The 115,343-nt window shown below is 57.9% G+C and carries 93 protein-coding genes and 1 pseudogene (2 of these 94 cut by a window edge); 61 read left to right on the plus strand and 33 right to left on the minus strand.

Going from position 1 to position 115,343, the window contains the following annotated elements:
- A protein-coding gene (locus ACQZ5Y_RS20065) for a hypothetical protein (RefSeq protein ID WP_174051090.1) crosses the window boundary here: on the minus strand, nucleotides 1-1,933 show its 5' portion. 602 nt of this gene lie to the left of the window's left edge; only the first 1,933 of its 2,535 coding nucleotides appear in the window; its start codon is at nucleotides 1,931-1,933; its stop codon lies off the left edge, out of view.
- A gap of 194 nt (nucleotides 1,934-2,127) precedes the next feature.
- Between ACQZ5Y_RS20065 and ACQZ5Y_RS20070 the strand changes: the two genes are divergently transcribed.
- Nucleotides 2,128-3,408 (plus strand): ABC transporter substrate-binding protein, encoded by a 1,281-nt coding sequence (locus ACQZ5Y_RS20070; RefSeq protein ID WP_174051092.1) that lies wholly within the window; start codon nucleotides 2,128-2,130, stop codon nucleotides 3,406-3,408.
- A 231-nt stretch (nucleotides 3,409-3,639) separates the two neighbouring features.
- On the plus strand, nucleotides 3,640-5,622 hold the full coding sequence (locus tag ACQZ5Y_RS20075; protein ID WP_174051095.1) for an acid phosphatase: 1,983 nt from the start codon (nucleotides 3,640-3,642) through the stop codon (nucleotides 5,620-5,622).
- A gap of 57 nt (nucleotides 5,623-5,679) precedes the next feature.
- Here ACQZ5Y_RS20075 and ACQZ5Y_RS20080 read toward each other — a convergent pair whose 3' ends face one another.
- Entirely contained in the window at nucleotides 5,680-6,828 is a 1,149-nt protein-coding gene (locus ACQZ5Y_RS20080; RefSeq protein ID WP_174051097.1) for an ROK family transcriptional regulator, read from the minus strand.
- A gap of 145 nt (nucleotides 6,829-6,973) precedes the next feature.
- Here ACQZ5Y_RS20080 and ACQZ5Y_RS20085 point away from each other — a divergent pair, with 145 nt between their 5' ends.
- From ACQZ5Y_RS20085 to ACQZ5Y_RS20110, 6 genes are all read left to right on the plus strand, one after another.
- Complete coding sequence (locus ACQZ5Y_RS20085; RefSeq protein WP_174051099.1) at nucleotides 6,974-8,203, plus strand: extracellular solute-binding protein; 1,230 nt, start codon at nucleotides 6,974-6,976, stop codon at nucleotides 8,201-8,203.
- Nucleotides 8,204-8,288: 85 nt separating this feature from the next.
- Nucleotides 8,289-9,329, plus strand: a complete 1,041-nt coding sequence (locus ACQZ5Y_RS20090) for an ABC transporter ATP-binding protein (RefSeq protein WP_112291413.1) — start codon at nucleotides 8,289-8,291, stop codon at nucleotides 9,327-9,329.
- Complete coding sequence (locus tag ACQZ5Y_RS20095; RefSeq protein WP_174051101.1) at nucleotides 9,329-10,183, plus strand: ABC transporter permease; 855 nt, start codon at nucleotides 9,329-9,331, stop codon at nucleotides 10,181-10,183. Before ACQZ5Y_RS20090 ends, ACQZ5Y_RS20095 begins: the two co-directional genes overlap by 1 nt.
- The gene (locus ACQZ5Y_RS20100; RefSeq protein ID WP_112192043.1) at nucleotides 10,183-11,046 is read left to right on the plus strand and encodes an ABC transporter permease; all 864 of its coding nucleotides are present in this window, start codon (nucleotides 10,183-10,185) and stop codon (nucleotides 11,044-11,046) included. Before ACQZ5Y_RS20095 ends, ACQZ5Y_RS20100 begins: the two co-directional genes overlap by 1 nt.
- A gap of 47 nt (nucleotides 11,047-11,093) precedes the next feature.
- Nucleotides 11,094-11,990: a glycerophosphodiester phosphodiesterase family protein gene (locus ACQZ5Y_RS20105; protein ID WP_111788527.1), complete on the plus strand. Its 897-nt coding sequence runs from the start codon at nucleotides 11,094-11,096 to the stop codon at nucleotides 11,988-11,990.
- Nucleotides 11,978-12,772, plus strand: a complete 795-nt coding sequence (locus tag ACQZ5Y_RS20110) for an inositol monophosphatase family protein (protein WP_162803683.1) — start codon at nucleotides 11,978-11,980, stop codon at nucleotides 12,770-12,772. The genes ACQZ5Y_RS20105 and ACQZ5Y_RS20110 overlap by 13 nt, the downstream gene beginning before the upstream one ends.
- Nucleotides 12,773-12,863: 91 nt before the next feature.
- Here the strand turns inward: ACQZ5Y_RS20110 and ACQZ5Y_RS20115 are convergent, their stop codons facing one another.
- Nucleotides 12,864-13,997: an ROK family transcriptional regulator gene (locus ACQZ5Y_RS20115; RefSeq protein WP_004431088.1), complete on the minus strand. Its 1,134-nt coding sequence runs from the start codon at nucleotides 13,995-13,997 to the stop codon at nucleotides 12,864-12,866.
- A gap of 294 nt (nucleotides 13,998-14,291) precedes the next feature.
- On the opposite strand from ACQZ5Y_RS20115, the gene ACQZ5Y_RS20120 reads away from it, so the two are divergent.
- From ACQZ5Y_RS20120 to ACQZ5Y_RS20135, 4 genes are all read left to right on the plus strand, one after another.
- Complete coding sequence (locus ACQZ5Y_RS20120; RefSeq protein WP_112199241.1) at nucleotides 14,292-15,284, plus strand: ABC transporter substrate-binding protein; 993 nt, start codon at nucleotides 14,292-14,294, stop codon at nucleotides 15,282-15,284.
- 117 nt (nucleotides 15,285-15,401) lie between these two features.
- On the plus strand, nucleotides 15,402-16,487 hold the full coding sequence (locus ACQZ5Y_RS20125; RefSeq protein ID WP_004431090.1) for an ABC transporter ATP-binding protein: 1,086 nt from the start codon (nucleotides 15,402-15,404) through the stop codon (nucleotides 16,485-16,487).
- Nucleotides 16,484-18,169 carry an ABC transporter permease gene (locus tag ACQZ5Y_RS20130; RefSeq protein WP_035200257.1) on the plus strand — a complete coding sequence of 562 codons (1,686 nt, stop codon included), beginning with the start codon at nucleotides 16,484-16,486 and terminating at the stop codon, nucleotides 18,167-18,169. The genes ACQZ5Y_RS20125 and ACQZ5Y_RS20130 overlap by 4 nt, the downstream gene beginning before the upstream one ends.
- A gap of 99 nt (nucleotides 18,170-18,268) precedes the next feature.
- The gene (locus tag ACQZ5Y_RS20135) at nucleotides 18,269-19,225 is read left to right on the plus strand and encodes a hypothetical protein (RefSeq protein WP_174051102.1); all 957 of its coding nucleotides are present in this window, start codon (nucleotides 18,269-18,271) and stop codon (nucleotides 19,223-19,225) included.
- 32 nt (nucleotides 19,226-19,257) lie between these two features.
- On the opposite strand, the gene ACQZ5Y_RS20140 is transcribed toward ACQZ5Y_RS20135, so the two are convergent.
- Nucleotides 19,258-20,325 (minus strand): linear amide C-N hydrolase, encoded by a 1,068-nt coding sequence (locus ACQZ5Y_RS20140; RefSeq protein ID WP_174051104.1) that lies wholly within the window; start codon nucleotides 20,323-20,325, stop codon nucleotides 19,258-19,260.
- Between the two features lie 137 nt (nucleotides 20,326-20,462).
- Here ACQZ5Y_RS20140 and ACQZ5Y_RS20145 point away from each other — a divergent pair, with 137 nt between their 5' ends.
- On the plus strand, nucleotides 20,463-21,263 hold the full coding sequence (locus tag ACQZ5Y_RS20145; protein WP_112959408.1) for a hypothetical protein: 801 nt from the start codon (nucleotides 20,463-20,465) through the stop codon (nucleotides 21,261-21,263).
- A 208-nt stretch (nucleotides 21,264-21,471) separates the two neighbouring features.
- Nucleotides 21,472-22,422: a bile acid:sodium symporter family protein gene (locus ACQZ5Y_RS20150; RefSeq protein WP_111789896.1), complete on the plus strand. Its 951-nt coding sequence runs from the start codon at nucleotides 21,472-21,474 to the stop codon at nucleotides 22,420-22,422.
- Nucleotides 22,423-22,567: 145 nt separating this feature from the next.
- Here the strand turns inward: ACQZ5Y_RS20150 and ACQZ5Y_RS20155 are convergent, their stop codons facing one another.
- From ACQZ5Y_RS20155 to ACQZ5Y_RS20165, 3 genes and pseudogenes are all read right to left on the minus strand, one after another.
- Nucleotides 22,568-23,347, minus strand: a complete 780-nt coding sequence (locus ACQZ5Y_RS20155) for a 2-keto-4-pentenoate hydratase (protein ID WP_112391576.1) — start codon at nucleotides 23,345-23,347, stop codon at nucleotides 22,568-22,570.
- Nucleotides 23,348-23,371: 24 nt separating this feature from the next.
- A pseudogene (locus ACQZ5Y_RS20160) lies at nucleotides 23,372-23,530 on the minus strand (fumarylacetoacetate hydrolase family protein); the annotation flags it as partial.
- Between the two features lie 322 nt (nucleotides 23,531-23,852).
- Nucleotides 23,853-25,616: an ABC transporter ATP-binding protein gene (locus tag ACQZ5Y_RS20165; RefSeq protein WP_025594987.1), complete on the minus strand. Its 1,764-nt coding sequence runs from the start codon at nucleotides 25,614-25,616 to the stop codon at nucleotides 23,853-23,855.
- 590 nt (nucleotides 25,617-26,206) lie between these two features.
- On the opposite strand from ACQZ5Y_RS20165, the gene ACQZ5Y_RS20170 reads away from it, so the two are divergent.
- The 8 genes from ACQZ5Y_RS20170 to ACQZ5Y_RS20205 all read left to right on the plus strand — a co-directional run bounded on the left by ACQZ5Y_RS20170 (nucleotide 26,207) and on the right by ACQZ5Y_RS20205 (nucleotide 37,771).
- A complete protein-coding gene (locus ACQZ5Y_RS20170) occupies nucleotides 26,207-27,478 on the plus strand; it encodes a glycosyltransferase family 4 protein (protein ID WP_174060247.1) in 1,272 nt (423 codons plus the stop codon).
- A gap of 401 nt (nucleotides 27,479-27,879) precedes the next feature.
- Nucleotides 27,880-29,340 carry a D-glycero-beta-D-manno-heptose-7-phosphate kinase gene (gene rfaE1 / locus ACQZ5Y_RS20175; RefSeq protein WP_025594985.1) on the plus strand — a complete coding sequence of 487 codons (1,461 nt, stop codon included), beginning with the start codon at nucleotides 27,880-27,882 and terminating at the stop codon, nucleotides 29,338-29,340.
- Nucleotides 29,340-30,326 (plus strand): ADP-glyceromanno-heptose 6-epimerase, encoded by a 987-nt coding sequence (gene rfaD, locus ACQZ5Y_RS20180; protein WP_019566637.1) that lies wholly within the window; start codon nucleotides 29,340-29,342, stop codon nucleotides 30,324-30,326. Before rfaE1 ends, rfaD begins: the two co-directional genes overlap by 1 nt.
- Before the next feature lie 156 nt (nucleotides 30,327-30,482).
- The gene (locus ACQZ5Y_RS20185; protein ID WP_174051110.1) at nucleotides 30,483-32,159 is read left to right on the plus strand and encodes an HAD-IIIA family hydrolase; all 1,677 of its coding nucleotides are present in this window, start codon (nucleotides 30,483-30,485) and stop codon (nucleotides 32,157-32,159) included.
- A gap of 42 nt (nucleotides 32,160-32,201) precedes the next feature.
- Nucleotides 32,202-34,313 carry a glycosyltransferase family 9 protein gene (locus tag ACQZ5Y_RS20190; protein ID WP_174051111.1) on the plus strand — a complete coding sequence of 704 codons (2,112 nt, stop codon included), beginning with the start codon at nucleotides 32,202-32,204 and terminating at the stop codon, nucleotides 34,311-34,313.
- 162 nt (nucleotides 34,314-34,475) lie between these two features.
- Nucleotides 34,476-35,399, plus strand: coding sequence for a class I SAM-dependent methyltransferase (locus ACQZ5Y_RS20195; RefSeq protein WP_051365531.1), 924 nt, complete (start codon nucleotides 34,476-34,478; stop codon nucleotides 35,397-35,399).
- 133 nt (nucleotides 35,400-35,532) lie between these two features.
- Nucleotides 35,533-36,441 (plus strand): hypothetical protein, encoded by a 909-nt coding sequence (locus tag ACQZ5Y_RS20200; RefSeq protein ID WP_174051112.1) that lies wholly within the window; start codon nucleotides 35,533-35,535, stop codon nucleotides 36,439-36,441.
- Between the two features lie 187 nt (nucleotides 36,442-36,628).
- Nucleotides 36,629-37,771, plus strand: a complete 1,143-nt coding sequence (locus ACQZ5Y_RS20205) for an acyltransferase family protein (protein ID WP_174051113.1) — start codon at nucleotides 36,629-36,631, stop codon at nucleotides 37,769-37,771.
- Nucleotides 37,772-38,005: 234 nt separating this feature from the next.
- On the opposite strand, the gene ACQZ5Y_RS20210 is transcribed toward ACQZ5Y_RS20205, so the two are convergent.
- The 3 genes from ACQZ5Y_RS20210 to ACQZ5Y_RS20220 all read right to left on the minus strand — a co-directional run bounded on the left by ACQZ5Y_RS20210 (nucleotide 38,006) and on the right by ACQZ5Y_RS20220 (nucleotide 42,538).
- Nucleotides 38,006-38,950: an FkbM family methyltransferase gene (locus ACQZ5Y_RS20210; RefSeq protein WP_065663333.1), complete on the minus strand. Its 945-nt coding sequence runs from the start codon at nucleotides 38,948-38,950 to the stop codon at nucleotides 38,006-38,008.
- Nucleotides 38,951-39,368: 418 nt separating this feature from the next.
- Nucleotides 39,369-40,448, minus strand: a complete 1,080-nt coding sequence (dinB, locus tag ACQZ5Y_RS20215; protein ID WP_174051114.1) for a DNA polymerase IV — start codon at nucleotides 40,446-40,448, stop codon at nucleotides 39,369-39,371.
- A 23-nt stretch (nucleotides 40,449-40,471) separates the two neighbouring features.
- Entirely contained in the window at nucleotides 40,472-42,538 is a 2,067-nt protein-coding gene (locus ACQZ5Y_RS20220; RefSeq protein ID WP_174051115.1) for an ATP-dependent helicase, read from the minus strand.
- Nucleotides 42,539-42,823: 285 nt separating this feature from the next.
- Between ACQZ5Y_RS20220 and ACQZ5Y_RS20225 the strand changes: the two genes are divergently transcribed.
- The 7 genes from ACQZ5Y_RS20225 (at nucleotide 42,824) to ACQZ5Y_RS20255 (ending at nucleotide 50,617) form a co-directional block, all read left to right on the plus strand.
- On the plus strand, nucleotides 42,824-43,561 hold the full coding sequence (locus ACQZ5Y_RS20225; RefSeq protein ID WP_174051116.1) for a carboxylesterase family protein: 738 nt from the start codon (nucleotides 42,824-42,826) through the stop codon (nucleotides 43,559-43,561).
- Nucleotides 43,562-43,772: 211 nt separating this feature from the next.
- Nucleotides 43,773-44,843, plus strand: a complete 1,071-nt coding sequence (locus ACQZ5Y_RS20230) for a LacI family DNA-binding transcriptional regulator (RefSeq protein ID WP_025594973.1) — start codon at nucleotides 43,773-43,775, stop codon at nucleotides 44,841-44,843.
- A 5-nt stretch (nucleotides 44,844-44,848) separates the two neighbouring features.
- On the plus strand, nucleotides 44,849-46,450 hold the full coding sequence (locus tag ACQZ5Y_RS20235; RefSeq protein WP_174051196.1) for an FAD-dependent oxidoreductase: 1,602 nt from the start codon (nucleotides 44,849-44,851) through the stop codon (nucleotides 46,448-46,450).
- A 49-nt stretch (nucleotides 46,451-46,499) separates the two neighbouring features.
- A complete protein-coding gene (locus ACQZ5Y_RS20240; RefSeq protein WP_174051117.1) occupies nucleotides 46,500-47,771 on the plus strand; it encodes an ABC transporter substrate-binding protein in 1,272 nt (423 codons plus the stop codon).
- A gap of 10 nt (nucleotides 47,772-47,781) precedes the next feature.
- Nucleotides 47,782-48,714 (plus strand): carbohydrate ABC transporter permease, encoded by a 933-nt coding sequence (locus tag ACQZ5Y_RS20245; RefSeq protein WP_111796677.1) that lies wholly within the window; start codon nucleotides 47,782-47,784, stop codon nucleotides 48,712-48,714.
- A complete protein-coding gene (locus ACQZ5Y_RS20250; protein WP_174051118.1) occupies nucleotides 48,704-49,546 on the plus strand; it encodes a carbohydrate ABC transporter permease in 843 nt (280 codons plus the stop codon). Before ACQZ5Y_RS20245 ends, ACQZ5Y_RS20250 begins: the two co-directional genes overlap by 11 nt.
- Nucleotides 49,547-49,564: 18 nt before the next feature.
- Nucleotides 49,565-50,617, plus strand: a complete 1,053-nt coding sequence (locus tag ACQZ5Y_RS20255; protein WP_174051119.1) for an ABC transporter ATP-binding protein — start codon at nucleotides 49,565-49,567, stop codon at nucleotides 50,615-50,617.
- A 108-nt stretch (nucleotides 50,618-50,725) separates the two neighbouring features.
- Here ACQZ5Y_RS20255 and ACQZ5Y_RS20260 read toward each other — a convergent pair whose 3' ends face one another.
- From ACQZ5Y_RS20260 to ACQZ5Y_RS20275, 4 genes are read right to left on the minus strand one after another with little or no spacing between them, the layout of a single operon-like run.
- Nucleotides 50,726-51,463: an ABC transporter ATP-binding protein gene (locus ACQZ5Y_RS20260; RefSeq protein ID WP_111800783.1), complete on the minus strand. Its 738-nt coding sequence runs from the start codon at nucleotides 51,461-51,463 to the stop codon at nucleotides 50,726-50,728.
- Entirely contained in the window at nucleotides 51,460-52,305 is an 846-nt protein-coding gene (locus ACQZ5Y_RS20265; protein ID WP_025594967.1) for an ABC transporter ATP-binding protein, read from the minus strand. The genes ACQZ5Y_RS20260 and ACQZ5Y_RS20265 overlap by 4 nt, the downstream gene beginning before the upstream one ends.
- Complete coding sequence (locus tag ACQZ5Y_RS20270; protein WP_013761140.1) at nucleotides 52,292-53,191, minus strand: ABC transporter permease; 900 nt, start codon at nucleotides 53,189-53,191, stop codon at nucleotides 52,292-52,294. The genes ACQZ5Y_RS20265 and ACQZ5Y_RS20270 overlap by 14 nt, the downstream gene beginning before the upstream one ends.
- A complete protein-coding gene (locus ACQZ5Y_RS20275; protein WP_004431168.1) occupies nucleotides 53,188-54,216 on the minus strand; it encodes an ABC transporter permease in 1,029 nt (342 codons plus the stop codon). The genes ACQZ5Y_RS20270 and ACQZ5Y_RS20275 overlap by 4 nt, the downstream gene beginning before the upstream one ends.
- A gap of 205 nt (nucleotides 54,217-54,421) precedes the next feature.
- Here ACQZ5Y_RS20275 and ACQZ5Y_RS20280 point away from each other — a divergent pair, with 205 nt between their 5' ends.
- The 9 genes from ACQZ5Y_RS20280 to ligD all read left to right on the plus strand — a co-directional run bounded on the left by ACQZ5Y_RS20280 (nucleotide 54,422) and on the right by ligD (nucleotide 66,439).
- On the plus strand, nucleotides 54,422-55,135 hold the full coding sequence (locus ACQZ5Y_RS20280; RefSeq protein WP_004431172.1) for a FadR/GntR family transcriptional regulator: 714 nt from the start codon (nucleotides 54,422-54,424) through the stop codon (nucleotides 55,133-55,135).
- 67 nt (nucleotides 55,136-55,202) lie between these two features.
- Nucleotides 55,203-56,183, plus strand: a complete 981-nt coding sequence (locus ACQZ5Y_RS20285; RefSeq protein WP_013761138.1) for a mannonate dehydratase — start codon at nucleotides 55,203-55,205, stop codon at nucleotides 56,181-56,183.
- Between the two features lie 116 nt (nucleotides 56,184-56,299).
- Nucleotides 56,300-57,838 (plus strand): ABC transporter substrate-binding protein, encoded by a 1,539-nt coding sequence (locus ACQZ5Y_RS20290; RefSeq protein WP_370953851.1) that lies wholly within the window; start codon nucleotides 56,300-56,302, stop codon nucleotides 57,836-57,838.
- 245 nt (nucleotides 57,839-58,083) lie between these two features.
- Nucleotides 58,084-59,187 (plus strand): hypothetical protein, encoded by a 1,104-nt coding sequence (locus ACQZ5Y_RS20295; RefSeq protein ID WP_025594964.1) that lies wholly within the window; start codon nucleotides 58,084-58,086, stop codon nucleotides 59,185-59,187.
- Between the two features lie 185 nt (nucleotides 59,188-59,372).
- Nucleotides 59,373-61,712 (plus strand): bifunctional diguanylate cyclase/phosphodiesterase, encoded by a 2,340-nt coding sequence (locus tag ACQZ5Y_RS20300; RefSeq protein WP_145166895.1) that lies wholly within the window; start codon nucleotides 59,373-59,375, stop codon nucleotides 61,710-61,712.
- Nucleotides 61,713-61,918: 206 nt separating this feature from the next.
- Nucleotides 61,919-62,812 (plus strand): SDR family oxidoreductase, encoded by an 894-nt coding sequence (locus ACQZ5Y_RS20305; RefSeq protein ID WP_174051120.1) that lies wholly within the window; start codon nucleotides 61,919-61,921, stop codon nucleotides 62,810-62,812.
- 19 nt (nucleotides 62,813-62,831) lie between these two features.
- The gene (locus ACQZ5Y_RS20310) at nucleotides 62,832-63,116 is read left to right on the plus strand and encodes a hypothetical protein (RefSeq protein ID WP_065660283.1); all 285 of its coding nucleotides are present in this window, start codon (nucleotides 62,832-62,834) and stop codon (nucleotides 63,114-63,116) included.
- Nucleotides 63,113-63,943: a non-homologous end joining protein Ku gene (gene ku / locus ACQZ5Y_RS20315; protein WP_112161251.1), complete on the plus strand. Its 831-nt coding sequence runs from the start codon at nucleotides 63,113-63,115 to the stop codon at nucleotides 63,941-63,943. The genes ACQZ5Y_RS20310 and ku (ACQZ5Y_RS20315) overlap by 4 nt, the downstream gene beginning before the upstream one ends.
- Nucleotides 63,944-63,946: 3 nt before the next feature.
- Nucleotides 63,947-66,439, plus strand: a complete 2,493-nt coding sequence (gene ligD, locus ACQZ5Y_RS20320) for a DNA ligase D (protein WP_174051121.1) — start codon at nucleotides 63,947-63,949, stop codon at nucleotides 66,437-66,439.
- A 3-nt stretch (nucleotides 66,440-66,442) separates the two neighbouring features.
- Here the strand turns inward: ligD and ku (ACQZ5Y_RS20325) are convergent, their stop codons facing one another.
- The 3 genes from ku (ACQZ5Y_RS20325) to ACQZ5Y_RS20335 form a co-directional block, all read right to left on the minus strand.
- Nucleotides 66,443-67,234: a non-homologous end joining protein Ku gene (ku, locus tag ACQZ5Y_RS20325; protein WP_174051122.1), complete on the minus strand. Its 792-nt coding sequence runs from the start codon at nucleotides 67,232-67,234 to the stop codon at nucleotides 66,443-66,445.
- Nucleotides 67,235-67,331: 97 nt separating this feature from the next.
- Nucleotides 67,332-68,336, minus strand: a complete 1,005-nt coding sequence (locus ACQZ5Y_RS20330; protein ID WP_004431194.1) for an inorganic phosphate transporter — start codon at nucleotides 68,334-68,336, stop codon at nucleotides 67,332-67,334.
- Nucleotides 68,336-68,980, minus strand: a complete 645-nt coding sequence (locus ACQZ5Y_RS20335) for a DUF47 domain-containing protein (RefSeq protein ID WP_004431197.1) — start codon at nucleotides 68,978-68,980, stop codon at nucleotides 68,336-68,338. The genes ACQZ5Y_RS20330 and ACQZ5Y_RS20335 overlap by 1 nt, the downstream gene beginning before the upstream one ends.
- A 113-nt stretch (nucleotides 68,981-69,093) precedes the next feature.
- Between ACQZ5Y_RS20335 and ACQZ5Y_RS20340 the strand changes: the two genes are divergently transcribed.
- Nucleotides 69,094-69,636, plus strand: a complete 543-nt coding sequence (locus tag ACQZ5Y_RS20340) for an NUDIX hydrolase (protein WP_174051123.1) — start codon at nucleotides 69,094-69,096, stop codon at nucleotides 69,634-69,636.
- A gap of 21 nt (nucleotides 69,637-69,657) precedes the next feature.
- Here the strand turns inward: ACQZ5Y_RS20340 and ACQZ5Y_RS20345 are convergent, their stop codons facing one another.
- Nucleotides 69,658-72,804 (minus strand): efflux RND transporter permease subunit, encoded by a 3,147-nt coding sequence (locus ACQZ5Y_RS20345; protein WP_174051124.1) that lies wholly within the window; start codon nucleotides 72,802-72,804, stop codon nucleotides 69,658-69,660.
- 1 nt (nucleotide 72,805) lies between these two features.
- Entirely contained in the window at nucleotides 72,806-73,954 is a 1,149-nt protein-coding gene (locus ACQZ5Y_RS20350; protein WP_025594956.1) for an efflux RND transporter periplasmic adaptor subunit, read from the minus strand.
- A 189-nt stretch (nucleotides 73,955-74,143) separates the two neighbouring features.
- On the opposite strand from ACQZ5Y_RS20350, the gene ACQZ5Y_RS20355 reads away from it, so the two are divergent.
- The 3 genes from ACQZ5Y_RS20355 (at nucleotide 74,144) to ACQZ5Y_RS20365 (ending at nucleotide 77,456) form a co-directional block, all read left to right on the plus strand.
- Nucleotides 74,144-74,818: a response regulator transcription factor gene (locus ACQZ5Y_RS20355; RefSeq protein WP_004431205.1), complete on the plus strand. Its 675-nt coding sequence runs from the start codon at nucleotides 74,144-74,146 to the stop codon at nucleotides 74,816-74,818.
- A complete protein-coding gene (locus ACQZ5Y_RS20360; protein WP_111799963.1) occupies nucleotides 74,815-76,149 on the plus strand; it encodes a sensor histidine kinase in 1,335 nt (444 codons plus the stop codon). Before ACQZ5Y_RS20355 ends, ACQZ5Y_RS20360 begins: the two co-directional genes overlap by 4 nt.
- Nucleotides 76,150-76,475: 326 nt before the next feature.
- Entirely contained in the window at nucleotides 76,476-77,456 is a 981-nt protein-coding gene (locus ACQZ5Y_RS20365; protein WP_174051126.1) for a DUF535 family protein, read from the plus strand.
- Between the two features lie 31 nt (nucleotides 77,457-77,487).
- Here the strand turns inward: ACQZ5Y_RS20365 and ACQZ5Y_RS20370 are convergent, their stop codons facing one another.
- Nucleotides 77,488-78,408, minus strand: a complete 921-nt coding sequence (locus tag ACQZ5Y_RS20370) for a hydrogen peroxide-inducible genes activator (protein ID WP_174051128.1) — start codon at nucleotides 78,406-78,408, stop codon at nucleotides 77,488-77,490.
- A gap of 216 nt (nucleotides 78,409-78,624) precedes the next feature.
- Between ACQZ5Y_RS20370 and katG the strand changes: the two genes are divergently transcribed.
- Nucleotides 78,625-80,796: a catalase/peroxidase HPI gene (gene katG / locus ACQZ5Y_RS20375; protein WP_112959421.1), complete on the plus strand. Its 2,172-nt coding sequence runs from the start codon at nucleotides 78,625-78,627 to the stop codon at nucleotides 80,794-80,796.
- 56 nt (nucleotides 80,797-80,852) lie between these two features.
- Here katG and ACQZ5Y_RS20380 read toward each other — a convergent pair whose 3' ends face one another.
- A complete protein-coding gene (locus ACQZ5Y_RS20380) occupies nucleotides 80,853-81,029 on the minus strand; it encodes a hypothetical protein (RefSeq protein WP_035200363.1) in 177 nt (58 codons plus the stop codon).
- 244 nt (nucleotides 81,030-81,273) lie between these two features.
- On the opposite strand from ACQZ5Y_RS20380, the gene ACQZ5Y_RS20385 reads away from it, so the two are divergent.
- Nucleotides 81,274-82,167, plus strand: coding sequence for a helix-turn-helix domain-containing protein (locus tag ACQZ5Y_RS20385; protein ID WP_198927084.1), 894 nt, complete (start codon nucleotides 81,274-81,276; stop codon nucleotides 82,165-82,167).
- A 131-nt stretch (nucleotides 82,168-82,298) separates the two neighbouring features.
- On the opposite strand, the gene ACQZ5Y_RS20390 is transcribed toward ACQZ5Y_RS20385, so the two are convergent.
- Nucleotides 82,299-84,419 carry a TonB-dependent siderophore receptor gene (locus ACQZ5Y_RS20390; protein WP_174051130.1) on the minus strand — a complete coding sequence of 707 codons (2,121 nt, stop codon included), beginning with the start codon at nucleotides 84,417-84,419 and terminating at the stop codon, nucleotides 82,299-82,301.
- A gap of 222 nt (nucleotides 84,420-84,641) precedes the next feature.
- Between ACQZ5Y_RS20390 and ACQZ5Y_RS20395 the strand changes: the two genes are divergently transcribed.
- The 4 genes from ACQZ5Y_RS20395 to ACQZ5Y_RS20410 are packed head-to-tail and all read left to right on the plus strand — an operon-like array spanning nucleotide 84,642 to nucleotide 88,538.
- The gene (locus ACQZ5Y_RS20395; protein ID WP_174051132.1) at nucleotides 84,642-85,652 is read left to right on the plus strand and encodes an iron-siderophore ABC transporter substrate-binding protein; all 1,011 of its coding nucleotides are present in this window, start codon (nucleotides 84,642-84,644) and stop codon (nucleotides 85,650-85,652) included.
- Nucleotides 85,649-86,692, plus strand: coding sequence for a FecCD family ABC transporter permease (locus ACQZ5Y_RS20400; RefSeq protein ID WP_174051134.1), 1,044 nt, complete (start codon nucleotides 85,649-85,651; stop codon nucleotides 86,690-86,692). Before ACQZ5Y_RS20395 ends, ACQZ5Y_RS20400 begins: the two co-directional genes overlap by 4 nt.
- Before the next feature lie 2 nt (nucleotides 86,693-86,694).
- Nucleotides 86,695-87,729, plus strand: a complete 1,035-nt coding sequence (locus tag ACQZ5Y_RS20405) for a FecCD family ABC transporter permease (RefSeq protein ID WP_174051136.1) — start codon at nucleotides 86,695-86,697, stop codon at nucleotides 87,727-87,729.
- A complete protein-coding gene (locus ACQZ5Y_RS20410; RefSeq protein WP_038495350.1) occupies nucleotides 87,726-88,538 on the plus strand; it encodes an ABC transporter ATP-binding protein in 813 nt (270 codons plus the stop codon). The genes ACQZ5Y_RS20405 and ACQZ5Y_RS20410 overlap by 4 nt, the downstream gene beginning before the upstream one ends.
- A gap of 5 nt (nucleotides 88,539-88,543) precedes the next feature.
- On the opposite strand, the gene ACQZ5Y_RS20415 is transcribed toward ACQZ5Y_RS20410, so the two are convergent.
- A complete protein-coding gene (locus ACQZ5Y_RS20415) occupies nucleotides 88,544-88,927 on the minus strand; it encodes a winged helix-turn-helix transcriptional regulator (protein ID WP_174027900.1) in 384 nt (127 codons plus the stop codon).
- 153 nt (nucleotides 88,928-89,080) lie between these two features.
- Between ACQZ5Y_RS20415 and ACQZ5Y_RS20420 the strand changes: the two genes are divergently transcribed.
- On the plus strand, nucleotides 89,081-89,470 hold the full coding sequence (locus ACQZ5Y_RS20420) for a DoxX family protein (RefSeq protein ID WP_174027901.1): 390 nt from the start codon (nucleotides 89,081-89,083) through the stop codon (nucleotides 89,468-89,470).
- A 26-nt stretch (nucleotides 89,471-89,496) separates the two neighbouring features.
- Nucleotides 89,497-90,240, plus strand: coding sequence for an SDR family NAD(P)-dependent oxidoreductase (locus ACQZ5Y_RS20425; RefSeq protein ID WP_004431234.1), 744 nt, complete (start codon nucleotides 89,497-89,499; stop codon nucleotides 90,238-90,240).
- Between the two features lie 87 nt (nucleotides 90,241-90,327).
- On the opposite strand, the gene ACQZ5Y_RS20430 is transcribed toward ACQZ5Y_RS20425, so the two are convergent.
- Nucleotides 90,328-91,203: a helix-turn-helix transcriptional regulator gene (locus tag ACQZ5Y_RS20430; protein WP_112682856.1), complete on the minus strand. Its 876-nt coding sequence runs from the start codon at nucleotides 91,201-91,203 to the stop codon at nucleotides 90,328-90,330.
- 132 nt (nucleotides 91,204-91,335) lie between these two features.
- Between ACQZ5Y_RS20430 and ACQZ5Y_RS20435 the strand changes: the two genes are divergently transcribed.
- Entirely contained in the window at nucleotides 91,336-91,533 is a 198-nt protein-coding gene (locus ACQZ5Y_RS20435; RefSeq protein WP_111799973.1) for a hypothetical protein, read from the plus strand.
- 16 nt (nucleotides 91,534-91,549) lie between these two features.
- Nucleotides 91,550-93,001, plus strand: a complete 1,452-nt coding sequence (locus ACQZ5Y_RS20440) for an aldehyde dehydrogenase (RefSeq protein ID WP_112651242.1) — start codon at nucleotides 91,550-91,552, stop codon at nucleotides 92,999-93,001.
- A gap of 30 nt (nucleotides 93,002-93,031) precedes the next feature.
- Here the strand turns inward: ACQZ5Y_RS20440 and ACQZ5Y_RS20445 are convergent, their stop codons facing one another.
- Nucleotides 93,032-93,928, minus strand: a complete 897-nt coding sequence (locus ACQZ5Y_RS20445) for a choline sulfate utilization transcriptional regulator (protein ID WP_065660300.1) — start codon at nucleotides 93,926-93,928, stop codon at nucleotides 93,032-93,034.
- Nucleotides 93,929-94,022: 94 nt separating this feature from the next.
- On the opposite strand from ACQZ5Y_RS20445, the gene choX reads away from it, so the two are divergent.
- Nucleotides 94,023-94,976, plus strand: a complete 954-nt coding sequence (gene choX, locus ACQZ5Y_RS20450; protein WP_065660301.1) for a choline ABC transporter substrate-binding protein — start codon at nucleotides 94,023-94,025, stop codon at nucleotides 94,974-94,976.
- 14 nt (nucleotides 94,977-94,990) lie between these two features.
- Nucleotides 94,991-96,505 carry a choline-sulfatase gene (gene betC / locus ACQZ5Y_RS20455; RefSeq protein WP_013761107.1) on the plus strand — a complete coding sequence of 505 codons (1,515 nt, stop codon included), beginning with the start codon at nucleotides 94,991-94,993 and terminating at the stop codon, nucleotides 96,503-96,505.
- A 12-nt stretch (nucleotides 96,506-96,517) separates the two neighbouring features.
- Here betC and ACQZ5Y_RS20460 read toward each other — a convergent pair whose 3' ends face one another.
- Genes ACQZ5Y_RS20460 through ACQZ5Y_RS20485 form a run of 6 tightly spaced genes read right to left on the minus strand, consistent with a single transcriptional unit; the run spans nucleotide 96,518 to nucleotide 103,035 of the window.
- On the minus strand, nucleotides 96,518-97,417 hold the full coding sequence (locus ACQZ5Y_RS20460) for a carbohydrate kinase family protein (protein ID WP_035200391.1): 900 nt from the start codon (nucleotides 97,415-97,417) through the stop codon (nucleotides 96,518-96,520).
- On the minus strand, nucleotides 97,414-98,454 hold the full coding sequence (locus tag ACQZ5Y_RS20465) for an ABC transporter ATP-binding protein (RefSeq protein ID WP_174051140.1): 1,041 nt from the start codon (nucleotides 98,452-98,454) through the stop codon (nucleotides 97,414-97,416). Before ACQZ5Y_RS20465 ends, ACQZ5Y_RS20460 begins: the two co-directional genes overlap by 4 nt.
- Nucleotides 98,454-99,968, minus strand: a complete 1,515-nt coding sequence (argH, locus tag ACQZ5Y_RS20470; protein ID WP_174051142.1) for an argininosuccinate lyase — start codon at nucleotides 99,966-99,968, stop codon at nucleotides 98,454-98,456. The genes ACQZ5Y_RS20465 and argH overlap by 1 nt, the downstream gene beginning before the upstream one ends.
- A gap of 4 nt (nucleotides 99,969-99,972) precedes the next feature.
- Nucleotides 99,973-100,815, minus strand: a complete 843-nt coding sequence (locus ACQZ5Y_RS20475) for a carbohydrate ABC transporter permease (RefSeq protein WP_013761103.1) — start codon at nucleotides 100,813-100,815, stop codon at nucleotides 99,973-99,975.
- Entirely contained in the window at nucleotides 100,812-101,753 is a 942-nt protein-coding gene (locus tag ACQZ5Y_RS20480) for a carbohydrate ABC transporter permease (protein WP_004431252.1), read from the minus strand. Before ACQZ5Y_RS20480 ends, ACQZ5Y_RS20475 begins: the two co-directional genes overlap by 4 nt.
- 16 nt (nucleotides 101,754-101,769) lie before the next feature.
- Entirely contained in the window at nucleotides 101,770-103,035 is a 1,266-nt protein-coding gene (locus ACQZ5Y_RS20485) for an extracellular solute-binding protein (RefSeq protein ID WP_019566690.1), read from the minus strand.
- A gap of 245 nt (nucleotides 103,036-103,280) precedes the next feature.
- On the opposite strand from ACQZ5Y_RS20485, the gene ACQZ5Y_RS20490 reads away from it, so the two are divergent.
- The 3 genes from ACQZ5Y_RS20490 to ACQZ5Y_RS20500 are packed head-to-tail and all read left to right on the plus strand — an operon-like array spanning nucleotide 103,281 to nucleotide 107,837.
- The gene (locus ACQZ5Y_RS20490) at nucleotides 103,281-104,507 is read left to right on the plus strand and encodes an ROK family transcriptional regulator (RefSeq protein WP_112192115.1); all 1,227 of its coding nucleotides are present in this window, start codon (nucleotides 103,281-103,283) and stop codon (nucleotides 104,505-104,507) included.
- A gap of 19 nt (nucleotides 104,508-104,526) precedes the next feature.
- The gene (locus ACQZ5Y_RS20495) at nucleotides 104,527-106,929 is read left to right on the plus strand and encodes a PIG-L family deacetylase (RefSeq protein WP_112682853.1); all 2,403 of its coding nucleotides are present in this window, start codon (nucleotides 104,527-104,529) and stop codon (nucleotides 106,927-106,929) included.
- Nucleotides 106,926-107,837 (plus strand): EamA family transporter, encoded by a 912-nt coding sequence (locus tag ACQZ5Y_RS20500; protein WP_112682852.1) that lies wholly within the window; start codon nucleotides 106,926-106,928, stop codon nucleotides 107,835-107,837. Before ACQZ5Y_RS20495 ends, ACQZ5Y_RS20500 begins: the two co-directional genes overlap by 4 nt.
- 12 nt (nucleotides 107,838-107,849) lie before the next feature.
- Here ACQZ5Y_RS20500 and ACQZ5Y_RS20505 read toward each other — a convergent pair whose 3' ends face one another.
- A complete protein-coding gene (locus tag ACQZ5Y_RS20505) occupies nucleotides 107,850-108,317 on the minus strand; it encodes a hypothetical protein (RefSeq protein ID WP_035200397.1) in 468 nt (155 codons plus the stop codon).
- A 73-nt stretch (nucleotides 108,318-108,390) separates the two neighbouring features.
- On the minus strand, nucleotides 108,391-109,284 hold the full coding sequence (locus ACQZ5Y_RS20510; RefSeq protein ID WP_004431265.1) for an AraC family transcriptional regulator: 894 nt from the start codon (nucleotides 109,282-109,284) through the stop codon (nucleotides 108,391-108,393).
- Nucleotides 109,285-109,481: 197 nt separating this feature from the next.
- On the opposite strand from ACQZ5Y_RS20510, the gene melA reads away from it, so the two are divergent.
- The 4 genes from melA to ACQZ5Y_RS20530 all read left to right on the plus strand — a co-directional run.
- Nucleotides 109,482-110,948 carry an alpha-glucosidase/alpha-galactosidase gene (gene melA / locus ACQZ5Y_RS20515; RefSeq protein WP_013761095.1) on the plus strand — a complete coding sequence of 489 codons (1,467 nt, stop codon included), beginning with the start codon at nucleotides 109,482-109,484 and terminating at the stop codon, nucleotides 110,946-110,948.
- 108 nt (nucleotides 110,949-111,056) lie between these two features.
- Entirely contained in the window at nucleotides 111,057-113,144 is a 2,088-nt protein-coding gene (locus ACQZ5Y_RS20520) for an ABC transporter substrate-binding protein (protein WP_013761094.1), read from the plus strand.
- Nucleotides 113,145-113,231: 87 nt separating this feature from the next.
- Entirely contained in the window at nucleotides 113,232-114,239 is a 1,008-nt protein-coding gene (locus ACQZ5Y_RS20525) for an ABC transporter permease (RefSeq protein ID WP_004431273.1), read from the plus strand.
- 1 nt (nucleotide 114,240) lies between these two features.
- On the plus strand, nucleotides 114,241-115,343 hold the 5' portion of the coding sequence (locus tag ACQZ5Y_RS20530; protein WP_174051144.1) for an ABC transporter permease. It continues 34 nt past the right edge of the window; the window shows 1,103 of its 1,137 coding nt (coding positions 1-1,103); the start codon lies at nucleotides 114,241-114,243; its stop codon lies beyond the right edge, outside the window.

A 115,343-nucleotide genomic window follows, 5' to 3' on the forward strand; every position in this document is an offset into this window, starting at 1 on the left:
GCGCCATCGGATGGCCGGCAAGCTTGATGTCCATGACGTGCTGCTGGTGGCCCTTGCGACCTGTCTTGTGGTCCACCACAGTGGAAAGCTGGGCTGCTTCGTTCTTGAAGAGCACGAGTTTGCCCGGCTCCAGTCCCTGCGCATAACGCGCCTCGACCATGCGGCCGCCTGTCAGTTGCGACAGGGCGGCAAGATGCGGTGGCGGCAGGTAATCTCCACAGCAGAACATCGGCAGCGAGGCGACGCCATTGTTGAGCCAGCCCTGACCGAAGGCGACTTGCGCAAAAGGTGCAAGTTCGGTCAGCGGCCCGGCGCGCAGCTCCTTGTCATAGGCTCTGCCCTGGGAACCGGAGGGAACGCCACCAAGCGTGTGCAGAGCGATCATTTCGAAAATGAGATCGAGCTGGTGGCGGGCGCGGGCGGCAAGTTCCGGTTCGGCCCAATGTTCGATGGCGAGAAGGCCGATGAAATCCACCGGGTAATAGGCGGCCGAATTCCATTCGGCGAGACCATGCGCCTCGACGCTGTCGAACCAGCGCTGCAGCCGCTCAGTGGCGAGTGCCGTCTGTTCTCTGCCCGTGCGCCCGGAGGCGCTGAAGATGGCGTCCGGCAGATAGTCTCCCGCGAGCAGCTGGCTGGTATGGAAGCACAGAACGTGGTTTTCGCTCCAGAACCACATGACGTCGTTGCCGGGTTCGTCCACCCAGTAGCGATAGGAGAGAATAGAAGAGTTGATCCGCTCAAGCATCTGAGGGGGAAGCCGGTCACCATAGGCGCGCACCAGCCAGAGAAGCGGCACCAGCACGAAATCTGAACAATCCTCACGCCGGTCGATGGACCGCAGCGTTGCATCGACGATGCCGGAAATCGTCTTCATGTCACCGCTGCCGGTAGCGACCATTGCCAGCGCGCGGCCGATGCGCCATGCACCAAAGCGGGCGCTGAAGGACAATGCCGCTTTCTTTCGCTCGGCAATATCGGTGGCGGCCGGTTGTGGCGCCATATCGCCCATGAAGGCTGCGTCGATGACGCGCGTTACCGTTCCGGCACCTGAACCGATGGTGATCCTGACGCCATGATATCCGTCCGAAATGCCTACCGTCTCGGGGATCGTCAGGGTCGATTGCCCGGCTTTCAGCACGGTATCGACCTCGGCAAGGGCGGCGCGCTCGTGGCCGTGGCTTTTCACCGCGATGTGGACGGGAAGGTCGCTGGCAGGTGCTGCCCCGAAAACCAGCTCGAGGGCCGCGCCGGAAAAAACGTCGCGTGCGGGGCGAACATCGCGCACCAGTGCGGCAAGACGTTTCGTTTCTTCCCGGTCGAGCGGCACCGGCAGCACGACGGTGAGCGGCGTGGCGTCCGTAACCTCAAGCTCGAAGAACCAGATGATGTCACGTTCCGCCAGATCTTCGCAAAGCAGCAGCACTTCGTTATCGCCGGCCGCAAGTTCGAGCGTGATATCGCGGCTGCTTTGGACATTGCGGATAAAGGGCTTAAAGCGGACCTGCTCCACGCCGCCCACCCAGATGCGCACGCCGCCGCAGGTGCGCAGCCGGAAATGCGCCTGTCTTGTGGTGTCGCTGCGGAACGTGCCCTTCAGCCAGCGCTGCACATGGGTCGGAACATGCCAGAAACCGGTGAATTCAACTCGTCGATTGGAACCCGGCAGGTTGAGGTGCGAAACCGTAAAGCTGGAGTCGGGCGCGATGTCGCGGCCGATCATCTTCTGTTGAAAGGCCTTGCGGCAGGGCAGGTCGCCAACATCCACAAAGCCGTTGATGAAGCGATAATCGACCCGGTCTTCCGCCGGTGCCGCAATTCCCGGAAATGAGGTTTCCACCAGATCCGAGACGATCCAGGCGGTAACCGTTTCGCCTGGCGGCACGATATATGTGGGCTGCGACGTGCCCGTCGCCAATGGTCCATCCGTCATAATGGATCGCCTCCCGTCGACCTTTATGAAATTATTTTCACAAATCTATTTTCGCTTTGTTGCGTCGATTTGTGCGATTTAGCCGAAACAAACAGCTTGACGTTTATTCTGTCAAGTCGCAAAACAAGCGAAATCGAATTAAGACGAGGAACTTCAATTCGATTTGTGAAAAGTTTTTCATTGGGAGGATGAGCATGCTGAAACTGTTTTCGGGCGTTAGCGCCCTCGTATTGGCCTCTATCGCCGGCCTTTCGGTCGCAGAGGCCGAGACAAGAACGATCACGTTCCTTTTTACGGATGACGACCAGGGTTATGTGCAGCGCATGTCTGAACTCAGCAAGGAGTTCGAGGCGGCCAATCCGGGCGTGAGGATCAACTTCGTGTCTTCCGGTTATGATGCCGTTTCCAAGCAGCTGCCGGTACAGCTAGCGGTGGGCGAGGGGCCGGATGTTGCCAAGATCACCGACTGGCAGCTCGCTTCCTACTATCTCGACATGCGCCCCTACATGAAGGATGCGGATGGCTTTGCCAAACTGCACGGCTCGAGCCTTGCCCAGCTTCGTCTGCCTGGTGTCAACGATCCGCAGTCGATCAACGGTTACATGGCCTCGCAGACGCTGAACCTGCCCTTCGTCAACAAGACGCTGTTCGAGCAGGCGGGTGAACCCTTGCCCGGCCCGACCGCGAAATTGAGCGAGATTGTCGAGGCGTCCGCGCGCGTTGCCAAGTCGACCGGCGTGCAGATTCCCTTCACCATGGACCGCTCCGGCCACCGCTTCTCTGGCGGCGCCTTCGCTTATGGTGCGACTTATGTGAAGGACGGCAAGTTCAGCTTCCCCGACGACGCGGTGAAAAAATACATCTCCGACATCTATTCATGGACGCAGAACGGCAGCTTCCCAAAGGAAATGTGGGGTGCTGCGGGTGGCTCGCAATACAAGAACATGGGCGATGAATTCGTCAACGGCAATGTCGTGACCTATCTGGCCGGCAACTGGATGGTCAATCCATTCCAGAACAAGATCGGTGACAGCTTCGAATGGACCGCGATCAACGCCCCCTGCGGCGATGCCGGTTGCTATGCCATGCCCGGCGGCACTGCGATTGTCGGCTTCAAGCGCACCAAATATCCCGAAGACGTCGCCCATTTCGTCGAATTTCTCGGCTCTGAAAAGGTGCAGCGGGAAATCGCCGAAAATTACGTGATCCTGACGGGTGCCGAAATCGTCGATCCGCAATACAAGCTCAAGAGCGAAAACGCCAAGGCGGCGATGAAGGTCTTTCTGGACAACAAGAAGAATGTTCCGCAGGCCGCCCGCGAATTCGAGCACGCCAAGGGTGGCACTGCCATGTATCAGCAGATCGTCCAGCGCATGAGCCAGCTCATCGTCGGCGAACTGACGCTCGACCAGACCTACAAGGTTCTGGAAGACGATGTCGCCAAGATCAATGAGGCCGTTGCGGTCAAGAAATGATGAGCGCCCGTTCTTTCATCACGAAATAACGATGCTCTCGATCTGCCCGGAGTTATGCTCCGGGCATACTTCGCCGCTTGTTCGCCGGCTGTTGTGGCATATGCGATCTGACTTAATCAGCAAGTCGAAAAAAAACTGCAATACGCCCGGCATAAAAGCTGACGGCGAGGCGCGCCGGAAGCTGCGTGCGCGCTTCGTCACGCGTCATCCGCTGAAATCATAGGATTCGTCATGGCTAAACTGAAGATGTCGTCTTTTCCGTTCGTGCGGTCGGCCTTGCTTGCCTCCGTCGCATTGCTGGTTCTTGTCCCGAACGCACAGGCATTCGAGCGCACTCAACCCGCAGGTCAGGGTTATGCCATTACGGTACCCGAACCCGCAGCAAGATATCCGCTGCCGCTTTCCGACACCTATCGCAACCAGACTGGCAAGAATGCCAAGGGCGAAGACGTCCGTGCCTATGACGACCGCGACAATCCCGTCATCGAAATCCTCTCGGGTTTTAATCGCATCTGGACGCTGGGCGATGAAAAATGGGCGGATGGCGGCGCCAATGGCGACGGTCCGAGTGATTTCAGCCATGTGAAGGCCGTCAATCCCGCTGTCTGGCAGGAAAACATGCGTTACGTGCTTTCCGTAACCGGCGAGAACCGCACCCCCGCCGCGGCCTTGAACGCCTATATGAAAGACCGCCGCTCGCAGGGTTACAGCATGATCGACGGCATGGGGCCGCTTGCTCCGTGGTATCGCGAAGGCGCGGGCGCGACGACGACCATCAACCACACCCTGGCGGATTTCGATCCGAACGAGGTCATCACGCGCAAGGAAGAGGACAAGGGCACCGAGGCTGGAGCGGCCGATTCCGAGCTGAAGGATGTCGTGGCCCTCATGAAGGTAATGCGTGGCCCGGAAGGCACGACGTCGCCAGCGAAGTATTTCTATTCCACGCCGCGCCCATGGCGCATGAATGCCAAGGGCGAGGTGATAGAGACAGGCACCGAGACTATCGGCGACCGCAAGTTTGAAACTTACGAAACCGATCCCGGCGTCATTGTGCCCGCGCTCAAATATGCGCGCGAGAACCGTGGACGCGGCAAGGATGGCGGCTTTCCGAGCGGTCACACCAATGCCGCCTATCTCGCCGCCATCACTTATGCTTACGTTGTGCCGGAGCGGTTTTCCGAATTGCTGACGGCCGCTTCCGAGCTCGGCGAAAGCCGTATCGTTGCGGGGATGCATTCGCCAGTCGACGTGATCGGCGGCCGCATTACGGCCACCGCGATAGCCGCGGCTATTCTGCAGGATCCGAAAAACGCCGATCTCAAGAAGGTCGCGCATGATGAATTGCAGGCCTATTTTGCCAAACGCTTACCAGCGGGACAGTCCCTGATCGACTTTGCCCATAGCGCGAAACCGGATGTAGACCCTTTTGCGGATGCCGCGACCAACGAGGCTGATTATCGCCGGCGTATGACCATGTCCTTTAGCCGCGACAAAACCGTTGGCGATGCGCCCATGGTGGTGCCGAAGGGTGCCGAGGTTCTGCTGGAGACACGCCTGCCTTATCTCGATGCCGCGCAACGCCGCGCCGTCTTGTTCTCCACTGGTATCGAGGCCGGTTATCCGCTGCTTGACGACAGCAATGGCTGGGGCCGGATCAATCTGGTGGCCGCCGCTGCCGGTTATGGTGCCTTTAACGGCGATGTCGACGTGACGATGGATGCTGCAGCCGGCGGGTTCAATGCGGCTGACCGCTGGACGAACGATATTGTCGGCGCAGGGCGTCTCGTCAAATCCGGCAGTGGCGCGCTCACGCTCACCGGCGCCAACAGCTATAGCGGCGGCACCGTCTTGCAGGACGGAACGCTTGTGGCATCCTCCGCCAATGCGCTTGGTACAGGCGGCGTGCTTGTCTCCGGCGGAACGCTTTTGCTGAACGGCGACAGTGACATCGTCATTGGCGGCGATTATGCCCAGACGGGCGGCACGCTGGCGCTTGATCCGCAAAAGGCTCCGCTGCGGGTCAAGGGCAACGCGACGCTTGATGGTGCAACCCTGCGGCTCGTCTTCGATGGCGCCGCACCCGCTGCCGGCAAGCGCTTCAACGTCATCGCCGCAGACGGCCTGACTGGCACCTTCGCTGCGATCGACGCGGGCAATGTGAAGGTGCGGCCGGTTTATACCGGCTCGGCGCTGTCCGTGGTGGTCGAATAGGCTGCGAGGCCGAGGTTTTGCGGGCGCGGTTTAATCGCCGCGCCCGGCCGACCCTGGTTACAGGAAATAACGGATCCTGAGCGGCAGCAATGTGGCGCCGAGTGCCGAGGAATCGCCTTCTGTCTCGCTGAGCACCAGTTTTGCTTCCTGCGGGCCGATGCCGTAACGGTGTTCGCGTTGCGAGGGCATGTGTACACGTTCGATCATCATCCGGCCGAGTGCGCGCGGCAATTGTCCACCAAAGACGATCGCCTGTGGATCGAGTACCGCAATCAGGCTCGCCACCAGCCGGTCCACCTGCGGCATGGTCCGCTCAAGCCATTCCTCGACGCCCGGCCAGGCAGGGTCAAAATGCTGATAGAGCGCTTCGATCGAATCTATCTCGCTCCCGTGTTTCTGCAGCGTCGCGATCAGATATTGCAGCGCCGGCCGCCTGTCGGCTTCATCCGGGTTGAAGATGCCGCTGAATTCACCGGCATTGCCGTGAAAACCGTAGAATGGCTGACCTCCCAGAATGAGACCGCCGCCGAAACCATAGTTGAAGGATAGATAGGCGAAGGTCTGGCACCACAGTCCCACGCCGCGAAGGCTTTCGCCGATCGCGCCGGTGGTTGCGTTGTTTTCCAGCCAGACCGGCAGACGGAATTTCTCTTCAAGGATCGGTTTCAGGTCCATCAGCGACCAGTCGCGCAATGGTTCCGGCGCGTTGAACGCCCGATCTTCCGACACGAAAAATCCCGACATTGAAAAGCCGAGGCCGAGCAGGCGGTCGCGCGGGATGCCGTGGTCCGCCAGCAACCGTTCCAGAGCGAGCGACAATGCGGCAAGCGTCATTTCGCGATCGCTGGGAAGCATCCGCAATTTTTCTTCGACAACCACCATGCAGCGGAAATCGGCGATGCAGATCACCACGGAGTCAGTGTTGATGGAAATTCCGAGCGAATAGGCCGACTCAGGCACCAGTTCAATGGTCGGGCTCGGCTGGCCACGCGTTCCTTTAAGCGGTGCGCCGGTACGCAAAAGGCCGCGTTCCAGCAGGCCTTCGATCAACCGATGCACGGATTGCTGCGTCAGGTTCGTGTGACCGGTGATTGTTGCACGGGCAATGGGGCCGTGGCGGCGCACGATATCGAGAATGAGGCGCTCATTCTCGCTGGCAAGCGGCTGGCGGTCGAAGGTCTGGCGCGGTGTCTTATCTGTTGTCATGGCCTTGGATAGCGGCTGCACAAGGCCTTCGCAACTCGGGCCGCGCACCGGGGACGGCATTTTTCACTGGACTGTCACAAATAATACACTTAGAGTGTAGTAATAAGAAGCCGGTCAATAACGGATCCCCAGGAGGAACCATTCAATGAGCATGAAATTTATTGCGATCGCCGCGCTTGCGCTGGCGACGACGGTAGCGCCTTGCCTTGCGGCGGACACCAACATGAAGAACCTCGACTTCGATCTGTCGAAGGTCACGCGCGAAAATTTCTATGACATCGTCGTTCCCGCTGCCAAAGCGGAAGGCACGGTGACGATGTACAATTTCGCCGGCAGTTTCGCGGATACGTGGAAGGAACTGATCACCCGGTTCGAGGCCAAATATGGCATCAAGGTTACCTATAGCGACGTGAAGGGTGATCAGGCGAACCAGCAGCTCATCGCCGTGCAGGCGGCTGGGCAAGATTCGCCTGTCGACGCCTATTTCGCTGGCGGCGGCGGCTATCCGCTTTTGTCTTCCAAGGGCGTCGTCGGCAATATTCCGCTGACGAAGATCTTGCCCAACATGGCCAATTACAATCCGGAACTGGCCGAGACCGTTTTCGGCAAGGCGCATGGCGGCAGCTTCCCTCTGGTGCATCTCAACCAGACCGCACTCGGCTACGATTCCGCCTTCGTGAAAGCCGAAGACGTGCCGAAGAGCTTCGACGATCTTCTCGTCTGGGCTGAAAAGAACCCGAAGCGCCTTGGCGTCACCCTGCCAGCCAAGGGCGGCTCCGGCGGCGGCTTCATCTATTCGGTGGCGCTCAATTATCTCACCGGCGACTGCCGCAAGCAGCTTACCGACTATAATCAGACGCTGCAGCAGGCCGAAGACTGGGCAATGACGTCCGAGTGCCTTACGCCGGTCTGGGAATATTACCGTCGTCTTCTTGCCGTGGCTGAACTGACAAACGGCAACGCCGACACGCTTAACCTGATCAACAACCAGCAGCTCTACATGGGCACCGTCTGGGAAGACCAGGTCATGAGCTTCCTCGGCACCAAGCAGTTGCCGGAGAGCTTCCGCGTCACGTTGCTGGAAAAAGGCCAGGTCGGCTCGGGCGATGCCATTTTCGTGCCAGCAAATGCCAAGAACGTCGCATCCGCGCTCCTTCTCATTGATATGGCGATGAGCAAGGAGTTCCAGCTCTGGAAGCTGGAGAACAAGGCTTCGCGCTCTCCGCGGGCGGATGTCACCAACGATCTGATGCCCAAAGCCGTACAGGAGCATGTTCTGCCGCAAAGCGTTTATCCGCGCCTGTCGGTTCCGGCGTTCTGGGACATGTCGACGGCCCTTGCCGAAGCGCTCGATGAAAAAGTGCTCAACCAGTAACACCTGCCCGGATCGACCGGACCGTGGGGCTGGAAACCGCCAAACGGTCCGGGAGCCTTGGTCGCAACCATGAGGGAGCCTCGCCATGAGTGAACTCGAGATCAGCAATATCAGCAAGGATTACGGTTTGAGCCGGGCGCTTCATCCCGTGTCGATCACTGTCGAGCGGGGCGAATTCGTCACCATTCTCGGCCCCTCGGGCTGCGGCAAGTCCACGCTTTTGCGCATCCTCACCGGCATCAGCCAGCCTTCGGGAGGCGAAATCCGGCTGGGCGGCAAGCGTATCGATCAGGCGCCGCCGGAAGCGCGTGACATCGCCATGGTTTTTCAGTCCTATGCGCTTTTCCCGCATATGTCGGTTGCCAAAAATCTCGGTTTCGGCCTGAGGATGAAGAAGGTCCCGAAGGACGAGCGCGCGCGCCGCATCGCCCATGCGCTTGAAATCTGTAATCTTGCCGGCCTGGTGGACCGCATGCCGCGGCAATTGTCCGGCGGGCAGCAGCAGCGCGTGGCGCTGGCGCGCGCCATTGTCATGCAGCCAAGCCTCTTGCTGTTCGACGAGCCGCTCTCGAACCTCGACGCCAAGCTCCGCGACACGCTGCGTCATGAACTGACTGAACTTCACCGCCGGATCGGCGCGACCAGCCTTTATGTGACGCATGATCAGGCCGAGGCCATGGCGATGTCGGACCGGATCGTGGTGATGAATGCTGGCCGCGTCGTTGAAGTGGGAACACCGCTCGAACTTTACCGTGCGCCCAAACACGCCTTTACCGCCGGTTTTCTGGGGCAGACCAACCTTTTGCCGGTCTTGGCTGAGGGTAGGCACGCGCAATTGCCCTGGGAGCAGTCCGTAACGCTGGATGCGACTGCTGCCGGTTCCGCACAGATTTCGGTTCGCCCGGAAAACATCCACATCAGCGCCGACGAGGCGGGTGCCGGCACGGTCTCTGCCGTTTCCTTCATGGGCGCCAATGCGCTCTATACGGTCGAAATCGGCGGCCACCAGATCAAGATCAGCCAGTCCGGTGCGGAAAATCTTATCGATGCGGGACGCAGGGTCGCCTTGCGTTTTCCCGGATCGGTGCATTTGCTCGATGACGGGCAGGCAGGGGAGGCGGCGTGATGCGCGGGGTGCTTCGCGACAGGCGCGCCCAGCTGCTGGTCCTGCTTGCGCCGGGAGTGGGGTATTTGCTGATCTTCTTCGGCGGTCCGCTGCTTTCGGCACTGATCGGCAGCTTCAGGCAGGACGATGGCAGCTTCACGCTGATGTTCTACGAGCGGATCTTCACACGTCCGTCGATGATCCGCGGCCTGACGACTTCCATCTATTACGGTGTCATGCCGGTGATGGTGTCGCTTGCGGCTTCGGTGCCGCTGGCGCTTCTGATCCGCAAGAGCTTTCTCGGCCGCAAGCTGTTCAGCGGCCTTTACAAGCTGCCGATGGCGGTGCCGGGCATCATCGTCGGCCTGATGGTGATCGTCGTTTTCGAAAGGGGCGGTTTTCTCGACCGGCTGGTCGCGCCGCTCGGGCTTGAATTGCCCAAACTCGTGCGTGACGACTGGGGCATTGGCGTCATTCTCGCCAGTGTCTGGAAGCAGATACCTTTCATGACGCTGATCATCACCAGTGCCTTTGCCGCCATTCCGGAGGACATCCGTTACGCGTCGCGCACGCTCGGCGCCTCGAGGCTGAAGACCTTTATATTCGTCGAAGTTCCGCTTGCCATGCCCGGCATCACCGCCGCCATCCTTCTTACCTTCATCGGCTCCATGGGCTCCTACGCCATTCCCGATATTGTCGGTCCGCCCACTGCCCGGCCGCTTTCGGTTCTCATGGTCACGGAGTTCAATCAGGGGCGGTTCAATCAGGTCTATGCCATGGGCATGGTGCTGAGCTTCTTCGCGGTCTCCGTCCTGCTTCTGTATTACTCCCTGACATCCCGCATCGGCCCCGGCCAAACCCGAGGAGACGCGTAATGAGCGCCATTGCCCTCGATCCCGTCACCATGACCCGCCGCCGCACCTTTACGCCGGACGACCGGATTTTCGTCTCCATCGGGCTCTTTACCGCGCTGGCGCTCGCTATCGCCGTGCCTCTGGTGCTGATGTTCCTGTGGAGCATTGCCGATGGATGGACGCCCCCTCTGGTGGTGCCGAAGGATTACACCACCACGCGCTGGGCGAGCATTCTTGGCGATGCAAGCCTCATCCAGGCCGCCGTCAACAGCATCCTCATCGCCATCGTCGTGACTTTCTCGACGGCCGCTATCGCCCTGCCAACCGCTTGGGCCATGGCCCGTTTTCCTTTCCGGCTGAAACGGCTGGTGGAGATCTTCATTCTGGCCCCCATCATCATTCCGGGGCTGGTCGTCGCTGTCGGCATCGGCCAGGTGTTTCTTCTTTTCGGTCTCGCTTATTCGGTGACCGGGGTCATCCTTGTGCAGATCGTCGGCACGCTGCCGCTGATGATACGGCTGATGACGGCGACGCTCGAAACCATTCCCGACGACCTGATCCATGCCGCCCGTTCGCTCGGCGCGGGAACGGTCGGCATCGTCATCCACATCATCCTGCCGCTTGCGGTGCCCGGCCTTCTGGCCGGTGGCCTGATGTCTTTCATCGGCAGCTTCGAGGAATTCGACAAGTCCTTCATCGTCGGCGCGCCTGTCGTGCAGACGCTGCCGATCAAGCTCTACATGTATCTCGACCCCTATTCGATGCAGATCCCGCTCGCCTCCATCGTCTCCTTCATCCTGCTTCTTCCCGCACTCGTCGTTTTCATCATCGCCGGCCGCATTCTGCGTGACGACCTGATGGCGGCGGGCATGGGGAAAATCTGATCCGGGCAACCCAACTCCGGTAAACGCAACATCCGAAAGTGAAAAAAATGCCTCAAACCCTTGCAGCCCAACGAAAAGTCTCCAATCCGTGTAATGTTCTCGCCCTCTGCTCGCGCGACAATCCCGCGATCCTCACCATCGCCCATCGTGGGTTCTGGACCGCGACCGCTGAAAATTCGCTGGCTTCGGTTCGCGCAGCGGTCGCTGCCGGTGTGGAGATGATCGAGATCGACACGCAGGCGACAGCCGATGGCCGGCTGGTCGTCATTCACGACGAGACGCTCGACCGCACGACGACGGGGCGGGGGACAGTGAGCGAACTGGCCTTTGATGTCGTCCGTTCCGCACGGCTGAAGGCAGGTGCTGGCGGCGATGCAGCCGATGTGACGGAGGAATGCGTACCGACGCTGGAAGAATTGCTGGAAGAGGCGCGTGGCAAAATCACCGTCAATATCGATACCAAGTTCACCCGTGACCTGCCGCAGGTCATGGAAACCGTACTGCGCCTTGGCGTCGCGGATCAGGTTCTGGTGAAAACCGATATCGATCCTGAAGCCGAGCATTTCGGTGTGCTGGATACCGACTGGTTCGGCAAAATCCCGCATATGCCGATGTTTCCGGTGAGAAAGGGCAAGTTTGCCGAGGATCTGCGCCGCATCGAAGCGTTGCGCGCGCCGATGATCGAGGTAAAATTTACCGATATCGCTGATCTGGTTGAAGGCCGCGCCGAAATGGAGCGTCAGAATATCCGCCTCTGGATCAACACGCTCGACGTTTCCCATTGCCTCGATCTCAACGACACGCGCGCACTTTCCGATGCAGAAGGTGTGTGGGGCGCACTGGCGCAGGTCGGCGTCGGTGCAATCCAGACGGATGAAGTCGAGGCCTTCACGGGCTGGTTGAAGGCTGATGCAGGCGAGACGGGCAGGTCATGGACACGATGAACCAGCGCCTCGAGCGCGCAGCCGGCATCATAGAGGAGGCGATGGGTCTTGCCCTTCGCTTTTTCGAAGCGCGCGGCAGCATCGCCACCCGCACCAAGGGTTTTCAGGACTTCGTCTCGGAAGCGGATACCGCGGTTGAAAGGCTGGTGCGCGACCGGCTGGCGGCGGCATTTCCGGGTGAAACCGTTCTCGGCGAGGAGATGGGCGGGATCGCAGATGACGCCTATTGGATCATCGATCCCATCGACGGCACCGCAAACTTCCTGCGCGGCTCACCACTCTGGGGCATCTCGCTGGGCTTCGTGCGCAACGGCGTCCCGGAAATCGGGGTCGTCGCCATGCCAGTCTTCCAGGAGATCTATTCGGCTGCCGAAGGAACAGGGTTGCTGCTGAACGGCAAGCCGCTTGCGCGCGATGTTCCATTTAAGGAAGTGCATGTGATGTCGCTCGGTGACAGCGCGTCTGCCGATGCCGCGGAGGTGGCGGCGCTCAATGTCGGCTTGAGGCATGCGGGCTGGGTGGTGGAATCCATCCGTTCGACCTCGATTTCACTGGTTTTTGCAGCGCGCGGCATCTTCGATGGCCATCTGCAAAAACTGACGACCATGTGGGACATCGCCGGTGGCGTTGTCCTGGCACGGGAGGCGGGTCTTGACGTTCGGATTGGAACGCGCGGCGAAACCGGCATTCCCTGGGTTGCTGCCGCAACGCCTGAATTGATGGCCGCGACGGAGACGCTCTGGCCTGAGATCGCGGAATTGGTCCCGGCCGAACTTGCCTGAAATTCTCATAAAAACCGGTGCCGGGTGAGAGATCCATACACCCGGCACCAACCAATGGCTATCGGACCGAAAAGCCTCTGACGACTGGCGGTTATGCCCAACCCTTCAGCGCCCGGCCGGAATAATAGCTGGGCGTTGTGGCGCGGTAGATCGGTATGCTGGCGGCACCGAGATGGGGCAGGTCGCTCATCATCGATTTGCGTATTTCAGGTGGCTCGACGAAAAAGTCTTCGCCGAGCATTTCCAGCGAGCCGATGCGCTGGACGATGTGTTCAAGAACCCAGTCAGGTAGCGATCCGCCAAAAATGATCGCGCCGGGATCCATCGTCCGGGCAACCGTCAGCGCCAGCAGACGAAGCTGGTCGGTCGCCCTTTCCAGCCAGGCAACCACGGCGGGGTGGTCGCAATAGCTTTCATCAATATCTTTCAAACGCCGGATGCCCACTCCGTGGGCGGCCAGCGTGTCGCAAAGGTCCTGTCCAGAGGGACGTGGATGGGATTTGGGAAACAGGCCGCCAAACTCGCCGGCATTGCCGTTCGTGCCGCGATAGAGATGGCGCTGAACCACAACGGCGCCGCCTATGCCGTATGTCAGCCAGATCATCGCAAAATTGCGGATGCTTCGACCCGCTCCGTAATACAGCTCCGAGAGGATGACGGTATTGCCGTCATTTTCGTGAAAGACCGGGAAATCGAAATAGGGCTGGAAGTCCTTGTCCACGTCGATGTCGCGCCAGCTCTCGAATTGCTTGATGCGAAAGACATGGCCTCGATCACGTTTGAAGTGGCCTGGAAAGCTGATGCCGCAGCCAAGCACATCCTTCTTTTTGATCTTTGCCTTTTCAACCACCTGTCGGGCGGCCGTCTCGGCCATCTCCATGATATGCTCGAAACTGTGTCCCTCAAGCTCGGACCTGATTTCCTGCCTGATCGTGCCGTTGAGATCGGCCAGGCAGACACGCAGATCGTCCGGGTTGAAATAGACCCCGAGCGTGAAAAGTCCGTTCGGATTTATCTCGATGGCAGTGGATGGCTTCCCCCGTTTGCCGTCGCTGCGCGCTTCCTCGGCTTCCAGGATCAGGCCGGATTCCAGAAGATTGGCCGTCAGGCGGGTGAGGGTCGGTGCGGAAACATCCATTTCGCGCGCCAGTTCGATGCGCGACATGCCTCCCTTGCCGCGCAGGATTTCGAGCAGACGCCGTTCATTGTAGCCGAGGTCGATCAACCAGGTCTCCCACGAGAAGTTAAGTCGGATGATTAGCGCAATTTCAGTGGCTGTGCACCTTGTTTTCCGGAACGTCCTGACTTTTCAGGTTCGAGGATTAAGAGCGGCTGTCTTCAAATGTTGAGTTTTTTCAGACGGATATTGGATTTTTGTATTCAAGATAAATTGCAGCTTGACTAATTAATTTACGTAAAGAAAATAAATAGCAGACGGCGGGTAGCGACACGCAAAATCAATAAGAAATTATGTCGTACTGCCTTGCCAGTCAGGGAACAAAAAAACGGAGCACCCTTTATGCGTCAATCATGCACTACTTTCGCGCGCCTTGTTGCTGGCGCAACTTTCCTTGCCAGTGCGGCTTTCGCCCATGCGGAAGGTACCGTCGTGGTCTATTCGGCAGCGCCGCAGCAGCTCATGGATGAGTTGCTGCCCATGTTTGAAAAGAAGACCGGCACCAAGGTCGAGCTTGTCAAAGCCGGGTCCGGCGAGCTGATGAACCGCATCAAGGCGGAAAGCGGCAAGGCGGCTGGCGACGTGATCTGGAGCGTTGATGGCACCGTCATCGACTTTTCCGCCGACCTCTTCGAACCTTACAAGCCTGTCGAGGCAGCATCGATCAACCCTGCCTTTTCGCCGAGCACCAACTGGGTTCCTTTTACCGCAGTCGTTACGGCCTTCATCGTCAACAAGGAAGCGCTGAAAGGTGCGCCGGTTCCGACATCCTGGGCCGATCTTGCCAAGCCTGAATACAAGGGTCTGATTTCCTCGGCCCGTGCCGATCAGTCCGGCTCCGCCTATATCCAGATGGCGACGGTTTTGCAGGATTTCGACAGTGAGGAGAAGGGCTGGGAAGTTTATACCGGCATTCTCGGCAACTCCGTTCTTTCCACCTCTTCAGGCGCTGTTCCGCGTTTCGTCAATGATGGCGAGCAGGCGGTAGGTATCACGCTCGAAGACGCCGCCCTGCGCTACAAGCTTGGCAGCGCTCCGGTAGAAATCGTTTATCCGAAAGAAGGCACGGCAATCGCGCCTGACGGCATGGCGCTCGTCAAGGGTGCGCCGAACGCCGAAAACGGCAAGGCCTTCATCGATTTCATCGTCTCCAAGGAAGCGCAGGAAGTCGTGGTGAAAGCCGGTCGTCGCTCTGTCAGAACCGATGTTCCTGCCAATTCGGCGCTCGTTCCGCTGTCCGATGTTCCGGATGCGAAATACGACTTCAAGTGGGCTGCGGACAACCGCTCGCGTCTGATGGAAAAGTGGAACGAGATCCTGCTCGACGTCCAGTAAGAACATTGCCGGGGGCGGTGCGTCAGGCAGCCGTCCCCTGCTTACCTCTTTCACAACAGCATTTTCGTTCCGTCCACCGTGGTCGCGTGCCGCGCAGGATATGTCATGGAGCAGCACATGGCCGCCGTAGAAATTACCAGCATCAAGAAAAGTTACCGGGATGTCGTTGCCCTCTCCGACATCAACATCTCCATTCCCTCCGGATCGTTTTTTACGCTTCTTGGACCCAGCGGTTGTGGCAAGACGACCCTCTTGCGCACGATTGCCGGTTTTCACCAGCAGGATAGCGGCAGCATCAGCATCGAAAGACAGGCGATCGAACATGTGCCCGCCCACAAGCGCGATGTCGGCATGGTCTTTCAGGATTATGCGGTGTTTCCGCATATTTCGGTGTTTGACAACATTGCCTTCGGTCTGAAACAGCGCAAGGCGTCTTCAGCCGAGATCCGCGAACGGGTCGGCAAGATTCTCGATGTCGTGCAGCTCGCTCCCTATGCCAAGCGTATGCCTCACGAACTCTCCGGCGGCCAGCAGCAGCGTGTGGGTCTTGCACGCGCACTCGTCATCAACCCGAAAGTGCTGTTGATGGACGAACCGCTGTCCAACCTCGATGCCAAACTTCGCGTGGACCTGCGCCGGGAACTCCGTGAAATCCAGCAGGCCATGAACATCACCACCGTCTATGTCACGCATGATCAGGAAGAGGCGCTTGCCATGTCCGATCTGGTTTGCGTCATGTATGGCGGCGTCATTCAGCAGGCTGCACCACCCTGGGAAGTCTATAACAATCCCGCCAACCGCTTCGTCGCGTCGTTCGTGGGCGCAAACAACTTCCTGACGCTTGACCGTGCAGGCGGGCAGACATCCATTTCCGGCCACAAGGTCGCATTGCCGCAGGCGGATGCGATTTCCCCGCAGCGGAAGATCGTCGCCGCCATCCGCCCGGAGGCGATTTCTGTCGGTCCTGCCGCGATCGATGGTGACGAGCGCATCGAACTGCCCGTGACCATAAGACTGGTCAGCTTCACGGGGCGTGAGATGAACGTTGCAGCCGTTCTCTCGTCGGGCGAGGAAATCGAGGCGATCACCAAGCCATCGCCTGAGATCATTGCACTGCAGCCCAACCAGAAGACCACTTTCTCCTGGCGCGCGGCCGATGCGAAGCTGTTCGGCGAGGGCGTAACCGGGGAGCGCCTGTCATGACGGATATGACTGCGACTGCAACTCCCGGCGGTTTCCGCCTGCGACTGCCAGGTTTTTGGACAAGCGTGACGGTATTTGCCGTCATCCTGCTGGCGATATTCCTGATCCTGCCGATTTTCAGCGTCTTCTTCATCAGTTTCTTTGATGCCAAAACCGGGGCCTTCGGTCTCAGCAACTATGCGGAAGTGTTCACGCGACGTTTTTACACCGTCGCACTCTGGAATACGCTTCTGATCGGCGTGCTGGGCATGCTGGGCGCCTGCCTTCTCGGTATTCCGCTTGCCTTTTGCACCTCCCGTTATCGCATAAAGGGGCGCACTTTCATTGCCACCTTCGCGGTTCTGGTTCTGTGCGCACCGCCGTTCATTGGTGCTTATGCCTGGATCATGCTGTTCGGTGCCAACGGCGCGGTCACCAATCTCTTGTCCTTCGCCGGCATTTCATTGCCGACGATCTACGGGATCCCGGGCATCGTGATGGTCTTCAGCCTGAAGTTCTTTCCTTACATCTTCCTGATGACGGAGAACGCGCTGAACACCATCAACAAGTCCTATGAGGACGCGGCGGAAAATCTCGGCTGCACGGCGTTCGAGCGTTTCCGCAAGATCACCTTGCCGCTGGTCTTTCCGGCAGTCAGCACCGGCGCGATCATCTGCTTCGTGCTGTCCATCGCCGACTTCGGAACGCCTGCAATCCTCGGCAAGGGCATCAGAACGCTTTCGACAATCGCCTATGCGCAATACACCTCCGAAATGGCCGGTACGCCAACCATGGCGGTGACGATTTCCATGGTGATGATTGCAATTTCGATGGCGGCACTTCTGTTGCAGCGGCACATTCTTGCCAAGCGCCGCTACGCCAGTTCACTGACCAACAGGCCGGTAAAGCAGTCCATGCGCCCGTTGAAGTCGTTCATCGTGCACGGCTTCTGCTATCTGGTCGTCTTCATCGCCATGCTGCCGTCTCTCACGGTCATCTACACCTCGTTCCTCGCAACCAGCGGTCCCGTCTTTACCGGCGGCTTCGGGTTGGACAGCTATGCCCGTATCCTTCGTGATTCACCGCAGGCGATTGCCAACAGTTTCACGTTTGCACTGGCTGCCGTGGTACTGATTGCGATCGTTTCCGGCCTGCTGTCCTTCATCGTGGTGCGACGCGACAATGCGGTCTCCGGCTCGCTCGATCTCCTGCTGATGGTGCCTTACCTCATTCCCGGCGTTGTCATGGCGATCGGCTACGTCACGACGTTCCGCTATCCACCCTTTGATATCACTGGGACGGCGCTCATCATCATCGTCCTGGTGTTTATCCGCCGGCTGCCCTACGGCGTCCGCTCCACGACATCGATCCTCAGACAGATCAAGCCGTCCATCGAGGAGGCTGCGGTCAATCTCGGGGCTTCGCCGGCAAAGACCTTCGTGTCGGTGACGGTGCCGCTGATGCTGCCCGGTCTCATCATCGGTTCGCTGATGAGCTTCATAACGGCTATCAACGAGCTGTCCTCGACGCTGATCCTCTACACGGCACGAACGATCACCATGCCGGTTCTCATCTATGTTCAGGTGATTGACGGCGAGTTTGGTACGGCTGCGGCGCTTTCAACCGTCCTTCTGGTCAGCACCGGACTTTGCGTCTTCATCGTGTTCCGCCTCTCGGAAGACAAAGAAGCCTCTTTCGTCTGAAACCATACCAGCCCTCACCAAAAGCCTGCAGGAGCGGCGACATACGTGTCGCCGCCAGCCTCCCTCTGCCCAGCCTCCCTCTGCAAGGAATACACGACGATGAATATCGCGAGCTTTTCGCAATCGAAATACAAGAACGCCGCAACGCCCGGGGACGATGTGGCGCTGATCATACCGGGACGGGTTCTGGCCGTTTTTGACGGTGCGACCGACCCGACCGGTGCAAGTTACGGCGGCTTGAGCTCGGGCCGTATCGCAGCACTTGCTGCCGCAAATGCCGTGGCGAAAATGGGCCTCGATGGCACTCTGGAAACAATTGCCGCGCCCAAGCTTTTTCAGAACATCAGCGACATCTTGAAGCAGGAGGCAGAGCGCATCAATGCCAGCCATCCACCGTCGACAACCCTGGCAATCGTTGCCGACCTGGGAGACAGTTTCCGCCTGCTTCTGGCCGGCGATTCCGGTGTGCGTATCAACGGCTCCCGGTTGCTGCAGCATGCCAAGCTTATAGACAAGGTAAGTACATCGGCGCGCATCCTTGTCTTCAAGCAGCTTTTTGCCTTTATGGGGGATGGTGATGCAGCCGAGGCACGCACGCGTGCGACCATCTTTTCCGGCCTGCGTTCCGCCGTCGAAAACGGCATCATGACTGCGCAGGAGGCGGAGAATGTTGTCATTGCCGCAGCCCGCATGAGCGGCCTTGAGAGCGATATCGAAGCGGTCGAGGAATTCCTGCTGGGAGGAATTCGCGTCCAGCCGCAATTCGCAAACAGGCAGGGACACGTACTGGGATACGCCTCGGTCAATGGCGGAACGGTCATAGAAGATGGGACGGTCGATCTTAGCATCGCCAAGGACAAGCTTGTAAGCCTTGAAATCTTTTCCGACGGTTATCTGTCTCTGCCGGCTGGAACCGATGTCGCTGACTGGGAAGCGGAATTTGACCGCGTCGAGGCGGCAGATTTTCACAAACTCGCCGACTATCCTTCGGTAAAAGGTTCGACAAGCACCGAATTCAGCGATGACAGGACGGTCGTCTGCCTGAATGGCTGGTAAGGGCAGGGTGCGGCGCCGTCGCCGCGGCACTCTCAAAGTCCGAGGAATTTGAAAGGCTTGCTATCTTTCAGCCTGTCGTTCGCCATGCCGGAGTAAATGTGGATCTGATTTGGCCCCAGGTCGAGTTTCTTCACGGAGCCTGTTTCTTTCGAGACGTCGAGCTTTGTCATGTCTATCCAGAAGATGTTCGGCGTCAAAGCGGATTCGAAGAAATAGAGCTTTCGCTTGTGGTCGATCACCGTGCGCCAGCGCGTTGAAGAAATGTTCGGCTGGTCGGGGGTGGTTATGCCATAGGGAACCGAGACGTTGCGGATGACGCTGAACACGCTGGCGATTGCCTCGACCGGGTCTTCGCTTTTGGGGATTGCATTGGCGTAAAATGCTGCGCGGGCAAATCGGTCCGATGCCCGGTTCGTGCCGGGAAGCATCACCGTGCCCCCGATCTGCGTCCAGTATTCGTTGAGGGCCAGCTGTTTGTCGAAAGTCGGGGAATTGGTCATCACCTGGTATTTGCGGCTGTGGTGAATGACCTGTTTGCTATCGATATATTCAACGATTGCGCTGTCGCCGCTGGCATCCGACAGCGATAGATGCAGCGTTGCGAGACGTTCTTCCCCCGGCACACTGTCCGTCACCACCGTGAAGGGGTTCTTTTCGAGTGCGTTGACGGCCTCGCCGACCGTGGCGAAATTGTCGAGTACATATTGCGCCCATGCCGCAATGGAAAGTCCCGGAGACTTGCCATCATAGGCTGGGTAACTCGACTCGACCAGCCAGAGCACGTTGGCGGCAAGGCCAGCTTCGTTCATGCCATCCGTGGTGGAGATATCGTAGCCCGAGGCAATGACGCTTCCGTATTTCGAGGTCCATTTGACCGAGTTCGGCCCGGCCTCGCCAGATCGCTCCATTCCGCGCGGAAAGACCCAGATGTTCGTGCCAACATCTGTTTTCCAGTCCATGGAGCGGGCAGTCATGACCTGGTCGTTTTCACCCAGATAGACGAACCGTGTGCAGGCTTCAGCCACCGATGTCGCAAGCGTGGCAATGGAAAAAACGGTGGCGGTGCAGGCAGACAAAAAAGGAATGGTCTTCGGTCGCATGGTGCATCCTCCGGTGCTCGCGGCGCGATTGCAGCGTATGATAGAAAATCGGACTTGTTGCCGGATGTCAAATCGGTTTACCTTCGGTGCCGGACGGGGGTAAGCCTTTGCTAAAATTATCTATTTTTTCGACCATTATGGTTTTTTCCGCAAGCTTGGCCTTAGGTGCGGATGCGCAGAGTTTCACTCCCGCGGGAGTTGATCAACCCGATTGGGCGCTTCAGGTCACGGGCTATTTGTGGGCAACCGGGTTGAACGGCAACATTTCACCGTTCCGGCGTGCGCCGACCCTTCACGTCGAGAAATCATTTTCTGACGTCATGGATGATCTCAACTTCGGGGGATTTGTTAATATCTGGGGGCGGTACGACCGCTTCGTTCTGTCCGGCGACTTGATGTATGTCGACACGACCGACAGCAAGGCCACCGGCCCGTTGCCGGCCCTGCAAATTCCCGGCTTGCCGACGCTGCCCCCGGGGGCGGCCATCAACGCTGATGTCGATACCCAGGAATTCATGGCAACGCTGCAGGCCGGGTATCGGATCGTGGATACGGAAGGATTCACGCTCGATGCGCTGGCGGGTGCACGCTTCTGGCATATTTCCAACGAGGTCGCGGTTACGGCCAGTCACCCATTGATCGGCAGCGTGTCGGCAACCCATAAGGAAAACTTCGGCTGGGTGGATCCAGTCATCGGCGCAAGGGTATTTTTTGGCGTGACGGACCGGCTTTCACTTCAGGGGCAGGTCGACATCGGCGGATTTGGCGCAGGATCGGATCTGACATGGTCGGCCCTGGCGACGGTGAACTACATCTTTACCGATACACTCTCTGTCTCGGCCGGCTACAAGGTGCTTGATGTCGATTATTCGCATGACGGCTACGTCTTCAATTCGCGGCTGAGTGGCCCTGTTGTCGGGCTGACCTACAGGTTTTGACGGTTTACGCCCGACGCACACCCTGTGCGGTCTACCCGCCTGTGGTTGTGAAGATGCACTTCACCCGCTGCGTCCGCGCTTTGCACTGATGTTTGTTGGGGCTCGTCCTGATCTCATCCGCGCATGGACCACTGACCGTCCCGCGTGACCTTGACACAGCGACCATGCCGACTAGACGGGGTCTCATGTTCATTTTGGGAGTATAGACATGAAATCGCTGGCAGCCGTTTCGGCTTTCGTGGGAAGAACCTTTGCGGTCTGGGTCATCTTGTTTGCCGTGCTCGGCTTTTATTTTCCAGAAACCTTCAAGCAGATTGCGCCGTGGATCGTTACGCTTCTGTCGATCATCATGTTCGGCATGGGGCTCACACTTTCGGTCGACGATTTTCGTGAAGTCGTGAGGCGCCCTGTTGATGTCACCATCGGGGTGCTCGGCCAGTTCCTCATCATGCCGTTACTTGCGGTGCTGCTGACCCTGCTAATCCCGATGCCACCGGAAGTGGCAGCAGGTGTCATCCTGGTTGGCTGCTGCCCGGGCGGCACATCGTCCAATGTCATGACATATCTTTCGAAGGGCGATGTCGCCCTTTCCGTCGCCTGCACGTCAGTGACGACGCTTGCTGCTCCCTTGGTGACGCCATTCCTCGTGTGGTTGTTTGCCAGCCAGTTCCTGCCGGTTGATGGCTGGGCAATGTTCCTGAGCATCGTCAAGGTCGTTCTGGTGCCGCTGGCACTTGGAGCCGCCTTGCAGAAGCTGTTGCCGAACGTCGTCAAGGCGGCTGTGCCTGCGCTGCCGCTTGTCAGCGTGATCGGTATCGTTCTGATTGTTTCGGCGGTTGTCGGCGCATCGAAAGGTGCGATAGCCCAGTCTGGACTGATGATCTTTGCCGTCGTGGTTCTCCATAACGGTCTTGGATATCTGCTTGGCTATTTTGCGGCGAAGGCGACCGGTCTCTCCCTCGCCAAGCGCAAGGCAATCGCCATCGAGGTGGGAATGCAGAACTCCGGTCTCGGTGCCGCTCTTGCGACGGCATATTTCTCGCCTCTCGCAGCTGTGCCCAGCGCCATCTTCAGCGTCTGGCACAATATCTCCGGCGCGTTGCTGGCCAACTGGTTTTCGGGCCGCGTGGACACGACGGTGACGACGAAAGCCGGATAGGATCGCCGGACGAAGATTGGCCGACGGGGGATGTGAAGCAGCCCGAAGAGGTTTTTCGGGATATGACGCTGCAGGTCCGCAACGCCTCGACCAAAATCGCCATCGACGCGGAAGCACTATCCGCGTCGATGGCGGCAGGCGACGATCAAGAGCATGAAAGTGTGAAAGCCCCGACCGGTTTCATATCGATATAGGTGTCGGCGGCAAGGTCGCTTGTTATCGCCCCACAAAGGCTGCCGGTGGTGACGATCTGTCCGCGCTTCAGCGTTCCATTCCTATTGAGCTTGGAATTGGCGAAAGCGATGAGCGGGGCGAGTGGATCGGTATTAGGGTGTTTCACCACCGCATCGAAACGGATATCTGTGCCTTCGGTCACCGTCAGATGCGGCAGATCGCCGGTATTGCCGGCAAAGGTATCAACGATTGCCGCGTCGATTTCCGGCCCTAGAACAAACCCGCGATTGGCAAGGCGATCCGCCAGAAACAGCGGGAAGGGGACTTGGTTCTTTTCCACCAACCGGTAGCCGAGAAGCTCGACACCGAGGTGAACGGCGTCGATATGTGTCAATATATCGGCCCTGCTTAGCGGGGTTGCGGTTGCCGCGGGTATGTCGGAGGCGAGGGTGAAGCAGATTTCCACCTCGATGCCTTCAACGTCTCTTCCCGTAAAAGACGCGACGTTATCCTCATCGACGCCATAACAATCGACCATCGGCGCAGCAACCGCGTTCCCGTCCGGCCGGATCGCCAGCTTCCAGCCCCCCACCGTTTTGCCTGAAGCTTCAACGAAAGCGCGTTGAACGGCCATGGCATCTTCAAGGCTGTCTGGAACTAGGCCATCCACCTCGATTGACGCCAGCGGAATTTTGCCGCTGTTCAGGCCTGCTTTCACAAGGTCCTGGGCCAGTTTTTCGATTGCTGTCATTCCCGTCATGATCCTTGCTGCTGTCTAATTGCCGAATGCTGTCACGATTTGGCGCTGCTTGCCAAGGCCATCTATGCCAAGTTCGACAACATCTCCTGCTTTCAGGAAGACCGGCGGCTTACTTCCATGGCCGACGCGTGGCGGCATGCCGGTTGTGACGACGTCACCGGGCATGAGCCGCATCGAGCCAGAGCACTAGGTTTGTAGATCGTCGATTTGGTCCGGGTTCACAAGCCATGGGGCGAGCGGACTGAAGCTTTGGCCGCCGAGGATGGGGCAATCGTGGTTGCCATCCGTCAGGGGAAGGAAGTCGTCGGCACCATGAGCGTTGCCGCGCCGCTAATAGGGTTGAGCGATGAACGCGTGGCAGATTCTGCCGCTCCTGGTGAGGGCAGCGAGCGATATGGATATCGCGTTGTAATCGGCATAACCGGCCGAAGGTATCTGACGTAACAGGTAAGCTTAATAAGGATCGGGCGGCAATGCCGCCCGATAATTGTCTGACTTAGGCTACGTCCGCATCGAACTGGATGCTGTGCAAGCGTTTGTAGAGACCATCCGTTGCGAGCAGCTCGCGACGGCTTCCCTGCTCCACAACCTGACCATTATCCATGACGACGATCTTGTCGGCGCGGTTGATCGTGGAGAGCCGGTGGGCAATGACAATCGATGTCTTGTTAAACGTCAACCGCTCAAGCGCGTCCCGGACAAGCGCTTCGGATTCGGAATCGAGCGCACTCGTTGCTTCGTCGAGGATCAATATGTCCGCATCTCTCAGCATGGCGCGGGCGATGGCAACACGCTGACGCTGGCCACCGGACAGACCGGAACCGTTTTCGCCAAGCTTGCTGTCATAACCATCAGGCATGCTCATGATGAAATCATGTGCGTTGGCCGCTTTGGCCGCAGCGATGATTTCCTCATCGGTAGCGTTGTCACGACCGACAGAAATGTTGTGCTTCACCGTTCCCGAGAAGAGGAAGGTTTCCTGACCCACGTAAGAAACATGCTCGCGCAGGCTTGCGAAGGACACATCGCGCAAATCCATTCCGTTGATCTCGACCGAACCGCTTTGCGGATCATAAAGACGCATCATGAGGTTGATGATCGTCGACTTGCCGCTGCCGGAAGGCCCGACCAGCGCAGTCATCTTGCCACCCTCGAAGAGGACGCTGACGTCCTTCAGAACCGGCTGGTTAGCAACATACTCGAAGCTGACGTTCTTGAGTTCCACATTGCCGCTTGCCTTGGGGAGCGGCTGGGCATCCTTCTTTTCGGCAAGTGTCAACGGCGCGTCCAGAACCTCGAACATCATACGCACGCCGATCATACCGCCCTCGATCTGGACACGCATGCGTGCCAGACGCTTGGCTGGCTCATAGGCGAGAAGCAGGGCAGTAATGAAGGCCATCAGGTCGCCCGGCGAACCACCTTTTTCAAGAACGGTGTAACCGGATACGGCGATGACGACTGCAATGGCGAGACCGGACAGTGTCTCCATGATCGGGCTGGTCGCCGCTTCAAGCTTCGCAATGCCATTGGCGCGTTGCTCGACATCGGATACCGCCTTGTTCATGCGCTGGCGCATCAGCTTTTCAAGCGAAAACGCCTTGATAACGCGAACCCCAATGCTGGTTTCCTGCACGACGTTGACGATCTCGCCGAGCGAAGCAAGTTCCGCTTCCATGATGTGGCGTACACGCCGCAAAACCAGGCGAACACTGAAAATCGCCAGCGGTCCTATGATCATCGAGATCGCGCTCAGAAGGAAATTCTGGGCGAACATTACGATGATCAAGCCGATGAGCGAAAGAAGATCGCGTATAAAGGATGTGACAATGGTATCGATGACGCTACGGGCAGCCTGCGCGTTATAGGTAACGCGAACGAGCAATTCCGACGATGGCAGGTTCTGAAAGAACGAAACGCCCTGCTTTAGAAGCCTGTCATAGATTTTGCGCTGCTGTTCGGCAACAATACTGTTGCCTGCCTTGCTGAGATAGTAGCTCTGCACGAAGGTGGCGAGACCTTTGATAATGAAGATTGCAGCCACTGCAAACGCAATCTCCAGAACAACGTCAAAACCCTGCTTCAGATAAACACTGTTGACGATATCGCGCATGATCCATGCGCTGAGAGAGGTCGTGCCGGCAACGACAACCATCGCCACAATTGCCGCACTGTACCAACCGACATGTTTTTTGAAGTTCTCTTTGAAAAGCCGCACCAGCAACTTCTTGTCGTTTGGCGACAAAAACGATCCGATCACAGAAATATCCTTATTTGGTGTCGACGCCCACACAGATTCCAAATTGCACATTCAGCTGCATGTTATTCATGCGGGATGGCTTTCTCAGTTTCCACTCGCTGCCGTGCCAAGCTCGATAATCTCTCTCGCGCCCGAGCAAAAATGCGCGAAAGGCTCTGGTAGGTAAAGAGCCCGACTGAATTGAGACCACGCCAATAAGCCTAGCGATCTAAAGTGTCAACATTGAGCGTTGATGCGGCCATGAAAAGGCGTGACCGGAAGATAAGTAAGGATGAGCGAATATCGTTACTCAGAGCAACAGATTGGGAGGAACTGCGCCTGACGAACCCGCAATGTACGTCTACAAGGCGCTGGCAATTCCAAGTGCGGCATTTTTCCAACTGTAATTTGGCTCTGGGCGTTTGACTGGCTGCGTGATTGACAAGCTGGCTGGCTAAAATCTATATCGACGCGAAGTCGCGAAAGCTCTCGCCTGAAACGTTCTGGCTTATTGGTGAACGGTGCATTATCCCATTCACTGATTGCAGGAGAATTTTAGTTGCATCCCCGATGACCGTCGTCGGGCCAGTTCAAAGCAGGCAGGTCAGTGAATGTCCGATGTATTTTTTGATTTATCAGAACTGTATTTGAATTCCGGTGTGAAATTCAAATATTACGGTATAGCGCGAACCGTAATGGAAGTTGCATACGAGCTTACAAAGCTTGATGCGTCCATTCGATACGTCATATACTCACCGTTGCATCGGCGTTTCTTTGAGGTTTTTCCACGCGTAGGCGATGCGTCTCCAACGGGCGTTCTTGATCCGAATATTCCTTCTTCGGCAACGCCTTTGCGCCTTCGTCAAAATTTATATGATAAAAACGTCATTAAAAACGCGCTTTACCGGATTCTGCACAAGATCGTTCAGCATCGCAACAGGAAGCGCTGGGCTACCGTTCCCGTTGGGGCGGTTAAGGATGTAGACCTCGACGGGCAAATCCTGATTGCGCTTGGGCGTCCGAAGATAATGTCAGACTATCTGATGGCTCTCGCTGAAAATGGCACCAAGCCGATTTTCATCCCGCTTCTTCACGACATGATCCCCTTGCATGATTTCACCCATCGAAATCAGTTTTCGTTCCCGAGAAACTTTATTTATGACAATCAGGTGGCGATCACGGCTGCGTCTATGGTTCTGACCAACTCGGAGTTTACCGCGTCAGAAGTCCGGCATTTTTCGGAAGCCGGAATTTTGCCTGCCGTGTCATCTGTTGTTGCGGTTCCCTTATGTCATGAATTGCGCCCGACTAACGAGCCGGTTGATAAACATGGCCCGGAAAAGCCATATCTCTTATGCGTGGGTATCTACAACGGACGGAAAAACCTTGAGTGCGTCGTCGAAGCGATGCTCTCCTTGCATCAACGGGGTATTCAGGTGCCTGAACTCGTCTTGGCGGGTGCGCGGCGTAAAAGAGTGGAAAAATTTCTTAAAAAAGAGAAATTTGCACCGCTATCCGGAAAGTTTCATTTCGTTTTCAATCCCAACCAGGCGGAATTGCGCGCGCTGTATGAAAAGGCTTATGCGCTTCTTTTGCCCAGTCGAATGGAAGGTTGGGGCCTGCCGGTAAGTGAAGCATTGTGGTGTGGAACGCCGGCTCTGGCTGCAGATGTTCCTGCACTCCGAGAGGCAGGGGGAGATTTGGCGCGCTATTTCGATCCAGAAAGACCGGAAGAACTAGCGGGTCAGCTTCAGATGCTTCTGGAAAATCCTGCTGAATATTCGGAGTGGAAAAAAACTATCGAGCTTTCCCGTCCACAAATGCGGACCTGGAAAGATGTTGCGCAAGGAATTCTTGAGGCAATCAAACCCGTACGCTCTTGATGCATGCAAATAATGCTCAAGAATTATCAGGCCCGTTTAAATGCAATGCTGCCCGGGGATAGTGTTTTCCAAGGCATATGGTCGACCGTTTTTTCGATGCTCCTGATGGTTTTTTAGGCGTGACGGCCAATATGGTTGGCCTTTTGCTTTTGTAAATTTTCATTTACGACAAGCAAATGTTCGATTCATCGAGGTTGAAGGGTAGCTGTAAAAATTGTGATAATCATGCCCTTTTAAATGTCTTAAGCGCAATTGGGGCACATTGGGCAGCTAATTCGATTCAGTTGAATCGTCTCGGGGGCGATGGCAGTTCTGCAATTTGCAGAGCAGTTGAATTGGGCATTCCGTTTTGCGTGTGTTGTGGCTCACGTGTAGGACAGCGACAGGATGAATAACTGGTGATGTTGGACTATTTGAGATTTTCTGAAGTTAAGGTTCTCTGCATTGGCGATGTAATGCTGGACTGCTTTATTTCCGGCGATGTCGGCCGCATTTCCCCGGAAGGCCCGGTCCCGGTTATGTGCGCGCGATCAGAGGAATATTTTGCCGGTGGCGCAGCTAACGTTGCGCGCAACATATCTTCTCTTGGAGCAAGTTGTACATTGCTGGGAGCGGTGGGCAAAGACAACAATGGCAGCAAACTGCTTGAATTGCTGAACAATGTTCATGGCGTTTCTGCGCCCTTCGTGACATTGGATGAGCGCCCGACAACTATCAAGACGCGTTTCCTCGGTCACGGCCAGCAAATGTTGCGCGTTGATTTTGAGGATGCCTCTCCGATTTCCCACGAGGAAGAGGATCGTGTCATCTCCACTGCGCTTTCCTTGATCTCATCTCACAGCGTTGTCATTTTGTCGGACTATGCCAAAGGTCTGTTAAGCGAAAGGGTTGTGAAAGCAATTATTGCTGCGTGCCGGACTGAGGGAAAACCGGTCATTATCGATCCAAAAACGTCTGATTTTACCCGCTATGCAGGTTCCGCGATTGTAACACCCAATCAAAAGGAAACGCAGGCCGTAACGGGTGTATGGCCGGATACCGATGAGGAAGCTGAATTGGCTGGCGAGTTGATCTTGTCGCGCTTCGACATCGAGGCGGTCCTCATAACGCGAGCGGAAAAAGGGATGACCCTTGTTGAGCGAGGCCATCCGCCTTTCCATATTCGCACGGAAGCTAAAGAAGTGTTCGATGTCGTTGGTGCCGGCGACACGGTAATTGCGACGCTCGCCGTTGGCCTGGGCTCCCAAACTTCACGTGCCGATGCAGCACGGATTGCAAATGCAGCTGCTGGCATCGTGGTTGGTAAAAAAGGCACGGCAACTGTTTCTGCTGCCGAACTCCGAGATGCCTTGTCTCACGACACCTCGTCGGGGGAAGTCAGCCCTTCGGACAAGCTTTTTGACAGGCAAGATGTCCAGGCGCTGGCAGAGGATTGGCGGGGCGATAATCTGAAGGTCGGCTTTACGAACGGTTGCTTCGATATCCTTCACGTTGGCCACATCAGGCTTTTGCAGTTTGCGAGGGATAATTGCGATCGTCTGATCGTTGGCGTTAATGCAGATAGCTCGGTAAAGCGGCTTAAAGGTCCATCGAGACCGATAAATACCGAACTGGATCGCGCCGAACTTCTGGGCGCATTGGCTTTCGTCGACGCGGTGGTGGTGTTTGACGAAGACACACCGCTTGAACTCATCAAGACGATACGCCCCAATGTGCTGGTTAAGGGGGCGGACTATACGATCGACAACATTGTTGGTGCGGATGTCGTGATGGCGGATGGCGGCAAGGTCGTTACATTCGAAATAGTGCCCGGAAAAAGCACGACGGCGACGATTGCGCGCAGTAAAAAAGAGGCAGTTTGATGTATATTGTAACCGGAGCTGCTGGATTTATCGGGTCCAACATTGTCGCTGATTTGGAGGCGGCGGGTCTTGGGCCGATTACCGTCGTTGACTGGTTTGGCCGTGGCGATAAATGGCGCAATCTCGCAAAGCGTAACATCGCAGCTTATGTGTCGCCCGAAGGACTGCCCGACTATCTTCGCAGCATTAAAGTGGATGTCAAAGCCGTCATACATATGGGCGCGATTTCCGCCACCACGGAAGCTGATGTAGACAGACTTATCGAGCTGAACATCAACTATTCTGTAATGTTGTGGGACTGGTGTGCTGAGCATGGCGTTCCTTTTATTTACGCGTCTTCCGCTGCGACCTATGGCGGCATCGAGGAGGGGTTTGATGACGACGAGGCTGCATCGGCACGCGCCTCTCTTGCACCGCTGAATGCCTATGGCTGGAGCAAAAAGACGACCGATGATATTTTCATCGAACGTGTTGCGCGTGGTGAGAATGCCCCTCCGCAGTGGGCTGGCCTAAAATTTTTCAATGTTTACGGGCCAAATGAATATCATAAGGATGATATGCGCAGTGTCGCCTGCAAACTCTTTGACGTCGTGCAGGCCACCAACGAGGTATCCCTGTTCAAGTCTTATCGACCTGATATCGAACATGGAGAACAGCGTCGGGATTTCGTATATGTGAAAGATTGCACATCGTTCATCTTGTGGCTTTTGAACAATCAGAAATATAGCGGGATCTTTAATTGTGGATCTGGCAAGGCACGATCTTTTGCAGACATCGTTCATGTCATGGGCGATCTTCTCGGCAAGAAGCTGAATATTAATTTCATTGAAATGCCGGAGGCGATCCGCGGTAAATATCAGTACTTTACCGAGGCAAATATGTCGAAAGTCGCGTCAATCGGATATAACGGCCCCCAATCATCGCTTGAAGAAGGGCTTGACGATTACATCAATTCGTATCTAAGCCGCGAAGACAGATATCGCTAGCAGTAGGCATAATTGATGCGAAAAGACTGTATGCGCTCACATAAAGCTGGATTGAACACCCTCAAAATCGCAACCGCTGAATGGCGTCCTTCGAAAACGGATTCGGATAGCTATCACTCATGTCAGCCAAACCAGTCTGGTTAAGGATAATTCTTGATGACACAGCCGGGCTTCGAATCCGCTCAGAATGAGTATCTGAAACTCAAAAAATGGCTTTTCGAAGCGGCGCTTCCACTATGGTCCTCGGTTGGGCGAGATGATGTGAGTGGTGGCTTTTTCGAAAAAATCGATAGAAGCGGCGCTGCCGTTGAAGTGGCGAGAAGAACGAGGGTCGTTTGCCGTCAGATCTATAGCTTTTCTGCGGCTAAGAGAATGGGTTGGGCCGGCGATGCTGAAGGGGTGGTTCAGCACGGATGGGACTTTCTTCAACAGCACTGTTTTAATGCGGACGGTTCCCTGATTACCACGGTCGATTTGGCGAGTGGGGTCAGGAATACGTCATTCGATCTATATGACCATGCCTTTGCGTTGTTCGGTCTGAGCTATGCTGCTGACACGCTTGAAAACGAGGACACCATTGCCGAAGCCGCGCTGCACTGTCTTGAGGCGATGATCGCGGGTTGGAAGCATCCGGCCTCAGGTTTTGAAGAGGCCGTGCCGCCTATCGTGCCTCTGCGTTCCAATCCGCATATGCATCTCTTTGAGGCGTTTCTTGCATGGTTGGAAAATCCTTCGGTAAAAAAGCCTGAACGCTGGCTGTCGTGCCTCAATGAAATAGGCGAATTGTGCCTGTCGGCATTTATCTCGCCTGAAAACGGGGCTCTCCGTGAATATTATAATCACGACTGGTCGGTAATGCAGCACCACACCCTGGCGCCAATCGAGCCGGGGCACCAATTCGAATGGGCATGGTTGCTCACGCGATGGGGTAAGATGGTAGGGCGGAAAGACGCTCTTATCGCTGCGCGCAAACTCGTGGAGATTGGCGAAAAAGGTGTCGATGAATCCCGTGGTCTTGCGCGCAATGGTCTGAATTTTGATCTGACACTCAACGACAAAGCATTTCGTCTGTGGCCACAGACTGAGCGAATCAAAGCTTGGCTTATGATGGCCGAGACGGCGATAACTCTCGAAGATAGAGAAGTGGCATACGCAAAGGTTGCTGAGGCGGCCGGTGCATTGCAGGGTTTTTTCAAGGGAGTTCTACCCGGCCTTTGGGTGGATCGTTTTCACGAAGATGGTACCGCAGTCGAGGAGCATGCGCCCGCGTCGTCTCTTTATCATATCGTCTGCGCTGTCGAAGAAATGCACAGATTGCTGCAGCCTTATATCGAAAGCGTACCCGCGCTTTTTTTAGATCGAGATGGCGTGATTATCGAAGACACGGGATATCCAGGTAAGATTGAGGACGTCCGACTTATCCCTGGGGCAGCGGAAGTTCTAAGTTCTTTCAGAGACCGGGGATATCGGGTATTTGTCGTAACAAACCAGTCTGGCATCGGTCGCGGTTATTACGATGATCTCGACTATATCATTTTGCGGGCTCATATTGGGAAGTTGCTTCACGAACAAGGCGCATCTATTGACGATGAACGCCTCTGTCCTTTCCACGAGAATGCCACGATCGAAAAATACCGGGGTGATCACTATTGGAGAAAACCCTCTCCGGGAATGATAGAAGATATCATCATGCGATGGAACGTGAATCGGGAGCGCAGCGTTCTCATCGGCGACAAGGTGTCGGATGTTGAGGCTGCTGTTGCAGCCGGTATTCAAGGCGCGTTGTTCTCCGGAAAAAACTTGTTTGATTTTGTTTCAAGCAAAAAACTCTAACGTCTTGGTTGTGATGTTATGGAAAGTACGCGGTTGCTCAACTTGAACGGCACTGAATTCTCGAACTACCAAGACGCTTACGCGAAATGGAGGGAAACACAGACCTCTGCCGGCACTCACTATTTGCCAATCTTCCAAGCCGTCGAAGCGAACAAAAGCGGATTGTGCACTGTCTGCGTTGATGGCGTGGATGGCGTGGAGTTTTCTGGGATAAATCCCCAGATGTGGTCGCTTGTATCGGGTGGGGGAAGCTCATCCGAGAAGGCGGAAACTTCTCCAGCGACGCTGCAGTTCGACATATTTTTTAAGCGCTCGTCGACACTCGATAGCCTCGAAAACATCCACAAGTGCGTGAGCGATGTCGAGCGCAGTCTTTTGCCAAACGGTTTGTTGATATTTGAACTGAAATTAGATCGACAAACTGCTGGAAGCGACATAGACGAAGCGCTGCATCGCTGGCGCTATGTTCTAGACACGTTCAACTTACGTATTCTAGCAAAAATATTGATGCCTTATTCTGGCGGCAACGATGGGCACGCGAAGCCTGAAGGCCGTATATCCGGCTCAACTTACTTAACGATCGTTGTCTGTCGTGACTTCGACGTCGAGAACTCTTTTATCAGAGAAGTTAGAAGAGCAATCGACGACATTCGGGCCGTAACGCAATCCGAGAATTTGCAGTTCACTATCGGGTCGCCCCAAGCCACGGATGGGGCCAAGATGGCAGATCACGATCTCTCGGACATCTGGCAGATGCATTATACATTGCAGGCCCAAGCAAGCACGGCGGAAGCGATGATAGCGTCTCTGTCCGAAACCGCTGTTTCCGCAAAGGACGCGTCTCGCCGCCTTTTGAAAACTGAGCGGCGTGTTCTGGCGCTCAGAAAACAGACATCCCTATTTTTACCGATTACCTATCCATGGTCTCTTTTCGCCGGTCTGGTGCTGTCGCTAATAAAAAAAGCTAAGGCAAAACGAAAAAAAAAACATATAAGTCAGGCGCCTGATTTAGAGCCTCTTCGTTCTCCTTCGGCGCCTGAAAATGGCGTTGTGGTCGAGAATAGAACTACCTATGGGCTAACCCCTTTTGGTCAAAAACCTAAGATACTTATTCTGAAGCTTGATCATATAGGTGATTTCTTTCTGTCGCTTCCCGCCGTCGATGTGCTGAAAAGAGCGTGGCCTGATGCGGAGGTCACGTTGGTCTGTTCGCCGACGAATGGTGATCTGGCCAGGGCAAGCGGCTATTTCGATTCAGTAATCGAATATAAATTCTCTGCGGAACTCTCGCAGGATGTTCAGAAAGCCCAACTTGAAAACTACGCGAACATAAAAAGGCTAGTACCAGATCGCTACGATTTGGCTATCGATCTGAGGCATGACCCGGATACAAGGCCGCTTCTGATGTTTATTCAGGCCGCCGTAAAGGCAGGCTTTCAGGGCTTTGACAAACATTTCATGCCCCTCAATATTTCATTGCCGCCGATGGAGGTTCCCCGCGGACTATATCAAAACGCGCATAACATCCATCGTCTCATGTTGCTGAGTAGCCATGTCGTCAACACTTTAAAGGGATTTGACAGCTCCGACGCGACCTCTGCATTGATAGCGAGTGGAAGCTTCAATAATCCCTTCGTCGGCTCTCGATATGTGGTCATTGCTCCCGGCGGAGGGACATTGGCCAAGAAATGGGCTCCTTCGAAGTTTGCGGAGCTTGCGCGCAGGCTTGTATCGGAAGACGATTTAAAGATAGTCGTTGTCGGTGGTAACGCGGAATCTGAATATCGCGATGCGATATTTAACGCGATCCCAGAGGGCATGGGGTTGGATTTGATCGCCAATCTCCCCTTAGTGGACCTTGCTTCGGTCATCTCCAATGCGCAGATTTTTGTCGGCACAGATACCGGTGCCACCCATCTTGCGGCGTTAATAGGCGTACCAACTGTTGTCGTGTTCAGCGGTGTTGCCGATCACAATATATGGCAACCAATGGGAAGGTCTGTTGCGATCGTCAGAAAACCGCTAGCCTGCTCGCCCTGCCATATAGCGCGCATCGAAGATTGTGTTGCCGCTCACAAATGCATGACTGGAATATCTGTCGACGTGGTCATTGATACGATTAGAAACACATTGTCGGCGCATGATGCCGAATGATTGCTACTAGTGTGTAAGGAAGTTTGTTTGCAGTGTCACGGTCGGTCTCATAGTGACTTGCCTTCAATGTACACGAACATATAGAGATTCTGGCGTCACGAATTCGCAAGCCAATGCGTGTCGAGGCTGAACTGTGTTGTTGCGAGATGGAAGGTGCCTCCTGTGATCGAAAAAGGTTTCTATTATGAGTTTGAAAACAGGCACAGGGGCAGTCGAAGCGAAATTCGTGGACGTCTGGAAATCTACAATCAGACCATCGAGCTTTTAGAGCTGGAGCTACTCCCCAGGAATGCGATTGATTATGGATGCGGGCGTGGCGAGTGGCTACGTTTGCTGTCCGAGCGCTCCTGGCAGGTTTTGGGCGTCGACTCGAACGACGATATGCTTTCTCCTGCTCAGGCGGATGGTTTAACTGTCGAGGTTGGTGATTGTCTTAGCCATATTGCGAGCCAGCCAGACAATAGTGTGACTTTGATAACCGGGTTTCACATCGTGGAACACCTCCCGCCAGATGTCCTGCACGACTTTGTCAAGCATGCGCATCGCGTAGTGCGGCCCGGTGGCCTCGTGATCTTCGAGACTCCTAATCCTGAAAACATACTTGTCGGTTCGAACCGCTTTTACTCGGATCCAACCCATGTTCACCCGTTGCCTCCTAAGTATCTCGAATTTGTCGTCGAGTTCTATGGCTTCTCCGAGGCAACATGTATCGGCATAAACCAGCCGAATCTCCGTTATCAAACAGGGTCAGCAGCCGCATTCTTGGAAATGATGGAACTCTTCCCCGATTATGCTGTGCTCGGGCGCAAGCCCAAGGAGGGCGCGACCTCGACCGGGTTTCTGGAGTTTGTACGCAAAACATATCCAGACAGTAATCCATATAGTTATCGGGTCATCGACGATTTCATAGATAAAACCCATCGGAATGAGATGGAATTGGCTGATCTGAAAACGCACAATGAACAGAATAGAGACGAGATTGAGCGTCTGAAGGCAGAAGTGAGGTTTTTCCGGGAGAAACTGGAACGACGTGGTCTGTCGGCCATGTGGGATCGCTTGAAAAAGAAAATCCGGTCTCAGCGATAGGCTTCAGTTACATCGGAGACATATCTGTAATCGATAGGTTTCTGGAAATTGTCAGTTTCGAAACCAGGCCGCGCCTGGCGCAAGCAAAATCGGCCTAGTTCTCTCATGGGACGTTGGTTTAGGGTCTTAAAATATGAACATCAGCAGGCTTCGAACCTCAATCCTGAAGAGATGGCGGAAAGTCTTCAACGCCGGTGACAATACAGCCCTTTCGGACGTTAATCTAAAAGAAATTGCCGAATGGATAAGGCAAGCAAATGAAAACGCGTTCATAAATAAAGAGCTTTCAGCTATTTATTACGAAGATATGCTTTGCGAAGCTCTACTTCGCAGGTATGGCGAGAAATTTGTTGCCAAACATAACGCTCACGTTTTTTCCCAGACTTATGAAGATTCTGCGATCGCTGAAATTTTTGCCAGAATAGGTGTGAAGCATAAAACGTTCATAGAATTGGGTACTGAGAACGGCAATCAAAATACGACCAGGTTTCTGCTCGAAATGGGGTGGCGAGGTGTGTGGATCGAAGGAAGCTCCCGTCACGTGGCTGAGATTAGAGAGAAATTTGCCAATGAGATTAGAGACGGACGGCTTATTGTTAAGCAAGCGTTTGTCGCCGCTGAAAACATATCGGGGATTCTGGAAGGCACTGGCATAGGCGCAGAAGTCGATTTTATGAGCGTCGATATCGATCAAAATACCTCTCACGTATGGAAAGCGATACCGATTAGCGCCCGAGCTGCATGTATTGAGTACAATGCGCACATCCACCCAAGTATCGAATACGAAGTGCCTTATGATCCAAATTCGCTTTGGGATGGAACCAACCTATTTGGCGGCTCCTTAAAGACTATGGAGTTGATTGGTCGCAGCAAGGCCATGTCGCTTGTCGGGTGCGACATTATCGGAGTGAATGCCTATTTTGTTTCAGATGATTGTCTGGAGGACAAGTTTTTGTCTCCGTACACGGCAGAGTTTCACTATCAGCCACCACGCTATCGTTTCGCCCGCGGAAACCGTGGCAACCCCCACGCATTACGCTGATATCTACCTTTAGTACGGCCAGTTCCTTCAATCTTGACGTGTTTTACCCATTGCTGGATGCGGTGTGTTACGCGGCTACGGGAGATAATAGGGGACTTGTAAGCTTGTTCTCATATCCAACGTCCTTTATGAGCCTGATATCGTGGCAGCCCTTGCCGGATAAAATGCTCGATCGAGAGGACAGTGAGTGAGAGAGTCCGAGAGATATCAGTTCATAGACGTTCTTCGCGGCATCGCGGTTCTTCTTGTTTTGATAATTCACATTTCCGAGCTTTATGTCGGCTTCGCGCAACAGGGCAAGGCCGGAGGCAGATGGATCGCAGAAATCGCGCATCAGTTCGATTTCGGTCGGATGGGTGTTACGATCTTCTTTATAATAAGTGGATTCGTGATACCAGGTAGCTTGTCGGGAGGAAGATTTGACGGGAGCGTGAAATTTTTATTGTCTCGATTTTTCAGGCTATTTCCGCTCTTTTGGCTCTCGTTGCTCTTCGCCCTCATCGCCCAGCAATGGGCATCCGGCAAGTATCCTAGTACGACAGATATCTTTCTCAACGCGACAATGGTGCCGGATCTTTTCTCCGTTGAGCCTATAAACGGAGCCTACTGGACTCTCGCTGTCGAGCTGGTTTTCTATGGAATGTGCTTGGCGCTTTTCCTGTTGAAGGGCGTAAAGAACCCCAACGTCTTGGCGCTGCTTGCGCTTGTCCTGACGGCTACTTTCATAGATCGTGAATATCTTCATAAATTTCAAATGTTTGAAGGCAAGCTCGGCGAATATCCCATGCTGTTGGGCTTCATGTTCTGGGGCGCCTTGGCGCGTGCTCGTTTTGAAAAGCAGGGGCTACAAAGATTTGCAGAGCTTGCCTACTGGATCGTAGCAATTGGATGGCTATTTGTGTTCCCAATGGCAGGCTTCAATGAAGCCTACGTCAGAACGCACGCTGAGCCAGATATGGTGCCCCGTTTATATGGCTCTTATTTTGCAGCCTTCGCCGTATTTTTCTTTTCCATTCATTTCTTCAAAATTAAATCGGCGTTTTTGTCATTTACCGGCAGAATTAGTTATTCCATATATTTGATGCATGGCCCCGTCATGTATGCGGGGATCTATTACCTTGATAATTATGGTCAATCACTGCGTGGAAAGATTTCGGTATATCTCTCACTTTTGGTGGTAAGTCTGGCGGCATTCTTATTGTCTTACTGTACTTATATCTGGATAGAGAAGCCATCCCAGCGCCTTGGCAAAGGAATATACAATCGTATAGAAAATCGTTACATGAAAAAACTACAGATTGGGCATCATATTGGCTCAAAGAGCATGTGACTATTCTTAGGAAATTTGGATGATATTGATGCTCAGGGGTAGCATACTGACCTGGATCCGAATTTCATATTTTTCGTACGCGCAGGCACGCCGACCATAGTCGTCAGCCAGGTTTCCACCATGTTGTTGCGGTCAGTTGCTGATCGGAGACCATCCTTGGCCTGGATTGTGCAGATAGAGAAAGACCATCATCGTCGACGGTCTTTCTGTCTATGCATTTACGGCGACTGATCCTCAGCGAAGAAGCGTTTGCGCCAGGCCATGTTTCTTGTAAATCATACTCGCTATCAAAGCTTGGGCGATGCGATCATCAGCGTTATTCACGTCCTTGCGAAAGAAGACGGCATCGCCCCATATCAGTCTCTCGCGCTTGGCGGTCTTGAACGGCACCGATGTGTACTCGTATCTATTCAAGTGCGAAAAGTCGATAAATTCAAATCCTGCTTCTGAAAGGATATGATCTATATCCCGGAAAAATGCCGTCTCGTGATACATGGGGCCAAAAAAAACTTCGCAGTGCACGACGTTGGTTTTCTGCAATACATCTTTTGCGCCCGACAGTGCGCGACCCTCGAAGCCCTGTATGTCGAATTTTAAAAAGTCGATGTGTGGCTCTCCAGCTAAAGCTTCATCTAGAGTGGAAGTTTTAACAACGTCAGTCGATACAACACGCATGTCGCCTATATCATCAAAATCTGCGTTGAACTTCAGATTGAGATCAAGCAGGGAAGAGCTGCCATCGTCATTAACAGTATGGAACAGCGCTTCTTTGCCATCCCCGATAAACGCTTCAATCAAAACTAGTCTGGGGTCTGGTTCTGCTGCTGCCCGTTCCTCTATGCGGTGCTTTTGTGGCTCGAAACCGATGGCACGCCAATCGAGAGTACCTTTTGTCAATGGCGCGTAGATGTGATCCTCTGTTGCAAGCAAACGGGCGCCGACATCCACAATAGTCAATCGTCGACGCTGTCTTTGAGAAATTTGCAAAGGATCGACTTCCTCTGCTCGCATTTTTGCTTTGTATTCGTCGCCTGCGAGAATGCTTTCGACAATATTCTTCAAGTCCTCCCCTGACTCCAAACGGTTGGAAAAATGATCCAGCCCGCTTTCGTCCGCGTCCCTATGTAAGAGCGTTTTATAAATCCAATTTACATATTCTTTATTCGACCATTCACTCATTTCAGTTTCTTTCGTACGGCCCGTCGACAGGAGCGGAGTTACAAAGTTAATTTCTTACAGATTTTTATCCAACACATTTTTGAGACTATTCGAATGCTCTAATCTCGTGGAGGGCATCCATTTTGACGCAGTGCTGCTGCTGATGGCCTCTGAGCACGCGTTGCCAGATGACGTCGTGCGTTTATTGCATGGCTGCGCTGCATTAAAGCCTATTTAATATGCGGCAAAACCGGGTATCTTGTTTTCATCGAAGCGATGCACCTCCTCCCGCAAAGCTTCGGATTGAGATGACCCTATCCTCCTCCCAAGGGTTGTCTTGTGAACAATGGCACTCCTCCTCCCAGCCGTTGTTCGAAATTTCGGAAAGCCTGCCGCACCTCCTCCCGCGGCGGGCTTTTTCGTTTTCGGGACAGGGGCATCACAGGCCAAGCGCGAGCTGCGCTTCCTCTTCACTCTCTTCGGTGCTCAGCGAGGAAAGGGTAATCCCCAACAGCCTTACCGGACGTTTGAATGGAAAGACGGAGGCAAGCAGGGTCTCTGACATCTCCTGGATCGTTGCGAGGTCAGACACGGCTCCCGACACTGTTTTGCTTCGTGTAGCCTGGCTGAAATCCGAATATTTGATTTTCACGGTCACCGTCTTTCCCGTGATGTCGTGGGCCTCGCAATAACGCCAGACTTTCTGAGCCAAAGGGCCAAGCTCCGCCTTCGCCAAGTCGAGATCGTCGATATCCTCGACGAATGTGTCTTCTGCGCCAACAGACTTACGGATGCGATCGGGCTTGACCTGCCGTTCATCCATACCGCGGGCGATGTTGTAGAAATAAGGGCCGGACTTTCCGAAATGCTGTTGCAGAAAACCGAGTGATTTCGACTTGAGATCGAGCCCTGTTTCGATGCCGTGCTTTTTCATCCGCTCGGCCGTGGCGGGTCCTACGCCATGAAATTTCTTGACGGCCAAGGCTTCAACAAAGCCAGGCCCATTCTTCGGCGTGATGACGGCCTGGCCATTCGGTTTGTTCAGGTCGCTTGCCATCTTGGCCAGAAACTTGTTGTAGGAGATGCCGGCAGATGCATTGAGGCTGGTGACCGCCTTGATCTTTGCGCGGATCTCCAGCGCAATTTCGGTGGCGATCTCCATGCCTTTCAGGTTTTCGGTGACATCGAGATAGGCTTCGTCGAGCGATAGCGGCTCGATCAGCGGGGTATATTCGGCAAATATCTCGCGTATCTGTTGCGACACCTGCCGGTAGACCTCGAAGCGTGGCGGTACGAAGATCAGGTCCGGGCATTTCCGTTTGGCAGTGACGGACGGCATGGCGGAATGCACGCCGAAGGTTCTCGCCTCGTAACTTGCCGCAGCCACCACGCCTCGTGCGGCCGATCCGCCGACGGCGACCGGCATGCCGCGAAGTGCGGGGTTGTCGCGTTGCTCCACCGATGCATAAAAGGCATCCATGTCGATATGGATGATCTTTCGAACAGCCGTGTTATCCATCGTTCCAGCCTGTACGATCTTCCCTATTTCCACATCGCCCGCATCCGCGCGCCTACATCGATGCGGATCTGCTGCGCGCTGCGCTCGGAGGCTGCGGCCGAAACCAGGGGCCAGGTGGCGGTTTCAAAGAACTGCAGCAAAGTTGCCGGTATGAAGCGGGTTCTAGCGGCATAGACATGCCGGTCGCCCTGCGCGTTCTGGCCATGGGTGAAGAACCGTTGCGGGGTTATCAGTGACAGACTGTCCTTGGCGCGCGTCATGGCGACATAGAGCAGCCGGCGTTCCTCTTCGACTTCATGGGTGGAGCCGACGCCCAGATCGGAGGGTATGCAGCCATCGACCACGTTCAGGATAAAGACGGAACGCCATTCCTGGCCTTTTGCCGAATGAATGGTTGAAAGGGTCAGGTAATCCTCATCGAGCAGCGGCACGCCTGCCTGATCGCTGGTGGCATCCGGCGGATCGAGCGTCAGTTCGGTGAGGAAGCGTTCGCGGGAAGGATAGCCGCCGGCAATCTGCTCGAGTTGCAGCAAATCGGCCTTCCGCGTCTCGGCATCCTCATGGATGCGTTCGAGGTGGGGCTCGTACCAGAGCCGCGCCTGCTCGATATCTGATGGCCAGCCGCCTTGCGATTTTCGCAGGTTCGCCAGCAACTGCACGAAGGATACCCAGTCATCACCGGTTTTGGGTGGCGGCGGAATTTCGGCAAGGGCGAGCAGAGGTTCCGGGTCTGCCGCAATCGTATCGAGAATATTGCCGGCTTTCTTCGGCCCGATACCCGGCAGCGTCTGAAGTAGCCTGAAACCGGCGACGCGGTCGCGCGGGTTTTGCGCGAAACGCAATACCGCCAGCATGTCCTTTACATGGGCACTGTCGAGAAACTTCAGGCCGCCAAATTTGACGAAGGGAATATTGCGGCGTGTAAGTTCAACTTCAAGCGGCCCGCTATGACTGGAGGTACGAAACAGCACGGCCTGTTGCTTCAGCGTCATGCCGGTCTCACGATTGGCCAGCACCTGGTCAATAATGAAGTTCGCCTGCTCGGTTTCGCTTTTTACTGTCACGAGCTTCGGTCGCTCGAGCGACTGTCGTTCGGTCCAGAGGTTTTTGGTGAATCGCTCACGGGCAAGGTCGATGACACCATTGGCGGCAGCCAGTATCGGCTGTGTCGAGCGATAGTTGCGATCAAGGGTGATAATATCGGCAGCCGGGCTGAAAGATGCCGGAAAATCAAGGATATTGCGCACCGTTGCTGCCCGGAACGAATAGATCGACTGGGCATCGTCACCCACCACGGTCAACCCGCGACCGCCCGGCTTCAGTGCCATCAGCACCGCGGCCTGCAGCCGGTTGGTATCCTGATATTCGTCGACCATCACGTGGTCGAAACGATTGCCGATATCGCCTGCAAGGTCGGGATCGCTGACCATCTGGGCCCAGTAGAGCAGAAGATCGTCGTAATCGAGGACGTTCTGGGCCTGCTTGGCCTCCACATAGGCGGCGAATAATTGCTTGAGTTCTTCTTCCCAGCTGGACACCCATGGATAGTGCTGGCGCAGGATTTCTTTCAGCGGCGTTTGTGAATTGACGGCGCGCGAATAGATCGCAAGGCAGGTGCCCTTTGTCGGAAAACGGCTCTCGGTCTTGGAGAAACCCAGTTCGTGTCGGGCAAGGTTCATCAGATCAGCGCTGTCTTCGCGGTCGTGGATCGTGAAATCCACGTCCAGTCCAATCTGTTCCGCATAGATTCGCAAGAGGCGCGCGCCGATCCCGTGAAACGTGCCGGACCAGGCCATCGCATCCGTGAGGGCTCCGGCGTTAGCGCCGATGACCTGCTTGCAGATACGCTCGACGCGACGCGACATTTCGGAAGCGGCACGCCGTGAAAACGTCATCAGCAGGATGCGGCGAGGATCAGCGCCATTGACGATCAGATGCGCCACCCGGTGCGCCAGCGTATTGGTCTTGCCGGAACCGGCACCGGCGATAATCAGCAACGGTCCAGCCGTGTGTCCGCCTGAAGGCCCAACGCCATGTTCCACGGCCTTGCGTTGCTGCTCGTTCAGTTTGTCCAGATAGGCAACCGCCATGCCTGCATCCTTGATATTTGCCTATCCGCACGACGACGGCATTTTTCAAAAGCACTCTTGTTGCAATGATTAGCAAAAACTCAAACAGCAGGCCAGAACAAATAATGAACGCATGTCTCTGTTCTCCACACTGCGGTGGACAAACCTCGCTGATCGATATTCGCAGCCTCAATCGGGTTCCGCATGGCGTGTTGACCGGCATGCTTTTCAAACCACTGAACCAACCCGGCGGCTGATGAGTTCACCAGTCGCGTCTTGTAAGCCGTTTGTTGGGAGGACAAAAGCATGAAGCATCTGAAACTATGCCTGATCGCTGCTGCGGCACTGGCCGCATCGACATTTGCGTTTGCCGAGCAGAAGGCCATGAGGTCTGACGCCACGATCGCGTCGGATATCAATTATCTGCTTTATACGCCCAAAGACTATGCCGGTTCGGACAAAACCTATCCTCTCGTGGTCTGGCTGCATGGCGGCGATCAGGGCGGGAGCGACGTCGAAAAGCTGCGCCGCAGCGGTCTGCCAAAATTGATCGAAGGGGGCCGTGAGTTTTCTTTCATGGTGTTTTCGCCACAAAATCCGAGCGAGGAACTGCTTTATCCGATCGAACGTGTCGCAAGCGTCCTGGCTTCCGTTGTAGCGGATCATCGGGTGGACCGCAGTCGTATCTATCTGATCGGATATAGCCGGGGAGGGTTCGGCGCCTGGTCAATGGCCGAGCAGTTTCCACAAACTTTTGCTGCGGTCGTCCCAATTGCCGGTGGCGGCATCCGCCATTACCTCAACCGCACCAATGAAAAGACAGCCTTCTGGGCCTTTCACGGCTCAAGGGACGAGGTGATTCCTTTGTCCGATACTGTTGTCCTCGTTCAGCGTCTCCAAGAACTGAAACGTAATGTGCGGCTGACGGTTTTTGAAAATACGAACCATGAAGAGGTGGAGGCAAAAGTGCTCGGCGATGAGGCGATGTGGACCTGGCTTCTCCAGCAAAAGCTTGCAGACGCAAAGACGCCTTCGGTACCCTGAACCCGCAGCGGGCACCGTTTTACCGCTGGTATGGAAGCCCATAACCCAGCGCGGCCGTCATAAGGCCGGGCTGGCCGCCTCATAAGCCTTCGTCAAAACATCTCTCCGCAAGCGTGTCTTTCGCCTCTTGACACAGAGTAGGGAAGTCGTGCTAATACGCATTAATAGCTAATACGTATTAGCAATCAACGAGTGTCGGGGAGGGCATTGCGTGACCAGCCATAAACGCCTTACTCAGAACGATATTGCGAAGCTTGCCGGCGTCAGTCAGGCAACAGTATCGCTTGTTCTGAACGGCGCGCCGACCGCGATTGCGCGTATCCCGGCTGAAACACGCGAACGCGTACAGGCGGTCATTCGCAAGACGGGTTATGTCGCGGACCCGATCGCGCGCCGCATGGCCAAGGGGCTTAATCGCATCCTCGGCGTCTTCACCTACGAGCCTGCTTTTCCAAGCGCACAGGCGGACTTCTTCACGCCGTTCCTGTTGGGCATCGAGGAAGAGGCGCAACAGCAGGCGTACGATCTTCTGCTGCTGACCAGTGCCGGCGTCGGCAACAACCGCAAGATTTTTTCCGAGGGCAACAGGCTCCGGATCGCCGATGGCTGCCTGGTCCTGGGCCGTGAATTCGACCGCAAGGAGCTTACCCGGCTGGTCTCGGAAGATTATCCATTCGTGGCGATCGGCCGACGCGACGATGCTGGCGGGCCCGTGCCCTATGTTGGCGGCGACTATGCCGCGGGCACACGGCAGCTTGTTGAGGATGCCATGATGCTCGGGCATTCCAAACTCGCCTATATCGGCCCTGCGGGTCCGGCGGAATCGATTGCCGACCGCTGGCGAGGTTTCAGTGATGCGCTCGGCACGGCGGCGACGCTTGCATTGCACATAAAGGCGGTAAACCGGCCTGCCGAAAAGATCCTCGACGCGATCATCGAAAGCGGCGCGACGGTGGCATTTTTCATAGAACTGGCGGATGCGGTGCGCGTCGAGACTTTGGCACGGGAGCGCGGAATTGGGGTGCCCGACGTGTTTTCGATGGTCGTGCTTGGCAGCCATATTCGTGCCGGCCGCAGCCCGGTGCGTTTCACATCCTATGAAATTCCCCGTGAAGAGATGGGCCGGCAGGCGACTGCAATGCTGGTGAACCGCATCGAGACCGGCAGCCCGGGAAGTCAAATTCTACTCAAGTGCCAACCCGTCAAGGGTGAAACATTGGGGCCGGCTCCAGTGGCCTCCCCAGATAAGTCCCCAGTCAACAAAACGGATGAGACGACGTGAAAGAGATGCAAGCAGACATTCTTGTGGTCGGTGGTGGCCTTGGCGGCGTGGCGGCGGCCCTCGGTGCCGCACGCGCCGGAAAGCGCGTGATCATGACCGAGGAATATGACTGGATCGGCGGTCAGCTGACCAGCCAGGCCGTGCCATCGGACGAACATAGCTGGGTCGAGCAGTTCGGTATCACCCGCTCTTATCGCGCACTACGCAACGGCGTGCGCCAATATTACCGCGACCATTATCCTTTGACGGAAGGCGCCCGCTCCTGGAGTGACCTCAATCCGGGTGGCGGCTGGGTCAGCCGCATCTGCGCCGAGCCGCGCGTCAGCCTTGCGGTGATGGAAAGCATGCTTATGCCCTATATCGGTGCCGACCGGCTGACAGTGCTCAAGCCCTATCGGCCGGTTGCTGCCGATGTGGACGGCGATAGGGTCCGCGCGATCACCGTGCGGCATCGCGACAGCGGAGCTGAGATCGTCATTTCCGCCGACTACATTCTTGATGCCACCGAGCTTGGCGATCTGTTGCCGATGACGGGCACGGAATATGCCAAGGGGTTCGAGGCGCAATCGGACACGGGGGAGCCCAGTGCGCCGGCCAGCGCCCAGCCTGATAATGTGCAGGCCGTGTCGATCTGCTTTGCAATCGATCATGTCGACGGCGATCAGACGATCGACAAGCCCGATAATTACGACTACTGGCGCAAGTACGAGCCGCATTTCTGGGGTGGGCCGATGCTCGGTTTCACCGCGCCGCATCCGCGCACGCTGGAACACACGACCCGCTCCTTCACGCCCAATCCGGACGACGATCCGTTGCTGGTTGATGCCGACCAGCGCAAGGGCGGTGGCGATGAAAACCTCTGGATTTTCCGTCGCATCGCGGCACGCAAGAACTTTGCGCCAGGTTTTTATAAATCCGACATCTGCCTCGTGAACTGGCCGATGATCGACTACATGGACGGCACCATCATCGATGTGTCGGAAGAAGAAAAGGCGCGGCATCTGAAGGCGGCGGCCGAACTTTCCTATTCGGTGTTTTACTGGTTGCAGACCGAAGCGCCGCGCCTTGATGGCGGACAGGGCTTTCGCGGCCTGCGCCTCAGAGGCGATATTACCGGCACCGAACACGGCCTTGCCATGGCGCCCTATATCCGGGAAAGCCGCCGCATCAAGCCGGTCACGCGCATCGTCGAACAGGATCTTTCCTACACGGTTCGCGGTGACAGGGGGGCTGTCCGCTATCGCGACAGCATCGGCATCGGCATGTACCGCATCGATCTGCACCCATCGACCGGTGGCGACAACTATATCGATGTGCCTTCCTGCCCGTTCGAGATCCCGCTTGGCGCACTCATACCCGAGCGCGTGAAGAACCTTATTCCGGCGGGCAAGAACATCGGCACGACGCATATCACCAATGGCTGCTACCGCCTGCATCCAGTCGAATGGAATATCGGCGAAGTGGCTGGAATGCTGGCGGCCCACTGCCTGGAAAAAGGTCTCACACCGCATCAGGTGCAGGAAGACGATGACCATCTTCATGCCTTCCAGACGGCGCTGACCCGCGAAGGTATTGAAATACGCTGGCCGGATATCGCGGCCTATTAGGACGGCGGACTGTCGTTCGATCGAACCCATCTTTGGAGGAGGACTGGGAATGAATAGTCATTGGAAAATGCAAACCACGGCCTGCGCGCTGGCCCTTATCGGCTCGTTTGCGCTGGCAGCGGCAGCGGCGGCGCAGGATGCGGTCAAGCTGCGCATGACGATCTGGAGTGCCAACGAGGCGCATCTAAAGCTGTTCAACGACATCGCAGCCGGCTTCAAAAAGGACCATCCAAATGTCAGCGTGACCTATGAGTCCCTGCCTTTCGACACCTATACCACTGCGTTGACGACCCAGATCGCCGGTGGCAACGCCCCTGACATGGCCTGGATTTTCGAGACCTCGGCCTATGATTTCGTCAAATCAGGCGCGCTCTATCCGCTTACCGACACGCTGAAGGCCGCGCAGGGTTACAATCTCGACGAAGTCAGCGCCGGGGCCACGGAACGCTGGTCGCAGGACGGAAAGCTCTTCGCATATCCGTTCTCGACCTCGCCCTTTGCGGTCTTCGTCAACAATGATCTCATCAAGGCCGCAGGTGCAAAGACGCCGGCGGAGATGATCGCTGCCGGCGAATGGACCTGGGAAAACGCCATCGCCACCGCCTCGGCGGTCGCGAAATCCGGCAAGGGCGGGCTTGTGGTCCGCGACTTCAATTACCAGAGCTGGCAATATCTGACCTCCGTGTGGAACGGCTGGGGCGCATCGCCCTGGAGCGCGGATGGCGCAACCTGCACCATGTCGGAAAAGCCGATGGCGGATGCGGTGTCGTTCATCCATGACGCCATCTTCAGCAAGAGGGCCATGCCCGGCCCCGGCGAGACAGTCGATTTCTTCGCCGGTAATGCCGCGATGACCATTACCCAGATCAGCCGGGCCTCGCTTTTGCCGAAGGACAAGCCTTTCGGCTGGGACCTCGTGCCGCTGCCGAAAGGACCGGCCGGTGAATACGCGCTGATCGGGCAGGCCGGCATCGGCGTCATGCAGTCCGGAAAGAATGCGCAGACGGCGGCCGAATTCGTTGCTTACATGACCAACCCGGAAAATTCGGCAAAGCTCAGCCAGTTCTTCCCCTCGGCACGCAAGTCGCTGTTGAATGCGGAGGTGTTGAAAAAAACCAATCCGCTGCTCAGCCAGGAACAGATCGAAAAGGTCGTCATATCAGGCATCGCCACGGGCAAGGTCATGCCCGGCCACACCGGTTTTGCCCAGATCCAGCAGATCGTGCGCTCAAACCTCGATGCGGTCTGGCGGCCGGAGGCCGATGTCGCGGGAGCGCTTCAAAAAATCTGCGGCCAGATCGCGCCGCTCCTGAAGCGCTGAGGAGAAAGCCATGGCTGTCGCGCAGGAGATTACCCGTACCCGGCATCGCCCTGCATCGGCGTTCTGGACCATCGCGCGGCGCGACAGTCTCGCTGGCTTTCTGTTCATCGCCCCGCAGCTGATCGGGATCATCATCTTCGTGCTGATCCCGCTCGGGCTGGTGTTCTGGTATTCGCTGCATGAGTGGAACGTGCTCGCCAATACCTTTACCTATACCGGTGCGCAAAACTACCGGATGCTCATCGAAGACGGCAATCTTCTGGAGGTGCTGGGCGCGACCGGGATATTCTCAGCCGGCCTCGTCGTGTTCAACCTGTCGCTGGCGCTGCTGCTTGCCGTGCTGCTCAACCAGAAGCTTGCCGGCATTGCGATATTCAGAACGCTGTTCTTCTCGCCCGTCGTCGTGTCTCTGGTTGCCTGGACGATCGTCTGGGGTTTCCTGCTGCAGAAGAATGGCGGCATCAACGGCATGTTGCTGATGGTCGGGATCGAAGGTCCCAACTGGCTGCGCGAGGAGACGACAGCGATGATTTCGGTCATCGTCGTGCAGGTCTTCAAGAATGTCGGGCTCAACATGATCCTGTTTCTGGCGGCACTTCAGGGCGTGCCGAAGGAACTCTACGAGGCCGCCCGCATCGACGGCGCGCCAGCCTTCAAACAGTTCCGTCGCATCACCCTGCCGCTGATCAGCCCGACGATCCTGTTGACCTCGATCATCACCATTGTCGGCTCGTTACAGGTTTTTGCTCAGATTGCGGTTTTGACTCAGGGCGGGCCGGGTCTGTCGACCACGGTGCTGGTCTACTACCTCTATCAGCAGGCCTTCCAGTTCCATTTCTTCGGTTACGGCTCGACGCTGTCCATCCTGCTGTTTCTGATTGTTGCCGTGCTGACCTTTGCCCAGTGGCAGATGCGCAAGAGGATCGTCTTTTATGAAAGCTGACCTTTCCCCCCGCATGCAGGTGGCGCTTTACGGGCTGTTGTGCGTGCTGTTGATCCCGTTCGTCTTTCCGACCTGGTGGATGGTTACCTCCTCCATCAAGCCCATAAGCGACATCTTCGCCTTCCCACCGCAGCTCATCCCGCAGAGCCACGACTGGACGACCTATGCGAAGGTGTTCGAGTTGCAGCCCTTCGTGCGGCAATATTGGAACTCCGCCTACATTGCCGCTGTGGTGACGGTCGGCACGATGATCATCTCCTCAATGGCAGGCTATGCCTTCGCACGGATCCGGTTTCCGGGCGCCAATGTGATCTTCATGATCGTGCTGCTTGGCCTGCTGATCCCGTCCGAAGTGACGATCGTGCCGCTCTTCCAGATGTTCCTGAAGGCAGGCATGGTCAACACCCACTGGCCGCTGATCCTCGTGCCGATTTTCGGGGCGCCAAGCGTGTTTGCCACCTTCGTCATGCGGCAGTTTTTTGTGACACTGCCGGGGGAGCTGGAGGAGGCCGCACGCGTCGACGGTCTTGGACGTTTCAAGATATTTCGCAAGATTGCCTTGCCCCTGGCAAAGCCGGCGCTTGCTTCGGTCGCGATCTTTACGTTCCTGCATTCCTGGAACCTGTTCCTCGAACCCATCGTCTTTCTCTCCAGCGCCGAGATGTTCACGCTGCCGCAGGCGCTGACGCAATATACCGACGCCTATGGCGGGCCGATGTGGAACATCCAGCTTGCCGCAGCGACGCTGACTGCGCTGCCCGTGCTCATCGTCTTCGTGATTGCCCAGAAGCAGTTTGTCGAAGGCCTCGCCCATACCGGCCTCAAGGGCTGAAGAACCGGAAACCGATTGATGGCTCACGTTACTCTCTCCGACATCCGCAAAAGCTATGGCGCGGTGAAAACCATTCACGGCATCGATCTCGCCATTAAGGACGGCGAGTTTGTTGTGCTTGTCGGGCCTTCCGGCTGCGGCAAGTCGACCCTGCTGCGGATGATAGCGGGGCTCGAAACGATTACCGGCGGAGAGCTCAGGATCGGCGAACGGGTCGTCAACGATCTCGATCCCAAGGATCGCGATATTGCCATGGTGTTCCAGTCTTATGCCCTATATCCGCATATGACGGTGGCCAGCAATATGGGCTTTTCGCTGGAGCATCGGGGCTCGAGCAAGCAGGAAATTGCTGAAAAGGTGAACTGGGCAGCGGATATTCTTGGCCTTGCGCAGCTGCTCGACCGTTATCCCCGCCAGCTCTCCGGCGGCCAGCGCCAGCGCGTCGCGATGGGCCGCGCCATTGTTCGCAATCCGCAGGTGTTCCTGTTCGATGAGCCCCTGTCAAACCTTGATGCGAAGTTGCGCGTCGTCATGCGCGGCGAGATCAAGGCACTGCACCAGAAGCTGAAGACCACCACGATCTATGTGACGCACGACCAGGTCGAGGCGATGACGATGGCCGACAGGGTCGTGGTTCTCAATGGCGGCAGGGTCGAGCAGATCGGCACGCCGCTCGAACTTTACGACCGCCCGGCAAATCAGTTCGTTGCAGGCTTCATCGGTTCGCCATCGATGAACTTCCTGAGCGGCGCGATAACTGAAAGAGGTTTTGAAACCGCAGGTATCGTGTTGCCCTTGCCAGTTTCCGCGGCCGGCTTTGCCGGCAAACAGGCCGTTTACGGCATCCGCCCGGAACACTTCCTGCTTGATGCCGGCGGCGTACCTGCCGAGATAATGCTGGTTGAACCATTAGGATCGGAAACGCAGGTCACCATGAAACTCGGCGGTTCCAAGGTGCTCGGCGTCTTTCGGGAACGCATAGGGCAGGCAGTCGGCGACAGCATCATGGTCTCGCCGACGCTTAACAGCGTCCATCTGTTTTCGAGTGAAGACGGAGCGCGGCTGAACTGATCACGATGCCCTCTGCCTCTTGCGCGGGCCGAGGGCCTGATCAGATACTGGACTGCCAGGGAAAACCTCGCAGTCCAGCTGTTCCAATGGCTCACCCCATGACGGCTTTCAAAGAAAGCTGCTTTCGAAGAGTTCGCCTGAATAGGCCGCGTGGGTGATGCCCGCTTCAAGATCGGCCTTGGTCAACTCATCGACAAAAACGCCATTCTGCATGACCAGAACGCGGTCGCACATATGGGCTATAACCGACAGGTCGTGGCTGACGAGAACGAAGGTGAGGTTCTGCTCGTCGCGCTGATCGGCCAGCAGGTTCAGGATTTCCGCCTGAATGGAGACGTCGAGAGCGGATGTCGGCTCGTCGAGAAGCAGGATCGGCGGCTCGAGGATAAGCGCGCGGGCGATCGCAACACGCTGACGCTGGCCTCCGGACAGTTCGTGCGGGAAGCGCTCGGCAAAATGCGCGGGCAGGCCAACCTGCTGCAGCGCGGCCGGAACCTTCGACCAGCCGTCACCAAGCCCCATGGAGCGGATCGGTTCGGCAAGAGCCCGGCCGATGCGGTGGCGTGGGTGCAGGGAACCATAGGGGTCCTGGAACACCATCTGCGCCAGCTTCAGCTCGTCGCGGCTACGGACTTTGCCCACAGGCTTGCCTTCGAAAGAGATCGATCCGGTCCAGCCGGATTCCAGGCCGGCAAGCGATCGCAGCAATGTCGACTTGCCGCAACCGCTTTCGCCAACGATGCCGAGTGTCTCGCCTCGGTTGACCCGAAAGCTGACGTCGCGCACGACGTGATTGCGGGTTTCCTTCGTGCCGTAAACGACATCCAGCTTGTCTACCGTGATCATCGCATCACCTCCGCATCGATTGCCTGGCGATCCAGCACCTTGAGGCGCCGGACCGGATTGCGGGGATCGGGCATGGCCGCGATCAGGCCCCGTGTATAGGGGTGTTGCGCATCTTCGAGCTTGGAAAGCGTCTCCACGACGCGTCCGCCATACATGACCAGCACGCGTTCGCAAAAGGCCGCAACCATGCGGATATCGTGACTGATGAGGATGAGGCCCGAATTGTTTTCGCGCACCATCTCGTCCAGAAGCAGAAGGACATCCTTGCGCACGCTGACATCGAGTGCTGAGGTCGGTTCGTCGGCGATGACCAGCTTGGGTTTGGCAAGCAGCATCATGGCGATCATCACGCGCTGTCCCATGCCGCCTGAGATCTGGTGGGGATAAAGCCCCATCACGCGGTCAGGATCGTTGATGCGCACGCGCAGCAGCATGTCGCGCGCGGCATTTCTGGCGGCCTTGCCCTTGAGGGCCAGATGCAGCTCGGCCGCTTCCGCCACCTGCTTTCCGATCGGCAGGACCGGATTGAGGGAGTAACGCGGGTCCTGCATGATGAGCGCCATCTCGCTGCCGCGGATCGCACCCATCTGGCGCTCGGATTTTTCAAGCAGGGGTTCGGAGAGGAAATCCATCCGTTCTGCCGTCACCGTGGCGCTCTTGGGCAGAAGGCGCATGGCGGCACGGCCGGTCGTGGACTTTCCGGACCCGGATTCGCCGACGATACCGACACGCTCGCGTCCGACGTCGAAGTTGACATTGGAGACGGCGGGGATGGCGTTGCGGCCAAAGCGAACGTTAAGATCGCGGACCGAAAGAATGGGAGAGCTATCAGGAACGGGCATGACGCGGATCCAGTAGGTCGCGCAGCGTATCGCCAGCGATGTTGAAGGCAAGGCTCGTCAAAAGGATCGCGATGCCGGGCATGACGGCGACCCACCAGTAATCGAGCATGAATTTACGGCCGCTGGAAATCATCGCCCCCCATTCGGGAAGCGGCGGCTGAGCGCCAAGACCGAGGAAGCCAAGCGAGGCGGCCGTCAGGATGATACCGGCCATATTCAATGTCAGTCTGACGATGACCGAAGGAATGCACATCGGCGCGATATAAAGAAACAGGATGCGCATCGGCGAGGCCCCATAGAGGCGTGCGGCCGCAACATAGTCGGTGTTGCGCACGACCAGCGCTTCGGCCCGCGCCAGGCGCGCGATGGGCGGCCAGGCGGTCAGCGAGATCGCGATGATTGCGGTACCGAGACCGGCTCCCATTGCAGCAGCAAAGGCAAGTGCCAGAACGAGCGAAGGGAAGGAAAGGACAATATCGGTCGCGCGCATCAGAATGGCGTCGGTTCTGCCGCCGAAGAAACCGGCCATGACACCGATTGCAAGGCCGATAGGGCCGACGATGACCGAGACCGACAAGACGGTCTGGATCGTGATGCGGGTGCCATAGACGAGGCGGCTGAAAATGTCTCGGCCAAATTCGTCGGTTCCCGCCAGATGCGCCCAGCTGGGAGGCTGGAGCGCATTGTCTAGCACCTGGCGCACCGGATCATATGGCGCAATCAGGGGAGCGAAAATGGCAACCACGACCAGAATGGCGAGAATGGCAAAGCCGAACATTCCAAGCGGCTCGTCGCCAAGCTTCCGCAGCGTCCGCGCCGTCGTTGTGGATATCCGAGACAACGCGCTGCGGCTCCGCACGGGAGTGTTCTGAGTTATATCGGTCATCGAGCGACCTCCCGTGTCCGCGGGTCAAGCGTGGTGTAGGCAACGTCTGCGAGGAAGTTGAGCATCATGAAGATGAAGCCGATAACGATCGTGGCTGCGAGGATCGCATTCATGTCACCAATAAGCAGTGCATTCGTCATGTATTGTCCGATGCCGGGCCAGGAAAAGACGATTTCGGTCACAACGGCGCCTTCCAGCAGGTTGCCATAGGAGATGGCGAGAACGGTGATCAGCTGCACCGCGATATTCGGCAGTACATGGCGGGTTACGGTGCGCGCCGGGCTGACGCCTTTCGCACGCGCCGCAATCACGTAATCCTGGCTAAGCTGTTCGAGGGTGAAGGCGCGGGTCATGCGGGTAATATAGGCCATTGCCATATAGGCAAGGATGATCGCCGGAAGCATGATATGCGCGAGCGCATTCCAGAAAATCTCTGTCTCACCTGCGAGAAGAGTGTCGACCAGCATCAGCCCTGTTCTCGGCTCCACGAGGCCTTCGTAAAAGACGTCCACGCGACCGGGCCCGGCGACAAGGTTGAGATTCGCATAAAAAATCACGAGCCCGACGATACCGAACCAGAATACGGGTATCGAATGCCCCACCAGCGCAAAGACACGTGCGAACTTGTCGATGAACGTGTCGCGAAACAGGGCCGCGGCGAGACCGAGCGGGACGCCGATGACGGTGGAGATGATGATTGCCAGCGTTGCAAGCTCAAGCGTCGCCGGGAAGGCTTGCGCCAGGTCCCGCGTTACCGGGTTTCCGGTCAGAATAGCTATACCGAAATCGCCGTGCAACAGGCCACGGAGATAGATGAAAAACTGCTGGTAAAGAGGGAGATCAAGCCCAAGCCGAGCCCGCATGGCTTCATAGGCTTTAGGATCTGCAAGCTCACCGACGATTGCCCCGACCGGATCGGTCGGCATCACCCGGCCAATGATGAAGGTGATGCAGAGCAGGATGAAGAGGCTGACGACAAGTTGCAGGAAGCGATGTCCGAGCCCGCGCAATGAAATTTCAGTCATCGCAAATCGCACTTCCACGAGAAAACGCTGTCAGCGATGCCACTTTTTGAACGGCTCGCCGCAGACGAGCAATTCTACCCTGCAAAAACTTTTGATGGTACTTCATCCCAACTCCTCCCTGAGCTAACATGAAAACATATGACGTAACGCCACGTCATCATATGAGTAACGAAGGGATTCGTTTTCTGCAAGAGGGAAGAGTGGCATGATGGGCGATAGGGAAAAGCCGCGGGAGCGGCGGGCACAACAGATCATCGATAATCTCAGTGCAGAAATTCGCAGTGGAAAACTGAAGAACGGCGATCAGCTTCCCACGGAACCGCAGCTTGAGCGCACCTACGGCGTGAGCCGCACAGTGGTTCGCGAGGCGATCGCGGATCTGCGCTCTTCCGGCTATGTCATTCCCATCCATGGCAAGGGCGTGTTCGTCAGCAATGTCAGCGAGTGGGCGGGTGTGAAGCTGACGCAATCCGAAGTTGGCACAATTGCAGAAACGCTGGAAATGCTTGAGTTTCGGCTCGCAACCGAAGGCGAAGCAGCGGCAATTGCCGCCTATCGCCGCACAGCCCAGCAGGAAGCGGCGATTTCCGCAGCCCATCGGAAAATGGGCCGGGCCATCGATGCGGGCGAAAGCACCGTCAGTGCCGATTACGAGTTTCACACGGCCATTGCGATAGCGACCAACAACCGGTTCTATCTCGAGGCACTGCGCCAGTTCGGGTCACGCTCGATACCGCGCGGTCAGTTTCCAACCCTGCCGGAGACGGGCGACGCGGATTATCTGCGCAAAGTGCAGGCCGAGCATGAGGCAATCCTGCGCGCCATCGTAGAGCAGGATCCGGATGCCGCGCGGAAAGCCATGCGCGATCATATGCTTGCGAGCCAGCGTCGATACAGGTTGCTTTCCGAGGCGCAATAGCATCTCGACACTCATCTTATTTCGTGCGATGTCATATGATGACTAGCATGGAGTGAGGAGAGAATCGATGTATGTCGGCACCCAGGTGACAGCGCGCGATGACGAGGATTTCAAGGTTTGGGCGCAGCTTGGCGTCAAGAATATCAACGCCGATCCGCCTGGTGCACCCGCAAGCTGGACCTTTGAGGATTTTGAGCGTCACCGTGACAAGGTCGAGAGCTTTGGCCTCGTGCTCGACATGGTGCAATTGCCGTTGCCATCAAGGCCGATCGAACAGGCATCGTTTCCCGATATCCTGCTTGCCGGGCCAGAACGCGACCGGCAGATCGATGCCGTCTGCAGAATGATTGAGGATATCGCCAGGGCCGGCATCCCGGCGGCGAAATACAACCTCAATCTCATCGGCATCCCGCGCACTGAAATGGAGCGTGGGCGCGGTGGTTCGCTCAATGAAGCCTGGCGATGGGACAAGGCGGACCATGATGCGGCTCCGGGCCTTGCCGGTGTTCTATCCGAGGACGAAAATTGGGAACGCATCGACTATTTCCTCGAACGCGTGGTGCCGGTTGCCGAAAGCAACAAGGTCCGGCTCGCCTGCCATCCGCATGACCCCTACACCCCGCCCGGCTACAAGGGTGTCACCCGGGTGCTCGGCACCGTCGAGGGTCTGAAGAAGTTCGTGCAGATGCGGGAAAGCCCCTATCATGGCCTGAATTTCTGCCAGGGATCGATCGGCGAGATGCTCGACAATCCGCGCGAGGAGATCGACGAGATCATCCGCTGGTTTGGCAGCCGCGACAAGATATTCAATGTCCATTTCCGCAACATCAGCGGCGGCAAGCTGTCTTTCATGGAAACGTTTCCCGACGAGGGTGACATGGACATGGTCCGTTCGCTGAAGCTCTACCATGAACTCGGCTATCGCTACATGATCATGCCCGATCATGTGCCGACGATTGCGGGCCGCGATCCCGTCGGTGTCGCCTTTGCGTTTTGCTACGGCTACATCGCCGCGCTCATCGAGGCGCTTAATAACAACCATCTTTGACTGTTTCAGGCCGGTTGGCGCACGTGGCGCTGCCGGCTTGCAATTACCGATCTGTAGGAGGAGCAGGTATGAAAAAATCGATGATCCGTCTCGCATTCACCACCGTTCTGGGCGCCATGTTGGTGCAGGCGTCGCCGGTGGCGGCCAAGACCCCCAACGACCAGCTCGTCGTCGGGACGTCGCTTGCCCAGGTGCTGTCGCTAGACCCCCATCAGGCCACCGAAGCGAAAGCCAACGAAATCATGGCCAATCTTTACGATCGGCTGATCTCGGTCGATGGCTCGGGAAAGGTTTCGCCGCAGCTGGCAGAGCGCTGGGAGACAGATGACAAGGGCATCACGTTTCATCTTCGCGCCGCCAACTTTGCCTCGGGCAATCCCGTTACCTCCGCAGATGTGGTTTATTCGTTCAGCCGCCTTTTGAAGATGAATCAGGCGGCGGCCGCCAACCTCAAGCGCGTTGGTTACAACGCGGAAAATGTCGACAAGCTGGTGAGCGCCCCGGACGAGAAGACGGTCCGCATCGAACTGTCAGGGCAAACGACATCCGAACTGCTGCTCTATCGTCTGGCGATGGTCATTGCCAGTGTCGTCGACAGCAAGGAGCTCAAGTCCCATGAAGTTGATGGCGACTGGGGCAATGCGTGGCTGAGAACAAATTCCGCCGGTTCAGGACCCTTCACCCTCAATCGCTGGTCGCCGAACGAAATCATCATTCTTGAGGCCAACAAGGACTATGTGGCTGGCAGCCCGAAAATGCGTCGCGTGATCGTGCGGCATGTACCGGAAAGCCAGGTGGAGCGCCTGATGCTGGAGCGAGGCGACATCGACATTGCCAGCGCGCTGACGGCATCCGACCTTGCGACCTTCAACAACAAGGAAGGTTTTCAGATCCAGCGCGTGCCGACGGGTGGTTTCTACGTCCTGTCCATGAATGCCGGCAAGGAGCCTCTTTCCAACCCCAAGGTTCGCGAAGCGATTGCTTACGGCATCGACTACAAGGGAATGGAAAAGACCATCATGGGCCCCTATGGCAGGGCGCGCACGGTGCCGGTTCCGGAGAATTTCGAATATGCCATTCCAAGCCCCGACTGGAAGCTTGATGTCGAGAAAGCGAAATCTCTTCTGAAGGAAGCCGGTTATGAGAATGGCTTCACGCTTAATCTGAAGACAATTGCCCAAACGCCGCGCATCGATCTTGCTACGGCCATCCAGGCATCGCTCAGCCAGGTCGGTATCAAGGTGAACATTCAGCAGGGTAACGGTTCGGACGTGATTGCCGCTCACCGTGCGCGGGACTTCGATCTGCTTATTCCGCAGACGGGCGCATATATGCCCAACGTCCTCGGCTCGATGGAGCAGTTCTCCAGTAACCCCGACAACTCGCTTGCTGCCAACAATGCCGGCAATTTCGTCTGGCGCTCTGCCTGGGACATTCCGGAACTGACGGCTCTGACCGCAAAGGCTTCCCTTGAGCCCGATGCCAAGAAACGTGGGGAAATCTACACCCAGATGCAGGAAATGTTCGTCGCGCAGAAGCCAGCCGTTCTGCCTCTCTTCGAGAGATACGAGCCGATCGTTTTGACGTCGCGCGTCAAGGATTATGTCGGTCACCCAAGCCAGACGACGCGACTGGAAAACGTGACGAAGCAGTGACTGCAAACCACTAGACGGAAAACATGTGACGGGCGGTGACTTTACCGCCCGTTTTTTTGTGGGTCCCTCGACTGCTTGCTGGCCAATTAAGACAGGGCCGCCGTGCGAACTATTACGCCCGCATCCTTGAATTCTTGGGGTTTTCGCGATGGCTCTAGCGGGTTAGACCGTGCAGCGATCGACCCTTTCCCAGAGCGGGATTCCCAAACCCCGCTCGCTCACATTCCATTAAATGCGTTGGCACCATGAGCTTCCCACAGATAAAACTTCCCGCAAGGCCGCTCAGTTTGAAGCGCGGTGTCATTTCGGTACCGGCGGCCTATTATTTCTCCATTCCCGTGCTGCTGGTGATTACAGTCGTCCTGCTCGTGGCCGAAGGCCCGGGTGTGTTGCGCGACTATCAGATCAGCCGCGACCCGCTGGAGATCGAAAGCGGCGATATCAACGGCAGTTGCAAGACCCGCAAGGCGATCTTCACGAATTGCGAAGCGGAGCTTTCCTACGAGCATGGCGGTGTGAGCTACAATAAGGATGTCGAGGTCATGTTCGTCGATTTCCATTCCGGCGACTATGAAACCGGTCTGGTCATTTCGGCGAAGAATCCCGAACTTGCAACGATTTCACTTGGCCTCGATATGCTCTGGAACCGGATCATAACCCTGGGCGTGTTCGTTGCCCTGCTCGGTTTCGGCTGTTTCGCGCTGCTGCTTACACTTATCCGCACCTTGCGGGCTCGTCTGCGTCTGCGGCACCCGGCGCCATTGACTGTTATTCCGGTGGCGCTGACGGCGGTCGCCGAAAAACGCAGCCGTCTTTTCGTGACCTATGCCGATACGGTCAGGGAAGGGAAGACGAAGAGGCAATCCTTTACCTACCTGGAGAGAGGGCGAATCCCGGTCGTCGTCGGCCACACCGGCAAACACGATGTCGCACTGGCGGTCTGGCACGGTGAAACCCCGCTGCCTGTTCTGCTTGACGATCAGCTGGAGCGAATTGACCTATCGGAACAGGAAAGAGCGGAAGCACTTGCTTCGCTCGAACCGGTGCTTGCGAACCGTGGGCAGGAGGGTGTACCCGCCCCCGGCGCGGCGGTGACAAAAGCCCCGAGCCTTGCGCGACGGCTGGCAACGTTCGTTGCAATTGTCGCCTTTATCGTCGTTGCAACCTTGGGGTACTGGCTGTGGTACGTCACCAGCGCGCCTTCGCAATTCAACTCTCCGGGCATGGACCTCAACAATATGATGCCCGCGGCGCTCAACGAGTGGGGCTGCGCGCGTCTGCAGGAGCGTTTTGCTGATGGTCCAGCACCTTTCGGTTGTGCCGGGGACGATTTTCGAAGCTGGAAATAAAGGCTTTCCCTCTTGGCGTTTATTGGGCCGGTCGCAAGAGCTTTGTGGGCTGGCGCGTCGGCCCGGCGTCTCCTGGCTCTTTGTCGATGAGATCGATCAATTATCCAAAGTTGCATTAGAGATTTATAAATAAACCAACTCCATAGTGCGATCGTGGGCGGTTCTCGAGGCTGGGAGAGTGCATCATGTTCACGGTTCTGGAATGCGTTGCGGTACAACACGATCATGCGATCGTACTGCTTGCAGCGGTTATTTGCCTGCTTGGCATGCATGCTTTTTTCCATTTGTTGTTGCGTGCGGAAGAAAGCCCGGCTGGCCGCAAGCCTTATTGGGTGCTGGTTGCCGCCTTTGCAGCGGGGCTCAGCGTCTGGGCTACGCATTTCGTTGCCATGCTTGCTTATAAGGGTTCAGTCCCGATCGGCTTTGATTTCCAGTTCACGGCGCTGTCGGCGGTTCTGGCCGTTCTGGGGTTCTGGCTGGCGCTCAGGGCGCGCTCGAAGGCGAGCTACAGTCCCGTTATCGTCGGAACGCTGGTTACCCTTTCGGTTGCCGTCATGCATTTCGTCGGCATGGCGGGCATGGATGTGGCCGCCACGATCAGCTATCGCTGGGGCCCCGTTTTGGGTGGCTTTGCCGTTGCCTGGGTATTTTTTCTGCTGGCCTTTTTCCTGTTCCTTCGTTCCGCCACATGGAAACGCATCGTCATTCCGGCCGGATGTTCGATCTTGGCAATCTGCGCTTTGCATTTCACCGCCATGTCGGCCACGATCCTGTCGCCGGATCCGTCCGTCGCTGGCCCGGATCCCGACAATCTCGCCAGAGTGATCATGATTGCTGCCGTTTCGGGCGTGACTTTCCTGGTCCTCGCAGCCACTGCCACCGCCGCTCTCGTTGACCGTTACCTTGTCGATCTCAAGGGGCTTGTGGATGCGACGCTGGATGGTCTTGCCGTGGTCCGTGATGGCCGCATTGTTGAGCTGAATACCCGTTTTGCCGGGCTTGTCGGCAGCGATGAGGCATCGCTGATGGGTAAAAATCCCGATGATCTCTTCAAGGCCATGGACGGACAGCCCACCTATCTGCCGCGCCTCGCGCCGGTTGAGGCAATCCGCGAACGCAGCGACCGGCCGCAGGTGTTCGAGCTTGCCGTGCGCACCATCGAGTATCGCGGCCATCCTTGCGAAGTGCTGGCGATTCGCGACCTGACGGAAAAGCGGGAGGCGCAAAGGGAGATCGAATATCTGGCCCGCCACGATGTGCTGACCGGCCTTTCGAACCGCACCATGTTCCAGACGCGGCTGCACCAGCAGATCGAACATTGCGACGCGGAGGATGAGTTTGCCTTGCTGGCGCTCGATCTCGACCGGTTCAAGGCGGTCAACGACATTTTCGGCCATGCCGAGGGCGACCGGGTGCTGAAAAAAGTTGCGACCATCCTCGATGAATGCGCAAGGCCGGGAGATATCGTCGCCCGTCTTGGCGGCGATGAATTCGTTATCCTGACTGCCCGGCACACCAAATCGGAGGAGGCACGTCTGCTTGCCGAGACAATCCTTGCCATGTTCGGGTTGAAAATGAATGCGGCCAACGACCCGACCGCTGTCGGCGTCAGCATCGGCATCGCCGTCTTTCCGCGGGACGGGAACAGCAACGAAAGCATCTTGCACGCCGCTGATCTGGCGCTTTACCGCGCCAAGATGGGTGGGCGCGGAATATTGTCCTTTTATGATCCCCTGATGGATCAGGAGGCCCGCGAGCGCCGCCAGCTCGAAACTGATCTGCGGCTCGCCATCAACCGCAACGAATTGGTGTTGAACTATCAACCTGTCCTTTCCGTCGAATGTGGTCAGGTCGTCGGTTATGAGGCGCTGGTACGCTGGCAGCATCCGACACGGGGTGTCGTACCTCCGGATGTCTTCATTCCGATTGCAGAGGAAAGCGGGATCATCATCTCGCTCGGCGAATGGGTGCTGCGCGAGGCCTGCCGCCAGGCGAGCACCTGGGCGCCGCACCTCAAAATCGCAGTCAATGTTTCACCATTGCAGTTTTCGCTCGCAAATCTCGGCCATGTCGTCTGCACGGTCCTCATGCAGTCCGGCCTTTCGCCGAACCGGCTGGAACTCGAGATCACCGAAGCCGCGTTGCTGAAGGACCGCAAGGCGACGCTGATCATCCTCAACCAGTTGAAGGCGCTGGGTGTGGCCATCGTCATGGATGATTTCGGCACCGGCTATTCATCGCTCAGCAACTTGCAGAGCTTCCCCTTCGACAAGATCAAGATCGACCGCAGCTTCATCGCCGCCATGAGCGAGGATGATAATGCCCGCGCCATCGTGCGCGCGGTGATCGGCCTCGGTCGCAGCCTCGATCTGCCAGTGACGGCGGAGGGTATCGAAACCGACGCGCAATATCGCATGGTTGTCGATGAAGGTTGCGCGCAGGCGCAGGGTTATCTCTTCGGCAGGCCGGATGTGGCTCCTGCCGCGGCGGCAAGCACTGGCAAGCGGAAGAAACATTCCGTCTGAAAGAGGAGTGCGGCGGCGTGATGCCGTCGTAATTCCATTCTCCTACGCCAATGGAACGAGAGCGAACGCAGATCGTTAGGATTGTGTGTGGTGCGTCCGTGTCGCCACCGCCGCAGCCGGCGGCAGACGACAGCCCTGACCTTCCGATGATGAATTCGCTGGTCATGAGACGCACCAAGGATGGAATCTATCTCTGGGAGAAACCAATGACAGACCGCCTTGAGCCGCAGGACCCGCGCAACCAGTATCCGCGCCCGCCCTTTTCAACGCCGACTCAGGAAATGCCGGGGCTGGTCACGAACATGATGCCTTTCCCTGATCATGGTGAAAAGACCTATCGCGGCAGCGGCAAGCTTGCCGGGCGCAAGGCGCTCATAACCGGCGGTGATTCCGGCATCGGTCGCGCCGTGGCAATCGCCTTTGCGCGAGAGGGTGCAGATATCGCGATATCCTATCTGCCGGAGGAAGAATCGGACGCCGAAGAGGTGGTAGCACTTATCGAAGCGGAAGGCCGCGTGGCGGTCGCCTTACCCGGAGATATTACCGATGAGGCATGGTGCCGCCAACTGGTTGAAAAAGCGGTAGGTGATCTCAACGGCCTCGATATTCTGGTGATCAATGCCGCAAGACAACAATATCGCGAGGGTATCGCCGAGCTGTCGACTGAAGATTTCGACCGCACGATGAAGACCAATCTCTACGCGCTGCACTGGATTGCGCAGGCCGCCGTCCCTTATCTGCAGCCCGGATCGTCGGTAATCACCACCGCATCTATACAGGCCTATGAGCCGTCTCCCATTCTTCTTGATTATGCCACTACGAAAGCCGGCATCGTTGCCTATACGAAAGCGCTCGCCAAACAGCTTATCGAAAAGGGCGTTCGGGCAAATGTCGTCGCGCCTGGTCCCTTCTGGACGGTTTTGCAGCCAAGCGGCGGGCAGCCGGACGAAAAGGTCAGGAATTTCGGTAAGGACAGCGATTTTGGCCGTCCAGGCCAGCCTGTGGAACTGGCACCGGTCTATGTGCTGCTGGCTTCGCAGGATGGCAGCTTCATCAATGGCGAGGTCTATGGTGTGACCGGAGGCCGAGGCGTTGCCTGATCGGCTTTGAGGACGTGACATGAAACGACAGACAGAACGTTCAGACAGAGATGTGAAGCCCTTCGATGTCCGCGACCGGCTGATACTGGCCCTTTATGCGCAGCTGAAGGCCGAGCGGCAAACGCGCGAAGCCATGGAATGGGTCATCCGCAATGGCGGGCTTTCGCCGGAGGTGCTGGAGGCGATGGCATCCGACCCTGTTCCGGTGCTGGCGGATGCGGACGTTCCCGCTATCGAGCGCATCCTTGCTGCGGACCGTGGCAGAGGCCAATCCTCTCAAGACGACCATGGGCGGCGATCATGAACCGGAGAGCGAGCTGGAAGGGTCATCTGACATTCGGCGATTTCACCTGTGAAATTGGTCTCTATTCCGCGCTCACTTCATCGGAAAAAATCTCCTTCAACATCGTCAACCGAAAGACCGGCCATCGCGTTGAAAGGCAATATGTCGATAGCGATACCGGCGACGCTGTCGACCGCGAGGATCAGGTCAAGGGCTATGAACTCGACAATGGCGACCATATCGTCATCGAGGGAGATGAGATCGCAACGCTGATGCCGGAAAACGACAAGGTCATCCGCATCAGGCATTTTCTGAGCCACGACGAGATCGACAAGCTCTATTTCGATAAGTCCTATTATCTGGCGCCGACGCAGGAAGGTGGCGAAGAGGCTTTGACGCTGCTGGCAAAAGCCATGGACGACGAGAAAGTCTCGGCACTTGGCGAAGCGGTACTCTTTCGCCGAAACCGCGTGCTGTTGATCCGTCCAAGCGGCAAGGCGCTCGTGGCGACGACCTTGAATTTCGGCTACGAGGTTCGCTCGCAAACCACCGTTTTCAAGTCCATTCCCGATATTCAGTTCGACGAAGAGATGCTTGAACTCGCGGGTCACATCATCGGGAAACGGGCAGGCACATTCGATCCGGCGGAATATACCGATCGTTACAATGATGCACTGGCGGAACTGGTGAAGGCGAAGATCGAGGGCAGGGAAATCAGCAAACAGCCGCCGCGCAAGCAAGATAACATCATCGACCTGAAGGAGGCTTTGCGCCGCAGCGCCGGTGACGGCGAAAGCGGAAAATCTACCGCTGGTGCGGGGCGCAAATCCTCCCGGAAAGCGAGCTGATCCATGGGTTTGCAGAGCTATAACGCCAAGCGCAGTTTCGACAAGACGCCGGAGCCGAAGGGCGACAAGGTCGATGCGCAGGGATCGAGTTTCGTCATACAGAAGCACGATGCCCGCCGGCTGCATTACGATTTCCGGCTGGAGATGGACGGCGTCCTTAAAAGCTGGGCGGTAACCCGCGGGCCGAGCCTTGACCCGGAGGACAAGCGCCTTGCGGTGCATGTCGAGGACCACCCTCTAAGCTACGGCGACTTCGAAGGCGTAATCCCGAAAGGTCAATATGGCGGCGGCACCGTCATTCTTTGGGATCGTGGTGTCTGGCGCCCGATTGGCGACGCGAAGAAAGGCTACCGCAAAGGCCATCTCGAATTTGAACTGGAGGGCGAAAAGCTTAAAGGCCGCTGGCATCTTGTACGTATGCATGGAAAGCCCGGTGAGAGCCGTGAAAACTGGCTGCTGATCAAGGGCGACGACGAAGAGGCAAGGCATGATGGCGGCGCCGATATTCTGGAGGAGCGGCCGGAATCCGTGAAGACTGGCCGAAGTGTTGAAGAAGTTGCCGCCAAGCCGAAGGACACCTGGAATTCGAAGCCCGTATCGAAAAAGACCGTTAGTTCTTCCTCGGGCCAAAAACAGGCGCATGCCCTGCCGAAAGGTGCCCGCAAACAGGCGCTGTCATCCTTCGTGCCGCCGGCACTTGCGACGCTGAAACCCAAGCCACCGGAAGGCTCCCGCTGGCTGCATGAGATCAAGTTCGACGGCTATCGCCTGCAGGTCCGTATCGACCACGGCAAACTCCAGCTTCTGACCCGTAGCGGACTGGACTGGACCGAAAAGTTCGGCGATGCCGTGGCGGGAGCGCTCAAGTCGATGCCGGCCGAAACGCTGATGATCGACGGCGAAATCGTGGTGGAACGGGACAGCGGCGCCTCGGATTTCTCAGCCTTGCAACAGGACTTGAGCGAAGGGCGCAGCGACCGCTTCGTTTTTTATGCCTTTGATCTCCTTTATCTGGATGGCACGGATTTGCGCGGGGCGGCGCTGACGGATCGCAAGGCGCTACTGGAAAAGCTGCTGCCCGCCAGCAACCCGCATCTTCGCTACAGCGAACATTTCGAGGAAAGCGGCGGGCTTGTTCTCGATCATGCCTGCCGCCTCAGCCTCGAGGGCGTTATCTCCAAGGTCAAGGACAGCAAATACGTCTCGGGCCGCAAGGGTAACTGGGTGAAATCCAAATGCTCGATGCGGCAGGAATTCGTCATCGGTGGCTATACCCTGTCATCCGCGTCGGACAATGCCATCGGCTCGCTGGCGCTCGGCGTTTATGAGGAAGGCAAGCTGCGTCATGTCGGCCGCGTCGGCACCGGCTATACCGCTGACATTGCCGAAATGCTGCTTGGCCGCCTGAAGCCGCTGGGCATCGATGACAGCCCTTTCGGCGAAAAGCTCACGGCACTTGCGCGCCGCGACCTCTATTTCGTCAAGCCGGAACTGGTTGCAGAAGTGGAGTTTCGTGCCTGGTCCGGAGATGGCAATCTGCGCCATGCATCATTCCGCGGCTTGCGGGAAGACAAGCCGGCGGGCGAAATCGAACGCGAGGATAATGCCTTGTCGGAACAAGGGACGCCGCAGTCAAAGATCAAGTTCACCCATCCGGAACGACTTTATTGGCCGGACAATGGCGTGACCAAGGAAGGGCTTGCCGATTATTACACCCAGGTCTGGCGCTATATGGCCCCCTTTGTCGTCAACCGGCCTCTGGCGCTGCTGCGTTGTCCTGAAGGGATCGATGGGCAGCGTTTCTTCCAGAAACACGCCTGGCGCGGTGTGAACAAGGCGATAGAACAGATCAAGGATCCGAAGGACAAGGGCGGGGAACCGCTGATCAGGATTACGGATTTCGATGGCATGATGGCCCTGGTCCAGTCCGCTGCGCTTGAAATTCACCCATGGGGGGCGACAACCGCGAACTGGGAAAAGCCTGACATGATCACCATGGATATAGACCCCGGCGAGGACGTGTCATGGCAGGAGGTAATCGATGCGGCACTGGAACTGAAGCGGCGTTTCGAAGATGCCGGTCTGGCCGCTTTCGTGAAAACCTCCGGCGGCAAGGGGTTGCATGTCGTGGCACCTTTGAAACCGGAAGCGGGATGGCCGGCCTTGAAGGCCTTTGCAAAGACCATGGCGGATGACATGGCCAAGGCGGAGCCGGAGAAATATCTTGCGGTGGCAACCAAAGCGAAACGCCAGGGCCGCATCTTCCTCGACTATCTGCGTAATGGCAGGGGCAATACGGCTGTTGCGCCCTATTCGACACGTGCCCGACCGGGAGCCGCCATTTCAGCGCCAATCGAATGGGCGGAACTCTCAGATGAGATAGGTCCGGCACACTTCACGGTCAGCAATATAGGCGCGCGCCTTTCTGCCCTGAAGAAGGATCCATGGGACGGCTTTTTCGCTGCCGCGCGACCCCTGCCGAAAAAGGCCCGATGAGCGTCAGCCTTTCTTGTCCGAGGCAAGGCTTTTCTTCAAGGCATCCATGATGTTGATGACATTGCCGCCGGTCCGGGTTTTCGTGCCGGTCTTCGTTTCCGGGGAAGAGACGGTCTTGCTCTTGGTTTTTAGCAAAGCGCTGATCTTTTTCTGGATCGGATCCTGCACCAGCGCCGGTTTCCATCCCGTCATCTGTTTGCCGATGCGTTTTTCCATTGCCTCCAGCAGCGGCTTTTCGAATTTCATCTTCGGATCCAGCGCGTCGATGCTTTCGCGCACCTCCTCGCCATAGTGCAGGGTCCACAGAATGATGCCCTTGCCTGACGGTTCCAGCAGAACCGCTCTTTCGCGGCGATAGAGAACAAGCCGCGCAATGCCGACAACGCCGTTTGCCCGCATGGCTTCCCGGATCACGCTGAAGGCTTCCGTGCCGATCTTGTCTTCCGGGCGCAGGAAGTGCGGCCGGTCGTACCATATCCAGTCGATAGAGCCTGTGGGTACGAAGGTCTGGATGTCGATGGTGCGGGTGCTTTCGAGCGCGACCGCATCGATCTCGTCATCCTCTAGCAACACATAATCGTCTTCAGCGCGGGGAAAACCCTTCACCTGGTTCTTTGCGGCCACCGGCTTGTGGGTAACGCTGTCGACATAGCGGCTTTCGACGCGATTGCCGGTTTTGCGGTTGAGAACGTGGAAGCGGTATTTGTTGCTTTCGGTTGTGGCAGGCGTCAGCGAAACTGCGGCCGTCACCAGCGACAGCTTCAGATAGCCCTTCCAGAAAACCTGCCGTGCCATGATCCGCGATCCGCCTTGTCGCCTGTTGTCCCCCGGATCAACAACCACAGGGTGGCTTTTGTTCCGGGAGCTTTGGCAGAGAGGGCGGGACTCTGTCTCAGCCGAACAGCGATGTAAGACCATAGACAGATGCGGATATCAGGGCAGCGGCCGGCATGGTCACGACCCAGGCAATGACGATATTGCCCGCAAGGCCCCAACGCACCGCCGAGACGCGACGTGCGGCACCGACGCCGATGATGGCGCCGGTGATCGTATGGGTGGTGGACACCGGAATGCCGAGCCACGTCGCGCCGAAAAGTGTCAGCGCACCGCCGGTTTCGGCGCAGAACCCCTGCATCGGGTTCAGCCTGGTGATTTTCGACCCCATGGTGTGCACGATGCGCCAGCCGCCGAACAGTGTGCCGAGCGCCATGGCCGACTGGCACGAGATCACCACCCAGAACGGCACGTAGAAGCTCTCTCCAAGATGCCCCTGGCTGAACAGCAGCACAGCGATGATGCCCATGGTCTTCTGTGCGTCATTGCCGCCGTGGCCGAGCGAATAGAGCGAGGCGGAAATGAACTGCATGATGCGGAAGGTACGATCCACGGCGAAGGGTGTCTGGCGCACGAACAGCCAGGAGACGGCAAGCACCAGCAGCAGTGCCAGGAAAAAGCCGATGGCCGGCGACATGAAGATCGCGCCCACGGTTTTCAGAAGACCCGACCAGACGATGGAATTGAAACCGACCTTCGCAAAGCCCGCACCGACGAGACCGCCGATCAAGGCATGTGACGAGCTGGAGGGAATGCCGAAAATCCAGGTTACGATATTCCAGACGATGGCGCCCATCAATGCCGCGAAGATGACCTGCGGGGAAACGATGGCCGGATCGATGATGCCGGTGCCGAGCGTTTCGGCCACATGCAGGCCGAAGAACAGGAAGGCGATGAAATTGAAGAAGGCCGCCCATGCCACCGCATATTGCGGGCGCAATACACGGGTGGAGACGATGGTGGCGATGGAATTTGCGGCGTCGTGGAGACCGTTCAGAAAATCGAAGAACAGCGCGATGGCGATAAGGCCGACAAGCAGCGGCAGTGCAAGCGCGACATCCATCAGACGTTCTCGATAACGATGCCGCTGATCTCGTTCGCCACGTCCTCGAAGCGGTCGACGACCTTTTCGAGTTCGCCGTAGATCTCGCTGCCGATCATATAGGCCATGGCATTGCCGGTCGCACCATGGCGCCGGAAGAGGTCCTTCAGGCCCTGGTCATGAAGCTCGTCGGAGCGCCCTTCGACGCGGGTAACCTCTTCGGCAATCACCGACAGGCGCTGGGCATTGGTGCCGACCTTTTCCAGAAGCGGGATGGCTTCGGCGACGAGGCTTGCCGCACGCACGATCTCGTGGCCCATCTCGCGCATCAGCGGGTCGAATTCGGTTTGCTCGAACAGCCGGATCGTCTTGACGGTCTTGTGCATCATGTCGATGGCGTCATCCATGGACTGGATGAGGTCCTTGATATCGCCACGATCAAAGGGCGTTATGAAGCTGCGGCGCACCGCAAGCAGAACGTCGCGGGTAATATCATCCGCCTGGTCTTCGAGGGCGACGATAAGGTCGCAGTTTTTCTCAACGTCGACGCCGCTCAGAAGGTGGTCCAGAGCTGCGGCGGCTTTGACGACCGTTTCCGAATGTTTGCTAAACATGTCGAAGAAACGGTCCTCGCGCGGCATCAGCTTGCGAAAAATGCTCATCATGCGAATTGGCCCTCAATGGCGCTTTATTAGTTGTGGGGGGTGATTGTCATAAAACTGTCATAAATGCACGCGGGGCATTGATGCAACCCGGAAAATCGGCAGTATCAACGGATATGAAATCCATGAAGAAAAGCCGGAAAGCCCGTCCGGCGCGTTCCCTGACATTGCTTCAGCAACTTGCTGCTGTTCCTGAAAAGCTGTTCACCGGCTCTTTCCGGCAGCAATATGCCGCCTTATGCTTCCGTTATACCGGAAGCGGCGAAGAGGTCGAAATCCTCGTCGTCACCTCCCGCACCAGCGCACGCTGGATCATTCCGCGCGGCTGGCCGATGAAACGCAAGAAGCCGCATGAGGCTGCCGCGATCGAGGCGTGGGAGGAAGCGGGCGTTCGTGGCCGCGTGAGGAAGGACGCCGTTGGCCGCTACACCTATCTCAAGATGCTCGACAACGGCGATGTCGTTCCCTGCGTTGTCGATGTCTTCCAGATCGAGATCACCGGGGAGGAAACGAGTTTCAAGGAGCGCGGCGAACGCCTTCTGGAATGGGTTCGCCCGGACGAGGCGGCAAGGCGCGTCCGGGAAATCGAACTGAAATCGCTTCTGGTCGACTTCCGCCCGAGGGGGAAGAGGAAACGCCTGGCCGAGGAAAAGTCCTGACGGCAGACGTCACCAGCGAACCTAGGATGGTGAAGATAAACGTTTGGTCGATCCGGTCTCCCCCATCTCGTCCGGTGCCTTCGGTAGCAGGCGGGCGAAACGCCGGGTGATGCTGTCGATGTAAGACAGGATTGTCGGCACGACGATCAGGGTGAGCAGGGTGGAGCTGATGAGGCCGCCGATTACTGCGTGCGCCATCGGCGCGCGCTGCGCCCCGCCACCGCCAACAGCCAGACCGAGCGGAATCATGCCGAAAATCATCGCAAGCGTCGTCATGATGATCGGGCGGAAGCGGATGATGCCGGCGCTTGCCAGCGCTTCGTTGAGCGGAAGTCGACGCTTCCTTTCGCGGTTGGCGAAATCGACAAGCAGGATGCCGTTCTTTGTAACGAGGCCCATCAACATGATGAAGCCGATCAGCGAGAACATGTTGATCGTGCTGCCGGCAACCAAGAGCCCGACGAGGACGCCGATGAGAGACAGCGGCAGCGACGCCATGATCGCGAGCGGTTGCAGGAAGCTGCCGAATTGCGAGGCGAGCACGATGTAGATGAAGATGACCGCCATTGCGAGCGCGGTGACCATGTGGCCGACCGTCTCCTCCATGGTTTCGGCGTCGCCGCCGAAGCGGATACGGTAGCCGTCCGGCAGGTCGCGGGCGGCGGTAAGGGTTTTCAACACATCTGTCACTTCGCCAAGCGCTCGTCCGGATATGTTGGCCGAAACCAACACCTCGCGGCGATTGTCGATGCGGCGGATTTCGGCGGGTGCTTCCACGGTGGTGATATCGGCGACCTGATCCAGACGCACCATCAGGGGCGAGCCGTTGGATGCCGTGCGGCTGGTGGCGATCATCAACTCGCTGATCCTCGTCGTGTCGGCACGCCGCTCGCCGGGCAGGCGCACGACGATGTCGTAGCTGTTACCGCCCGCATCCGTCCATTTCGACACGTCCTCACCGGCGATGAGCGGCGAGAGCGCTGCGGCAAGATCGGATCGGGAAATGCCGAGATCGCTTGCCGCCTCGCGTTTCAGGCGTACCGAAAGGATGGAGGTCACGTCGCGGGTGCTTGAGGTCACATCCACGAGGCCGGGGATCTTTTTCATGTCTTCCATCAGGCCGTCGGCGATCTTTTCGAGGATCGCCCGGTCGTCGCCGAGAATGCTGAGCTGGACGGGGCTTTCGCCACCGCCGAGGCCGTTTTGCAGGATCGCGACCTCTATGCCCGATATGGCCGACAGGCGTTTGCGGATCGGATCGGCCAGCGTGACCGGAGTTCGGGTGCGCATCTCCAGCGGCACCAGTCCCACCAGAACGGCGGCGCGATGTTTACCGACGGTGCCGCCGGTATTGACGGTGGAATAGAGCATCTCGACTTCCGGGAATTCCTGGAGTGCCTTCTCGACCTGCCGCACCTTCGCCGTGGTGTAATCCAGCGAGGAGCCGACCGGTGCCGTGACGTTGATCTGGAAGCGGCCTTCATCCGTATTCGGGACGAATTCCGCACCGACCAACGGCACCATGAGCAGGCTGCCGACAAAAATGCCTGATGTGACGAGCAGGGTGACGAGCCGGTGGTGCAATGTCCAGCCGATCACGTGCCGATATTGATCGGCGAGCCATTCGAAGCCGTGATCGAAACGGGCAACCAGCCGGCCCACCGGCCCGCGCGGGGCGTTGGGTTGCGCATCCGGATCGTACCAGACGCTCGACAGCATCGGATCGAGCGTGAAGGCGACGAAAAGCGAGATCAGCACGGCAGCTGAAACGGTGATGCCGAATTCATAGAAGAACCGACCGACGATGCCGTCCATGAAAGCGACCGGCAGGAAGACCGCCACGATTGTCGCCGTTGTCGCGATAACCGCAAGTCCTATTTCGTTCGTGCCGTCGAGTGCTGCGCGGATATGGGATTTCCCCATGTGAAGGTGACGGGTGATGTTTTCGCGCACGACGATGGCGTCATCCACCAGAATGCCGATGGAAAGCGTCAGCGCCAGGAGGCTCAGTGTATTGAGCGTGAAGCCCATAACATCAATGACCGCCAGCGTGCCGATGATCGCAATCGGCAGCGTCAGTCCGGTGATGACGGTGCTGCGCCAGGAATTGAGGAACAGGAAGACGATGGCCACGGCAAGTGCCGCCCCTTCTATCAACGTCGTCTGCACTTGGGTGACGGATTCCCGGATGGGAATGGATGTGTCCGTAATGACCCGCAATTGCACGTTTTGCGGAACAAGGTCGGCATTGAGGGCGTCCAGGCGCTTTCTCACATCCGCGACAACCTGAACCGTGTTGGCATCCTGAACCTTGACGATGTCGATCGCCAGCGCAGTCTGGCCATTATAGAGGGCACGGTTTTCGGCGTCGGCAGCCCCTTCGGAGAGTGCGGCGATGTCGCGAAGATAAATGGCTGCGCCACCGCGCCGGGCGACGACCATGTCCAGCAGCGCCTGCGGTTCGGCGATGCGGCCCTGCACCTGGATCGTGCGTTCGGAAACGGTATCGACAAGGCTTCCAGCCGGGCTGTTGCTATTGCCGGTGCGTAGCGCGCTCACCACCTCGTTAATGCCGATCCCAAGCGCGCGCATACGGGTATCGTCGATCACAATGTCGATCTGCCGCTTGCGGGCGCCAACCAGCGTTGCCTGCCCGACACCGGGAACGGTCGTCAGTTGCCGCAGCACCCTTTGGTCGGCAAGGGTGGTGAGTGCGGGTATGTCGAGCGACGTCGAGCTTATCGCCACCGACAGGATAGGCTCGGCGGCGGGATCGAACCGGGATATGACCGGCTTTTTGGCCTCTTGCGGGAAATTCGCATCGATGGCGGCGATCTTGTCGCGCACGTCCTGTGCTGCGGTCGCGCTCTTAACCTCGAGCTTGAATTTTGCGACGACGACAGAGCGTCCCTCGTAGGAGGTTGACGTGATCTCGTCCAGACCGCCGATGGCGTTCAGCGCATCCTCGACCGGGCGCGTCAATTCTGTCTCCACCGTTTCCGGCGTGGCGCCCGGATAAGCGGTGGACACCACAACGACCGGAACGTCTACATTGGGGTAGAGGTCGAGCCCCAGCCGCTGCAACGAGAAAAGACCCATGACCAGAAGCGCCACCATCATCATGGTGGCGAAAACAGGGTGGGAGACGGATATGCGGGTCAGAAACATCTCAGCCTGCCTTGTCGACCGTAACAGCCATGTCGGGCTGCAATTCGGGAAGCGGTGCGGTCAGGATCGTCTCACCGTCCTGTAGACCGGCGCCGATCTCGATCAGGCTGCCATCGTTCCAGCGCGAGCCCACCGCCACCGTCTGGCGGCGAAGATGGCCGTTCAGGACTTTAAGGACATGGTAGCCGGTTTCGTCTTTGCGAAGAGCGATTGCAGGAACGACAAGCGCATCGTTTTTTTCGCGCACGAGGATGGACCCGCTGGCGAACATTCCTCCCCACAGCCGGCCGTTGCGGTTGGCAAGCCGCAGATAGACGGCGACAAAGCGCGTCCCGTCTTCGGCAACCGGGCTGATGCGCTCAACGGTGCTTCTGAGAGGCTGGCCGCCGATGCCGTCAATATCGAGTTCGGCGGTCTGGCCAACGGCGACACGTGGGATGTCGCGCGTGGCAACGAGAACCTTCGCCTCAAGCATGCTTGTATCGACCAGCGTCATGAGTTCACCATCGGCACTGACGCGGGAGCCGGTTTCTGCCTGCCGGCGAGTAATGGTGCCATCAAAAGGCGCGCGGATTTCGGCATTGCGAAGGGCAAGGCGGGCGATATCCACCTGCGCCGAAAGGCTCTGAAGCCTTGCCGTTTTCACAACGACATCGCTCTTCGCCTTGTCGAGCTGTTCAGCCGATGCGATGTTTTTTGACGCTAGCTGTTCGGTTCGGGTGAGGGCCTGCATCGCCAGTGTCAGTTCGGCCTCGGCCGCATCCCGGTCGCTCTGCCGCAGCAGGAGAGTCGATTGCAGTTCCTCGGTTTCGAACCGTACCAGCAGGTCGCCCGCCCGCACCGCCTGTCCGTCCCGGACATTCATATCCAGAATTTTTCCAGCCTCGCGGGCGCGGATCACGACTCGGCTGACCGGCTGAAGTTCGCCACTGACGCTGAGCCGCTCCGCCATCGCTCGTGTGCCGATCCTTGCGATTTCCGCAGCCGTCAGTTCGAACGGGATACCGGCCGGGCTCATCGAGGTTGACGCCACGATCCCCTTCACGCGCTCGTTCGCATCGACGCTTCCGCGCGCCGGATCAAGAGCCGTGACGACGAGAGCGCAGCCCGCAAGCGCGATCCCCGCCTTGATCGTTCTTTTCACCCACATAACATAATCCTTCCAGGCAAAACTCATCCTGTGACCGCCGATCGAGCGGTCATGTCGCCTGTCTTCCAGGCTGATGGCTTCTGGATAAGTGTTGATAATTGCAGCAGCATTACCCGCCCGCATCTTCTGCGCCGCAATACTGCCGCAACCTTTCTGGCAGACAAGGAGGGGGCGAAGGGACGGTGGCAAATGAGACTTCTGTTGATTGAGGACGAAAAGGAAATGGCGGATGCGCTGTCGACGACGCTCGGCAAGCAGGGGATCGTCATCGATCATACGATGCGGCTCGGCGATGCGATGGAGCTGGCGCGCCAGCATGTCTATGATGCCATTCTGCTCGACCGTCGTCTGCCGGACGGGGAGGGGCTGACCTTCATTCCAAAGCTGCGCCGCGCCGGTATCGATACGCCGATCATTTTATTGACGGCGATGAACGAACCGGAGGAGCGGATCGAGGGGCTGAATGGCGGCGCCGACGACTATCTCGGCAAGCCGTTTCTCGTCGGCGAACTGCTGGCGCGGCTGCGCGCGGTTTTGAGAAGGCCGGCAAGCATCGCCCCGTCGCAAATCGCTGCAGGCCGCATCGTGATCGATCCGCTTCATCTCAGCGTCACGATCAACTCGCTTCCCTTTGATCTGCCAAGGCGCGAGCTGATGGTCCTCATCACGCTGGCGAAACGAAAGGGCAAATCCGTGCTGCGCTCGACCCTTGAGGCCGCCGTCTACAATTACGAGGAGGAAATCCAGTCCAATGCGCTCGATGCGCATATATCGCGACTGCGCAAACGCCTGCTCGACGCTTCTGCCGGGGTCAGCGTGCATAATATTCGCGGCATCGGTTATCTGCTCAGGGAAGACACATGAAAGCGCAGGGCAAGTCCAATCCGTCCTTGTGGTGGCAATTGAGCTGGCAGCTCAGCATTGTCGTCTCCTCCATGATCGCTGTCGTCATCGTCGGGCTTTGCGTTTACGGGGTGATGAAGCTCTCGCCCAATATCGGGCTCTGGAACGATTTGTCGGCGACGCTTGACGAGTCGCTTTCGCTTGATCCGCAAAAGGGTCTGGTCGTTACCGAGGGGCCGGCATTACGCGCCTTGAAGGCGAAGAATGAAACGTTGTGGTTCGTGGTCTCGACACCTGACGGTCACGCGGCGACCTTCGGAACCGTCCCGGCTGTTTACGCCGAACTGGCGCGATACGTTCATCTGATGACGGACGCCGATATTCGCGGCGGCAGCGGCATATCCGAGGTTGCTTCGGCTGAAAGTATCGAGACGACGTCGGGACCCGTCAGGATCATGTTCGGCGGAACCTCTAATGCACGAGCGTCGTTTCTGACGCTTCTTGCCGGCACCTATCCGATTTATGTCCCCCTGCTGGCGGTTCTTTTGCCTGCGGTGTTTTTCTCCGTGCCGCACATTGTGCGCCGGGCGCTTGCCGGCCTGAGTTCCGTCGTCAAAAAAGCACCGGAGATCGACCCGCGACGACCGGGTTCGAAGCTTCCCGTCGAAGATGTGCCGCGCGAAGTCGTTCCGTTGATCGTTTCCTTCAACAGCGTTCTCGAGCGGCTCGAAGAGCAGTTCCAGGCGCGGCAACGTTTTCTGATCGATGCCGCGCACGAATTGAGGACGCCGATTGCAATCATGCAGACCCGGATAGAGGGCCTGCCCGGACCGGACCAACAGCGCCTGATGGGGGATGTCGCGCGGCTCGGTGAAACCGCCGAACAGCTTCTGGCCTTTGAGCGAAACGATCAGGTAAACGACCGGCGCGAGGTGGTGGACCTGGTCGATATCGCCCGCACGGTGGTGGCAGAGCTCGCGCCGCTTGCGCTTTCGGCAGGTTACGACATCTCCTTCGAAACGCAGATCGAAAAATACGACATGCAAGGCAACCCCTTCGCCCTGCCGCGCGCCATCAGCAATATCGTGCGCAACGCCATCGACCATGGTGGAAACAAGGGGCTGATCCATGTCTCGGTTCTCGCAAACGGCGAAATCGCGATTTCCGACGAGGGGCAGGGTATACCCGAGGACCAGCAGGAGCGGATATTCGAACCTTTCTATCGGGTCACGCCGAAAAGCACGGGTGCCGGACTTGGCCTCAGCCTCGTCAAGAAGATCGTCGCCAATCATAACGGCCGTATCGTGCTGGAAAGCAACCCCTCTGGAAGCACGTTCCGGGTTCGATTCTGATTGCGCTTTGCGCGCTGTAGACCGGTCGCGGCGATTGTAATGCTGCCGCAACGTTCGCGGTCATAATGTGTGGGCACGGGATTAACCGTGCCAACCGGAGTACACACAGTGACCCACCCACCGGATCGTTTTCTTCCGGATTTCCGGCGAGAAGACGGCGCGTAGAAAGCGCGTCGCCGGCCCGGAACCTCGCGCAATGCCGTAGCGCCAATAATCGCAGCAGAGCACCAATCCGATTTCATATTCGGTTCATCCTGGGCGCGCACAGTCCCGGCCAAATCACTCCACGCCCCAGTCCAAACAGTCATACTCCCCGGAATTTTACGATGTCGCATACTGAAATCGCCGCATTCGCTGCGGAAAAAAACTCGGCGAAACCCGAGCCGGTCATCGCTGCGCAAACCATGACTGGCGATGGGCTGGAACTCCTCCGTTTTCCCCTGGCCTGGAGCGTTGCGACCTTCGTTATGCGAGCCCACTGGAAACGGGGTTTCCTTTTCTGGATGCGTTTTTTGGCTCATCCGCTTGTAACCCTGCGGTGGTGGCGGTTTCTGTCCCGATTCTCGGCGACGCAAAAACTGCCACCGCCGCATGACGAGCTTCTTCAGAAACCCCTGTCGAAATTCCTCGTCGGCAAAATCTCTTATGGAAGACGGCTGGATTTTCTCATGAAGAATTTCGTCATCGCCAGCGGTTGTTTTTCCAGAGAGGTTATGGCTGCGCTCTGGAGTGGAAAAACGATCGAAATCGGTACCATAGGCGGCCGTGCTGACGAATATCGCTGCACGCTTGCTCTTGCGGATTTATGTGGCGGCCGCCACGAAGGCGCTCTCGCGGTTCGGTTGATCAGAACCCGTGACGACGTCACCTTGTGGACGACGAAGTTTATCTTCGTGACGCAGGATGGGGGCGGGTACAGGACGATTGCTGTTGGCGGCATGCAGGGGCCACGCGCCGCAAAGCAGGAGATGGTGGCAGTAACGCGCGACCTTGCGGGTCTTCGCCCGAAAGATGCCGTTTTGATGCTGCTGCAAGGCGTAATCGAGACGGAAGCGGGTTCCTATTTCGCCGTCTCCCACGCCCGACATCCGATCAATTATCGTCGCGCGCGGCGGCAGAAAATGTTGCTTTCCGACATAGACGCATTCTGGCGGGAACGTTCCGCTGAGCCGGACGACGTGTTCGGTTTTCAGGTGCCGGTTTCAAGCCTCGAGGGCGCGGACAAACGCAGCAAGATGAAGCTTGCCTTCTTTGCCATGGCCGCCCGGCTTTGCGAGGGTAACGCTGGGAGTGCTGTGAAGAGTTGAGGCCGCAGATCCGAGTTGGCCCTCGACACCGTCACGCCGCTGCATCGGCAACACGGCCGAGTTTTTGCAGGCCGCATTCGCGGACGATCTCGGCAATGTTGGTAAACTGCGCCGAGAGCGGATTGCTCTTGCGCCACACCATGCCGATGGTGCGGGATGGTCTTGGCTCTGCCAGCCGAAATACCGAGACGGTGGATTGCCGCGTTTCCATATCGACAGCCATCTGCGGAATGAGCGTGACGCCGATGCCGGCGCCGACCATCTGGACCAGTGTCGAGAGCGAACTGCCCTCCATCAGCACGCGCGGCGGCGCGTTCGTTGTACTGCAGAAAGACAGTGCCTGATTGCGGAAACAATGGCCTTCCTCGAGCAGCAGCAGGCGCATTTCACCGAGCTTGCCGGCGCTTGGCACCGGCATCCCCGCATCCTCCATCGGCCGGACCAGAATGAATTCCTCGGAAAACAGCGGAACCTCTTCCAGCGACGCTTCAGACACCGGAAGCGCGACGATTGCCATGTCCAGCCGGGCTTCCAGGAGGTCCTCGATCAGTTTCTGTGTCACCGCCTCGCGCGGGCGCGTTTCCAGTCCCGGATAATGCCGGGTGAGCGTCTTGATGACCTGCGGTAAAAGATAGGGCGCGACCGTTGGAATGACGCCGATGCGCAGGCGGCCGCTGAGCGGGCCGTGCCTTGCCCTCGCCAAATCCTGCAATTCATCCACCGAACGCAGGATCAGGCGGGTGCGTTCGGCGAATTCATCGCCGAGAGCGGTCAGCCTTATCTGGCGGCTGCCCCGTTCGACGAGAGGCGCGCCGATCAGCTCTTCAAGTTCCCTGATCTGTAGCGAAAGTGCTGGCTGGGAAATGGAGCACGCCTCCGCTGCCCGCCCGAAATGGCCGATCTTCGCCAAGGCGTCGAAATAACGCAGGTGTTTCATCGATAGTCCAATCATAAGCTGAGCATATCGCAGCCTTTAGAATATACAATTGGAAATTATGGAACCCGGCTGTTAGTCATCGTCATGACAGAAAGAGGATGTAGCTGTTCGGTATCACCAGCGTCACTGCGCGCTTTCCGTAAGGATGAACTGCTGTGGGCTGTGGTTCCAACATGCTGCGCATGTCGAATTGACTATGTCGTTTAATTACTAAACCCATCGGAGGGCGAAATGGACGCAACTTCAAAACCGGCTGGCAAGTGTCCCGTCATGCATGGAGGCAATACGGCCTCCGGTAAATCGGTTACCGAATGGTGGCCGAACGCGCTGAACCTCGATATCCTGCATCAGCACGACACCAAGACCAATCCGCTCGGCGCCTCCTTCAATTACCGCGAAGCGCTAAAGACGCTCGACGTGGAAGCCCTGAAGGCCGATCTGCGCGCCCTGATGACGGAAAGCCAGGACTGGTGGCCGGCCGACTGGGGCAGCTATGTGGGCATGATGGCCCGCGTGACCTGGCATGCAGCCGGTTCCTACCGCGTGACGGACGGACGCGGCGGCGCCAACACCGGCAACCAGCGCTTTGCACCGCTCAATTCCTGGCCTGACAATGTGAACACCGATAAGGGCCGCCGTCTGCTGTGGCCGATCAAGAAGAAATACGGCAACAAGATTTCCTGGGCCGATCTCATCGCGCTTGCCGGAACGATCGCTTATGATGTCGCGGGTCTGAAGACGTTCGGTTTCGCCTTCGGCCGCGAGGATATCTGGGCTCCCGAAAAGGACACCTATTGGGGTGACGAAAAGGAATGGCTGGCACCGAGCGATGGTCGTTACGGTGACGTAACCAAGCCTGAGACGCTCGAAAATCCGCTTGCCGCCGTGCAGATGGGTCTCATCTACGTCAATCCGGAAGGCGTCAACGGCAAGTCCGATCCGCTTGCGACAGCCGCGCAGATGCGCGAAACCTTTGCCCGCATGGGCATGGATGACGAAGAAACCGTCGCGCTCACCGCAGGCGGCCACACCATCGGCAAGTCGCACGGCAATGGCAGCGCCGCCAACCTCAGCCCCGATCCGGAAGCAGCAGGCCCCGAATATCAGGGTCTCGGCTGGATCAACACCAAGGGTCGCGGCATCGGCCGTGACACCGTGGTGTCCGGTATTGAAGGTGCCTGGACAAGCGAACCGACCAAGTGGGACAACGGCTTCTTCGACATGCTGTTCAAGCATGAGTGGACATTGACGCACAGCCCTGCTGGCGCGTCCCAGTGGGCGCCGATCACCATTGCCGAAGAGGACAAGCCTGTTGACGTCGAGGATCCCTCGATCCGCACCATCCCGATGATGACCGATGCCGACATGGCCCTGAAGGTCGATCCGATCTACCGCGAGATTTCGCTGAAGTTCAAGGATGACCAGGACCACTTCTCCGAGGTCTTTGCCCGCGCATGGTTCAAGCTGACCCACCGCGACATGGGCCCGAAGTCCCGCTACTTCGGCCCGGATGTTCCCGCAGAAGACCTGATCTGGCAGGATCCCATCCCGGCAGGTTCCACGAGCTACGATGTCGCTACCGTAAAGGCAAAGATCGCCGCTTCCGGTCTGGCGGTCGCCGATCTGGTCTCGACCGCATGGGACAGCGCCCGTACCTTCCGTGGTTCGGACAAGCGCGGCGGCGCCAATGGTGCGCGCATCCGCCTTGCGCCGCAGAAGGACTGGGAAGGCAACGAGCCCGCCCGTTTGGCTCATGTGCTTTCGGTGCTGGAGCCGATTGCCCGTGAAACCGGCGCCAGCATCGCTGATGTCATCGTTCTCGCCGGCAACTACGGTGTTGAGCAGGCGGCGAAATCAGCCGGCTTCGATGTCGCCGTGCCTTTTGCACCCGGTCGTGGCGATGCCTCAGCCGAGCAGACTGATGCAGACAGCTTTGCGCCGCTCGAGCCGCTGGCGGATGGTTTCCGCAACTGGGTGAAGAAGGACTATGTCGTCAGCCCTGAAGAACTGCTGCTGGACCGCGCTCAGCTTCTGGGCCTCACCGCGCCGGAACTGACAGTTCTCATCGGTGGCTTGCGCGTCATTGGCGCCAATTACGGCGGCGCAGCGCATGGTGTGTTCACGCAGACCCCAGGTGCTCTGACCACCGATTTCTTCGCAACGCTGACGGATATGGCCTATTCCTGGGTTCCGACCGGCGGCAATCTCTATGAGATTCGCGATCGCAAGTCCGGAGCAACCCGATATACGGCGACCCGCGTTGACCTCGTTATCGGCTCCAACTCAATCCTGCGTGCCTACGCGGAAGTTTATGCGCAGGACGACAACAAGGAAAAGTTCGTGCGTGATTTCGTCGCCGCCTGGACGAAGGTCATGAACGCCGACCGTTTCGACCTTGTCTGATAAGGCTGACTAGTCCAAAAAAGCCCCTCCCTGAGCGATCAGGGAGGGGCAATTTTCTATCTGCGGTCTGAGGATGGAACCGGTTTTTCGGGTGATGGCTTTTCGCCACTATCCCCCGGCGCCTTGCCGCCCTTTTCATTCTCATGCGCATCCGGCCCAGCGACGATGACGCCGCGGCCCTGCTCTTCGCGCTTCTTGTCGGCGAAATCGCCGGGTTCCCTTTTGTCGTTCATAGTGATCTCCCTTCGTGATTTCATTTGTCTGGAGATCAAACGGCTGGTCGGGGCAGAGGTTCCAAGGCTCACATTGGAGCGGGATCGACTGGCAGCACAGCAATGTTTTGCATTACAACCATCTTTGCTATTAACATGAATTGATAAGTCATGTTATTGCGGCCTCATATGGTGGAGCGTGCGGCGCCGTTATCGTGACGCGCATGTCTTACAACCTCGGCTCGACAACTGAACGGTACCCGCATTGAGTTTCTGGCACTCCATGACCTGGCACACGGAAGGGATCAGCGTCACTGCGCCGGTCAAATGGCGCCAGCTGGACGGGCTCGTCAGCGCCTTCTGGGAGGCAGAGAGCCAGATGGGCGCGAAGGGTTATTACCTGGCCGCCGATCCACGTATCATGATATTCTTCAACGATGTCTCGTCGCGCATCAGCATTTCCAACCGCGACGGCGAGTTCACGCAGCATTCCCGCCCCATGACGCGGGCGGTCTATGTGCCGGCCGGTGTTCCGATGTGGACGAGCAGCAATGCTACGCACAGGTTTTCGCATCTCAATCTGCATATCCACAAGGACCGCCTGCTGCGTTTCCTGTCGCCATCGGTCGGCAGTTCGGCGGCGATGACAGCCTTGCGCCGCCCGGTCGAGATACAGGATATCGGTTCGGTCGAAACACTGGCTGGACTGCTTGTCGATGAACTCGCCGAGCCTTCGAAACATGCGGTCTATGCGGAAAGCCTTGTTGGCAGCATCGTTGCCGGTCTTCTCGATATTCCCGGATCTTCGCCGGAACAGGTAAATGGCAGGCTGACGCAGGCGCAGATGAACAAGTTGCTTTTCCGTGTCGAAAGCCGCGGTGACGACCGCATGACGGTTGCAGAAATGGCCGACATCGTCGGGCTTTCGGAAAGCTGGTTCGCAACGGTGTTCCGCCAGACAACGGGCAAGACGCCGCTGCAATGGCAACTGGAGCGGCGGATAAGCCTTGCCCAGAAACTGTTGCTCGAAGGCGATCTGACGGTGGCCGATATTGCCGCCCAGCTAGGCTTTTCCGATCAGGCCCATTTGACCAAAGCCTTCCGCCAGTCCGTGGGCAATACGCCAGCCGCCTGGCGGCGCATGCACAGGCTGCTTTGAATGGTCGCCTTGCCGTCTATGCGGAGCGGGTTCGGCGCATGCCTCGAGCTTCGTTCCACGTCACCCCAGGTGATGACGTGGAACGTTAGGATGGTTACGTAGTATGGTGAAAAGTAGAGATATACTTACCCTCACCACGTCTTGCGCAGCGTAGCCGAGAACGCTCGGCCGGGGTTGTAGAAGTCTGCGCCGAAACCGCCATAAGAGACGTGCTTCTCGTTGAAGAGGTTGGAAACATTCACCTCCAGCGAGGTGGTTTCTTGGATTTTGTAGCTGAACGCTGCGTCCATGGTCACGCTGCTGCCGGTCGACACCTTGTTCGCGTCATCAAAATAATACGAGCCGGTGAAGCGTCCGCCGAGCCCGAAGGTCATGTCGCCGCGTTTGTCGTTGCCGGCCAGCGTGTAGTTTACCCAAAGCGAGGCCTGATGTTCAGGCACGAATTGCGGGCGGTTGCCGACATTGCCAGCGATGCCGTTTTCGGTGATTTCCGCGTTGAGATAGGAATAGGCCGCCGTCAGGCTCAGCTCGTCGGTAACCTCCGCCTTGGCCTCGAGGTCGAGACCACGCACGCGCACCTCGCCGATGGTGGTGGGCAGGCTGGTGATCGGGCTGGTGACGGTAATATTGTTTTTCTTGAGGTCGTAGATCGATGCCGTGAACAGGGCAGGGAAGGCATCCGGGCGATACTTCACGCCAAGCTCGATCTGCTCGCCGCGTTCGGGCTCGACGGTCAGGCCCGAGGCCGGCACCACGGATTCGGCGTAGCTGATATAGGGCGCGATCTCGTTCGTGACCTTGTAAGACACGCCGATGCGCTTTGTCAGTTCGCTGATGTCGCCGCTTGCCGTCGTGCCGTTCAGCCTGTTGGTCTGGTCGGTGTCGATCCAGTCATTGCGCAGACCGGCGCTGACGGTAAGCCTGTCGAAGAAGGTCAGGTCCTGCTGGAGGTAGAGTGCCCTTGTCTTTTGATCCGTCAGCGAGCTGGCGTAGAGCGGCACCGACGCGGGCGCACCGGTATAGACCGGGTTCAGCCAGTTGATGCCTGGCGCAGAACCGAAGTAGCTTTTGCTGCCGGACGAGTAGTCGTTATAAAAAACGCCGACAAGGCTGCGGCTTTCGACGCTTTCGAACGTCGCGTCATATTGCAGCCGGGTGTCGATCAGGAAATTCTCGGTTTCGGTCTCGTTGCCGAAATAGGAACGGTTGGCGATGGTCGAGCCATTGGTCGGTGTGGACGAGATATACGCATAACCGAAATCGGTATTTGCCTTGCTGTAGCGCGCGTTCGAACTCAGCGTCAGGCCAGAGCCGAAATCATGGTCGAACATCACGCTCAGCGAATTGCGGTTGGTGCCGCGGTAATTATAGTCCGGTTCACCGAAGAAACGGCTTCTGTCGAAATGCGAGCCGACCGGATGGCCGCCGCCGCCGGGAACGCCGTCCTTGTTGAGATGATCGTAAACGACGGTGAGGCTGGTGGCATCGGTGGGCCGCCATGTCAGGCCGCCCATGAAGAATTTTTCATCGTCGCGGGAATAGTCATATTCCGCGTCGGCATTTCTGAGCTTGCCGGTCAGGCGGTATGACAGGGTATCGTCGCTGGTAATGTTGTCGCCGAAATCGAAGCCGGTTTCTGCGCGGCTATAGGAACCGCCTGTCACATAGGCCTCACCAAAGCGGCTGCGTTTGGGAACCTTGGTCGAGTAGTTCACCGAACCGCCGGGATCGGATACGCCAAAGGTCGTGGAATTGCCGCCCTTCAGGACTTCCACGCGCTCATAGGCATAGGTCTCTTCGCGCAGCGCGCCGAAGGGACGGCCGAGCGTCAGCCCGTCGCGATAGGTGTAGGCGTCGAAACCGCGAATCTTGAAATAGTCGAAACGGTCGTCCGAGCCGTAGAAATCCGCGGTCACACCTGCCGTGTATTGCAAGGCTTCTTCCACGGTCTGCACGCCACGCTGCTGCATTTCCTTGGCGGTGATGACCGAAACGGCGGCCGGCGTATCGAGAATGTCGGTTGCCATCTTGCTGCCGCTTGTCGTGCGGGTTGCGACGATGGACTTCTGGTCATTGTCACCGCTGTCGATGGTGATGCGCTCGAGAACCGTGCTTCCGCCCGTATTGGCGGCCTCCTGCGCCAGCGAACGAGCGGGCAGTACCGTCACAAGCGCCGTGCAGGCAAGAAGGGCTGCCTGCCCGTAGCGCAGTCGCGCGGTCCTGCCGTTGATGCCATTCATTTCAGTGTTCATTGCTAAATTCCAGAAGTTGATGCCCCAATCGCCGCATCCACGGCCCGCTCTCGAAGCGCCCAATAACTTGAGAAAGGTTGTCCGGTATTGTAACTTTTTGCGGTTTTGTACAAAACCCCGGAAATTTCACCACTGTTGTGGCGGCATTTCCTCACCGGGGTTGACGGGGGCATGTGAAGCTGAGAGTTCAAGTCCACTTTTGAACCGTTGAGAGCTTCGCCCATGCTTTTCCTGTTTCGCTGCCTCGCGCCGGCATTCGTGTTTTTCCTGTCGATGATCGCGCCAGCCATTGCTTCGGCGGAAGAGGCGACGCGCTATCCCGTCGTCATCAAACACGCCTTCGGCACGACCACGATTGCGAGGAAACCTCAGCGTGTCGCGACCGTCGCCTGGGCAAACCACGAGGTGCCGCTGGCGCTCGGCATCGTGCCCGTCGGTTTTGCCGCTGCCAATTTCGGCGATGATGACGGTGATGGATTGCTGCCGTGGGTAGCGAAGCAGCTTTCTGAAATGGGTGCTGCAAAGCCTGTTCTGTTCGACGAGGGTGATGGTATCGATTTCGAGGCCGTGGCGGCAACGCAGCCGGATGTCATCCTCGCCGCCTATTCCGGCCTCAGCCAGTCCGACTACGATACGCTAAGCCAGATCGCACCGGTCGTTGCCTATCCCGTGTCACCGTGGGCAACCGACTGGCGCGAGATGATCCGGCTGAACAGTGCCGGGCTTGGCATGGCGGCGGAAGGTGAGGCGCTGATCAAACGCATCGAGGGTGAGATCGCGCAGGTGGTTGCCGGCCATCCGCAGCTGAAGGGCAAGTCGGCGATGTTCGTCACCCATCTCGATGCCACCAATCTCAGTGTCGTCAATTTTTATACCGCCAATGACAGCCGGGTGAAATTTTTCACCGATCTTGGGCTGACCTCGCCGAAGAGCGTCGCGGAGGCGACGAAACCGGGGCAATTCGCCGCCGGCGTCAGCGCCGAGCGCGTCGATGCCTTTGACGACGTCGATATCGTCGTAACCTATGGCAGCCAGCCATTGCTCAAGGCGATGCGGGCCGATCCGCTGCTTGCCCGCATGCCCGCCGTTGCCCATGACGCCATCGTCATGCTGGGGCGTGATCCGCTCGGCACCGCATCCAATCCCACACCGCTGTCGATTTCCTGGGTTTTGAAGGATTACGCCGATCTTCTGGCGAAAGCAGCGGATAAGTCCTCCGGTAAAGCGAAATGACAATGGAAGGGCCTGCCAAAGGTCCGGCCGTGCTGCCGAGCGGCCGCTCCAACCGCATGCGGACCGCATGGCTCAGCGCCGTGCTGGCGCTTCTGGCGCTGCTATGTGCGCTTTCCGTGGCGATTGGCACCCGTGACGTCACGTTCGCTGACATCACGGCAGCGCTTGCCGGTCGCGTCGAGACGGTGGCGGAAGCGGCTGTTGCGGTTCGCCTGCCGCGAACGCTGCTTGCCCTGCTGTCCGGGGCAGCGCTCGGGCTAGCTGGCGCCATCATGCAGGGCGTTACGCGCAATCCGCTTGCCGATCCCGGTATTCTTGGCGTCAATATGGGCGCATCACTTGCCGTCGTTATCGCCATCGTCTGGTTCGGCATTGCCTCGGCGCAGGCCTTTATCATCACGGCGATTGTCGGGGCGGGTGCGGCTGCGGTTTTCGTTTATGTCGTCGGCTCGCTCGGACGCGGTGGGGCAACGCCGCTGAAACTCGCTCTGGCCGGTGCCGCCACCTCTGTCGCCTTCTCCTCACTCGTCATTGCCGTCGTGTTGCCGCGCAGCGATATTGCCGGCGGCATCCGTTCCTGGCAGATCGGAGGTGTCGGTGGTGCGACCTTTGACCGGATTGAGACCGTGCTGCCGTTCCTCGCCGCCGGTTTTGCCATCAGCCTTCTTTCGGCACGCAAGCTGAATTCTCTCGCGCTTGGTGATGAGTTGGCTGCCGGTCTTGGCGAGAATGTCGTAGTCGCGAGAGCCATCGCATCCTTTGGAGCTATCCTCCTCTGCGGTGCGGCGACTGCCATCTGCGGGCCAATCGGTTTCGTTGGGCTGGTCGTTCCGCATCTCTGCCGCCTGCTCGTTGGCGTCGACAATCGCTGGCTTCTGCCATTTTCCGCGCTCGGCGGCGCCTGTCTGCTGCTTGCGGCTGATATTGTCGGGCGCATCGTGGCGCGGCCATCCGAACTCGATGTCGGTATCGTCACCGCCGTTGTCGGCGCACCTTTCTTCATCTGGATCGTCAGACGTCAGCGGGTACGCGAACTGTGAACATGCACACGTCCGTCATTGAAACATTGCTTTCCAATCGTCACGACCGCCAGCGCCGGCGTCGCCTTGTCATTGCAGCCCTTTCAGCTCTTTTGATCGCGGTTTTCGCATTGACGCTGATGCTGGGACAATCCTTCACGCCGCCTGGCGACGTCCTGCGGGTGCTGCTCGGAGAGGACATTGCCGGCGTCACTTTCACGGTCGGGCAGTTGCGCCTGCCACGCGCGCTGCTTTCCGTTCTCGCGGGTCTGAGCTTCGGGCTGGGTGGTGTCGCCTTCCAGATCATGCTGCGCAACCCGCTTGCCAGCCCTGACATTATCGGCATCAGTTCCGGCGCAAGCGTGGCAGCGGTGTTTGCCATCGTTGTCCTGCATCTGAGTGGACCGCTCGTTTCGGTGTTCGCCGTCGTCGTCGGGCTTGGCGTCGCATTGCTGGTCTATCTGCTGTCCTTCCGCAACGGGGTTGCCGGAACGCGGCTGATCCTTGTCGGCATCGGCGTTTCGGCCATGCTCGAAAGTTTCATCGCCTATATCTTGTCCGTTGCACCGGCCTGGACGCTGCAGGAGGCGATGCGCTGGCTGACGGGCAGCGTCAACGGCGCAAAACTTGCCCAGACGCTGCCGCTCTTCGTCGCGCTCATCCTCTTTGGCGGCCTGCTGCTCAGTCGCGCGCGCGATCTCGAGGCATTGAGGCTTGGCGATGATGCGGCCGCGGCGCTTGGGGTCCAGGTGGGGAGAACGCGCATTATCGTGATTATCGCCGCCGTCGGCATGATCTCCTTTGCCACGGCAGTTTCGGGGCCGATTGCTTTCGTCGCCTTTCTGTCCGGGCCGATTGCCGCGCGCATCGTTGGCAGCAATGGGTCGTTGCTCATTCCGGCTGCGCTCGTTGGGGCAGCCTTGGTGCTGGTGGGCGATTATTGCGGCCAGTTCCTGCTGCCGGGCCGTTACCCGGTCGGCGTCGTCACCGGCGCGCTCGGCGCGCCCTATCTGATCTACCTTATCGTGCGGGTAAACCGCAGCGGAGGCTCGTTATGACCAGCCACTCCCTTTCCGTGAACCGTCTTTCGGCCGGATACGGTGATAGCCTCATCATCGAAGGGCTGGATCTTGTCGTTCCGCGCGGCCAGATGACCGTCATCGTCGGCGCCAATGCCTGCGGCAAGTCCACGCTTCTTCGCAGCATGTCGCGGCTTATCTCTCCCCGCGCCGGGCAGGTCCTGCTCGACGGAAAGTCGATCCACCGTCTTCCTTCGCGCGAACTTGCAAGACGGATGGGTCTTTTGCCGCAGTCACCCATTGCGCCCGAGGGCATCGTCGTTGCCGATCTGGTCAGCCGCGGCCGGCACCCGCATCACGGCCTTTTCGCGCGGTGGTCGCGCCAGGATGATGAGGCCGTGGCCGCAGCCCTCGTCGCCACCGATACGGTGGAACTTGCCGAGCGGCCGGTGGACGAACTCTCCGGCGGGCAACGGCAACGCGTATGGATCGCCATGGCGCTCGCCCAGGAGACCGAGATATTGCTACTCGACGAACCCACCACCTTCCTCGACATCAGCCATCAGGTGGAAGTGCTGGATCTTCTGACGGACCTCAACCATGCCCGTCAGACCACCATCGTCATGGTGCTGCACGATCTCAATCTCGCGGCGCGCTACGCTGATCATCTGGTCGCCATGACCGGTGGAAAGCTGCATATCTGCGGCACGCCGGAGGAGGTGCTGACGGAAGAAAACGTGCGGCACGTCTTCGGCATAGAAAGCCGTGTCATCGAAGACCCGACGTCGGGCAAACCAATGATGCTGCCGATCGGGCGGCACAGGACGGCGGCGCAACGGCCGCAATAATCCATCTATTTTTGCGGTGACCGTCTGCGTCCACGGGTGGTGGTTTTAACCGGAACGCTCGCGCCGTACTCGTTCCACCATGCCATCAATGCCTCCATGGTCGGGCCAAGTCCTTTCGCCTTCGCCGTAATTTCATATTCCACGCGTGGCGGAACCTCTGCAAAGACGGTGCGAGAGACCAGTCCATCGGCCTCGAGCTCACGCAATTGGGAGGTCAACATGTGCTGTGTGATGCCGGGAATGGCTTTGCGCAGCTCGTTGAAACGATAGATCCGCTGGTTGAGAAGCCACATGATTTCGAGCTTCCACTTGCCGGAAAGCAGCGCGAAAGCGCGACGCATTTCCTCGTGCATATTAATGATATCACCGCCATTAGTCTGGTTTTCCATACTTACCACGCTAAATTCATCCTACTTGCGCATATTCATTCAATAGCACATTTTCCATATGAACGCCGGATCATGAGCCCCAAGCTGTTCCGGAACAACGAAAATATTGAACAAATCAAGCTGCCGAAGACATTCGGTGGCAATGGATATCCTATGTCTTCATTCTACATCTACTGGGTCGCAACAACCCTTCTTGTCCTGCTCTATCTGGCGTCGGCAGTCACCTACGTCGTCAAATCCGACTGGGTGAGGGAGACGATAACCGGCTTCGGTTACCCTGCATACCTTGTGCCTCTTCTGACGGCGGTGAAGATCGCCGCCGTCATCGCCATCCTTGCGCGGTTCAACGTCGCCATCAGCGATCTGGCGTATGCGGGGGTACTGTTTCACCTGCTGCTGTCCGGCCTTGCACATATCGGCGTCCGCAAACCTGCCGGCGCACTGCCTGCCGCCATCGGGCTCGGGCTGCTCGTCGTTTCCTTCGCCATGCAGAACGCTGCACGCGAAGTCCCGTCCCCCTATGCCCTTGCACGGCCGCTCTGACGCATTCATCACGAAAGGAAATCAAAATGGGAAAACTGACCGGAAAAGTAGCCATCGTGGCGGGCGCAGGCAGAGGGATTGGCCGTGCGACGGCAGAACTCTTTGCAAGGGAGGGCGCCAAGGTCGTGGTATTGTCCTTGACGCCTGCAAATGTGAACGCGGTCGTCAGTCAGATACAATCCAGTGGTGGCACCGCGCTCGGCATCGTCTGTGATCTTGGCGATGGCCAACAGATCACCCGGGCTGTGGCTGAGGCAGCGGAGGTATTTGGCGGCATCGACATTCTCGTGAATGTCGCGTTCGACCCGACTGTCGTCCACTCCCCGATCCTCGAGCTCACCGTCGAGCAACTGCAACGAAACCTCGATATGGGGCCGATCGCCTATCTTCGCATGATGCAGGCTTGTTATCCGTACTTAAAGGCCAGTGGCGAGGGCCGGATCATTAATTTCGCGTCGCTGGCCGGTATTCTCGGCATGTCGCCGTATGGACCTTATAACCTTGCCAAGGAGGCCGTCCGCGCCCTGACGAGATCTGCTGCGCGCGAATGGGGTCCTGACAATATCACCGTGAACAACCTGCTTCCCGTTGCCGACACCTGGGGTGCGGGCGTCGATGCTCCTGCTCCCACGAATGCCCTTGGTCGTTACGGTTCCCCTGAAGAGGATGTCGCTCCGGTCGCTCTTTTCCTCGCAAGCAGCGATTCGAGGTTCATTACAGGCTCGAGCCTGACCCCCGACGGCGGCCAGATTATCGACAGCGCCCGCTAACGCCCCGTTGGAGTGCCGGGCAAACAGGCCGGCACTTCGCTCCGTTGTCTCTTCTGCCGCTCCTGATTTGCACCTGCCGGGCAGAACTCAAGGCCATGCGGCATAGGACGGCGGTGCTACGTTCTGTATGCGCACCGCCATTCGCCGGAAACGGCCGGGAGACGTGCCTTCATTGCGGGTGAAGAAGCGGTTGAAATACCCAGGATCCTGAAATCCCAATCGAAACGCAATTTCAGCGACTTGCAGTGAAGAGTTGAGAAGAAGGTCGCGCGCTTCGGAAAGCAGTTCGCGGTGAATATAGGCCTGTGGTGAAAGCCCCGTTGCCTTGCGCACCACAAATCCAAGACGTTCACGGTTGACGCCGAGTTGACCCGCATAGTCTTCCACGCCCCATTGGTCGCGTTTGTGCTGACTGACAAGTAGCACAAACCGCTCGGTAAGGCTGCCTGCGGTGGAAGCCGCGCCCGCGACGTCGGCCATGGCATGCTGGCAGATTCGGATAAGGGTGACGGATAACAGGCTGGGGATGATCGTATCCGATCCTGTCGATGACCGGAAATTCTCATCCGCGATGGTGTCGAGATAACCCGCCAGTTCTAGGCTGTCTTTTTCAGCCAACGTCCGGGTCAGAACGCGCTGCAATGTGCTGCGCACCATGATTGCGCTCGTTCCGGTTGGCATGGCATGCGCAAGGCCGATTTCGGTCGTTTTCAGCAGTGATCCGCGGCTTCCGGCATTCAGCCGCAGGCGGCCGGCGGGGCCGGAGGCAGGCAGCCAGGCCAGCCCCGGCGCGGTAACCACAAGTGTCTTTTCGCCCTGAATGATCTCCGCTTCACCGGCTGAGACGAGGACAAAATGGGCTGCGCCCTGTTCCAGCTTGAACTCCGACACGCGCAGGGACGAAGTCAGCATGCGCGCCGTCGTTTCGATCCTGTTAGCAGCTATCTGGCCGTGACGCGGCATTCACCCTCCAAAAGTACAATAATGCACTACATTAGTGCATTTTATATGCGCCTGTCGTTGCTAAACTTCCATCAGCGCAGGGAAGCCATGAGGAGAACGGCAATCCCGCTACTGCGCCGTTGGAGGAAAATCATGAATAGTATGAAGCGCAGAACGCTGTCCTGCCTTGCGCTAGCGCAACAGGTTGTTCGCGGAAGCTCTGCCCTTGTCGATCGCGATTATCTGCTGGAAGCCGGAAGGATCGCAGGGGCGGGGACGGCAGCAGCCCTTTCCTCCCGTCCCACCGTGCAACGGGCGTTTTTCGGCGGTGCCGCCGCCACCATTTTCTGAATTCAGGAGGAAGACCATGCAGACTGTCAATCTTTTCATCGGTGGCGACCATTGCCCAGCCGCAAACGGCAAGCGTTTCGAGCGCAACAATCCGATCACCGGGGACCTGGCAACCAGTGCGGCGGCGGCAACGCCTGAGGATGCCACACGTGCGGCCGATGCCGCAGCCGCAGCCTTTCCCGTCTGGTCGGCAACGCCGCCCGGCGAACGCCGTCGCCTGCTTCTTGCCGCGGCGCAGGCGCTCCGCGATGCCGGGCCGCAGATTACGCTGGCGATGAAAGAGGAGATTGGCGCGACGGATGCCTGGGCCGGTTTCAACGTGATGCTGGCCAGCGACATGCTGGTCGAGGCGGCCAGCCTGACGACCCAGATAAAGGGTGAAATCATTCCCTCCAACCGCCCGGGAACCACGGCGATGGCACTTCGCCAGCCGGCAGGCGTGGTTCTGTCCATCGCGCCATGGAATGCACCGGTCATTCTCGGCGTACGCTCCATCGCCACGCCACTTGCCTGTGGCAACACCGTGGTGATGAAGACCTCGGAGCTTTGCCCGCGCACCCATGCGCTGATCATCGAGGCCGTCGCTTCGGCAGGTCTGCCGAAAGGTGTGCTGAACGCCGTCTCTAACGCGCCGGAAGATGCGGCGAAAATAGTTGAAACACTGATCGCCCATCCGGCTGTCAGAAGGGTGAATTTCACCGGTTCGACCCGCGTCGGTCGTGTCATCGCGGAAACGGCGGGCCGTTACCTGAAGCCAGCGCTTCTGGAGCTTGGCGGCAAGGCACCCTTCATCGTGCTTGATGATGCCGATATCGACGCAGCAGTCGCTGCGGCCGCTTTTGGCGCTTACATGAACCAGGGCCAGATCTGCATGTCGACGGAACGCATCATCGTACTCGACAGCGTTGCCGACGCCTTTGTCGAGGCCTTTGCCAAAAAAGCGGCGAGCCTGAAGGCGGGAGACCCTCGCGAGGGAAAAATGCCGCTTGGCTCCTTGGTCAGCGCCGAGGCCGCGTCCCGCATCCGGGCGCTGGTGGATGACGCCGTTGCCAAAGGCGCACGCCTTGTGGCCGGCGGAGGCGGCAATGGTACCATGCTGGATGCGCTTGCCGTCGATGGCGTGACCTCTGCGATGCGGCTCTATTCCGAAGAAAGCTTCGGCCCGGTCGTTTCCATCATTCGCGCCGGCAGCGTCGACGAGGCAGTCAGTATCGCCAACGAAACCGAGTTTGGTCTTTCCGCAGCTATTTTCGGCAGGGATCAGGCAAAGGCACTCGCGGTAGCCGGACGCATCGAAAGTGGCATTTGCCACATCAACGGACCCACCGTTCACGACGAGGCGCAGATGCCGTTCGGTGGGGTGAAGGCCTCCGGTTACGGCCGTTTCGGCGGCACGGCGGGCATTGCGGAATTCACCGAACTGCGATGGGTCACGCTGCAGGACGGACCGTTGCATTACCCGATTTAAGCCGGAAGCATCACCGGCTGGCTGGTCACGTCAACGCTTCTCGTCGATCAGCCAGCCGGTGAGTTTTCTGACCGCACTGTCGCTGCTTTTCGGCCTCAGCAACCAGTAGCCGCGACCCGGCGCATCCAGACTCGGGCCTGCGGTCACCAGCACGCCTGCCTCGACCAGCGGATCGACCAGTCCCGCCCAACCGAGGGCAAAACCCTGTTCGCCGATCGTTGCCTGAACCACCATGGTGTAATTGTTGAAACTGATGTCTCCGCTTTCGTTTTCCGCGCCTCTCAGCACGCCGAAATGCTTGAAATAGGACGCCCAGTCGAACCAGTGCGCCTGTGAGGTATTTTCGAGGTGGATGAGTTTCAGCCGCGAAAAATCATCCACGGTTTCGGGTGCCGACTGCTCCGCCAAAAGCGCCGGCGAGCAGACGGGCGTGACCTTCTCCGAAAGCAGCAGCACCGCGCCGTCGCCGGCATCCTGCCGCGTGCCGAAGATGATCATCACGTCGCTGTCGTGTTTGCCCTGTCCGAGCGGATCCTGCGTGGCGACGATCTGGATGTTGATGTCAGGATTGAGCGCGCGAAAACCATGCATGCGTGGGATGAGCCAGAGAGAGGAGAAGGCATAGTCCGTGTGCAGGCGGATTGTCTGCCGTTCCTCCGTTCGGCGAAGTTGCTGCGCCAGAAGATCGATGGCATCGACATTGCGCGAGACGATCTCGAACAGCTTTAGCCCCTCGGCCGTCAACTCGATGCCGCGATGTTTACGCCGCACCAGTGCAACGCCCAGATCGTCTTCCAGCCGGCGGATCTGATAGCTGACAGCTGGCTGGGTCAGCCGCAGGGACGCCGCCGCTGCCGTCAGGCTGCCGCGACGGGCGACCTCGGTGAAAATGCGCATCCATCCAAGATCGAGCGGCCGCTCTGTCATAGAAATTCCTTATATCAGTCATCGAAAAATACCCGCTTCACAGGCAAAAACAATGTGGTGTTCAATAAACTGGACTAATAAAAGGGGAGCCGCAATGAAAACCGTTTCTAGCATGCACCGCATCGCCGCCGGTCTGTTTTTGTCCGTGGCGGCCTTCTCCACCCCGCTTTATGCCGCCGATGATGCGGCCTGCAAGACCATTCGCCTCAGCGATCCCGGCTGGACCGACATCACCGCCACCAATGGCGTCGCCTCGGTTCTGCTCGACGCTTTGGGGTATGAGGCCGACGTCAAGACGCTGTCGGTGCCGATCGGTTATCAGGCCATGAAAAACGGTGAGATCGACGTCTTTCTCGGCAACTGGATGCCCGCCCAGAAATCCTTCGTTGACGACCTCAACGCCGCCAAGGCGGCCGACGTGATGACGAAAAACCTTGAAGGCGCCAAGTTCACCCTGGCAGTGCCTTCCTATATGGCCGAAAAAGGCGTGAAGGATTTTTCGGATCTTGCCAAACACGCTGACGAATTTGAAAGCAAGATTTACGGCATCGAGCCGGGCGCACCCGCCAACCAGAACATTCAGAAGATTATCGATGCCAATGATTTCGGCTTGAAGGGCTGGCAGCTTGTCGAATCCGGCGAGCAGGCGATGCTGGCGCAGGTGGAACGGGCCGGAAAAGACAAAAAGGCGGTCGTCTTCCTAGCATGGGCGCCGCACCCGATGAACGAGAAGATCGATATCGCCTATCTCTCCGGCGGTGACGCCTATTTCGGCCCGAATTTCGGTGGCGCCGAGGTCTATACGCTTGCCCGTACCGGCTGGCCGCAGCAATGCCCGAATGCGGCGACGCTTTTCAAGAACCTCAAATTCGATATCGGCATGGAAAATGCCCTGATGGGTTCCATTCTCGGTGGCGAGGATTCCAAGGCGGCGGCAGCGACGTGGCTGAAGGCCAATCCGACATCGCTGGATGGCTGGCTGCAGGGCGTTACCACGCTGGATGGCAAGCCGGGTGCGGATGCCGTCAAAGGCAAGCTTGGCCTCTGAGACTGTAGGGTGAAATGCCGCGTCCCAATATCCTGATCCTCATGGCCGACCAGTTCAACGGGACGTTTTTTCCCGATGGCCCGGCCGATTTTCTCCACGCGCCACATCTGAAAGCGTTGGCGGAGCGGTCTGTCCGTTTCGCCAATACCTATACGGCAAGCCCGCTTTGCGCGCCGGCCCGGGCTTCGTTCATGTCCGGTCAATTGCCCAGCCGGACGCGGGTTTACGATAATGCCGCCGAATTCGCGTCGGATATTCCGACCTATGCGCATCACCTGCGGGCAGCTGGTTATTACACCGGCCTTTCCGGAAAGATGCATTTTGTCGGACCGGACCAGTTGCACGGCTTCGAAGAGCGTCTGACGACGGATATTTATCCGGCGGATTTCGGTTGGACGCCTGATTATACCAAGCCGGGCGAGCGGATCGACTGGTGGTATCACAATCTCGGTTCGGTCACCGGCGCGGGCGTTGCCGAAATCACCAATCAGATGGAATATGATGATGAGGTTGCCTATCACGCAACCCGCAAGCTCTACGATCTGTCGCGCCGGCTCGATGACCGACCGTGGTGCCTGACCGTCAGCTTCACCCATCCGCATGACCCGTATGTGGCACGGCGGAAATTCTGGGATCTCTATGAGGATTGCCCGGCACTCGATCCGCAGATAGGGGCGCTTCCCTTCGAGCAGCAGGATCCGCATTCAAAACGGTTGCTGGAAGCCTGTGATCATCAGGCCTTCGATATTTCACCCGACGAGATACGCCGGGCGCGGCGCGGTTATTTCGCCAATATCTCCTATATCGATGAGAAGGTCGGCGAAATTCTCGACGTATTGAAGGCGACGCGGATGGAGGAGGACACGATCATCCTGTTCCTCTCCGACCATGGCGATATGCTGGGCGAGCGCGGCCTGTGGTTCAAGATGTGCTTTTTCGAGGGTTCGGCCCGCGTGCCCTTGATGATCGCAGCACCCGGCTGGAAACCGGCGCTTATCGACGCGCCGGTTTCGACGCTGGATGTCACACCGACGCTGTGCGGTCTGGCAGGCCTGGATATTACCTCACTGAAACGCTGGACGGATGGCGAAGACCTTGCGGCTTTGGCTGCGGGAACAGGCGAGCGCGGGCCAGTGCCGATGGAATATGCCGCCGAAGGTTCGATTGCGCCACTCGTCGCCATCAGGGATGGCCGTTACAAGCTCTCGGTCTGCGAAGCGGATCCGCCGTTGCTCTACGACCTCGAGACGGATCCTGAAGAGCAGATAAACCTTGCCGGCAATCCTGAATTCGCTGATGTGCTGTCATCGCTTTCGGCTGAAATCGGCCGACGCTGGCAGCTGCCCGTTTTCGACGCATCGGTCCGGGAAAGTCAGGCGCGGCGCTGGGTGGTCTACAAGGCGCTGCGAAACGGCGCCTATTTCCCGTGGGATTATCAGCCATTGCAGAAAGCCTCGGAACGCTACATGCGCAACCACATGGACTTGAACGTGCTGGAGGAAAACCAGCGTTTTCCACGCGGGGAATAACGCTGGCAGGGATTATGCGGCGGCGGTCGTTCTCGGCGCGCCGCCCGTGGCCTGCACGGCGAGGCTACCCGCCGCGACGCCTGCCTCAAGGCATTGCTTCTCGTCCGCCTGCCGAAGCCACGCATCGATGAAACCGGCGTTGAAGGCATCACCCGCGCCTGTCGTGTCGACGACGGGTACCTTCTTCGCCGCCGCATGGTGCAGGCCTGTCTGCGAGGACACCCAGGCGCCCTCTGCCCCGCCTTTCAGGGCGACGACAGGAAACGACCCCGACAAGGCTCTGGCCGCCGACTCAGGGTCAGAATGGCCAGTGATCGCCTCGGCTTCTTCGAGGTTGGGCAAAAACACGTCGACGCCATCGCACGCCTTGAGCAGGCCCTTGTCATAAATCAGCGAGGCATCCCAACTGGGATCGAGCGAGACGGACAGTCCGCTGTCCCTGGCGCGGGCGACGAGATCGGGGATTTCGTGCAGCGTGGCGAATTCCGCGATGTGCAGATGGCAGGCCCCGTTCCACGAAAAGGCGGCATCAAGGGTCGATGGCCGGGCGATACCGGCGCGCCGTGTCAAAAACGCCCTGTCATGGCCAACCACCGTCGCGACGGTGACCTGCGGGCCCGCATCTGCCGAGTGTTCCAGAAATTGCAGGTCTACACCGCTTTGCTGCATTTTCTCGCCGATGGCGCGTGAGAAGGTGTCGGTGCCGAGCCTTGCCAGCAGCGTGGCCGTGCGGCCGATATGGGCGAAATGCGCAGCCGCAATGAAAGCTCCGCCACCGGCGGCGATTTCCATGTCGCTGGCAAACAGCTCCCGGCCGAGCACCGGCAATTCGTCAAGCCCGGTGAAAATGAGGTCGCAATAAATCCGGCCGATACTGATGACCGCTGACTTTTCCGTGTCTGTCGTCATCATGCGCGGCCCAGAAGCTTTTCCGTCTTAGCATCGAAAAGATAGAGCGCGCCTGCCTGCGCCTCGCATTGCAAGCGGCTACCCACCTGGGGAATGGCTTTGCCCCTTGCTGTCGCGATGACCGAAGTCGTGGGCGTGTCCAGATGAACCATCGTTTCCGGGCCGAGCGGCTCCACGGCTGTCACCGTTCCCTCCAGCGAGAAGGACCCTTGAGTTGTCTCGCCTTCTCCAACCAGCAGATCATGGGGGCGAATGCCAATCAGCAGATCCCCATCGGCAGACTGTGTAACGCTATTCGTCGTTCTTTTGCCCCGCAGCAGGTTCATCGACGGGCTGCCGATGAAACGCGCAGTGAAGACGTCCACCGGCGTCTCGTAAAGTTCCGAGGGCGTACCGACCTGAAGGATATGGCCGTCCTTCATCACGACAATCCGGTCGGCCATGGTCATCGCTTCCACCTGATCGTGAGTGACGTAGACGGTGGTTGTCTTAAGACGTTGGTGCAAGCGCTTGATTTCAATGCGCATCTGCGATCTCAACTGGGCGTCGAGATTGGAGAGCGGCTCATCGAAAAGGAAGGCTGAGGGATCGCGCACCATGGCGCGGCCGATGGCGACGCGCTGCCTCTGTCCGCCTGACAAAGCCGCGGGCCGACGGTCGAGCAATGCCTCAAGTCCGAGCACCCGACCGGCCTCTTCGATACGCCGGTTCTTTTCCGCCTTGTCGAGCTTTGAGGTATAGAGCCCGAAGCCGATGTTCTGGCGAACCGTCATATGCGGGTAGATCGCATAGTTCTGGAAGACCATGGCGATGTTGCGCTGTTTCGGTTCTTTCTCGTTGACGACGTTTCCGGCAATTTTCAGCGTTCCGCCCGAAATCTCTTCCAGACCCGCGATCATTCTGAGTGTCGTGGATTTGCCGCAGCCGGAAGGGCCGACGAATACGACGAATTCGCCGTCTTCAATGGCAAGGTCGATGCCTTTGACTGCCTCCACCTTGCCGTAGCGCTTTACGAGTTGATTGAGTTCGATTGTCGCCATTATCGCGCTCCCGTCAGGGCGGTAAATTTCTCTGCAAGCTCAGCGGCTTTTGCCGCTTCGTAGTCGGTGGATCGCTGTGCTTCTGCTTCAAACGCAGCAAGTTTGTTGCGATAGGCCGCAATTGCCTCGCGCATCGGCTCCGGGGCAGGGCCGCCGAAGCGGCTGCGCACGGCGACAAAGTGCTCAGGCGAGACGATCTGCCTGAACTTTTCCTCATCGACACAGGTCTCGCGTCCTGCCAGTTCCTCGAACGCCCTGCGGAACGGCTGGTAACCGTCGTTCGGCAGGTCACCCTTCAGCACGACAACGCTTTTGGCGACGGTTGCGGCAATTTCATGGGCCTGGCGGAATGACAGGTCTTCGATGCGGACAAGAGAATCTGCCAGTTCCGTGATGGTGATGCAGGAACGGCGAATATTCTGGTCGACCCTTTCCGGATCGATACTGATCTTGCCGACGAGGCTGGCAAGGAGATCGAGCACCCGGCCGGCAGAGGCGAAGGCTTCGTAACCCATGCCCTGGGTTTCGCCCTCGCTGTCGTTCATGTCGGTGAAGGGCGTGTTGTGCATCACGTCGAGCATGGTCCGTGCCCGCCCGAATGTCTGGCTAGCGAGGTGGCGCAGATGTTCGATCGGGACCGGGTTTCGTTTCTGCGGCATGATCGACGAAATCTGCACCAGCGAATTCGGTACGTAGATCTGCCCGACTTCGAAACTCGTCCAGAACTGGAAGTCCTGAATGAGCCTGCCGAGATGTAGAAACATCAATTCGATGGCGCCATAGGTCGCTGTCGTATAGTCGACGGCGGCGATGCAGGAATAGGAATTGCGCAAGGGTGCCGCAAAGCCGAGAAGTTCGGCGACACGTGCCCGGTCGATGGGAAAGCCAGACGTGGTGATGGCCGCAGCGCCCATGGGTGAGAGATCGACGATGCGCCGGGCCTCAGTGAAGCGGTCAATATCCCGGATCAGCACTTCGATGGCGGCGGAAAGATAGTGGCCGAAGGTGGTGGGCTGGGCCGGTTGTCCGTGCGTATAGGCGACGATCAACGTCTTCTCATTGCGCTCGGCGGCGTCGATCAGGGCGGCCAGCAGAAGCCGCGCCTTGGCAGTGAGCGTGTCGATCTTGTCTTTCAGGCCGATTTTGAAAAGCGTGTGATCGATGTCGTTGCGCGAGCGTGCCGTGTGCAGGCGGCCTGCCACATCGACACCGATGCGGGCTTTCAGCTCCTTTTCGATCAGGAAGAAGAAATCCTCGACCTCGCCGGTATAGACCAGCTCCGACGGATTGATGGTCCTGTCGATGTCATCGAGCGCTTCGGCGATTTTTGCTGCCGTGTCCGCATCGAGAATGCCGGTCTCGCGCAGCATGACCAGATGGGCGCGGTCGATGCGGCGGAAACCGTCGACATGGTGGTTCTTGGCGCCATCGAAAAGCGGACGCAGCACGGTTTCCTTGTAAACAGGGTCGGGAAACTTGCTGGTATCCGACAGGCGCGGGTTCATATCGGCCATGATGTTATCCTTTCAGGCCTGCCAGCATCACACCGCGAACGATGTAGCGTTGCAGGACGATGAAGACGATAAGGGTTGGGATGGTCGCAATGGCAGCGCCGGTCATGATCATTTCCCACTGGATCTGCTGTTCCACCGCAAAGCTCGATAGGCCGACGGGCAGCGTGTACAGCTCCTTGCTGGTAGTCACGATCAGGGGCCAGAAGAATGCTGTCCAGTTGCCGAGGAAGGTGAAGATCGCAAGCGCCGAAAGGGCAGGCGTCACCAGCGGCAGGGCTACCTTCCACCAGATCTGGAATTCGTTCAGCCCGTCGACACGCGCTGCCTCCAGGAAGTCATTCGGAACCGTCTCGAAGAACTGCTTCATCAGGAAGGTGCCGAAGGCCGTCATCATTCCCGGGAACATGATGCCCCAGTAGCTGTCGAGCCAGCCAAGCTGGCTGGACATCAGATACCAGGGGATAACAAGCATTTCGGTCGGGATCATCAGCGTGGAAAGGATCGCGAGGAAGATGAAGTAGCGACCCCTAAACTCGAATTTGGCCAGCGTATAACCGACCAGACTGTCGAAGAAGCAGTTGGAGACGGTGACGATGACCGCAACGAACATCGAGTTGAAGAACCAGCGGAGGAAACGGCCGTCGGCCAAGACAGTCATGTAATTCGCAAGCGTCGGTGCTGCGGGAATGAGCCTGAGATCATAGACCTGATCCGCGGTCTTGAACGAGGTCGAAAACATGAAGAGCAGCGGCGAAATCATTATCAGGCCGCCGATGAACAGCAGCGTCCAGGCAAGGATGCGGCCGGGGCGGACGCGGGCGTGGGAGAGTGGCAACGCTTCGCTCATTTCTTTTCCCTCAGAACCCACAGCTGGACCAGCGACACGACAAGAAGAATGGTGAACAGGACAACCGTCTGCGCGGCGGCGTAACCCATTGCATAGGAGTTGAACGCGGTCTGGTAGATCATCAGCACCAGCGGCTTGGTTGAGCCGAGCGGTCCGCCCGGATCGTTGGTGGTCATGTTGTAGACCTGATCGAAAATGCGCAGGAAACCGATTGAGGAGAAGACGACCAGGAAAACGGTAGTTGGTTTCAGGAGCGGCAGCGTGATCTTTCGAAGGATCGCCCATTCGCCAAGTCCGTCGATGCGCGCGGCCTCATAAAATGTCGTCGGAATGGAGCGCAGGCCCGCCATGAAGATGATGATCTGGAAACCAAGCCCGGCCCAGATGGACGTCACCATGACCGAATAAAGCGCCTGATCGGTGGAACGGATGAATGGCTGCTGCGGAATTCCGATCATGCCAAGCACGTCGTTGATGATGCCGATCGGCGGCGGCTGATAGAACCAGCGCCAGACCCATGCCATTGCTGCTGCCGTTGTCAGATAGGGCAGGAAATAAAGCGCGCGGATGAAACCGTGCAGGATCCGCACCCGATCCAGATAAAAGGCGATGACGAAAGCCAAAACCAGACTGATGGGCGTGCCGACGATGAGATAGGTGAAGGTGTTCTTGAAAACCTTCCAGAATTGCGGATCCTTGAACAGCTTGACGTAATTGGCAACGCCGATGAACTTTGCCGGGCGCAGCAGGTCCCAGTTGGTGAAGGACAACCAGAAGGCCTGCAACGTCGGGTAAAAACGGATGATGCTGTAAAACAGGATCGGGATAGCAAGAAAGCTCCAGATCCACACAAGCCGTTTCGTGCGCATGGAAAAGCGATCCCCGAAGGAGCCGCCGGGGCGGCCGGATGCCGCCCCCTGTTGATCGATCGCTGTCATGATTGGACCTGCGGTTTTACGGTTTGGCCGCGTCGATGATTTCCTGCTCGGCGCTGGCGGCCTGCTTGATGGACTCCTCGACGGATTGACCCTCGAGCAAAATCCGGTTCGTCATGTCGATGGCGTTCTGCCGCTGGGCCGCCTCATCCATGAACCTTGTCGTATGGGCGTATTCGAGACCCTTCAGGAACGGTGCATAGATCGGGTCTTTCAGGTTCTCCTCGGTCAACGCCGCAGATCGCCGCGCCGGCAACTCGCCAACCGTCTTCAGCCAGATCGCCATGGCTTCCGGTGAGGAGATGTAAGCGAGGAATTTCTTCGACGCTTCCAGTTCTTCACCGGTTGTCTTGGCGCTGATGCCATTGGCGAAATAGCTGGCATAGTTGGAGCGGATATTCTTGTCGTTGGTGGGAAGCTCGGTCACGCCCCACTCGAAGTCCTTGATGGTTCTGAAAGATCCAAGCCTGAACGTGCCGTCGATGGTCATGCCTGCCTTGCCCGCACGGAAGGCAGCCTGGCCTTCGTCCATGAAGCCCACCTGACCGATCTTCTTTTCAAGCTGCAGGCTCGTATAGAATTTCAGCGCCTGGATGCCCGCCTCGCTGTCATAGGTGACTTTCTGGTCGTTGTCGGTGTAGGGCTCGCCGCCATATTGGCGGATAAGAACTTCGCGCCACCATTGGTGGTCCTGACCGCCCATATCGAGCGTGGAGCCTGCTACGGTCAGGTTTCCAGCGGCATCGTGCTTGGCGATCTTTTCCGCCGCGGCAACAAATTCGTCCAGCGTCTTCGGCGGATTGGCGGCGTCGAGACCGGCTTCCGTGAAGAGCTTCTTGTTGTAGAAAAGTGCGAGCGAGCGAACCGCCGTCGGCAGGCCGTAATAATCGTCGCCTCGCTTCATGGCGCCGACGATGGGGAAAAATTCGCTTTCGATCTTGTCATGCGGGAAAGCGTCTGTCGGCAGCGGCTGCAAGATACCGCCGGCTGCAAACTTGTCGAGCCAGCCGTAGAAGAGCTGCATCACGTCAGGGCCTTTACCGGACATGTTGGCGGCAATCACTCGCGTCTGGTAGTCGGCATAAGGGAAGGTCACCTGTTTGACGGTGATATCCGGATTGGCCTTCTGAAACTCGGCGATAAGCTCGTCCATCGCTTTGACGCGTGTGTCGAAGACATATTGCCAATATTCGATTTCAACCGCCTGCGCGGCGTTGAATGCAAATGTGCTGAAACCGGCGACCAAGCCGGCGAACAAAGTTGCCCTGCGCATGTAAGCCTCCATTTTCTCCGCCCGGTCTTCCGGATGCGGAGTGATCGTTCCCTTTATCCGCGCTTTCGCGCGCGCTCATCGATTTGCCGGCAGCGGGATTTTTACGCGTTCCGCCCCTTGCAATTCTGACCCCCGGTCGCTCTCTACGGTTCTCTGAAGGCGAGCATTTGTCAATAACATAATTTACTTGAATTATTATATTGCGCTTATCCTCACTTCGACGCTATGAATTTTCTAACGGACGGGAAGTTGAAGAGATGACGGTGCAAACGGTGGATACCTATCCCGTAGCAATCGGAAAAAATCCTGAGCGCAGCCGCGAACACAACAGGCGAGTCGTCCTCGACATCGTCAGGCGGCACGGCTCGCTCGGTCGCGCCCAGTTAGCCAAGATCACGCATCTCACACCCCAGGCGGTCGCCAATATCGTCGATGAACTGGTGGGCGAGGGACTCCTGAAAGAGCTTGGTCGCCGGCGCACCGGCAGGGGCCAGCCGCCGATACAATTTGCCGTCAACCCGGATGGTGGCGCAACGATCGGGGTGGAGATTGCCGCAGACCATATGGTCACCGTCGGTCTTGATCTGGCCGGCGTGTTGCGCACGCAGCGCGTTACCCCGCTCAAGGACACCACGCCGGACGCCATACTCAAAACCTTTGCGGCGGAGCATGCAGCGGTTGCGAAGAATGTCGGGTGCAGGCTGCTTGGCACCGGCGTTGTCATGCCCGGGCCTTTCGAGATTGACGGCATGACCTCTGTCGGTCCGACGACGCTTTCCGGCTGGGTGGGTATCGATGCCCGCCAGATGCTGAGCGATGCCTGCGGCCAACAGGTCGTGGTGGAAAACGATGCGACGGCGGCTGCCGTCGGCGAGCGCCTGTTCGGCGCAGGGCTGGCTATCCCGAATTTCTGCATGATCTATTTCGGCGTCGGCATTGGTCTCGGCATCATCCAGGATGGTTCGCCCTATCGCGGTGCTTTCGGCAACGCCGGCGAAATCGGCCATGTGACGGTCTCGCCCAAGGGAAGGCCTTGCCCGTCTTGCGGGCAAAGAGGTTGTCTGGAGGCCTATGCTTCCGTCTATGTGCTCAAGGAAAAGCTCGTCTGCGCCGGTGTTGCGGACACGGAGCTTGACGATCTTGAAGCCCTGTTCAGCGCAGGCAATCCTGTCGTGATGGAATGGATCGACGAGGCGGCCGTCCATCTGGCGCCGATGGTGGCGATGCTCGAGAACATTCTCGATCCGCAGACGGTCATTCTCGGTGGTGCGCTGCCTGAAATCATCATCAGCGAGATCATTGCTCGGATGGGGCATCTGCCGACTTCGGTTGCAAGCCGGCGGCAAAGAGAGTTGCCGCGCGTCATCCACGGCAAGTCCGGACAGTTGACGGCGGCGCTTGGTGCTGCCGCCTTGCCGCTGTTCGACATTGTCACACCAAAACTTGAGACGTCCCTGGGCGCCGCAGCGCAGGTGCCCGGCTGAATATTGGAGGAGACCGCCCATGCTTAACCCCCGGGAGCGCATCGAACGGCAGATGGCCGATCCATGGCTCGTGCGTCTGCACCGTAAACTGAGCGCACTGAAATCCACTGTCACCGTCATGCACACCGGTGCGCATCCGGACGACGAGCAGAACGGTCTTCTTGCCTATTTCCGGATGGAACTGGGCATGCGGATCATCATCGCCTGCTCGACGCGCGGTGAAGGCGGGCAGAATGCGCTTGGGCCGGAGCGGCTGGGCGCGCTTGGCGTTATCCGGTCGCGGGAGCTGGAGGAGGCGGCCCGCATCATCGATGCGGACATAAGCTGGCTCGGCCATGGCCCGGCGGATATCATCCACGACTTCGGCTTCTCAAAGGATGGCGACCAGACCTTCGGTCGATGGGGGCAGCAGCGCATCGTCGAGCGGCTGGTGCGCGCCTATCGCACGGAGCGGCCCGATATCGTCATTCCGACATTTCTCGATGTGCCGGGACAACACGGGCATCACCGCGCCATGACGCGCGCGGCGAAAAGCGCAATCGCGCTGGCGGCTGATCCTGCCGCCTATCCCGAGCATTTCTCCGAGGGGCTGAAACCGTGGAAGGTGGCCAAATATTATCTTCCTGCATGGTCTGGTGGTGGTGACACCTATGATGACGAGGTGCCTCCGCCGGAAACGACGCTGACAGTCAACGCGGTGGGCAAGGAGCGGGCAACCGGCGCGCAATATGACCGCATCGGCGAATGGTCGCGTTATTATCATGCCTCACAGGGAATGGGGCATTGGCCGAAGCGGGCGCAGGAAGCATGGCCACTGCATCTGGAACTCTCCAACGTCGCAGTCGGTGAGGAAAGCTCGATCCTCGACAGCCTGCCGTCGTCGCTGGCTGATCTCTCGGCTTTTCCGGGTCTTACCGCCGATTTGGCAAAGGCGCTGGTTGCGGCCGAACAGGCAATCACTGACGCAATCGATGCCTTTCCCGACACGCAGCGGATCACGGCCTCACTTCTGACGGCGGCAACCCTTTTGCAAGAGGTCGACGAGGCCGCAGCGCCGGACTTCAGGGAGTTGCATGGGCACCGGATCGCGCGCAAACGGGCGCAGGTCGATGCCGCTATCCTGACGGCACTCGATCTTTTCGAGCGAGCCTATGCCGAGCCGGCCGAGATCGTTCCGGGCGGGACGTCATCTCTCTATGTGGAACTCGCGGGAAAGGCGGCTGAATTTGACGTCGAGGTTACCCCCGTCCTTCCGGCTGGCGTATCGTCTTCGGTTCAGTCGCGTGGCCAGACAATGGTCTTCTCACTTGCCGCCGATCAGGACGCGGCCGTTTCCGGGCTTTACCAGGCCGACTGGAACGCCTCAGGCGGCAATGGTCATGCCTCGGTGCGCCTGTCCGTAAGGATTGGAGGCAGGGAGGTTTCGGCTGCTTTCGATCTGGAGGAGCCGTTTTTCGTGACGCCGGCGCAGTCGCTGACGATTTCGCCCGATGCGCTTCTGGTTCCACTTGGACAGGGGCAGGATTCCCATGTTTTTCAGGCACACATAAAGGGTGCCGATGCGCGGCTGTCGTTCAGGAGTACGGGTGGCTGGAACCTGCGCAAGACCGGCAATGACTGGATTGCCGAACGTACCGGTGAGGCAGCGGTCGGCCTTGCACAGATCGAAGCGCTTGTCGGTTCGCAACCTGCCTTCCAGATCACGCCCATCGCATATCCGCATATCGGCCGGGCGCGGTTTCTGGCACCCTCCGCTCTGAAAATCCTCTCGCTCGATCTCAAGCTGCCCGAGGGGGCGCGCGTCGGTTATATCGGCGGCGGTGCCGACCGGGTCGGGTCATGGCTTTCGCGCATGGGTCTTGATGTCACCGAACTCGATGCGCAGGCGCTTGGCGGTGATCTCTCGTCCTTCACGACAATCGTTGTCGGCATCTTCGCCTTCGGCATTCGCAAGGATCTGGCTGCGGCAACCGAAAGGCTTCACCGCTTCGTCGAAGAAGGCGGCCATCTTGTCACGCTCTATCACCGTCCAACCGACGGATGGAGCCCTGAGACGACGCCCGTCAGGCGGCTTGAGATCGGTAAGCCTTCCCTGCGTTGGCGGGTGACGGACCCAAATGCGGAGGTGACGGTGCTATTGCCCGATCATCCATTGCTTGTCGGGCCCAACACGATCGGTGCTGCCGACTGGACGGGCTGGGACAAGGAGCGCGGGCTCTATTTCGCTGCGCGCTGGGATGATGCTTATGAACCCCTGCTCGCCATGCACGATGTCGATGAACAGCCTCTGAAAGGGGCGCTGGTCTCGGCGGCCATTGGAAGGGGCCGGCATACGCATACAAGCCTCGTGCTGCACCACCAGATGGACAAGCTGGTGCCGGGGGCATTTCGCCTCATGGCCAACCTTGTGCAACCCGCGTGAATGGCCAGGACCAGATTGAAAAACAGGAAAACCCGCGCGAAAACGATGCTCGCGCGGGCATCGGCTGGCTGCTCATGGATATGGCCCTCGTTTCGGGTGGAATGACAGCCCTCGTCAAGGCGCAGGGTGTGACCTATCCGGCATTCCAGCTCGTCTTCATAAGAGCGATGATCGGCCTGATCTTCATCCTGCCGCTTATCTGGCGACACCGGGGGGAAATGGCGCGCGTCAAATATCCCTGGCGCAACCTTTTCCGAATCTGCTGCAACGCCATTGCACTCACCAGCAACTTCGTCGCCATCACCCTCGTGCCGCTCGCCACCGTCAATGCTGTCGGCTTCTCACGCCCGCTGGTGACGATGGCCATGGCGGTTGTCTTTCTCGGTGAAAAGGTAAGCCGATATCGCTGGGTCGGCGCTTGCCTCGCATTTGTTGGCGTCCTTGTTGTCATCGGGCCGGGCGGCGCGGAGATTAACGCAGGCGTGCTCGTCGTCCTCGTCTCCGTCGTGTTCGGCGCGCTTGCGGTGATCCAGACCCGGGCGCTGCGGCAGGAAAACACCACTGTCATGATGGTGTTCTACACGGTGGGTCTTGCCGTCATTACCGCCGTTCCGGCGATCTGGACGTGGAAACCGGTCATGCCGCTCGACTGGGTGGCGCTGCTCGCCATCGGACTGCTTGCGCAAATGGGGCAATATTGCTTCCTGCGTGCCTATCGCATCGCTGACGCCAGTGTTCTGGCGCCCGTCGGATATCTGTCGATTTTGTTCGTGACCGCTGTGGGATACTTCCTGTTTGGCGAGGTGCCCGAAGCCCGTGTTGTTCTTGGCATCACCATCATTCTCGTCTCCTTGCAGGCAACCGCCTTTGCGGAATATCTTTTGAAGAAGTTGCGCGGCCGGCGGTGAAAGGTGCCGCTTTTATCTTTGACGCGCCAGAACGCTCAGCCGGATCCAGCCCAGTGTCGCGCGCTTGAAGCGATCGTAAAACGAACGGGCAAAGCGCACATATCGCATGATCCATGCGAACCAGGCGTAGGTGAGGAGCTTCTCCCGACCGGCGTGGTAAATGCGCTCGACAATCAGGAATGTGGCGAGGTGAGCGAGGATCGTCAGCGCAATTCCTGTTTTGACGGTGCCGTGCGCGATGAGGAGCAGGCCGATGATTTTCATCGGTTCGGCGATGGCAAATGGCACCGCCAGCAAAAGAAGAATGGCAAGACGCGGTAATCCGCCAATCCGGCTTTCCAGTTTCCTGATGAATGTCAGTCTGGATATCGCCTTGATGATCGGCCGATAGAGCGGGCGAAAAATGCCGTCGAGGATCAGGGCAAACACGATGATTGCCCGAAGCGGAAAGATGAGGATCTTCCTGATTTTGTTGTTCACCTCATTCGGTCTCCAAAAGGGGCTGTATGGCCAATTCTTAATCGCCTGAAACGTGGCAAAACGAAGTTGTTTTTTACGATCTGCTCTGCTGAACGCTCGCATACATGCCGGTGGTGCGGAATTCGCTTGGATTGATGCCATATAGCCTGCGGAAGACCTTCGAGAAATAGTTCGGGTCTTCGAAGCCGCATAGCACGGATACCTCCTTGATGGGGATGTTTTCGGCTGTGGTGAGAAGCTTGGCTGCCCGCCTCAACCGTCGCTGCAATACAAATTCGGCCGGTGGCAGGCCTTCGCTTGCCGTGAAGATGCGGGAAAAATGCGCACGGCTGAGGCCGGCGACGGCGGCAAGATCGCTGACGGAAAGACGCTCTCCGAGATGCCCGTCTATATAGCTCAGCACCTGCTGCATGGTGCGATATTCACCGCCAAAGGAGGGATGCGAGCCGAACACGTCGTCATAAAGCGTCATCGCCGCTTCATAGGCGACGGCGGAGGCCGCCCCTGGTGTTTCCGCGCCGTTGACGAGGCGCGAGCAACAATGGGCGAGATGATCGACGGTTTCCTGTTGCAGCTTGAGGATCGGCCCGGTGACGGCAAGAATATTGCGGTGAATGCGCAAGGCCTCCTCGCCATTCATGGAGATCCAGAAGAACTCCCATTGCTTTCCCGCTTCCAGCCAGTAGCGATGATTGTGCGGGATGAGCAGGAGGAGAGTTTCGCCCGGCTTCACCACGTAATGACGGTTTTCGTAACGAAGGTTTCCCTGTCCGCCAATGCAATATTGCAGCACAGTGAATGGTGTCTGTCCGCGCTTTCGTCCGTCCCAGTCATAATTGCCACTGCTGCGGATTTCATAGCCGCTGCTGGTGGGCATTGTGTGCAGGGTCTGGCGGCCGCGGGGCAGCGAGACGGTCCGCATCCCGGGCCCCTGATCGATCAAATCTTGCAGCACAAAATTACCCATGAAAGCATAATCCTTCTCTGGTTCCGCTCGTCATTATACGCATAATCCCGAACCGAGGAGACAGCCAGTACGATATTGTTGCGGAGAATTTTTCAGGAGTGCCGGTTTTCCGGGGTTCTTACAGGTATATTCTCGCATCGTCTTATTATGATCGTTTGGCCCGTTTCACCCGTTCGATTTGCAACAGAGGTGGCGTTATGAGTTTCAAAATCGCTATAATCGGCGCCGGAAGCGTCGGATTCACGAAAAAACTGTTCACCGATCTCCTGTGCGTGCCGGAGTTTCGCGACATCGAGGTCGCGCTGACGGATATCAGCCAGCACAATCTGGATATGATCAGGGCGATCCTCGACAAGGTCGTGGAGGCCAACGGTTTTCCGGTGAAAGTGACAGCGCATACCGACCGCCGTCGCGCGCTTGAGGGTGCGAAATACATCATAAGCTGTGTGCGGGTCGGCGGTCTGGAAGCCTATGCGGACGACATCCGTATTCCGCTGAAATACGGGATCGACCAGTGCGTCGGTGACACCATCTGCGCCGGCGGCATTCTCTATGGCCAGCGTAACATTCCGGTCATTCTGGATTTCTGCAAGGATATCCGCGAGGTCGCCGCACCCGGTGCCAAGTTCCTGAATTACGCCAACCCCATGGCCATGAATACATGGGCAGCCATCGAATACGGCAAGGTGGATACGGTTGGTCTTTGCCACGGTGTGCAGCACGGTGCGGAGCAGATCGCTGAAATTCTCGGCGCAAAATCCCCGTCCGAACTTGATTACATCTGCTCGGGCATCAACCACCAGACATGGTTCATCGATCTAAGGCTGAATGGCCGCAAGATCGGCAAAGAAGAGCTGGTCGCCGCTTTCGAGGCGCATCCGGTTTTCTCACAGCAGGAAAAGCTGCGCATCGACGTGCTTAAGCGCTTCGGTGTCTATTCGACGGAGAGCAACGGCCATCTGTCCGAATATCTGCCGTGGTACCGCAAGCGCCCGGATGAAATCGCCCGCTGGATCGATATGTCGGACTGGATTCACGGCGAAACCGGCGGTTATCTGCGTCACTCCACCGAGACGCGGAACTGGTTCGAAACGGAATTCCCGCAGTTCCTGGCGTCAGCCGCCAAGCCCATCGAACCGGAGAAGCGCTCCAACGAACATGCGAGCCACATTCTCGAAGCGCTTGAAACCGGGCGTGTCTATCGCGGCCACTTCAACGTCAAGAACAATGGCGTCATAACCAACCTTCCTTCTGATGCGATCATTGAGTCGCCCGGTTTCGTGGATCGTTTCGGCATCAACATGGTCTCGGGTATCACGCTGCCGGAAGCCTGCGCGGCGACCTGCATGGCGTCTATCAACGTGCAGCGCATGTCGGTACATGCGGCGGTCAGCGGCGATATCGATCTTCTGAAGCTTGCCGTGCTGCACGACCCGCTAGTCGGCGCCGTCGCCACTCCGGAGGAGGTCTGGCAGATGGTGGACGAGATGGTCGTCGCACAGGCGCGCTGGCTGCCGCAATATGCGGATGCCGTGCCTGATGCCAAGGAGCGGCTTGCGAAATCCACCGTCAAGACCCGCGACTGGGCGGGTGCGGCGCGCCGCAACGTGCGCTCAATCGAGGAACTACGGGCCGAGAAATCGGCGCTGAAAAAGGCCGTTTGAAGGAAAAGGCATGGGAACAGGCCGGTGGTGAAAAGGGAGTTCGCCGCCGTGGCTATCGCGACAACAGAGGGTGGGCGGTCGAAGAGCTGCCATTTGGGAGGAATGACGATGCAACTTCAACGCAAGATCGGTATCATCTCGGCATTGGGTCTTGGTGTTTCGATGATCGCACTCAGTGCGAACGCCTTCGAAACCACCACGCCGCCGGAGCCGCCGCAGTTTCCGGCCGAAGGCAAGATCAATTATGTGGCGCGCGACTCGATCCTCGAATTCAAGGCCCTGCCTGATTACAGCGAGCCGGACTGGATCACCGAAAAATTCGAGAAGACAGGCAAGCTGCCGCCCTTGAAGGAACGCTTGCCTGAGGAGCCGCTGGTCTACAAGACCGGCAACATGGTGGATGGCATCGGCGTTTATGGCGATACGATGCGCCATGTAATCGGCGGACGGCCCGAGGGCTGGAACTACATTGCCGGCCAGAGCCAGGGCTGGGGCGGCATCGATATTGCGCTTTCCGAATGCCTGACGCGCACAGCGCCGCTGTTTCAGGTGAATGCCAAGGACACCGAACCGCTGCCCAATCTCGCCAAAGGCTGGGAATGGTCGCAGGATGGCCACAAGCTGACGATGCATCTGGTCAAGGGTGCCAAATGGTCTGACGGTGTGCCGTTCAACGCCGATGACGTCATGTTCTACTGGGAAGACGCGGTTCTCGATCCCAACGTGTCGCCACTCGGCGGCGGCGCGTCGCCTGAAGCCTTCGGCGAAGGCACCACGCTCAAAAAGATCGATGACTATACGGTGGAGTGGACTTTCAAGACCGCTTTCCCGAAGCAATATCTCTATACCATGGCTTATCCGAGCTTCTGCCCCGGACCGGCGCATATTCTGAAACCACAGCACCCGAAATATTCCAAGAACACCTATAACCAGTTCAAGAACGCCTTTCCGCCGGAATATATGAACATGCCTGTCATGGGTGGTTGGGTGCCGGTGGAATATCGCCCCGACGACATCATCGTGCTCAGGCGCAATCCATACTACTGGAAGGTCGACGAGAAGGGCCAGCAGCTGCCTTATCTCAACGAGCTTCATTACAAGCTCTCCACCTGGGCCGATCGCGATGTGCAGGCTGTGGCGGGATCGGGCGATTTCTCCAATCTCGAGCAGCCGGAGAATTTCGTCGCTTCGCTGAAACGCGCAGCTGACCCGAATGCGCCGGCCCGCCTTGCCTTCGGGCCACGCCTGATCGGCTATAATCTGCAGATGAACTTTTCCGCCAATGGCTGGGGCAATCCGGACGAGCGCGGGCAGGCCATTCGCGAGCTGAACCGCAACGAGGTGTTCCGTCAGGCGGTGACCTCGGCCCTCGACCGCAAGGCAATCGGCGACTCGCTCGTCAAGGGCCCATTCACGGCGATCTATCCGGGTGGCATTTCCTCGGGCACCGGTTTTTACGATCGCAATTCCACGGTCTATTACCCCTTCAACCTTAAGGAAGCGAAAGCCGCCCTTGCATCAATCGGCCTGAAGGACACCGATGGCGACGGCTTCTTGAACTTCCCGAAGGAGACACTGGGCGGACGAAACGTCGAGATCATTCTTCTGGTCAATAACGGCTACACAACGGACAAGAGCATCGCGGAAGGCCTTGTCGGGCAAATGGCGAAACTTGGCCTTCGCCTCGTCATCAACAGCCTTGATTCCAACCAGCGCGATGCGGCCCATTATGGCGGTCAGTTCGACTGGCTGGTGCGCCGCAACTCCACCGAGCTTTCGTCCGTGGTGCAGAATACCGAGCAGTTGGCACCCGTTGGCCCGCGCACCAGCTGGAACCATCGCGCACCTGAAGGCAAGGAACTGGATCTGATGCCGTTCGAAAAGGAGATGGCCGATATCGTGCGCAAATTCATCTCCTCGCAGGACAATGCCGAGCGGGCGGAACTGATGAAGCAATATCAGAAGGTCTACACGCAGAACCTCTACACGATCGGGCTTACCGAATATCCCGGCGCGCTTATCGTCAACAAGCGGTTCTCGAATGTGCCGCAGGGCACGCCGATCTTCATGTTCAACTGGGCTGAAGACGCCATCATCCGCGAACGCCTTTGGGTCGCGGCCGACAAGCAGGGCAAATACGAGCTTTTCCCCGAGCAGCTTCCCGGCAAGCCGGGTGAGGGCGGCCCGATCAACTAGAACTCCTCCCGGAGAAAACCCGGTACCGGTCGCGCGTGAAGCGCGGCCGGAGACACACGGACTAGCCAAGCGGAGGATACCCGTTCGATGCTGAGATTCCTGACAATACGCATAGGCTCCGCCATTCCGGTGCTGCTTATCCTGAGCGTGGTGACATTCGCCATCATTCAGGCGCCACCCGGCGACTATGCTGACTACATCCGCTCGCAATTGATGAACCAGGGCGGTGCGTCCTTCGAACAGGCGGAAGCGCAGGCGCAGGCCTACCGCATCGAACACGGTCTCGATAAGCCGATCGTCGTGCAATATTTCAACTGGATCGGCGGCATCATCACACGCGGCGATTTCGGCTACAGCTTCTATTACAACAAGCCGGTTGCCGATGTGGTCGGCGAACGCCTGCCGCGCACCATCGCACTCGCCCTTGTCTGCCACATTCTTTCATCGCTTCTCGGCATCGGTTTCGGTATCTGGGCTGCCACCAGACAATATTCCTGGATCGATAATCTGCTTTCGACCGTCGCCTTCCTCGGCATGACCATTCCGCGCTTCCTGATGGCGCTGATCCTCGTCTACCTGATGGTGTTTCATTTCGACGTGTCGGAAATCGGCAGCTTCTTTTCGCCGCAATATGGCGGTGCGCCATGGTCATGGGGGAAGTTCGTCGATCTCGTCAGCCATGTCTGGCCGGTGGTTGCCATCGCCGTTTTCGGTGGACTTGCCTATAATATGCGGGTGATGCGCGGCAATCTGCTGGATACGCTGAACGCCCAATATGTGGAGACGGCGCGCGCCAAGGGCCTTTCGGAAGGCGCGGTCATCATGCGCCACGCCGTGCCGAACGCCGTGCATCCGCTCATTATGTATCAGGGCGTCGTGCTGCCCTATATGCTGAGCGGCGAAATCGAAACTGCGATCATCTTTGCGCTGCCGACCGTCGGTCCCGCCATCGTCGGGTCCATGGCGGTCGGCGATGTCTATGTCACCGCAACCTTCATGATGGTGCTGGCCGCCACGCTCATCATCGGCAACATCATCGCCGACATGCTGCTCGCCATGCTCGACCCGCGTGTGCGCGAATTCGGGAGGGCTTGAGATGGTGGCCGTTGACGAACTCAAGAATGAATCGGCTGCCGCAGCGAAGCCCGAGCGGGGTGTTCAGGGTAACGAGACCTATCTCGCTCTGGTGTGGCGGCGCCTCAGACGCTCTTTCACCGGCATGGTGGGGCTGGTGCTGGTGGTGCTGTTGATCACGATCTCAGTCTTCGCCGATTTCTTCGCGCCGATGAACCCGCTTGAAACCAATGACAGTTTCTCCCCGCCGCAGGTGGTGCGGTTCTCCGACAAGGACGGCAATATCAGCCTGTTCCCTCGGGTCTATGCCACCGCTGAAACGGACGAGCTCGATCCGGTGACCTTCCAGCCTATCGTCGGCCCGGATTACGACAATCCGCTTTATCTCGGCTTTTTCGTGAAAGGTGCGGAATATCGGCTGCTCGGCCTCATCCCGGCAAACCGGCACTTCTTCGGCTCCACGGACGGGCAGCCGGTGCATTTTCTCGGAACCGACAAGTTCGGTCGCGATGTGCTGTCACGCGCCATTTATGGATCGCGCATCTCGCTTGCCATCGCGCTCAGTGTCGTCACCATCGTTACCGTCATCGGCACCAGCGTCGGGTTGATCTCAGGATATTTCGGCGGGCCGCTGGATGCATGGGTGCAGCGTTTCGTGGAAGTGGTTCTGGCCTTTCCACAATTGCCGCTCTATCTCGCCTTGACGTCGCTTATCCCGGTCACTGCCCCGACGACTGTTTTCCTCCTCTTCGTGGTCGGCGTCATGTCGGCGCTCGGCTGGGCGCAGATGTCTCGCGAAGTGCGCGGCAAGACGCTGGCGCTGGCGCGTATCGATTATGTCCGCGCCGCGATTGCCGTCGGCGCCACCGACCGGCGCATTATCTTCCAGCACATCCTGCCGAATGTGATGAGCCATGTGATCGTTGCCGTCACGCTGCATATTCCAAGCGTCGTGCTGCTCGAATCCTTCCTTGGCTTTCTCGGTTTCGCGGTCAAGCCGCCGCTGATCTCATGGGGGCTGATGCTTCAGGATACGGCCACCTATTCCGTCATTGGTTCCTATCCATGGATCCTTGCGCCGGTCGGCTTTGTGCTGGTCACCGTTTTTGCCTTCAACGCGCTGGG

The sequence above is a fragment of the Agrobacterium sp. A3-95 genome, assembly GCF_053521785.1.

Excerpts from the sequence above, each read along its gene's own strand:
- ACQZ5Y_RS20070 (WP_174051092.1), top strand. The coding sequence starts at position 2,128 with ATGCTGAAACTGTTTTCGGGCGTTAGCGCCCTCGTATTGGCCTCTATC.
- ACQZ5Y_RS20075 (WP_174051095.1), top strand. The coding sequence starts at position 3,640 with ATGGCTAAACTGAAGATGTCGTCTTTTCCGTTCGTGCGGTCGGCCTTG.
- ACQZ5Y_RS20080 (WP_174051097.1), bottom strand. The coding sequence starts at position 6,828 with ATGACAACAGATAAGACACCGCGCCAGACCTTCGACCGCCAGCCGCTT.
- ACQZ5Y_RS20085 (WP_174051099.1), top strand. The coding sequence starts at position 6,974 with ATGAGCATGAAATTTATTGCGATCGCCGCGCTTGCGCTGGCGACGACG.
- ACQZ5Y_RS20090 (WP_112291413.1), top strand. The coding sequence starts at position 8,289 with ATGAGTGAACTCGAGATCAGCAATATCAGCAAGGATTACGGTTTGAGC.
- ACQZ5Y_RS20095 (WP_174051101.1), top strand. The coding sequence starts at position 9,329 with ATGCGCGGGGTGCTTCGCGACAGGCGCGCCCAGCTGCTGGTCCTGCTT.
- ACQZ5Y_RS20100 (WP_112192043.1), top strand. The coding sequence starts at position 10,183 with ATGAGCGCCATTGCCCTCGATCCCGTCACCATGACCCGCCGCCGCACC.
- ACQZ5Y_RS20105 (WP_111788527.1), top strand. The coding sequence starts at position 11,094 with ATGCCTCAAACCCTTGCAGCCCAACGAAAAGTCTCCAATCCGTGTAAT.
- ACQZ5Y_RS20110 (WP_162803683.1), top strand. The coding sequence starts at position 11,978 with ATGGACACGATGAACCAGCGCCTCGAGCGCGCAGCCGGCATCATAGAG.
- ACQZ5Y_RS20120 (WP_112199241.1), top strand. The coding sequence starts at position 14,292 with ATGCGTCAATCATGCACTACTTTCGCGCGCCTTGTTGCTGGCGCAACT.
- ACQZ5Y_RS20125 (WP_004431090.1), top strand. The coding sequence starts at position 15,402 with ATGGCCGCCGTAGAAATTACCAGCATCAAGAAAAGTTACCGGGATGTC.
- ACQZ5Y_RS20130 (WP_035200257.1), top strand. The coding sequence starts at position 16,484 with ATGACGGATATGACTGCGACTGCAACTCCCGGCGGTTTCCGCCTGCGA.
- ACQZ5Y_RS20135 (WP_174051102.1), top strand. The coding sequence starts at position 18,269 with ATGAATATCGCGAGCTTTTCGCAATCGAAATACAAGAACGCCGCAACG.
- ACQZ5Y_RS20140 (WP_174051104.1), bottom strand. The coding sequence starts at position 20,325 with ATGCGACCGAAGACCATTCCTTTTTTGTCTGCCTGCACCGCCACCGTT.
- ACQZ5Y_RS20145 (WP_112959408.1), top strand. The coding sequence starts at position 20,463 with ATGGTTTTTTCCGCAAGCTTGGCCTTAGGTGCGGATGCGCAGAGTTTC.
- ACQZ5Y_RS20150 (WP_111789896.1), top strand. The coding sequence starts at position 21,472 with ATGAAATCGCTGGCAGCCGTTTCGGCTTTCGTGGGAAGAACCTTTGCG.
- ACQZ5Y_RS20155 (WP_112391576.1), bottom strand. The coding sequence starts at position 23,347 with ATGACAGCAATCGAAAAACTGGCCCAGGACCTTGTGAAAGCAGGCCTG.
- ACQZ5Y_RS20170 (WP_174060247.1), top strand. The coding sequence starts at position 26,207 with ATGTCCGATGTATTTTTTGATTTATCAGAACTGTATTTGAATTCCGGT.
- rfaE1 (WP_025594985.1), top strand. The coding sequence starts at position 27,880 with ATGTTGGACTATTTGAGATTTTCTGAAGTTAAGGTTCTCTGCATTGGC.
- rfaD (WP_019566637.1), top strand. The coding sequence starts at position 29,340 with ATGTATATTGTAACCGGAGCTGCTGGATTTATCGGGTCCAACATTGTC.
- ACQZ5Y_RS20185 (WP_174051110.1), top strand. The coding sequence starts at position 30,483 with ATGACACAGCCGGGCTTCGAATCCGCTCAGAATGAGTATCTGAAACTC.
- ACQZ5Y_RS20200 (WP_174051112.1), top strand. The coding sequence starts at position 35,533 with ATGAACATCAGCAGGCTTCGAACCTCAATCCTGAAGAGATGGCGGAAA.
- ACQZ5Y_RS20210 (WP_065663333.1), bottom strand. The coding sequence starts at position 38,950 with ATGAGTGAATGGTCGAATAAAGAATATGTAAATTGGATTTATAAAACG.
- dinB (WP_174051114.1), bottom strand. The coding sequence starts at position 40,448 with ATGGATAACACGGCTGTTCGAAAGATCATCCATATCGACATGGATGCC.
- ACQZ5Y_RS20220 (WP_174051115.1), bottom strand. The coding sequence starts at position 42,538 with ATGGCGGTTGCCTATCTGGACAAACTGAACGAGCAGCAACGCAAGGCC.
- ACQZ5Y_RS20225 (WP_174051116.1), top strand. The coding sequence starts at position 42,824 with ATGAAGCATCTGAAACTATGCCTGATCGCTGCTGCGGCACTGGCCGCA.
- ACQZ5Y_RS20235 (WP_174051196.1), top strand. The coding sequence starts at position 44,849 with ATGCAAGCAGACATTCTTGTGGTCGGTGGTGGCCTTGGCGGCGTGGCG.
- ACQZ5Y_RS20240 (WP_174051117.1), top strand. The coding sequence starts at position 46,500 with ATGAATAGTCATTGGAAAATGCAAACCACGGCCTGCGCGCTGGCCCTT.
- ACQZ5Y_RS20245 (WP_111796677.1), top strand. The coding sequence starts at position 47,782 with ATGGCTGTCGCGCAGGAGATTACCCGTACCCGGCATCGCCCTGCATCG.
- ACQZ5Y_RS20250 (WP_174051118.1), top strand. The coding sequence starts at position 48,704 with ATGAAAGCTGACCTTTCCCCCCGCATGCAGGTGGCGCTTTACGGGCTG.
- ACQZ5Y_RS20255 (WP_174051119.1), top strand. The coding sequence starts at position 49,565 with ATGGCTCACGTTACTCTCTCCGACATCCGCAAAAGCTATGGCGCGGTG.
- ACQZ5Y_RS20260 (WP_111800783.1), bottom strand. The coding sequence starts at position 51,463 with ATGATCACGGTAGACAAGCTGGATGTCGTTTACGGCACGAAGGAAACC.
- ACQZ5Y_RS20265 (WP_025594967.1), bottom strand. The coding sequence starts at position 52,305 with ATGCCCGTTCCTGATAGCTCTCCCATTCTTTCGGTCCGCGATCTTAAC.
- ACQZ5Y_RS20270 (WP_013761140.1), bottom strand. The coding sequence starts at position 53,191 with ATGACCGATATAACTCAGAACACTCCCGTGCGGAGCCGCAGCGCGTTG.
- ACQZ5Y_RS20275 (WP_004431168.1), bottom strand. The coding sequence starts at position 54,216 with ATGACTGAAATTTCATTGCGCGGGCTCGGACATCGCTTCCTGCAACTT.
- ACQZ5Y_RS20280 (WP_004431172.1), top strand. The coding sequence starts at position 54,422 with ATGATGGGCGATAGGGAAAAGCCGCGGGAGCGGCGGGCACAACAGATC.
- ACQZ5Y_RS20285 (WP_013761138.1), top strand. The coding sequence starts at position 55,203 with ATGTATGTCGGCACCCAGGTGACAGCGCGCGATGACGAGGATTTCAAG.
- ACQZ5Y_RS20290 (WP_370953851.1), top strand. The coding sequence starts at position 56,300 with ATGTTGGTGCAGGCGTCGCCGGTGGCGGCCAAGACCCCCAACGACCAG.
- ACQZ5Y_RS20295 (WP_025594964.1), top strand. The coding sequence starts at position 58,084 with ATGAGCTTCCCACAGATAAAACTTCCCGCAAGGCCGCTCAGTTTGAAG.
- ACQZ5Y_RS20300 (WP_145166895.1), top strand. The coding sequence starts at position 59,373 with ATGTTCACGGTTCTGGAATGCGTTGCGGTACAACACGATCATGCGATC.
- ACQZ5Y_RS20305 (WP_174051120.1), top strand. The coding sequence starts at position 61,919 with ATGACAGACCGCCTTGAGCCGCAGGACCCGCGCAACCAGTATCCGCGC.
- ACQZ5Y_RS20310 (WP_065660283.1), top strand. The coding sequence starts at position 62,832 with ATGAAACGACAGACAGAACGTTCAGACAGAGATGTGAAGCCCTTCGAT.
- ku (WP_112161251.1), top strand. The coding sequence starts at position 63,113 with ATGAACCGGAGAGCGAGCTGGAAGGGTCATCTGACATTCGGCGATTTC.
- ligD (WP_174051121.1), top strand. The coding sequence starts at position 63,947 with ATGGGTTTGCAGAGCTATAACGCCAAGCGCAGTTTCGACAAGACGCCG.
- ku (WP_174051122.1), bottom strand. The coding sequence starts at position 67,234 with ATGGCACGGCAGGTTTTCTGGAAGGGCTATCTGAAGCTGTCGCTGGTG.
- ACQZ5Y_RS20330 (WP_004431194.1), bottom strand. The coding sequence starts at position 68,336 with ATGGATGTCGCGCTTGCACTGCCGCTGCTTGTCGGCCTTATCGCCATC.
- ACQZ5Y_RS20335 (WP_004431197.1), bottom strand. The coding sequence starts at position 68,980 with ATGATGAGCATTTTTCGCAAGCTGATGCCGCGCGAGGACCGTTTCTTC.
- ACQZ5Y_RS20340 (WP_174051123.1), top strand. The coding sequence starts at position 69,094 with ATGAAATCCATGAAGAAAAGCCGGAAAGCCCGTCCGGCGCGTTCCCTG.
- ACQZ5Y_RS20345 (WP_174051124.1), bottom strand. The coding sequence starts at position 72,804 with ATGTTTCTGACCCGCATATCCGTCTCCCACCCTGTTTTCGCCACCATG.
- ACQZ5Y_RS20350 (WP_025594956.1), bottom strand. The coding sequence starts at position 73,954 with ATGTGGGTGAAAAGAACGATCAAGGCGGGGATCGCGCTTGCGGGCTGC.
- ACQZ5Y_RS20355 (WP_004431205.1), top strand. The coding sequence starts at position 74,144 with ATGAGACTTCTGTTGATTGAGGACGAAAAGGAAATGGCGGATGCGCTG.
- ACQZ5Y_RS20360 (WP_111799963.1), top strand. The coding sequence starts at position 74,815 with ATGAAAGCGCAGGGCAAGTCCAATCCGTCCTTGTGGTGGCAATTGAGC.
- ACQZ5Y_RS20365 (WP_174051126.1), top strand. The coding sequence starts at position 76,476 with ATGTCGCATACTGAAATCGCCGCATTCGCTGCGGAAAAAAACTCGGCG.
- ACQZ5Y_RS20370 (WP_174051128.1), bottom strand. The coding sequence starts at position 78,408 with ATGATTGGACTATCGATGAAACACCTGCGTTATTTCGACGCCTTGGCG.
- katG (WP_112959421.1), top strand. The coding sequence starts at position 78,625 with ATGGACGCAACTTCAAAACCGGCTGGCAAGTGTCCCGTCATGCATGGA.
- ACQZ5Y_RS20380 (WP_035200363.1), bottom strand. The coding sequence starts at position 81,029 with ATGAACGACAAAAGGGAACCCGGCGATTTCGCCGACAAGAAGCGCGAA.
- ACQZ5Y_RS20390 (WP_174051130.1), bottom strand. The coding sequence starts at position 84,419 with ATGAACACTGAAATGAATGGCATCAACGGCAGGACCGCGCGACTGCGC.
- ACQZ5Y_RS20395 (WP_174051132.1), top strand. The coding sequence starts at position 84,642 with ATGCTTTTCCTGTTTCGCTGCCTCGCGCCGGCATTCGTGTTTTTCCTG.
- ACQZ5Y_RS20400 (WP_174051134.1), top strand. The coding sequence starts at position 85,649 with ATGACAATGGAAGGGCCTGCCAAAGGTCCGGCCGTGCTGCCGAGCGGC.
- ACQZ5Y_RS20405 (WP_174051136.1), top strand. The coding sequence starts at position 86,695 with ATGCACACGTCCGTCATTGAAACATTGCTTTCCAATCGTCACGACCGC.
- ACQZ5Y_RS20410 (WP_038495350.1), top strand. The coding sequence starts at position 87,726 with ATGACCAGCCACTCCCTTTCCGTGAACCGTCTTTCGGCCGGATACGGT.
- ACQZ5Y_RS20415 (WP_174027900.1), bottom strand. The coding sequence starts at position 88,927 with ATGGAAAACCAGACTAATGGCGGTGATATCATTAATATGCACGAGGAA.
- ACQZ5Y_RS20420 (WP_174027901.1), top strand. The coding sequence starts at position 89,081 with ATGTCTTCATTCTACATCTACTGGGTCGCAACAACCCTTCTTGTCCTG.
- ACQZ5Y_RS20425 (WP_004431234.1), top strand. The coding sequence starts at position 89,497 with ATGGGAAAACTGACCGGAAAAGTAGCCATCGTGGCGGGCGCAGGCAGA.
- ACQZ5Y_RS20430 (WP_112682856.1), bottom strand. The coding sequence starts at position 91,203 with ATGCCGCGTCACGGCCAGATAGCTGCTAACAGGATCGAAACGACGGCG.
- ACQZ5Y_RS20435 (WP_111799973.1), top strand. The coding sequence starts at position 91,336 with ATGAATAGTATGAAGCGCAGAACGCTGTCCTGCCTTGCGCTAGCGCAA.
- ACQZ5Y_RS20440 (WP_112651242.1), top strand. The coding sequence starts at position 91,550 with ATGCAGACTGTCAATCTTTTCATCGGTGGCGACCATTGCCCAGCCGCA.
- ACQZ5Y_RS20445 (WP_065660300.1), bottom strand. The coding sequence starts at position 93,928 with ATGACAGAGCGGCCGCTCGATCTTGGATGGATGCGCATTTTCACCGAG.
- choX (WP_065660301.1), top strand. The coding sequence starts at position 94,023 with ATGAAAACCGTTTCTAGCATGCACCGCATCGCCGCCGGTCTGTTTTTG.
- betC (WP_013761107.1), top strand. The coding sequence starts at position 94,991 with ATGCCGCGTCCCAATATCCTGATCCTCATGGCCGACCAGTTCAACGGG.
- ACQZ5Y_RS20460 (WP_035200391.1), bottom strand. The coding sequence starts at position 97,417 with ATGATGACGACAGACACGGAAAAGTCAGCGGTCATCAGTATCGGCCGG.
- ACQZ5Y_RS20465 (WP_174051140.1), bottom strand. The coding sequence starts at position 98,454 with ATGGCGACAATCGAACTCAATCAACTCGTAAAGCGCTACGGCAAGGTG.
- argH (WP_174051142.1), bottom strand. The coding sequence starts at position 99,968 with ATGGCCGATATGAACCCGCGCCTGTCGGATACCAGCAAGTTTCCCGAC.
- ACQZ5Y_RS20475 (WP_013761103.1), bottom strand. The coding sequence starts at position 100,815 with ATGAGCGAAGCGTTGCCACTCTCCCACGCCCGCGTCCGCCCCGGCCGC.
- ACQZ5Y_RS20480 (WP_004431252.1), bottom strand. The coding sequence starts at position 101,753 with ATGACAGCGATCGATCAACAGGGGGCGGCATCCGGCCGCCCCGGCGGC.
- ACQZ5Y_RS20485 (WP_019566690.1), bottom strand. The coding sequence starts at position 103,035 with ATGGAGGCTTACATGCGCAGGGCAACTTTGTTCGCCGGCTTGGTCGCC.
- ACQZ5Y_RS20490 (WP_112192115.1), top strand. The coding sequence starts at position 103,281 with ATGACGGTGCAAACGGTGGATACCTATCCCGTAGCAATCGGAAAAAAT.
- ACQZ5Y_RS20495 (WP_112682853.1), top strand. The coding sequence starts at position 104,527 with ATGCTTAACCCCCGGGAGCGCATCGAACGGCAGATGGCCGATCCATGG.
- ACQZ5Y_RS20510 (WP_004431265.1), bottom strand. The coding sequence starts at position 109,284 with ATGGGTAATTTTGTGCTGCAAGATTTGATCGATCAGGGGCCCGGGATG.
- melA (WP_013761095.1), top strand. The coding sequence starts at position 109,482 with ATGAGTTTCAAAATCGCTATAATCGGCGCCGGAAGCGTCGGATTCACG.
- ACQZ5Y_RS20520 (WP_013761094.1), top strand. The coding sequence starts at position 111,057 with ATGCAACTTCAACGCAAGATCGGTATCATCTCGGCATTGGGTCTTGGT.
- ACQZ5Y_RS20525 (WP_004431273.1), top strand. The coding sequence starts at position 113,232 with ATGCTGAGATTCCTGACAATACGCATAGGCTCCGCCATTCCGGTGCTG.